The 113,682-nt window shown below is 65.4% G+C and carries 106 protein-coding genes and 1 tRNA gene (2 of these 107 only partly in view); 45 read left to right on the top strand and 62 right to left on the bottom strand.

The features are described from left to right. From sdhA to RD110_RS07165, 5 genes are all read left to right on the top strand, one after another. A protein-coding gene (gene sdhA, locus RD110_RS07185) for a succinate dehydrogenase flavoprotein subunit (protein WP_076198041.1) crosses the window boundary here: on the top strand, positions 1-1,181 show its 3' portion. 628 nt of this gene lie to the left of the window's left edge; 1,181 of the gene's 1,809 nt are visible here — the last part of the coding sequence; its start codon lies beyond the left edge, outside the window; its stop codon occupies positions 1,179-1,181. Between the two features lie 50 nt (positions 1,182-1,231). Beyond that, the gene (locus tag RD110_RS07180) at positions 1,232-1,936 is read left to right on the top strand and encodes a succinate dehydrogenase iron-sulfur subunit (protein WP_076198039.1); all 705 of its coding nucleotides are present in this window, start codon (positions 1,232-1,234) and stop codon (positions 1,934-1,936) included. 7 nt (positions 1,937-1,943) lie between these two features. Next, positions 1,944-2,252: an FAD assembly factor SdhE gene (locus RD110_RS07175; RefSeq protein ID WP_076198037.1), complete on the top strand. Its 309-nt coding sequence runs from the start codon at positions 1,944-1,946 to the stop codon at positions 2,250-2,252. A 10-nt stretch (positions 2,253-2,262) separates the two neighbouring features. Then, on the top strand, positions 2,263-3,573 hold the full coding sequence (gene gltA, locus RD110_RS07170; RefSeq protein ID WP_076198035.1) for a citrate synthase: 1,311 nt from the start codon (positions 2,263-2,265) through the stop codon (positions 3,571-3,573). Positions 3,574-3,660: 87 nt separating this feature from the next. Continuing rightward, positions 3,661-4,053 carry a hypothetical protein gene (locus RD110_RS07165; RefSeq protein ID WP_076198033.1) on the top strand — a complete coding sequence of 131 codons (393 nt, stop codon included), beginning with the start codon at positions 3,661-3,663 and terminating at the stop codon, positions 4,051-4,053. Positions 4,054-4,060: 7 nt separating this feature from the next. Here the strand turns inward: RD110_RS07165 and RD110_RS07160 are convergent, their stop codons facing one another. After that, positions 4,061-4,879, bottom strand: a complete 819-nt coding sequence (locus RD110_RS07160) for an SDR family oxidoreductase (RefSeq protein ID WP_076198031.1) — start codon at positions 4,877-4,879, stop codon at positions 4,061-4,063. Between the two features lie 192 nt (positions 4,880-5,071). On the opposite strand from RD110_RS07160, the gene RD110_RS07155 reads away from it, so the two are divergent. The 5 genes from RD110_RS07155 to asd all read left to right on the top strand — a co-directional run bounded on the left by RD110_RS07155 (position 5,072) and on the right by asd (position 10,518). Beyond that, positions 5,072-6,004, top strand: coding sequence for a LysR family transcriptional regulator (locus RD110_RS07155; protein WP_076204545.1), 933 nt, complete (start codon positions 5,072-5,074; stop codon positions 6,002-6,004). A gap of 27 nt (positions 6,005-6,031) precedes the next feature. Continuing rightward, positions 6,032-7,453 carry a 3-isopropylmalate dehydratase large subunit gene (gene leuC / locus RD110_RS07150; protein WP_076198029.1) on the top strand — a complete coding sequence of 474 codons (1,422 nt, stop codon included), beginning with the start codon at positions 6,032-6,034 and terminating at the stop codon, positions 7,451-7,453. 11 nt (positions 7,454-7,464) lie between these two features. After that, the gene (gene leuD, locus RD110_RS07145) at positions 7,465-8,115 is read left to right on the top strand and encodes a 3-isopropylmalate dehydratase small subunit (RefSeq protein ID WP_076198027.1); all 651 of its coding nucleotides are present in this window, start codon (positions 7,465-7,467) and stop codon (positions 8,113-8,115) included. Between the two features lie 46 nt (positions 8,116-8,161). Next, entirely contained in the window at positions 8,162-9,250 is a 1,089-nt protein-coding gene (gene leuB / locus RD110_RS07140) for a 3-isopropylmalate dehydrogenase (RefSeq protein ID WP_076198025.1), read from the top strand. Positions 9,251-9,348: 98 nt separating this feature from the next. Continuing rightward, complete coding sequence (gene asd / locus RD110_RS07135) at positions 9,349-10,518, top strand: aspartate-semialdehyde dehydrogenase (RefSeq protein ID WP_076198023.1); 1,170 nt, start codon at positions 9,349-9,351, stop codon at positions 10,516-10,518. A 138-nt stretch (positions 10,519-10,656) separates the two neighbouring features. Here asd and RD110_RS28505 read toward each other — a convergent pair whose 3' ends face one another. After that, complete coding sequence (locus tag RD110_RS28505) at positions 10,657-10,800, bottom strand: hypothetical protein (protein ID WP_239467193.1); 144 nt, start codon at positions 10,798-10,800, stop codon at positions 10,657-10,659. Between RD110_RS28505 and RD110_RS07130 the strand changes: the two genes are divergently transcribed. The 6 genes from RD110_RS07130 (at position 10,793) to accD (ending at position 18,152) form a co-directional block, all read left to right on the top strand. Beyond that, entirely contained in the window at positions 10,793-13,615 is a 2,823-nt protein-coding gene (locus RD110_RS07130; protein ID WP_239467192.1) for a motility hub landmark protein FimV, read from the top strand. The genes RD110_RS28505 and RD110_RS07130 overlap by 8 nt on opposite strands. 28 nt (positions 13,616-13,643) lie before the next feature. Next, positions 13,644-14,426: a tRNA pseudouridine(38-40) synthase TruA gene (truA, locus tag RD110_RS07125; RefSeq protein ID WP_076198019.1), complete on the top strand. Its 783-nt coding sequence runs from the start codon at positions 13,644-13,646 to the stop codon at positions 14,424-14,426. After that, on the top strand, positions 14,423-15,157 hold the full coding sequence (locus RD110_RS07120) for a phosphoribosylanthranilate isomerase (RefSeq protein WP_204250036.1): 735 nt from the start codon (positions 14,423-14,425) through the stop codon (positions 15,155-15,157). The genes truA and RD110_RS07120 overlap by 4 nt, the downstream gene beginning before the upstream one ends. Continuing rightward, positions 15,117-16,412, top strand: a complete 1,296-nt coding sequence (gene trpB / locus RD110_RS07115; RefSeq protein ID WP_076198015.1) for a tryptophan synthase subunit beta — start codon at positions 15,117-15,119, stop codon at positions 16,410-16,412. Before RD110_RS07120 ends, trpB begins: the two co-directional genes overlap by 41 nt. Continuing rightward, positions 16,409-17,218, top strand: coding sequence for a tryptophan synthase subunit alpha (gene trpA, locus RD110_RS07110; RefSeq protein WP_076198013.1), 810 nt, complete (start codon positions 16,409-16,411; stop codon positions 17,216-17,218). Before trpB ends, trpA begins: the two co-directional genes overlap by 4 nt. Before the next feature lie 61 nt (positions 17,219-17,279). Continuing rightward, complete coding sequence (gene accD, locus RD110_RS07105) at positions 17,280-18,152, top strand: acetyl-CoA carboxylase, carboxyltransferase subunit beta (RefSeq protein ID WP_076198011.1); 873 nt, start codon at positions 17,280-17,282, stop codon at positions 18,150-18,152. Positions 18,153-18,201: 49 nt separating this feature from the next. Here accD and RD110_RS07100 read toward each other — a convergent pair whose 3' ends face one another. After that, positions 18,202-18,756 carry a YggT family protein gene (locus RD110_RS07100; protein WP_076198009.1) on the bottom strand — a complete coding sequence of 185 codons (555 nt, stop codon included), beginning with the start codon at positions 18,754-18,756 and terminating at the stop codon, positions 18,202-18,204. A gap of 61 nt (positions 18,757-18,817) precedes the next feature. Between RD110_RS07100 and RD110_RS07095 the strand changes: the two genes are divergently transcribed. After that, a complete protein-coding gene (locus tag RD110_RS07095) occupies positions 18,818-19,456 on the top strand; it encodes an LON peptidase substrate-binding domain-containing protein (protein WP_076204542.1) in 639 nt (212 codons plus the stop codon). 27 nt (positions 19,457-19,483) lie between these two features. Continuing rightward, on the top strand, positions 19,484-21,454 hold the full coding sequence (locus tag RD110_RS07090; RefSeq protein WP_076198007.1) for a polysaccharide biosynthesis protein: 1,971 nt from the start codon (positions 19,484-19,486) through the stop codon (positions 21,452-21,454). A 15-nt stretch (positions 21,455-21,469) separates the two neighbouring features. On the opposite strand, the gene RD110_RS07085 is transcribed toward RD110_RS07090, so the two are convergent. The 5 genes from RD110_RS07085 to RD110_RS07065 all read right to left on the bottom strand — a co-directional run bounded on the left by RD110_RS07085 (position 21,470) and on the right by RD110_RS07065 (position 26,896). Continuing rightward, entirely contained in the window at positions 21,470-22,348 is an 879-nt protein-coding gene (locus tag RD110_RS07085) for an alpha-1,2-fucosyltransferase (protein ID WP_076198005.1), read from the bottom strand. Beyond that, on the bottom strand, positions 22,345-23,307 hold the full coding sequence (locus RD110_RS07080) for a glycosyltransferase family 2 protein (protein WP_157900068.1): 963 nt from the start codon (positions 23,305-23,307) through the stop codon (positions 22,345-22,347). Before RD110_RS07080 ends, RD110_RS07085 begins: the two co-directional genes overlap by 4 nt. Beyond that, positions 23,304-24,203 (bottom strand): glycosyltransferase family 2 protein, encoded by a 900-nt coding sequence (locus tag RD110_RS07075; protein WP_076198001.1) that lies wholly within the window; start codon positions 24,201-24,203, stop codon positions 23,304-23,306. The genes RD110_RS07080 and RD110_RS07075 overlap by 4 nt, the downstream gene beginning before the upstream one ends. Further along, the gene (locus RD110_RS07070) at positions 24,196-25,707 is read right to left on the bottom strand and encodes a lipopolysaccharide biosynthesis protein (RefSeq protein ID WP_076197999.1); all 1,512 of its coding nucleotides are present in this window, start codon (positions 25,705-25,707) and stop codon (positions 24,196-24,198) included. Before RD110_RS07070 ends, RD110_RS07075 begins: the two co-directional genes overlap by 8 nt. A 64-nt stretch (positions 25,708-25,771) precedes the next feature. Beyond that, positions 25,772-26,896, bottom strand: coding sequence for a glycosyltransferase family 4 protein (locus RD110_RS07065; RefSeq protein ID WP_076197997.1), 1,125 nt, complete (start codon positions 26,894-26,896; stop codon positions 25,772-25,774). A 76-nt stretch (positions 26,897-26,972) separates the two neighbouring features. Between RD110_RS07065 and RD110_RS07060 the strand changes: the two genes are divergently transcribed. The 5 genes from RD110_RS07060 (at position 26,973) to RD110_RS07040 (ending at position 32,062) form a co-directional block, all read left to right on the top strand. After that, positions 26,973-27,977 carry a UDP-glucose 4-epimerase family protein gene (locus RD110_RS07060; protein WP_076197995.1) on the top strand — a complete coding sequence of 335 codons (1,005 nt, stop codon included), beginning with the start codon at positions 26,973-26,975 and terminating at the stop codon, positions 27,975-27,977. Further along, positions 27,974-28,537: a sugar transferase gene (locus RD110_RS07055; RefSeq protein WP_076197993.1), complete on the top strand. Its 564-nt coding sequence runs from the start codon at positions 27,974-27,976 to the stop codon at positions 28,535-28,537. Before RD110_RS07060 ends, RD110_RS07055 begins: the two co-directional genes overlap by 4 nt. Before the next feature lie 203 nt (positions 28,538-28,740). Next, on the top strand, positions 28,741-29,706 hold the full coding sequence (locus RD110_RS07050) for a GDP-mannose 4,6-dehydratase (protein WP_076197991.1): 966 nt from the start codon (positions 28,741-28,743) through the stop codon (positions 29,704-29,706). Between the two features lie 97 nt (positions 29,707-29,803). Beyond that, a complete protein-coding gene (lysS, locus tag RD110_RS07045; protein ID WP_076197989.1) occupies positions 29,804-31,342 on the top strand; it encodes a lysine--tRNA ligase in 1,539 nt (512 codons plus the stop codon). Positions 31,343-31,354: 12 nt separating this feature from the next. Further along, positions 31,355-32,062, top strand: a complete 708-nt coding sequence (locus RD110_RS07040) for a mechanosensitive ion channel family protein (protein WP_239467264.1) — start codon at positions 31,355-31,357, stop codon at positions 32,060-32,062. A 4-nt stretch (positions 32,063-32,066) separates the two neighbouring features. Here the strand turns inward: RD110_RS07040 and nagZ are convergent, their stop codons facing one another. The 22 genes from nagZ to RD110_RS06930 all read right to left on the bottom strand — a co-directional run bounded on the left by nagZ (position 32,067) and on the right by RD110_RS06930 (position 51,673). Continuing rightward, entirely contained in the window at positions 32,067-33,125 is a 1,059-nt protein-coding gene (nagZ, locus tag RD110_RS07035; protein WP_076197987.1) for a beta-N-acetylhexosaminidase, read from the bottom strand. Positions 33,126-33,138: 13 nt separating this feature from the next. Further along, the gene (gene acpS / locus RD110_RS07030; RefSeq protein ID WP_076197985.1) at positions 33,139-33,531 is read right to left on the bottom strand and encodes a holo-ACP synthase; all 393 of its coding nucleotides are present in this window, start codon (positions 33,529-33,531) and stop codon (positions 33,139-33,141) included. Between the two features lie 11 nt (positions 33,532-33,542). Further along, on the bottom strand, positions 33,543-34,283 hold the full coding sequence (locus RD110_RS07025; RefSeq protein ID WP_076197983.1) for a pyridoxine 5'-phosphate synthase: 741 nt from the start codon (positions 34,281-34,283) through the stop codon (positions 33,543-33,545). Between the two features lie 21 nt (positions 34,284-34,304). After that, the gene (gene recO, locus RD110_RS07020) at positions 34,305-35,054 is read right to left on the bottom strand and encodes a DNA repair protein RecO (RefSeq protein WP_076197981.1); all 750 of its coding nucleotides are present in this window, start codon (positions 35,052-35,054) and stop codon (positions 34,305-34,307) included. 3 nt (positions 35,055-35,057) lie between these two features. Next, positions 35,058-36,008 carry a GTPase Era gene (gene era / locus RD110_RS07015; RefSeq protein WP_157900367.1) on the bottom strand — a complete coding sequence of 317 codons (951 nt, stop codon included), beginning with the start codon at positions 36,006-36,008 and terminating at the stop codon, positions 35,058-35,060. Between the two features lie 110 nt (positions 36,009-36,118). Continuing rightward, positions 36,119-36,799, bottom strand: a complete 681-nt coding sequence (rnc, locus tag RD110_RS07010; RefSeq protein WP_076197977.1) for a ribonuclease III — start codon at positions 36,797-36,799, stop codon at positions 36,119-36,121. A 1-nt stretch (position 36,800) separates the two neighbouring features. Further along, on the bottom strand, positions 36,801-37,154 hold the full coding sequence (locus tag RD110_RS07005) for a DUF4845 domain-containing protein (RefSeq protein ID WP_076197975.1): 354 nt from the start codon (positions 37,152-37,154) through the stop codon (positions 36,801-36,803). A gap of 18 nt (positions 37,155-37,172) precedes the next feature. Continuing rightward, positions 37,173-38,138 carry a signal peptidase I gene (gene lepB, locus RD110_RS07000; protein WP_076197973.1) on the bottom strand — a complete coding sequence of 322 codons (966 nt, stop codon included), beginning with the start codon at positions 38,136-38,138 and terminating at the stop codon, positions 37,173-37,175. Beyond that, complete coding sequence (lepA, locus tag RD110_RS06995; protein ID WP_076197971.1) at positions 38,138-39,946, bottom strand: translation elongation factor 4; 1,809 nt, start codon at positions 39,944-39,946, stop codon at positions 38,138-38,140. Before lepA ends, lepB begins: the two co-directional genes overlap by 1 nt. Positions 39,947-40,455: 509 nt before the next feature. After that, positions 40,456-41,928 (bottom strand): DegQ family serine endoprotease, encoded by a 1,473-nt coding sequence (locus tag RD110_RS06990; RefSeq protein WP_076197969.1) that lies wholly within the window; start codon positions 41,926-41,928, stop codon positions 40,456-40,458. A gap of 111 nt (positions 41,929-42,039) precedes the next feature. Next, positions 42,040-43,110 carry a MucB/RseB C-terminal domain-containing protein gene (locus tag RD110_RS06985; RefSeq protein WP_076197967.1) on the bottom strand — a complete coding sequence of 357 codons (1,071 nt, stop codon included), beginning with the start codon at positions 43,108-43,110 and terminating at the stop codon, positions 42,040-42,042. Positions 43,111-43,134: 24 nt separating this feature from the next. After that, the gene (locus RD110_RS06980) at positions 43,135-43,887 is read right to left on the bottom strand and encodes a sigma-E factor negative regulatory protein (RefSeq protein ID WP_338053086.1); all 753 of its coding nucleotides are present in this window, start codon (positions 43,885-43,887) and stop codon (positions 43,135-43,137) included. 94 nt (positions 43,888-43,981) lie between these two features. Continuing rightward, complete coding sequence (rpoE, locus tag RD110_RS06975; RefSeq protein ID WP_076197963.1) at positions 43,982-44,638, bottom strand: RNA polymerase sigma factor RpoE; 657 nt, start codon at positions 44,636-44,638, stop codon at positions 43,982-43,984. Beyond that, a complete protein-coding gene (locus RD110_RS06970; protein WP_076197961.1) occupies positions 44,635-45,123 on the bottom strand; it encodes a hypothetical protein in 489 nt (162 codons plus the stop codon). Before RD110_RS06970 ends, rpoE begins: the two co-directional genes overlap by 4 nt. A 73-nt stretch (positions 45,124-45,196) precedes the next feature. Further along, complete coding sequence (gene fabF / locus RD110_RS06965) at positions 45,197-46,441, bottom strand: beta-ketoacyl-ACP synthase II (protein WP_076197959.1); 1,245 nt, start codon at positions 46,439-46,441, stop codon at positions 45,197-45,199. A 75-nt stretch (positions 46,442-46,516) separates the two neighbouring features. Further along, complete coding sequence (gene acpP, locus RD110_RS06960) at positions 46,517-46,756, bottom strand: acyl carrier protein (protein ID WP_076197957.1); 240 nt, start codon at positions 46,754-46,756, stop codon at positions 46,517-46,519. A gap of 118 nt (positions 46,757-46,874) precedes the next feature. Next, complete coding sequence (gene fabG / locus RD110_RS06955; RefSeq protein ID WP_076197955.1) at positions 46,875-47,621, bottom strand: 3-oxoacyl-ACP reductase FabG; 747 nt, start codon at positions 47,619-47,621, stop codon at positions 46,875-46,877. Then, the gene (gene fabD / locus RD110_RS06950) at positions 47,618-48,586 is read right to left on the bottom strand and encodes an ACP S-malonyltransferase (protein WP_076197953.1); all 969 of its coding nucleotides are present in this window, start codon (positions 48,584-48,586) and stop codon (positions 47,618-47,620) included. Before fabD ends, fabG begins: the two co-directional genes overlap by 4 nt. A gap of 49 nt (positions 48,587-48,635) precedes the next feature. Further along, complete coding sequence (locus RD110_RS06945; protein WP_076197951.1) at positions 48,636-49,613, bottom strand: beta-ketoacyl-ACP synthase III; 978 nt, start codon at positions 49,611-49,613, stop codon at positions 48,636-48,638. Further along, positions 49,610-50,665 (bottom strand): phosphate acyltransferase PlsX, encoded by a 1,056-nt coding sequence (gene plsX / locus RD110_RS06940; RefSeq protein WP_076197949.1) that lies wholly within the window; start codon positions 50,663-50,665, stop codon positions 49,610-49,612. Before plsX ends, RD110_RS06945 begins: the two co-directional genes overlap by 4 nt. A gap of 127 nt (positions 50,666-50,792) precedes the next feature. Further along, complete coding sequence (gene rpmF / locus RD110_RS06935; protein WP_005794249.1) at positions 50,793-50,975, bottom strand: 50S ribosomal protein L32; 183 nt, start codon at positions 50,973-50,975, stop codon at positions 50,793-50,795. 149 nt (positions 50,976-51,124) lie between these two features. Next, entirely contained in the window at positions 51,125-51,673 is a 549-nt protein-coding gene (locus RD110_RS06930; protein WP_076197947.1) for a YceD family protein, read from the bottom strand. A 25-nt stretch (positions 51,674-51,698) separates the two neighbouring features. Between RD110_RS06930 and RD110_RS06925 the strand changes: the two genes are divergently transcribed. Both RD110_RS06925 and RD110_RS06920 read left to right on the top strand, forming a co-directional pair. Next, a complete protein-coding gene (locus RD110_RS06925; protein ID WP_076197945.1) occupies positions 51,699-52,301 on the top strand; it encodes a Maf family protein in 603 nt (200 codons plus the stop codon). An 11-nt stretch (positions 52,302-52,312) separates the two neighbouring features. Further along, positions 52,313-53,074: an SAM-dependent methyltransferase gene (locus RD110_RS06920; RefSeq protein WP_157900366.1), complete on the top strand. Its 762-nt coding sequence runs from the start codon at positions 52,313-52,315 to the stop codon at positions 53,072-53,074. A 7-nt stretch (positions 53,075-53,081) separates the two neighbouring features. Here RD110_RS06920 and RD110_RS06915 read toward each other — a convergent pair whose 3' ends face one another. From RD110_RS06915 to ppc, 5 genes are all read right to left on the bottom strand, one after another. Further along, entirely contained in the window at positions 53,082-54,104 is a 1,023-nt protein-coding gene (locus RD110_RS06915; RefSeq protein ID WP_076197941.1) for a S49 family peptidase, read from the bottom strand. 28 nt (positions 54,105-54,132) lie between these two features. Further along, positions 54,133-54,495: a Rieske (2Fe-2S) protein gene (locus tag RD110_RS06910; RefSeq protein WP_076197939.1), complete on the bottom strand. Its 363-nt coding sequence runs from the start codon at positions 54,493-54,495 to the stop codon at positions 54,133-54,135. Between the two features lie 22 nt (positions 54,496-54,517). Next, positions 54,518-55,183 (bottom strand): HAD family hydrolase, encoded by a 666-nt coding sequence (locus RD110_RS06905; protein WP_076197937.1) that lies wholly within the window; start codon positions 55,181-55,183, stop codon positions 54,518-54,520. Further along, on the bottom strand, positions 55,173-56,618 hold the full coding sequence (locus RD110_RS06900) for a mannose-1-phosphate guanylyltransferase/mannose-6-phosphate isomerase (RefSeq protein ID WP_076197935.1): 1,446 nt from the start codon (positions 56,616-56,618) through the stop codon (positions 55,173-55,175). Before RD110_RS06900 ends, RD110_RS06905 begins: the two co-directional genes overlap by 11 nt. Before the next feature lie 118 nt (positions 56,619-56,736). Continuing rightward, positions 56,737-59,724: a phosphoenolpyruvate carboxylase gene (gene ppc / locus RD110_RS06895; RefSeq protein ID WP_394329443.1), complete on the bottom strand. Its 2,988-nt coding sequence runs from the start codon at positions 59,722-59,724 to the stop codon at positions 56,737-56,739. A gap of 55 nt (positions 59,725-59,779) precedes the next feature. On the opposite strand from ppc, the gene hemC reads away from it, so the two are divergent. From hemC to RD110_RS06875, 4 genes are read left to right on the top strand one after another with little or no spacing between them, the layout of a single operon-like run. After that, positions 59,780-60,697 carry a hydroxymethylbilane synthase gene (gene hemC / locus RD110_RS06890; RefSeq protein WP_076197931.1) on the top strand — a complete coding sequence of 306 codons (918 nt, stop codon included), beginning with the start codon at positions 59,780-59,782 and terminating at the stop codon, positions 60,695-60,697. A 16-nt stretch (positions 60,698-60,713) separates the two neighbouring features. Next, positions 60,714-61,502 carry a uroporphyrinogen-III synthase gene (locus RD110_RS06885; RefSeq protein WP_076197929.1) on the top strand — a complete coding sequence of 263 codons (789 nt, stop codon included), beginning with the start codon at positions 60,714-60,716 and terminating at the stop codon, positions 61,500-61,502. Further along, positions 61,499-62,599, top strand: coding sequence for a uroporphyrinogen-III C-methyltransferase (locus RD110_RS06880; RefSeq protein ID WP_076197927.1), 1,101 nt, complete (start codon positions 61,499-61,501; stop codon positions 62,597-62,599). Before RD110_RS06885 ends, RD110_RS06880 begins: the two co-directional genes overlap by 4 nt. Before the next feature lie 3 nt (positions 62,600-62,602). Continuing rightward, a complete protein-coding gene (locus tag RD110_RS06875) occupies positions 62,603-63,880 on the top strand; it encodes a heme biosynthesis protein HemY (protein ID WP_076197925.1) in 1,278 nt (425 codons plus the stop codon). A 226-nt stretch (positions 63,881-64,106) separates the two neighbouring features. On the opposite strand, the gene RD110_RS06870 is transcribed toward RD110_RS06875, so the two are convergent. Then, the gene (locus RD110_RS06870) at positions 64,107-67,226 is read right to left on the bottom strand and encodes an Rne/Rng family ribonuclease (RefSeq protein ID WP_076197923.1); all 3,120 of its coding nucleotides are present in this window, start codon (positions 67,224-67,226) and stop codon (positions 64,107-64,109) included. Positions 67,227-67,767: 541 nt separating this feature from the next. Between RD110_RS06870 and RD110_RS06865 the strand changes: the two genes are divergently transcribed. The 3 genes from RD110_RS06865 to RD110_RS06855 all read left to right on the top strand — a co-directional run bounded on the left by RD110_RS06865 (position 67,768) and on the right by RD110_RS06855 (position 71,833). Then, positions 67,768-68,772, top strand: coding sequence for an RluA family pseudouridine synthase (locus tag RD110_RS06865; RefSeq protein WP_076197921.1), 1,005 nt, complete (start codon positions 67,768-67,770; stop codon positions 68,770-68,772). A gap of 82 nt (positions 68,773-68,854) precedes the next feature. Beyond that, positions 68,855-70,591, top strand: a complete 1,737-nt coding sequence (pilB, locus tag RD110_RS06860) for a type IV-A pilus assembly ATPase PilB (protein WP_076197919.1) — start codon at positions 68,855-68,857, stop codon at positions 70,589-70,591. Between the two features lie 24 nt (positions 70,592-70,615). Continuing rightward, entirely contained in the window at positions 70,616-71,833 is a 1,218-nt protein-coding gene (locus RD110_RS06855; protein ID WP_076197917.1) for a type II secretion system F family protein, read from the top strand. Between the two features lie 16 nt (positions 71,834-71,849). Here RD110_RS06855 and RD110_RS06850 read toward each other — a convergent pair whose 3' ends face one another. Both RD110_RS06850 and RD110_RS06845 read right to left on the bottom strand, forming a co-directional pair. Next, positions 71,850-72,476, bottom strand: a complete 627-nt coding sequence (locus RD110_RS06850) for a glutathione binding-like protein (RefSeq protein ID WP_076197915.1) — start codon at positions 72,474-72,476, stop codon at positions 71,850-71,852. Beyond that, on the bottom strand, positions 72,473-73,084 hold the full coding sequence (locus RD110_RS06845) for a 2-hydroxychromene-2-carboxylate isomerase (protein ID WP_076197913.1): 612 nt from the start codon (positions 73,082-73,084) through the stop codon (positions 72,473-72,475). Before RD110_RS06845 ends, RD110_RS06850 begins: the two co-directional genes overlap by 4 nt. A gap of 159 nt (positions 73,085-73,243) precedes the next feature. Here RD110_RS06845 and RD110_RS06840 point away from each other — a divergent pair, with 159 nt between their 5' ends. The 4 genes from RD110_RS06840 to RD110_RS06825 are packed head-to-tail and all read left to right on the top strand — an operon-like array spanning position 73,244 to position 75,752. Continuing rightward, entirely contained in the window at positions 73,244-74,113 is an 870-nt protein-coding gene (locus RD110_RS06840; protein WP_076197911.1) for a prepilin peptidase, read from the top strand. 13 nt (positions 74,114-74,126) lie between these two features. Next, a complete protein-coding gene (gene coaE / locus RD110_RS06835) occupies positions 74,127-74,726 on the top strand; it encodes a dephospho-CoA kinase (RefSeq protein WP_076197909.1) in 600 nt (199 codons plus the stop codon). A gap of 25 nt (positions 74,727-74,751) precedes the next feature. Then, a complete protein-coding gene (gene zapD / locus RD110_RS06830) occupies positions 74,752-75,507 on the top strand; it encodes a cell division protein ZapD (RefSeq protein WP_076197907.1) in 756 nt (251 codons plus the stop codon). Between the two features lie 17 nt (positions 75,508-75,524). Beyond that, positions 75,525-75,752 (top strand): DNA gyrase inhibitor YacG, encoded by a 228-nt coding sequence (locus tag RD110_RS06825; protein WP_076197906.1) that lies wholly within the window; start codon positions 75,525-75,527, stop codon positions 75,750-75,752. Positions 75,753-75,790: 38 nt separating this feature from the next. On the opposite strand, the gene RD110_RS06820 is transcribed toward RD110_RS06825, so the two are convergent. From RD110_RS06820 to secA, 4 genes are all read right to left on the bottom strand, one after another. Next, positions 75,791-76,267 (bottom strand): NUDIX domain-containing protein, encoded by a 477-nt coding sequence (locus tag RD110_RS06820; RefSeq protein WP_076197904.1) that lies wholly within the window; start codon positions 76,265-76,267, stop codon positions 75,791-75,793. Beyond that, positions 76,264-77,142 (bottom strand): ATP-binding protein, encoded by an 879-nt coding sequence (locus RD110_RS06815; RefSeq protein ID WP_076197902.1) that lies wholly within the window; start codon positions 77,140-77,142, stop codon positions 76,264-76,266. The genes RD110_RS06820 and RD110_RS06815 overlap by 4 nt, the downstream gene beginning before the upstream one ends. Positions 77,143-77,292: 150 nt before the next feature. Beyond that, entirely contained in the window at positions 77,293-78,522 is a 1,230-nt protein-coding gene (gene argJ, locus RD110_RS06810) for a bifunctional glutamate N-acetyltransferase/amino-acid acetyltransferase ArgJ (RefSeq protein ID WP_076197900.1), read from the bottom strand. A 97-nt stretch (positions 78,523-78,619) separates the two neighbouring features. Next, positions 78,620-81,388 (bottom strand): preprotein translocase subunit SecA, encoded by a 2,769-nt coding sequence (gene secA, locus RD110_RS06805; RefSeq protein ID WP_076197898.1) that lies wholly within the window; start codon positions 81,386-81,388, stop codon positions 78,620-78,622. Between the two features lie 220 nt (positions 81,389-81,608). On the opposite strand from secA, the gene RD110_RS06800 reads away from it, so the two are divergent. Continuing rightward, positions 81,609-81,920 carry a DciA family protein gene (locus tag RD110_RS06800; protein ID WP_076197896.1) on the top strand — a complete coding sequence of 104 codons (312 nt, stop codon included), beginning with the start codon at positions 81,609-81,611 and terminating at the stop codon, positions 81,918-81,920. 29 nt (positions 81,921-81,949) lie between these two features. Here RD110_RS06800 and RD110_RS06795 read toward each other — a convergent pair. From RD110_RS06795 to petA, 6 genes are all read right to left on the bottom strand, one after another. Further along, positions 81,950-82,025 (bottom strand) — tRNA-Thr (locus tag RD110_RS06795). An 87-nt stretch (positions 82,026-82,112) separates the two neighbouring features. Then, complete coding sequence (locus tag RD110_RS06790) at positions 82,113-82,649, bottom strand: ClpXP protease specificity-enhancing factor (RefSeq protein WP_204250067.1); 537 nt, start codon at positions 82,647-82,649, stop codon at positions 82,113-82,115. Positions 82,650-82,661: 12 nt separating this feature from the next. After that, a complete protein-coding gene (locus RD110_RS06785; protein ID WP_056177195.1) occupies positions 82,662-83,273 on the bottom strand; it encodes a glutathione S-transferase N-terminal domain-containing protein in 612 nt (203 codons plus the stop codon). A gap of 102 nt (positions 83,274-83,375) precedes the next feature. Continuing rightward, positions 83,376-84,131 (bottom strand): cytochrome c1, encoded by a 756-nt coding sequence (locus RD110_RS06780; protein ID WP_083686643.1) that lies wholly within the window; start codon positions 84,129-84,131, stop codon positions 83,376-83,378. A gap of 25 nt (positions 84,132-84,156) precedes the next feature. Continuing rightward, a complete protein-coding gene (locus tag RD110_RS06775; RefSeq protein ID WP_076197890.1) occupies positions 84,157-85,569 on the bottom strand; it encodes a cytochrome b in 1,413 nt (470 codons plus the stop codon). 10 nt (positions 85,570-85,579) lie between these two features. Next, positions 85,580-86,179: a ubiquinol-cytochrome c reductase iron-sulfur subunit gene (gene petA, locus RD110_RS06770; protein WP_076197888.1), complete on the bottom strand. Its 600-nt coding sequence runs from the start codon at positions 86,177-86,179 to the stop codon at positions 85,580-85,582. A gap of 160 nt (positions 86,180-86,339) precedes the next feature. Between petA and mscL the strand changes: the two genes are divergently transcribed. Beyond that, positions 86,340-86,768, top strand: coding sequence for a large conductance mechanosensitive channel protein MscL (gene mscL / locus RD110_RS06765; protein WP_076197886.1), 429 nt, complete (start codon positions 86,340-86,342; stop codon positions 86,766-86,768). Positions 86,769-86,803: 35 nt separating this feature from the next. Here mscL and RD110_RS06760 read toward each other — a convergent pair whose 3' ends face one another. Further along, positions 86,804-87,472 carry a Crp/Fnr family transcriptional regulator gene (locus RD110_RS06760; protein WP_239467191.1) on the bottom strand — a complete coding sequence of 223 codons (669 nt, stop codon included), beginning with the start codon at positions 87,470-87,472 and terminating at the stop codon, positions 86,804-86,806. Between the two features lie 406 nt (positions 87,473-87,878). Between RD110_RS06760 and RD110_RS06755 the strand changes: the two genes are divergently transcribed. The 5 genes from RD110_RS06755 to RD110_RS06735 all read left to right on the top strand — a co-directional run bounded on the left by RD110_RS06755 (position 87,879) and on the right by RD110_RS06735 (position 93,948). Further along, positions 87,879-88,589: a helix-turn-helix transcriptional regulator gene (locus tag RD110_RS06755; RefSeq protein ID WP_076197882.1), complete on the top strand. Its 711-nt coding sequence runs from the start codon at positions 87,879-87,881 to the stop codon at positions 88,587-88,589. Positions 88,590-88,693: 104 nt separating this feature from the next. Beyond that, positions 88,694-90,382 (top strand): AMP-binding protein, encoded by a 1,689-nt coding sequence (locus RD110_RS06750; protein ID WP_076197880.1) that lies wholly within the window; start codon positions 88,694-88,696, stop codon positions 90,380-90,382. 27 nt (positions 90,383-90,409) lie between these two features. Further along, on the top strand, positions 90,410-91,333 hold the full coding sequence (locus RD110_RS06745; protein WP_076197878.1) for an MBL fold metallo-hydrolase: 924 nt from the start codon (positions 90,410-90,412) through the stop codon (positions 91,331-91,333). 152 nt (positions 91,334-91,485) lie between these two features. After that, positions 91,486-93,114, top strand: coding sequence for a peptide chain release factor 3 (locus tag RD110_RS06740; RefSeq protein ID WP_076204536.1), 1,629 nt, complete (start codon positions 91,486-91,488; stop codon positions 93,112-93,114). A 15-nt stretch (positions 93,115-93,129) separates the two neighbouring features. After that, complete coding sequence (locus tag RD110_RS06735; protein ID WP_076197876.1) at positions 93,130-93,948, top strand: HAD-IIB family hydrolase; 819 nt, start codon at positions 93,130-93,132, stop codon at positions 93,946-93,948. Here RD110_RS06735 and RD110_RS06730 read toward each other — a convergent pair. From RD110_RS06730 to uvrA, 13 genes are all read right to left on the bottom strand, one after another. Next, entirely contained in the window at positions 93,945-94,298 is a 354-nt protein-coding gene (locus tag RD110_RS06730; RefSeq protein WP_076197874.1) for a hypothetical protein, read from the bottom strand. The two genes, RD110_RS06735 and RD110_RS06730, sit on opposite strands and share 4 nt — an antisense overlap. 124 nt (positions 94,299-94,422) lie before the next feature. Then, on the bottom strand, positions 94,423-95,886 hold the full coding sequence (xylB, locus tag RD110_RS06725) for a xylulokinase (protein WP_076197872.1): 1,464 nt from the start codon (positions 95,884-95,886) through the stop codon (positions 94,423-94,425). Between the two features lie 7 nt (positions 95,887-95,893). Beyond that, positions 95,894-96,811 (bottom strand): AraC family transcriptional regulator, encoded by a 918-nt coding sequence (locus tag RD110_RS06720; RefSeq protein ID WP_076197870.1) that lies wholly within the window; start codon positions 96,809-96,811, stop codon positions 95,894-95,896. Between the two features lie 154 nt (positions 96,812-96,965). Beyond that, on the bottom strand, positions 96,966-97,757 hold the full coding sequence (locus RD110_RS06715; protein WP_076197868.1) for an L-iditol 2-dehydrogenase: 792 nt from the start codon (positions 97,755-97,757) through the stop codon (positions 96,966-96,968). Continuing rightward, positions 97,754-99,163 (bottom strand): D-arabinitol 4-dehydrogenase, encoded by a 1,410-nt coding sequence (gene dalD, locus RD110_RS06710; RefSeq protein WP_076197866.1) that lies wholly within the window; start codon positions 99,161-99,163, stop codon positions 97,754-97,756. The genes RD110_RS06715 and dalD overlap by 4 nt, the downstream gene beginning before the upstream one ends. Positions 99,164-99,178: 15 nt before the next feature. Further along, positions 99,179-100,222: an ABC transporter ATP-binding protein gene (locus RD110_RS06705; protein WP_076197864.1), complete on the bottom strand. Its 1,044-nt coding sequence runs from the start codon at positions 100,220-100,222 to the stop codon at positions 99,179-99,181. A gap of 14 nt (positions 100,223-100,236) precedes the next feature. Then, positions 100,237-101,052 (bottom strand): carbohydrate ABC transporter permease, encoded by an 816-nt coding sequence (locus tag RD110_RS06700; RefSeq protein ID WP_076197862.1) that lies wholly within the window; start codon positions 101,050-101,052, stop codon positions 100,237-100,239. Between the two features lie 12 nt (positions 101,053-101,064). Continuing rightward, positions 101,065-101,922, bottom strand: a complete 858-nt coding sequence (locus RD110_RS06695; RefSeq protein WP_076197860.1) for a carbohydrate ABC transporter permease — start codon at positions 101,920-101,922, stop codon at positions 101,065-101,067. Positions 101,923-102,132: 210 nt separating this feature from the next. Beyond that, complete coding sequence (locus RD110_RS06690; protein ID WP_239467263.1) at positions 102,133-103,431, bottom strand: ABC transporter substrate-binding protein; 1,299 nt, start codon at positions 103,429-103,431, stop codon at positions 102,133-102,135. Between the two features lie 218 nt (positions 103,432-103,649). Beyond that, entirely contained in the window at positions 103,650-104,693 is a 1,044-nt protein-coding gene (locus tag RD110_RS06685; RefSeq protein ID WP_076197856.1) for a histone deacetylase family protein, read from the bottom strand. Between the two features lie 58 nt (positions 104,694-104,751). Then, a complete protein-coding gene (locus tag RD110_RS06680) occupies positions 104,752-105,405 on the bottom strand; it encodes a histidine phosphatase family protein (protein ID WP_239467190.1) in 654 nt (217 codons plus the stop codon). Continuing rightward, on the bottom strand, positions 105,402-105,596 hold the full coding sequence (locus RD110_RS06675; protein ID WP_076197852.1) for a hypothetical protein: 195 nt from the start codon (positions 105,594-105,596) through the stop codon (positions 105,402-105,404). The genes RD110_RS06680 and RD110_RS06675 overlap by 4 nt, the downstream gene beginning before the upstream one ends. A gap of 64 nt (positions 105,597-105,660) precedes the next feature. After that, entirely contained in the window at positions 105,661-111,603 is a 5,943-nt protein-coding gene (gene uvrA / locus RD110_RS06670; protein ID WP_076204533.1) for an excinuclease ABC subunit UvrA, read from the bottom strand. A gap of 184 nt (positions 111,604-111,787) precedes the next feature. On the opposite strand from uvrA, the gene RD110_RS06665 reads away from it, so the two are divergent. Both RD110_RS06665 and pgaA read left to right on the top strand, forming a co-directional pair. Further along, on the top strand, positions 111,788-112,693 hold the full coding sequence (locus RD110_RS06665) for a PEP-CTERM sorting domain-containing protein (protein WP_204250034.1): 906 nt from the start codon (positions 111,788-111,790) through the stop codon (positions 112,691-112,693). A 51-nt stretch (positions 112,694-112,744) separates the two neighbouring features. Next, a protein-coding gene (gene pgaA, locus RD110_RS06660) for a poly-beta-1,6 N-acetyl-D-glucosamine export porin PgaA (protein ID WP_162277346.1) crosses the window boundary here: on the top strand, positions 112,745-113,682 show its 5' end (the start). It continues 1,504 nt past the right edge of the window; the window shows 938 of its 2,442 coding nt (coding positions 1-938); its start codon is at positions 112,745-112,747; the stop codon falls past the right edge of the window.

Here is a 113,682-nt window from a genome sequence, read left to right as displayed (position 1 = left end):
CCGGCCGCATCTTCGGCGCATCGACCAACGCCTTCATCAACACCGGCGACGGCCTGGGCATGGCGGCACGCTCGGGCATCGCGCTGCAGGACATGGAGTTCTGGCAGTTCCACCCCACCGGCGTCGCCGGCGCCGGCGTGCTGCTGACCGAAGGCTGCCGCGGCGAAGGCGCGATCCTGCGCAACGCCGATGGCGAACGCTTCATGGAGCGTTATGCGCCCACGCTGAAGGATCTGGCACCGCGCGACTTCGTCTCGCGTTGCATGGACCAGGAAATCAAGGAAGGCCGCGGCTGCGGTCCGAACAAGGACTACATCGTCCTGGACATGACCCACCTGGGCGTGGAGACCATCGCCAAGCGCCTGCCCAGCGTGCTGGAGATCGGCCACAACTTCGCCAACGTCGACATCACCAAGGAGCCGATCCCGGTGGTGCCCACGATCCATTACCAGATGGGCGGCATCCCGACCAACATCAACGGCCAGGTCATCACCCAGAAGGACGGTATCGACAACGCCGTCGTCAACGGCCTCTACGCCGTGGGCGAGTGCGCCTGCGTGAGCGTGCACGGCGCGAACCGCCTGGGCACGAACTCGCTGCTCGACCTGCTGGTGTTCGGCAAGGCCGCCGGCCGCCACATCGTCGAATTCAACAACCGCAACAAGGAGCACAAGCCTCTGCCGGCGGATGCGGCCGACAAGACCCTGGCGCGCCTGAACCAGTTGGACAGCTCGACCGACGGCACGTATTCGCAGGACATCGCCGGCGACATCCGCGCCGCGATGCAACTGCACGCCGGCGTGTTCCGCACCCAGGCCAGCATGGACGAAGGCGTGAAGAAGATCGCCGAGATCCGCAGCCGCGTGGCCAGCGTCACGCTGAAGGACAAGTCCAAGGTGTTCAACACCGCGCGCATCGAGGCGCTCGAGGTCGACAACCTGATCGAAGTGGCGCAGGCCACGATGGTCTCGGCCGCGGCGCGCCGCGAATGCCGTGGCGCCCACACGGTGTACGACTACGAACACCCGGCCGACCATGCGGAATTCCCGCTCGGCCGCAACGACAAGGAGTGGATGAAGCACACGCTGTGGTACAGCGAGGGGAACCGGCTGGCCTACAAGCCGGTCAACCTCAAGCCGCTCACGGTGGACAGCGTGCCGCCGAAGGTCCGTACCTTCTGATCGCGCAACGCTGCGCGAACCTCAGCCACTGAGCCCACGAGAACACAACCATGACGAAACGCACCTTCCAGATCTACCGCTACGACCCGGACACCGACGCCAAGCCGTACATGCAGACCATCGAGATCGAACTCGACGGCCATGAACGCATGCTGCTCGACGCCCTGGTCAAGCTGAAGAAACAGGACCCCACGCTGTCGTTCCGCCGCTCCTGCCGCGAAGGCGTGTGCGGCTCCGACGCGATGAACATCAATGGCAAGAACGGCCTGGCCTGCCTGACCAACATGAACACGCTGCCCGGCGTGGTGGTGCTGAAGCCGCTGCCCGGCCTGCCGGTCATCCGCGACCTGATCGTGGACATGACCCAGTTCTTCAAGCAGTACAACTCGATCAAGCCGTACCTGATCAGCGACACGCCGGCCCCCGAGCGCGAGCGGCTGCAAAGCCCCGAGGAGCGCGAGGAGCTCAACGGCCTGTACGAATGCATCCTGTGCGCGAGCTGCTCCACGAGCTGCCCGAGCTTCTGGTGGAACCCCGACAAGTTCGTCGGCCCGGCCGGTCTGCTGCAGGCCTACCGCTTCATCGCCGACAGCCGCGACGACGCCACCGCCGAGCGCCTGGACAACCTGGAAGATCCGTACCGCCTGTTCCGCTGCCACACCATCATGAATTGCGTCGACGTCTGCCCCAAGGGCCTGAACCCGACCAAGGCGATCGGCAAGATCAAGGAGATGATGGTTTTGCGCACCATCTGAGGCACACGTGAGCCAACGCCCGGAATCCAAGGCCGCCACCGGCGCCGAAAAACTCGACGAACGGGGGCTGAGCAAGCTGCGCTGGCGCTGCCGAAGGGGCCTGCTCGAAAACGACCTGTTCATCGGCCGGTTTTTCGAACGCCATGCGCACGAACTCACTGTCACCCAGGCGCAAGCTCTGGGTGATCTAATGGATTTGAGCGACCACGACCTGCTCGACCTGCACCTCGCAAGAAGGACGCTAGCCGAGGTGAGCAAGGATCTGGACCGGGAAGATGTACGAGAAGTGTTGAGTCTATTGAGAGTAAACCGCTGAAAGGGCGAACATGAAATTAGCTGACAACAAAGCCACCCTGTCGTTTAGCAACGGCAGCCCGAGCGTCGAGATGCCGGTCTACCAGGGCAACATCGGCCCCGACGTGATCGACATCCGCAAGCTGTACGCGCAGACCGGCATGTTCACCTACGATCCCGGTTTCCTGTCCACCGCTTCGTGCCAGTCCGCCATCACCTACATCGATGGCGACAAGGGCGAACTGCTGTACCGCGGCTACCCCATCGAACAGTTGGCCACCAACTGCGACTTCATGGAAACCTGCCACCTGCTGCTGTACGGCGAACTGCCGGACGGCAAGCAGAAGAACGACTTCACCAAGCTCGTGACCAACCACACCATGGTCAACGAGCAGATGCAGTTCTTCCTGCGCGGCTTCCGTCGCGACGCGCATCCGATGGCCATCATGACCGGCCTGGTCGGCGCCCTGTCGGCCTTCTACCACGACAGCACGGACATCAACAATCCACAGCACCGCGAGATCGCCGCGATCCGCCTGATCGCCAAGATGCCGACGCTGGTGGCCATGGCCTACAAGTACACCATCGGCCAGCCGTACATGTACCCGAAGAACGAGCTGAGCTACGCCGGCAACTTCCTGCACATGATGTTCGCCACGCCGTGCGAAGAATACAAGGTCAGCCCGGTGCTCGAGCGCGCACTCGACCGCATCTTCACGCTGCACGCCGACCACGAGCAGAACGCCTCCACCTCCACGGTGCGCCTGTGCGGGTCTTCCGGCACCAACCCGTTCGCGGCCATCGCCGCCGGCGTGGCCTGCCTCTGGGGCCCGGCCCACGGCGGCGCCAACGAAGCCGCGCTGAACATGCTCGGCGACATCCAGAAGATGGGCGGCGTGGCCAAGGTCGGCGAGTTCATGGAGAAGGTCAAGGACAAGAACTCCGGCGTCAAGCTGATGGGTTTCGGTCACCGCGTCTACAAGAACTACGACCCGCGTGCCAAGCTCATGCAGGAAACCTGCAAGGAAGTGCTGGCCGAGCTCGGCCTGGAAAACGACCCGCTGTTCAAGCTGGCGATGGCGCTCGAGAAGATCGCGCTGGAAGACGACTACTTCGTCTCCCGCAAGCTGTACCCGAACGTCGACTTCTACTCCGGCATCGTCCAGCGCGCCATCGGCATCCCGGTGCCGCTGTTCACCGCCGTGTTCGCCCTGGCCCGCACCGTGGGCTGGATCGCGCAGCTCAACGAAATGATCGGTGACCCGGAATACAAGATCGGCCGCCCACGCCAGCTCTTCACCGGCGCCGTTCGCCGCGACGTTCAGCCGCTCGACAAGCGCTGAGCACCTCGTGCGGCCGCATGGCCACACGAACAACGGCCCGTCGATGGCAACATCGGCGGGCTTTTTCATTGCCCAAGGAGGCCCGAAATGCCAGCGACGCCCGACCGGATCCAGACTGCCACCGCGCTGCGCGACCTCGTCGCAGCCCGCCCCACCCCGCGGGCCTGCCAATGTGCGCTCGGCACCTGTGCCGCCTGGGAAAGCATCACCGAAGAACGCTGGCCCGGTGCCCAGCTCGAAGCTGTCGCCACGCTGCGCGACCCCGATCTCGACGAGCCGACCTTCGAGGAACGCCATCCGCACGGCACGCGCTACGAATCGCCCGACGCGCCAATCACCCTGACGTTCTTTCCGTTCAACCGCTGCGACGTCTGGCATTGCCGGGTTTGCGACAAGCACCTGCTGCGCTACACCGAATTCGGCGGCTATTACGTGGACCACCGCGTACGCACGCTGGACCCCGGCCTGATCGAGGACTGACGCCCGCTCACAGCGGTGCTTCGGGATGTGGCGCACCGTCGTAGCCGCCCCACACCGATTGGTCGAATTCCATCACCGTGCCCGTCATCAAGCCCGATTCGGCGCTGCACAGGAAGGCCACGGCGCGGGCCGCTTCCTTCGGATCGACGAGCCGGCCAAAGGGCTGGCTGGCCGCCGCCTTCTGCAGCCAGTCGGCATCGGCATGGTGGAATTCCCGCTGGATCCGGTCTTCGCCTTCCGAGGCCATCCATCCCAGGTTCAGGCCGTTGACCCGGATGCGGTTGCGCAGCAGGCTGTAGGCCGTGTTGCGCGTGAGCGTGGCCAGCGCCCCTTTCGACGCGCTGTAGGCGCTCAGGAACGATTGGCCGGCCATTGCCGACATCGAGCCGATGTTGACGATGCAGCCCTCGACCTGGTCGCGCCGCATCAGCTTGATGGCTTCCTGCATCAGGAAAAACGGCGCCCGCACGTTGACGGCGAACATGCGGTCGAACAGTTCCGGCTCGGTGTCCACGATGCTGCCGCGGTCGGTGATCGCCGCCGCATTCACCAGGATGTCGACGCCGCCGAAGCTGGTGTCGGCCGCATCGACAACCTTGCGGCAGTCTTCCACCCGGGCCAGGTCGGCTTGTACGTAGATGGCCTGCGCGCCCGCCGCGCACAGCTGCTGCGCCTGCGCCTCGCCCTTTTCCCGGTTGCGCCCGCAGATCACGATCGCCTGCGCGCCGCGCTCGGCGAACAGGCCCGCGATGGCGGCGCCGAGCCCCTGGGTGCCGCCGGTGACGATGGCGACCTTGCCGCTGAAAGATGTCTGTTGTGAATGCATGGATGTCCCCTCCTGGTGCGCCAAGTGTCGGCCCCTGCGCCGCTCGGCGGATCGGTAGAACACCTCATCCGTACGGGCCGGCATGACGGCCATCGTGGATCACGATGGCGAACGCGTCCCAAAAGCGGGAAAATCGCCAACCCCTCTCGTGCAGAGATGTCCAAGGCGGACAGCTTGCACGACCACCCCACCATGAGACCCACAGAACGCAACTTCGCCCGCCGGATGGACCTGACCTCGCTGCAGCTGTTCGTGGCGGTGTGCGAGCTCGGCAGCATCGGCCGCGCGGCGGAGCGCGAATTCATCGCGGCCTCGGCCGTGAGCAAGCGGCTCAGCGACCTCGAGGCCACGCTCGACACCACCCTGCTCTACCGCCACACGCGCGGCGTGGACCTCACGCCGGCCGGCGAAAGCCTGCTGCACCATGCCCGCTCGGTGTTGTACAGCCTGGAGAAGATGCAGGGCGAACTCAGCGAATACGCCGACGGCGTGCGCGGCCACGTGCGCATCCACGCCAGCATCTCGGCCATCGTGCAGTTCCTGCCCGAAGACCTGGGCGACTTCATCCGCCAGCATGCCGAAGTCAAGATCGACCTGGAGGAACACCTCAGCACGGAGGTGGTGCGCGCGGTGCAGGAAGGCGCGGCCGACCTCGGCATCTGCAATACCGCGGCCGGCACCGGCGAACTGCAGACGATGCCCTATCGGCAAGATCAATTGGTATTGATCGTGCCGCAAGCCCATTCGCTATCTGCGCTGACTGCTATCGATTTTGTAGAGACACTGGATTTCGACCACGTCGGCCTGCACGCCAACAGCTCGATCTACCTGGCCATGCACGAAGCCGCGGCGCGAAGCGGACGCAGCATCAAGCTGCGCATCCACGTGACCGGCCTGGACGCCATGTGCCGCATGATCCACAACGGCCTGGGCGTGGGCGTGATGCCGCTGCGCGCCTTCGAACTGATGCACGGCGTGGGCGCCCTGGCGGCGATCACGCTCAACGACGCCTGGGCCACGCGCCGCATCGACCTCGTGGCGCGCGATTTCTCGACGCTGCCGGTCACGGCGCGGCTGCTCGTCGATCACCTTTCCCCCACCGCGGTGGCTGCCACCGCGACCTAAAATCTACAGACCCACGAAGGAAGAACCATGGCACGCACGCTCTACGACAAGATCTGGGACGAACACGTCGTCCATACCGAGGAGGACGGCACGTCCATCCTCTACATCGACCGCCACCTGGTGCACGAGGTCACCAGCCCGCAGGCCTTCGAAGGCCTGCGCCAGGCCGGCCGCAAGGTGTGGCGCATCAGCTCCATCGTGGCCACGGCCGACCACAACACGCCGACCACCGGCTGGGAACTCGGCTACGACGGCATCACCGATCCAATCAGCAAGGAACAGATCACCACGCTGGACGCCAACATCGCCGAATCCGGCTCCGCCGCGTACTTCCCGTTCCTGTCGAAGCGCCAGGGCATCGTGCACGTGATCGGCCCCGAAAACGGTGCCACGCTGCCGGGCATGACGGTGGTCTGCGGCGATTCGCACACCTCGACGCACGGTGCCTTCGGTGCACTCGCCCACGGCATCGGCACCAGCGAGGTCGAACACGTGATGGCCACGCAGACTTTGCTGGCCAAGAAGGCGAAGAACATGCTCGTCAAGGTGGAAGGCACGCTGCCCAAGGGCTGCAGCGGCAAGGACATCGTGCTGGCCATCATCGGCAAGATCGGCACGGCGGGCGGCACCGGCTACACCATCGAATTCGCCGGCTCGGCGATCCGCGCGCTCAGCATGGAAGGCCGCATGACGGTCTGCAACATGGCCATCGAAGGCGGCGCGCGCGCCGGCCTGGTGGCAGTGGACGACAAGACCATCGAGTACGTGAAGGGCCGGCTGCTCTCGCCCACCGGTGCCGAATGGGACCAGGCCGTGCGCTACTGGAAGACGCTGCAGAGCGATCCCGGCGCGCATTTCGACGCCGTGGTCGAGCTCGACGCGAGCCAGATCCAGCCGCAGGTCACCTGGGGCACCTCGCCCGAGATGGTGCTCGGCGTGGACGGCCGCGTGCCCGATCCTGAAAAGGAAAAGGACGCCAACAAGCGCGGCGCCATCGAACGCGCGCTGACCTACATGAACCTGGAGCCCGGCAAGCCGCTGAACGACATCTTCGTCGACAAGGTGTTCATCGGCTCCTGCACCAACAGCCGCATCGAAGACATGCGCGAGGCCGCCGCCATGGTCAAGAAGCTCGGCCAGAAGGTCGCGAAGAACATCAAGCTGGCCATGGTCGTGCCTGGTTCTGGCTTGGTGAAGGAACAGGCCGAACGCGAAGGCCTGGACCAGATCTTCAAGGCCGCCGGCTTCGAATGGCGCGAACCCGGCTGCTCGATGTGCCTGGCCATGAACGCCGACAAGCTGGAGCCCGGCGAACGCTGCGCCTCGACCAGCAACCGCAACTTCGAAGGCCGGCAAGGCGCGGGCGGTCGCACGCACCTCGTGAGCCCCGCGATGGCCGCCGCCGCCGCCGTGCACGGCCATTTCGTCGACATCCGCCAATTCGCCTGAGGAGACACACCATGCAGAAATTCACCGTGCACAAGGGCCTCGTGGCGCCGATGGACCGCGAGAACGTCGACACCGACGCCATCATCCCGAAGCAGTTCCTGAAGTCGATCAAGAAGACCGGTTTCGGCCCGAACCTGTTCGACGAATGGCGCTACCTGGACCCGGGCTTTCCCGGCCAGGACCCGGCCAGCCGCAAGCCCAACCCCGACTTCGTGCTGAACCAGCCGCGCTACGCCGGCGCCTCCATCCTGCTGGCGCGCAAGAACTTCGGTTGCGGCTCCTCGCGCGAACACGCGCCGTGGGCGCTCGACCAGTATGGTTTCCGCGCCATCATTGCGCCGAGCTACGCCGACATCTTCTTCAACAACAGCTTCAAGAACGGCCTGTTGCCGATCGTGCTGCCTGAAGCGCAGGTCGCCGAATTGTTCGATGCCTGCCTGGCCTTTCCCGGCTACAGCCTGACCATCGACCTGGAACGCCAGGTGGTCGTCAAGCCGCAGGGGGAAGAGTTGCCGTTCGACGTGCAGGCCTTCCGCAAGTACTGCCTGCTCAACGGCTTCGACGACATCGGCCTGACGCTGCTCAAATCCGACAAGATCAAGGCCTTCGAAGCCGAGCGCTTGATCCAAAAACCCTGGCTGGCGCATACGACGCTTGCGTAAGCAGCTATTGATTCGATAGCAAACCAAGAATTCAACGAGGAGAAACATGAAAATTGCAGTCTTGCCGGGCGACGGCATCGGCACCGAAATCGTGGCCGAGGCCATCCGTGTCCTGAACGTGCTCGACCTGAATTTCGAGATGGAAACCGCCCTGGTCGGCGGAGCCGCGTACGAGGCCCACGGCCATCCGCTGCCCGAGGCCACGCTCAAGCTGGCGAAGGAGGCCGACGCGGTGCTGTTCGGCGCGGTCGGCGACTGGAAGTACGACAAACTGGAGCGCCAGTTCCGCCCCGAACAGGCCATCCTCGGCCTGCGCAAGAACCTCGGCCTGTTCGCCAACTTCCGCCCGGCGATCTGCTACGAACAACTGGTCGGCGCGTCCAGCCTCAAGCCCGAACTGGTGGCCGGCCTGGACATCCTGATCGTGCGCGAACTCACCGGCGACATCTACTTCGGCCAGCCGCGCGGCCGCCGCACGGCGGTGGACGGGCACTTCCCCGGCGCCGAGGAAGCCTTCGACACCATGCGCTACAGCCGCCCCGAGATCGAACGCATCGCCCATGTGGCGTTCCAGGCCGCGCGCAAACGCGACAAGCGCGTGACCAGCGTGGACAAGGCCAACGTGCTCGAGACCTTCCAGTTCTGGAAGGACGTGGTCACCGAGGTCGGCAAGGAATACCCCGATGTGGCGTTGGACCACATGTACGTGGACAACGCCGCCATGCAACTGGTGAAGGCACCGAAGAAGTTCGACGTGATCGTCACCGGCAACATGTTCGGCGACATCCTCTCCGACGCGGCGGCCATGCTCACCGGCTCGATCGGCATGTTGCCCTCGGCCTCGCTGAACGCGAGCAACCAGGGCCTGTACGAACCCAGCCACGGCAGCGCGCCCGACATCGCCGGCAAAGGCATCGCCAATCCTTTGGCTACAATACTGTCCGCTGCCATGATGCTCCGTTTCTCACTCAACCAGACCGAAGCTGCCGACCGTATCGAGTCGGCGGTGAAGCAGGTGCTCGCCTCCGGCTTGCGCACCTCGGACATCTGGTCGGCAGGCACCACGAAGGTCAGCACCATCGAGATGGGCGACGCGGTCGTGGCTGCGATTACCAAGACGACCACCAAAGGCTGATCCAGCCCGGTTCGTCACGCCCTTTCCGGCTCGACGAGCCGGGCTTCAAAAACACCCCGGTTCCGTTTTTTGAAGTTTCATTTTGAAAGGGCAATGTGATGAAAGTAGGCAATCTCGTAGGTTTGGTCGGATGGCGCGGCATGGTCGGCTCGGTGCTGATCGACCGCATGCAGGCCGAAGGTGACTTCGACCTCATCGAACCGGTGTTCTTCTCCACCTCCAATGCCGGCGGCAAGGCCCCGGCCCAGGCGAAGAACGAAACCAAGCTGCAGGACGCGTTCGACGTGAACGCCCTGAAGCGCTGCGACATCATCATCACCGCCCAGGGCGGCGACTACACCTCCGAGATCTATCCCAAGCTGCGCGCCGCGGGCTGGAACGGCCACTGGATCGACGCCGCCTCCACGCTGCGCATGAAGGACGACGCCATCATCGTGCTCGACCCGGTGAACCTGCCGGTGATCCAGAAGGCGCTCTCGAACGGTGGCAAGAACTGGATCGGCGGCAACTGCACCGTGAGCTGCATGCTGATGGGCGTGGGCGCGCTGTACAAGGCCGGCCTCGTCGAATGGATGACGTCCATGACCTACCAGGCCGCGTCCGGCGGCGGCGCCCAGCACATGCGCGAACTGCTCACGCAGTTCGGCACGCTCAACGGCGAAGTGCGCGCCCTGCTCGACGACCCGAAGTCGGCCATCCTGGAGATCGACCGCAAGGTGCTGGCCAAGCAGCAGTCGCTCACCGCGCTGGAAACCGCCAACTTCGGCGTGCCGCTGGGCGGCAGCCTGATCCCCTGGATCGACAAGGACCTCGGCATCGGCAAGTCGCACGACGACGCCGAATGGGGTGTCTCCAAGGAAGAATGGAAGGGCGGCGCCGAAACCAACAAGATCCTCGGCCAGGGCGCGGCCTTCGGCACGGCTACCACGCCGGTCGACGGCTTCTGCGTGCGTGTGGGCGCCATGCGCTGCCACAGCCAGGCTCTGACCTTCAAGCTCAAGAAGGACGTGCCGACAGCCGACATCGAGGCCATGATCGCCGAAGACAACGCCTGGGTGAAGGTGGTGCCGAACACGCGCGAAGCCACGGTGAAGGACCTGACACCCGTGGCCGTCACCGGCACGCTCGGCATCCCGGTGGGTCGCATTCGCAAGCTCGCCATGGGCCCGGACTACGTGGGCGCGTTCACCATCGGTGACCAGCTGCTGTGGGGCGCGGCCGAACCGCTGCGCCGCATGCTGCGCATCCTGCTGGACGCCGCACGCTGAGCTTCCCATGATCTGCCAACGACCTGCCACCGCGCAGGTCGTTGCAGTTTGGCAACATGTCACTGACTGTAACTGGCTCGGTGTCGCCACCTCGCCAAGTTAAAACCTGCCTTAGCTTGTCAGCGTAAGACATTGATGCTAAGGTACTTTTTTCGATTTTGTGTCGTCGCAAGCCTGAATGATGAAACCAAAAATGCCTGTCGATCCGGCCCCTACCACACCTGGTTTGACGGCATCTTTGTCTGGATGGAAGGCTTCTGCGAGTGCCTTGACGGTGGCCATCGCGCTGGCGTTTCCGGCTGGCGACGCCCTGGCGCTTTCGCTGGGCCGCATCACCGTCCTGTCCGCGCTCGGTGAGCCGTTGCGCGCCGAAATCGAGGTGCCCGACATCAGCGCCTCCGAGGCCGAAACGCTGCGCACCGAAATTGCGCCGGTCGAAGCCTTCCGCGCCGCGGGCCTGGAGTACAGCCCGGCATTGAACAATGTGCGCGTGCAGTTGCAACGCCGCCCGAACGGCCAGTCGGTGCTGCGCGTGAGCAGCGACACGGTCGTCAACGATCCGTTCATCGACATCATCCTGCAGGCCACTTGGTCTTCGGGCCGCACGGTGCGCGACTACACCATCCTGCTCGACCCACCGGCCTTGCGCCAGCCGCCGCCAGCCGTGGCCGTGGCACCGCAGGTGACGGCGCCCACGGCGCCGGCCGTGCGCACGCCGCCGCCCGTGGTGGCGCAACGTGCACCGGCACCGCCAGCCGTCGCGGCACCGCCACCGGCGGTCGCCACACCACCGGCCACGCCGCCAGCCCCCGCCCCCACGCCAGCGCCAGCGCCCGCTCGGCCGCCGGTGGCGGCACCGCGCCCCGCACCGGCCTCCGTGCCCACACCAGCCCCTACGCCGGCACCCGCGCCGGCGAATTCGGGCCCAGGGTCGCAACAGGTGACGGTCAAGCCCGGCGACACCGCCAGCCGCATCGCCGCCGCCAACAAGCCGGCCAGCGTGTCGCTCGACCAGATGCTGGTGGCGATGCTGCGCAGCAACCCCGACGCCTTCATCCGAGGCAACGTGAACCGCATGAAGGCCGGCGCCGTGCTCGACGTGCCGAGTGCGGCCACCGCCGCGGCCACGCCGCCAGCCGAGGCTTCGCAGATCATCACCGCGCAAAGCCGCGACTTCAACGCCTTCCGCAACCGCCTGGCCAGCAATGTGCCGACCGCCCAGGTGGCCGGTGCGGACCGGCGCGCCAGCGGCCGCGTGCAGTCCCAGGTCGAAGACCGGCGCAGCAGCGCCACCGCGCCCGACAAGCTCACCTTGTCCAAGGGCGCGCTGAAAAACCAGGAGGCCGAGGAAAAGATCGCGCGCGAAAAAGCCGCGCGCGACGCCGCCAACCGCGTAGCCGAACTGTCGAAGAACATCAGCGACCTGGCCCAACTCGGCGTTGCCAGCTCCGCTGCATCGAGCGCCGCACCGTCTTCCTCCCCTGTTCCCGCGCCGGTGCCGACCGCCGCCGCTTCGGCGACATCTTCCACGCCGGCGCCGGGCGCCCCTGCGGCGGCCCCTGCCGCTTCCGGGCCGGCCGCAGCGCCCGCCGCGCCCACGGTTGTCGCCACCCCGGCCCCTGTTCCTGCCGTTGCGCCACCCGCGTCCGCGGCCAAGGCCTCTGCCGCCCCAGCCGCCCCGCCGGCATTGGAGACGAGCGACAGCTGGATGGACAGCTTGCGCGACAACCCGCTGATGCCTGTGGCCGCAGCCGGTCTGGTGGCCTTGCTGGCCGCCTTCGGCGTCTACCGCGCGCGCCAGCGCAAGAAAGCGGCCGAGCTCGACAGCGCTTTCCTGGAGAGCCGGCAGCAGCCTGATTCGTTCTTCGGCGCCAGCGGCGGCCAGCACGTGGACACCAGCGAAGACGAGAACGGCCCGGCCTCCTCGATGTCCTACTCGCCGAGCCAGCTCGATGCCGCGGGCGACGTGGATCCGGTCGCCGAAGCCGACGTCTACCTGGCCTACGGCCGCGACCTGCAGGCCGAGGAAATCCTCAAGGAAGCGCTGCGCAACACACCGACCCGCATCGCCATCCACACCAAGCTGCTCGAGATCTACGCCAAGCGCCGCGACACGACCTCCTTCGGCCCGCTGGCAGCCAACGCCTTCGAACTGACCGAGGGCCAGGGCCCGGACTGGGAGCACATCGCCCAGCTCGGCCGTGACATCGAGCCCGACAACGGTCTGTACCGCAGCGCCGCCAACGCCGCCGGCGGTCACAGCGGCGCTGGCGCACTCGCTGCGGCCACGGCGCTGGGCACCATCGAGGCACCGCTGTCGGAAGCGATGCCTACCGAATCCGCACCGCTGGCGAATCCAAGCACGGCGCCCGCCCCCCTGCCCGCTTCGGCTTCGCCTGCACCGGCACCGACGGCCGAAGTCGCCGAAGCCCCGGTGCCGCCGCGCAGCACGCCGGAATCGCTCGACCTGGACCTCGACCTCGACCTGACCCGCGGCAGCCATCTGCCGGAACGCGCCATCGCCGCGGCCGGTGGTGCGGCAGCCGCGCTGGCTGCCCAACATGCTTCGGAAGCCAGCGCCGAAGTGGCAAAACCGGATTCGCCCGACATCGATCTCGACCTCGACTTCGATCTGGAAACCCCGGCCGACCGCGCCGCCAGTTCGCTGACCATGCCGGCCGCGCTCGATCTGCCGGGCCAGGCCACTGAAGACAAGGCCGCCGCCGACAGCGACGCCCTGGACTTCGACATCGACCTGGGCCAACTCGCCGAAGCCGAGCCTCCCGCAGCGCCAACGGTTGCCGAAGCCGCCGCCGCGCCCACTGCTGCCGATACCGGCCTCATCGAATTCGACCTGGGTTCGCTCACCCTCGACCTCGGCGATTCGACGCCCGGCGGCGCCGTGGCCGCCGAGGGCGCTTCCGCAACGGAACCCGACGCGGACGACCCGCTGGCCACCAAGCTCGCGCTGGCCGAGGAGTTCAGCTCCATCGGCGACGAGGACGGCGCCCGCGCCCTCGCCGAGGAAGTGCTCGAGGAAGCCACCGGCAGCCTGCGCGCGCGCGCCCAGCGCTTCCTCGCCGAGCTGTCTTCTTGACGGCTGGCCGCCGGCGCGGGGTCCGCTGATGCGTCTGGCCTTGGGTATCAGTTACAACGGCCAGGGCTATGAAGGCTGGCAGAGCCAGTTGTCCGGCCGCACGGTGCAGGACAAGCTCGAAGCCGCGCTGTTCTCGTTCACGCGCCAGAAGGTGTCGACGCTGTGCGCCGGTCGCACCGATGCCGGCGTGCACGGCCTGATGCAGGTGGTGCATTTCGACACCGCGCTGCAGCGGCCGATCAACGCCTGGGTGCGCGGCGTGAATGCCTTCCTGCCGGACGACATCGCCGTGCAGTGGTCCAAGGAAATGCCCGACAGTTTCCATTGCCGCGGCAGTGCCACGGGCAGGCGCTATGTCTACGCGCTGCTCGAGTCCCCGGTGCGGCCCAGCGTCGAATCCGGCCGCGTGGGCTGGGTGTTCCGCCCGCTCGACCTGGAAGCCATGCAAAAGGCGGCAGAACTGCTCGTCGGCGAGCACGATTTTTCGTCGTTCCGCGCCTCGGCCTGCCAGGCCCTGTCGCCGGTAAAGACGCTGCGTCGGCTCGAGATCAGCCGGCGCGGCCGGTACTGGCGTTTCGAATTCGAAGCCAACGCGTTCCTGCACCACATGATCCGCAACCTGATGGGCAGCCTGCTCCAGGTGGGCCAGGGCTTTCAGCCGCCGCAATGGATCGCCGAAGTGCTGGCCGCGCGCAGCCGCGATGCCGCGGCGCCCACGTTTTCGCCCAATGGCCTGTACTTTCTGGGCCCGGTCTACGATGCCCATTGGGGCCTGCCGGAAAAGACGGCTGCGTATGATTGGCTGCCATGACGAGCGCTAAAAATTTGATTCGTACCCGCATCAAGATCTGCGGCCTGACACGGGAGCAGGACGTGGACGCGGCCGTGGCGGCCGGCGCCGACGCGGTCGGCTTCGTGATGTACCCGAAGAGCCCGCGCTACGTGGCCCCCGAACGTGCCGCGGTGCTGGCGCGGCGGCTGCCGCCTTTCGTGACGCCGGTGCTGCTGTTCGTCAACGAAGAACTATCGAAAATCGTAGCAGCCTGCGCAGCAGTACCGGGCGCCACAATGCAATTTCATGGTGAAGAAACGCCGGCAGACTGCATCGCCAGCGCGGCGCGCGTGCAGCGCCCGTTCCTGCGCGCGGCGCGAATTCCCCTCGATTCGCCCACAGATTTCGACTTGGTAGAATTCGCTTCCAGCTTCAAGGCTGCCCAGGCCATCCTGCTCGACGCCCATGTCGAAGGTTATGGCGGCGGCGGAAAAACATTCAATTGGTCACGTCTACCTCCAAGCGTCAACTCTCACCTCGTCTTAAGTGGTGGACTCACGCCTGCAAACGTGACCGATGGCATTTTGCAGTTGCGGCCACGCGGACTCTCGCTGGCCGTTGATGTCAGCTCCGGCGTCGAATCCTCCAAGGGAATCAAGGACGCCGACAAGATCCATCAGTTTGTCGACGCCGTGCGCGCCGCCGACAGGCAACTCGCGGAAAACAACCATGTCCCATCCTCAAGCTCCACAGGCTTACCAGCAACCTGACGCCTCCGGCCACTTCGGCATCTACGGCGGCAGCTTCATCTCCGAAACCCTGACCCATGCCATCGAAGAGCTGAAAGAGGCTTACGCGAAGTACCAGAACGACCCGGAATTCCTGGCCGAATTCCAGTACGAACTCGCGCATTTCGTGGGCCGGCCCTCGCCCGTGTACCACGCCGCGCGCACCAGTCGCGAAATGGGCGGGGCGCAGATCTTCCTCAAGCGCGAAGACCTGAACCACACCGGCGCCCACAAGATCAACAACGTGATCGGCCAGGCCATGCTGGCCAAACGCATGGGCAAGCCGCGCATCATCGCCGAGACCGGCGCCGGCCAGCACGGCGTGGCCACGGCCACCATCTGCGCGCGCTACGGCCTGGAATGCATCGTCTACATGGGCAGCGAAGACGTGAAGCGCCAAAGCCCCAATGTCTACCGCATGAAGCTGCTCGGCGCGACCGTCGTGCCAGTCGAATCCGGCAGCAAGACGCTGAAGGACGCCCTGAACGAGGCCATGCGCGACTGGGTGGCCAACGTGGACAACACCTTCTACATCATCGGCACCGTGGCCGGCCCGCACCCTTACCCGATGATGGTGCGCGACTTCCAGCGCGTGATCGGCGACGAGTGCCTGGTGCAGATGCCCGAGATGCTGGCCGCGGCCGGCTGCAAGACCGCCCAGCCCGACGCCGTGCTGGCCTGCGTGGGCGGCGGCAGCAATGCCATGGGCATCTTCTACCCGTACATCGACGAGGCGGGTACGCGGCTCATCGGCGTGGAAGCCGCGGGCCTGGGCCTGGAAAGCGGCAAACATTCGGCTTCCCTGCAAAAAGGCAGCGCGGGCGTGCTGCACGGCAACCGCACCTACCTGCTGCAGGACGAGAACGGCCAGGTCACCGAGACGCACAGCATCAGCGCCGGCCTGGACTACCCCGGGGTCGGCCCGGAGCATGCTTACCTGAAGGACATCGGCCGCGCCGAATACGTGGGCATCACCGATACCGAGGCGCTGGAAGCCTTCCACTACCTCTGCCGCACCGAAGGCATCATCCCGGCGCTCGAATCCAGCCACGCCTTTGCCTACGCCATGAAGCTGGCCAAGACCATGCGGCCGGACCAATCGATTTTGGTGAACCTCTCCGGCCGCGGCGACAAGGACATCGGCACCGTGGCCGACCTCTCGGGGGCCGACTTCTACGACCGGCCGTCGATGCGCGGCCTGGCCGTCAAGGGCGCAACGACCGAGGTGTCCGCATGACCCGCATCCAAAACACATTCGCCCAACTCAAGGCGCAAGGCCGCAAGGCGCTGATCCCCTACGTCACCGCCGGCTTCCCGTTTGCGGACGTCACGCCCGAACTCATGCACGCCATGGTGGACGCGGGCGCCGACGTGATCGAACTCGGAGTGCCCTTCAGCGACCCGATGGCCGATGGCCCGGTCATCCAGAAAGCCGGCGACAAGGCGCTGGCCTTCGGCATCGGCATGGTCCAGGTGCTGGACATGGTGCGCGACTTCCGCCAGAAGGATGCAGCGACGCCGGTGGTGCTCATGGGTTATGCCAACCCGGTCGAGCGTTACGACCAGCGCCATGGCGCCGATGCCTTCATCCGCGACGCGGCTGCGGCGGGCGTCGATGGCGTGCTGATCGTCGACTATCCACCCGAGGAATGTGTCGAATTCGCCGGCAAACTGCGGGCGAACGGCATGGACCTGATCTTCCTGCTCGCGCCGACCTCCACCGATCAGCGCATGCGGCAGGTGGCCGAGGTAGCCAGCGGCTATGTGTATTACGTGTCGCTCAAGGGTGTGACGGGTGCCGGCACACTCGACACCGCCGCCGTCGAGGCCATGCTGCCGCGCATCCGCAGCCACGTGAACGTGCCCGTGGGTGTCGGTTTCGGCATCCGCGACGCGGCCACGGCCCAGGCCATCGGCCGCGTGGCCGACGCCGTGGTGATCGGCAGCAAGATCATCCAGCTCATCGAAGACCAGCCCCGAGACCAGGTGGCGGCAACGGCCGGCGGCTTCCTGCGCGGCATCCGACAGGCGTTGGACGCATAATCCGCGCTGTTCCAGAACAGGGGGAGGCATGCGCTCCCCCATCCCGTGAGGACCCGAAAACATGTCTTGGCTCGAAAAACTGCTTCCGTCGAAAATCCAGCGCTCCGACCCGGCCGACCGCCGCAGCGTGCCCGAAGGCCTGTGGATCAAGTGCCCGAGCTGCGAAACTGTGCTCTACAAGACCGACCTGGAGCAGAACCAGAACGTCTGCCCGAGCTGCGGCCACCACATGCGCATCGGCGCCCGCGCGCGGCTCAACGCCTTCCTCGACAACGAAGGCCGCTTCGAGATCGGCCAGGAAGTCATTCCCGTCGATCCGCTGAAGTTCAAGGACAGCCGCAAATACCCCGAGCGCCTGAAGGAAGCCATGGAGAACACCGGCGAGACCGACGCGCTGGTGGTGGTCGGCGGCTCGGTGCACGGCATCAACGTGATTGTGGCCTGCTTCGAGTTTGAGTTCATGGGCGGCAGCATGGGCAGCGTGGTCGGCGAGCGTTTCGTGCGCGCCGTGCACACCGCCATCGAGCAGAAGGTGCCGTTCATCTGCTTCACCGCCACCGGCGGCGCGCGCATGCAGGAAGGCCTGCTCTCGCTGATGCAGATGGCCAAGACCAATGCCTCGCTGACGCGCCTGGCCAAGAAGGGCCTGCCTTACATCAGCGTGTTGACCGACCCGACCATGGGCGGCGTGAGCGCCGGCTTCGCCTTCGTGGGCGACGTGGTGATCGCCGAGCCCAAGGCGCTGATCGGCTTCGCCGGCCCACGCGTCATCGAGTCCACCGTGCGCGTGACGCTGCCGGAAGGCTTCCAGCGCGCCGAGTTCCTGCAGCAAAAGGGCGCGATCGACCTGATCTGCCACCGCAAGGACCTGCGCAAGACCATCGCCAACACGCTGGCGATGCTGCAGCGCCAGCCGGCCGACGCGGTGGTGTGAGAATCAGCCTGGGTTGACACGAAGGGACGGCGCGGCCGTCCCTTGTTGTTTAGAAGGTGGCGAGCACCGCGTTCATGGCGTGGCCCAGCACGATGGAGGCGACCTGCAGGATGACCAGCAGCGCCAGCGGCGACAGGTCCACACCGCTGACCAGTGGAATGATCTTGCGCAAGGGCTGGAGCGGCGGCGCGCACAGCCGCTCGATCACGTCCATCATCGGCGAACGCGTCTGCATCCACGACAGCACGGCGTAGATGATGAGCAGGCCGGTGAGCCCGTAGATCGCCATCGCCACCAGGCCGAACAGCGCCAGCACCGGCAACGCCAGCAGATTGCCGACGGCGCCCATCAGCAGCCACAGCACGAAATACTGGAACAGCTTGAGCAAAAACGCGCCGAGCAGGCTCGCCAGATCCCAACCGCCGGCGGCCGGAATGACGCGGCGCAGCGGCAGCACCATCCAGTCGGTCAGCGCAAAAACCAGGCTGCCGACGGGGTTGCGGAAGGAAATGCGCTGGTATTGCATGTAGACCCGCAGCAAACACGCGCTGCCCAGCAAACCCGTCGCGACTTCGAGCAAAAATGAGATGATTTGGTAGAGCATGGGCACGGGGCGGTGAGGTCGTGGGATGATACCGGTTGTCACCAACGCACCAGAGTCGCCCGTGTCCAAGTCCCTTGCCTTGTCCGCCCTGCCGCTGTTCCCGCTCGGCACCGTGCTGTTTCCCGACGGCCTGCTGCCCCTGCGGATCTTCGAGGTGCGCTACCTCGACATGGTGCAGCGCTGTTTCCAGAGCGGAACGCCCTTCGGCGTGGTGGCGCTCACACGCGGCGCCGAGGTGCGCCAGGCCGGCAGCGACCCCGAGGCTTTCCACCCCACCGGCACGCTGGCGCGCATCACCCAGGTCGAGACGCCCCAGCCCGGCCTGCTCGTCATCCAGTGCACCGGCACCGAACGCTTTCACCTGCGCAGTTCCCACCAGCTCGGCCATGGCCTGTGGGTGGGCGACGCCGAGCTCATCGACGCGGACCTCGCCGTGCCCGTGCCCGACGACCTGAAACACACCGCCGCCGCACTGCAGCAGTTGATGGAAACCCTGCGTGAACAACAGCCGTCCGCGCCCGACGGCATGCCGATCCAGGCGCCCTACCGCCTGGACGATTGCGGCTGGGTTGCGAACCGCTGGTGCGAGTTGCTGCCGCTGCCGGTGTCGATGAAACAACGGCTGATGGCGCTCGACAACCCGCTGGTCCGGCTGGAACTGATCGGCGACCTGCTGTCGCAGCACCATATCGCCAACTGAGCGCCGACCGAGAATCCACTGCGCAAGATGGCCGCCGTCCCCTCCTCGCTGAACTTCCCCGCCCACCCCGTGCTCGCCTGGTCGCGTTCGGCCAAGCGCAGCGTGGTCGTCGCCCTCGACGTGGTCATGTCGCTGTTCGCGATGTGGATGGCGTTCACGCTGCGCCTGGACACGCTGCACTGGCCCGAAGGCATCCAATGGGTGATCTACGCGCTTGGACCGCTGCTGTCGGTGCCGATTTTTGTGCGCTTCGGCTTGTACCGGGCGATCTTCCGCTACACCGGTCTGGCCGCGCTCACCGCGACGGCGCAGGCCGTGGCGGTGTACGGCGTGGTTCTGCTGGGGACGCTGTTGTGGATGCAGTGGATGAAGTGGGAAGTCGTGCCGCGCAGCGTGGGCGTGATGCAGCCGCTGATTTTTCTGTTGTTGGTGGGGGGAAGCCGGGCGATGGCGCGGTTCTGGTTGGCGGGACTGTCAACCAGCTCGAATCGCGCCAGCGGACGCCTGCTGATCTACGGTGCCGGCAGTGCCGGGGTGCAGACCGCCGCCGCCTTGAGCAGCGGACAACAGCAGTATGTGGTGCTGGGTTTCATCGACGACGATCCGGCCAAGGTGGGTCGCAGCATCAACGATGTGCAGGTGTACGCGCCAGTGCAGATTCCAGCACTCGTGGCGCGGCTGAAGGTGACGGACATCCTGCTGGCGCTGCCGAGCGCGACGCGCGAGCGGCGCAATCAGATCCTGAAGCAGTTGCAGCCGCTGCCGCTGCACATCCGCACGCTGCCCGGCCTGTCGGACCTGGCCAGCGGCCGGGTGACCGTGCAGGACATCCGCGAGCTCGACATCGAGGATCTGCTAGGGCGCGAGCCCGTGCCGCCACGGCCGGAACTGCTGGCGCGGAACCTGACCGACAAGGTGGTGCTGGTGACGGGTGCAGGGGGGAGCATCGGAAGCGAGTTGTGCCGGCAGATTTTGCGGGAACGGCCGAAGCAATTGCTGCTGCTGGATCACAGTGAATTTGCGTTGTACAGCATTCATGCGGAACTGTTGGGGTTGTGTAAAGCCAACTCATGGGAAACCCAGCTGACGCCGATACTCGGCAGTGTTGTGCACTATGCCCGCTTGGCTACGCTGTGCAGAACGTGGAAACCGACCAGTGTTTACCATGCAGCCGCCTACAAACATGTGCCGCTGGTGGAGGACAACCCCGCCGAGGGGGTCATGAACAATGTGCTGGGCACACTGAACCTCGCACGCGCCGCGATCGAAGGTAAGGTCGAACATTTTGTGTTGGTGTCCACCGACAAGGCGGTGCGGCCGACGAACGTGATGGGGGCAAGCAAGCGCGTGGCGGAGTTGATCTTGCAGGCGCTGGCAGCCAGCCCAACCGTTGCTTTCCAGACACCTGCAGATGTGGGAACTACCACGCTGAACAATCACACCCGATTTTCGATGGTCCGCTTCGGCAATGTGCTGGGCTCCAGCGGCAGTGTGGTGCCATTGTTTCGAAGTCAGCTCGCGGCTGGGGGTCCTCTCACCGTCACCCATGTCGAGGTGACCCGCTATTTCATGACCATCCCGGAAGCGGCGCAACTCGTGGTTCAGGCTGGTGCCATGGCCCGGGGCGGAGACGTATTCGTGTTGGAAATGGGGCAACCTGTCAAGATTCTAGATTTGGCAATGCGCATGGTTGCGCTGGCTGGCCTGAGCGTGCGTGATGCCGCCCATCCCGACGGTGACGTGGAGATGGTGATCACAGGCCTGCGGCCGGGAGAAAAACTCCATGAGGAACTTCTCATAGGCGACAACCCGGAACCTACCGAGCATCCCCGCATCATGCGCGCGCGGGAGGAATTCATTACCTGGCCGATATTGAGCGAGCAACTGCAGAGCTTGACCGATGCCGCTCGCCATGGCGCCAACGCGCAAATGCTGACGACGCTGAGGCACATCGTCCCCAACTTTCTTCCCGACACTTTGCACCTCGTTGTGACCTGAACGGTATCAGCATCATCAGACGCGCAACCAAGAAGCCGGCAGCAGGTCCGGTGAGTCGTCAGCACCGGCGTACCAGCGCCGCGGGGCGATAACCTGCCGACCCTCGTTCGCGTTTAACCAGGCGCCCCACCAACTGAAGCTACTGTTGGCAATGATGTTGTGCTTGCACAGACTCATCAGCCGCATGTCATTGAAACTTTCGGCTCCTGTGTTGTGGCCAAGAAAATGGCATGGCGCGGCGGCCTTAATGTGTTGTGAGCACCAGTGAGAATCGTCGGAGAAAACGAAAAAAACAGGCCTCTGAACCAGTCGCGAGATTTCGGCGATGGCCGCTTCGTAGTATGAAAGCGGCATCACCCCATGCAGCTTCTGCGCTCTTTGGTTGAACACGTAATCCCCACGCCGCACGTGCAGGCTCACCGAGTTGGACTTGGCAATTCGTTCAGACCATTCCAGATTTCGATCGGTCAAGTCTGTCTTGAACAAAAACTCGGAGCGGATACTGCCTGCCACATCACTGAAGTACTTTTCCGATTGCCAATAGCCTGAAAGATAGACGTCGTCAGGCACCTCGAAAAATCCTGGCCAAAAACCCACCGAAGGCTCGTTCACAATCTTTGGCGTCCGCAAGATACCAAGTCGAGGATGCGTAGAAATGTCTCGCAAGGCGGTTTGCATGCGCCAGCCGAACGTCTTTCGGATCTCGGACTCAGCGGCGACTAAGGCCTTGCAATGGAACAGCCGAAACAGCTCGAAGCCCTGGTGATGTGTCTGAGTCTCGTAACCCGCAAGGTCCAGATACAAAGGCTGACTCTTGTGCCACGCCAAAGCCCTGGCCGCGGCGTACTGGAACATTTGGTTCCCGAGTCCTCCCGTCATCTTGGCCACAATCATGGCTTTCTCCCGGACAGCGCGACCTGATGCAATGTCCTCAGAACCTCTCCCCATTCATTGGCAAGCTGCTCGGACCTCGCAACGCCCGCACCTGGAAAGAAATTCTGACCGCGCCATCGTGTCCACGCATCACGCCACGAGCGCAAGCCATAACAAGCCAGCGCAAGACCGGCGTCACGCCAAGCTTGAACCGATGCAAAATGCCTAAGCTGGAACTGCAGTACCGCACGGCGGGTGCGTGCAAGCTTCGACCAATCGACATGATGACGCAGACGGTAGCCGAGCAGGATCTCCGGTACGCAAGCAAAGCGACTGTGCGTGTAGGTGCGCAGCAGTAGCTCCTGATCTTCGCAAGCATAAGGCGCAGGTTCGCGATAAAGGTTTGCACGAAACCACGAGGTCCGCCCCATCCAGCCTGGGTGTGCTAGATGAAAACCTCGCCATGGCCGAGCACAAATCTTCTCGTGCTCAAATTCGCAAGGCGGTATGCCGACGAGTTTGTCGTTATCATCAATGGCTGCAATCGCCACGCCCACCAAGTCCAACCGCTCGTCATGCGACAGCAACTCAAGTTGTTTAGTGAAACGCGTTGGAAACGCGATGTCGTCGGCATCCATGCGTGCCACATACCGCCCACGAGAGATGGCTATGCCTTCATTAAGACGGACGGCAATGCCGCAACTCAGGCCGTGCCGGATCACACGAATGCGCGGGTCTTGCATTGCCACGATCTGCTCGACAGCACTGTCGCTCGAGCCATCGTCAATCACCAGCATTTCCCAATCTCGAAAAGTCTGACACACCACGGACAGAACGGCCGATTTCAGATGTGCCCCGCCATTACGCACCGGCATCACCACACTGACCAACGGGATCTCAATGCCGGTGACGCTGTCCGACGACCAGTGATCGAGGGCGATACCTCGATCCACCGAAAGGGGGGTAGTGCCTGTCTTCAAGAGTTGACGGGTCTCTTGCGAGACCCATGTGGTAATGCGTGCCTTAGTCGGCGAAACATATGCCTGTAGGCGATGGTGTATTTAACCGGCGTCGCAAGGAGCAGCAGGAAAACCTCGGAAAAACTGGCGAGCTTGAGGTACCCGGCAATGATCTTGCGATCGACCGGAAATAGGACGCGCTGAAAAATCTTCTGTCCGATGCCACGTTCCTGGTTGATTTCGAGCGTGCTCGCCGCGTCGTCGTGGATTCTTTTGTGGAGTACCACCGACGGCGTACCAGCAATGCAACCCCGGCGCAGAAAATCGAAGATCATGTGATAGTCGTGCCCATAACTTTGTATAGGCAGTTCGGCCATAAATTTTCTTTCAAACAACGAATAGAAGAGGTTGGCTTTGCCGCACCCCTCGAAGTCCAAAAAAAATTTAAGCCTGCGCCACATCAGGGGCTCGTCATAACGGAATGTCTGCCGATTGACGATATGCTCGATGGGCAGAGACCGGCCATCCACTTGAAGGACGCGCCCGAATGCCGCCTGCACGGCCCCCGTCTGCACAACATGCAACAGGGTCTCGATCCATCGGTCGTCCCAGTAATCGTCGCACGCGGCCCACATGAAATATTGGCCAGTTGCCTGATCCAGTAGGTACTGAAAGTTACCCAGGGCACCGATATTCGAGGCTTGCCGGACATAACGAACCCGAGCATCACGCGCAGCAAATTCGCGGCACAGATTTGCGGTGTTGTCGGTCGATGCATTGTCCGAAATGATCAGTTCGAAATTGATGTGCGATTGGCGCAGAAGCGATTCCAACGCCTCGCGGATGTAGCGCCCACCGTTGAACACCGGCATTCCAATGCTGACCATGGGCGGCGAGCTCTTAAAGATTTCAGGCATGTGTTTTGAACCCCACAATCAGGTCGAGCGCAAACTGCCTGATGCGCGGAACGACCATACTGACGCCGAACACGGTCACCGCATAAATCAGAAACAGTTGGATCACAGATATCGTCGTATCTTTGAAAACCCATCGGAACAGCAAAGATACAGCCGACGCGACCGCGACCGGTAGCCCGATGTCCCACAGGTACCACCGCCATTTCTCTTTCCGAAGAAGGTGACGAAAGAAGAATTGCATGCCAATCAAAAAACCCACCGCATGGATCGCCGCCCAAACGGATGCAGCACCGATGGCGCCATGGTAGTGGATCGATGCAGCCAGGATCGGACTGAAAACCAGCAGCGACAAACCGTTCATGCCGACCCCGAAACGCGTCCACCCCGTCGAGAGTGCAAAGATGTGCGGTATATACAAAAATCCGTTCAGTATCACACCCAGTGCAAACAGCGACACCAGAGGCGTGGCGGTGGTAGTCAGCACGGGATCGCGCGTCCAGTGTTGCAGGATGGCGCCACTGAAAAAGATCAGCATGCTGGCTGGCGGCAGCAAGACCCAGGTCAGAAACTGCGCGGCCTGGTGAAAGGCTTCTCCCAGGTCGCTGGATTTAGGGCTAGCGGCGAGACTGGTGAACTTGGGAAAGTAGACCTGGGTGATTGGAATGATCAACTGATACAAGCCCGCAGCCACCGTCCACGCGGCGGTGTAATAACCAAAGGTTTCAAGCGTGGACAGTCGGGACAACATCAGTTTGTCCAACTGCGTCAACAACACTGCCAGACTGGTGGCAAGCATTGAACCACCAGCAAATCTCCATACGCTGGCAATCTCCCTCTTCGAAAATCGGCCGGGTGCTGCGCCGCCTGGAAGCTCGCTATTGATTTTCCAACCGAAGCTGGCAATCGTCGCTGCGGACACCAGCATCTGCCAGCCAAAAAACAGAACAAGGCTCGGAGCCCATACAGCGAGCAGCAATGCCGCCCCGCCCCATCGCAAGGTCGACAGCAGCGTCGTAGCGGCATTTAGCCAGACATGCTGGTGAAGACCGAGCATGGCACCACGGTAAATGCCTTCGACGAAACGCAATGCAACCAGTGCGCCGATCAACGTGATCGCACGGGCCACCTCGGACACGTCGAGCGTTCGCAACTTAAGCCAGTCGCTGGCGATCCATTGTGAGGATAACCAAACCGCAACCGCAATGGCCATGCCGATGCCGCCGACGATCCACTCGATTGTTCTAAATAGGTCACGCGTATTCTGCGCTCCACGTTCTCCGGCTGAAAACCGCGCCATTTCACGGTTGATGGTGGGCGTGATACCGAAGTCGAGCAACGTGAACCAAGTCTGCATGAACATCAGTACACCGACCAATCCATAGCCTTCAAGTCCGAGAAATCGGATGTAGACCGGGAGAAACACGATGGCCATCAGACCGGACCATCCTTGGCCGATGTAGTTCGCGAGGATGTGCAGGCGCGTGGATTTCTGAAAATTGGTCATGGAACCAGACGCAACGCGACGACAGCCGGCGGGTTGCGCCCGCAACCCACCTTCAGCCTCGCGATTAAGCATCCACCATTGTCCGGTACAGGGCGGTGGTCAACCCGTTGATGCGTCCCATGGAGAACTCCACCTCGGCAAACCGGCGCCCCAAGGCGCCCATGCGCACCCGATCGGTCGCGCTGTCCAGAAGCCGGCCGATGGCCTCGGCCAACCCAGCGGCATCGCGCACCGGCACCAGCAGACCAGTCTGTTCATGCAACACGAGTTGCCGACATCCGGTCACGTCGGTCGCCACCATCGGCAACCCGCAAGACATGGCCTCGATCAGGAACTTCGGCAGGCCTTCTCGGTAGGAAGGCAGGCAGGCTATCTGGCATTGGCGCAACACATTAGCCATATCGTCACGATGACCGAGCCACTCCACCACACCCTCGTCATGCCAGGCTTGCAACTCCGCGTCGGAAAAGGACGAAGGATTGCCGGGGTCTGGCGCCCCCACCAGCCAGAAGCGGGCCCGAACGCCACGCTGGGCCAACATGCGCGCCGCATCGACGTACTCGCGCACACCCTTGTCGCGCAGCATGCGGGCACCCATCACGACAATGGGAACTTCGCCACGCACATCAGATGGAGCAAAAACCTCTGTGTCGACGCCAGCACCTGGAATGAGCACGGCGTCGCACGGACGTACGCTGCCGCTCTGGATGCTGTCCGCCTGATCTTCTTCGTTTTCGAAAACCACCTTGCTTCCCGGCGGGTTCATCAGCCCACGCAACAGCAGGCTCACAGTCCTGCGAAGCCAGCGCCCTTGCGAACCCTGCGCGGTGAAGACATAACCCATACCCACAGGCGCATTGACGATGGCGCGCAGACCAAGACAGCGTGCCGCTAGGCTACCGTAGATGATGGGCTTCAGCGCAACTTGGTGCACAAGGCTCGGTCGCTGCTGACGATAGCAACGCCAGACTTGCCGCAACACGCCGAGCTCCTTGAAAAATCGGGTGCTGCTGCGCTCCATTTCGAGGTGCAGCAAACCAAAACCGGCATCGCGAATCTGCTGCCCATGTGTGCGCTCACGCGTCAGCACCAGAATGTCGAAGCCCTGTGCCTGCGCAGCCTTCGCTCTCGCCATGAAATGCGAACAAAAGAACCAGTCTTCGGAAATGAAATAAAGCAAAGTCGCCATGCAGGCTCAGAGTTAGCGTCGGCTTTCTACAATGTGCTGCCGGCGCTCAATAAGTTTAGATGAAAGAAGCCTGTCGATGATGTGGCACCAATCCATGCATAAGAGACGGAACCTGGGCGCCTGCCTCGTCTCGGGTGCCAATGGTTTCCTCGGATCCGCCCTGCTTCGGCACTTGCGGATGCTGGGAACACAGAAGTTGATCGGCACTGTACGCGACATTTCGACCTTGGCAACCGTTGCCTCTGGCACAGGAGTGCAAATCTTCGAGGTAGGGGACATCGATGGCACAACCGACTGGTCTACAGCGCTGTCCGGTGTGCAGTCTGTGGTGCATGCCGCCGCGCGCGTCCATGTGATGTACGAAATGCCGAGCGCCGACACTATCTCGTTGTTTCGCCGCACCAACGTCGAAGCCACTCTGCATCTGGCGCGTCAGGCTGCAGTAGCCGGTGTCGAAAGATTCGTGTACGTCAGTTCGGTCAAGGTCAACGGCGAACGTACTGCGCCTCATCGGCCGTTCTTTGAGGACAGCGCTCCACGGCCTGAGGACGCTTACGCCATCAGCAAATACGAGGCCGAGAAAGGCTTGGCAAAGATCGAGGCACAAACCGGCATGCAACTGGTGGTCGTCCGCCCGCCACTGGTGTACGGCCCTGGGGTGCGTGCCAATTTCGCCAGTTTGATGAAGGCGGTGGCCAGAGGTGCGCCGCTACCGCTCGCCGCGGTGCAAAACCGCCGAAGCTTGGTCGCACTGGACAATCTGGTCGATTTCATCGCAACGTGCATGGTGCACCCGGCAGCGGCCGGTCAAACCTTCCTTGTTAGCGACGGAGAAGACGTCGCGACGGCCGATCTCGTGCGGCGGCTAGCTCAAGCGATGCACCGGCCGGCGCGACTTTTTGCGGTGCCGCCTGGCATCCTGACCGCAGCGGCCAGTTTCCTCGGCCGCCGCGCCCAAGCGCAGCGGTTGTGCGAAAGTTTGCAGGTAGATATCTCCAAAGCACGTTCGCTGCTGGATTGGACGCCGCCCATTGGCCTAGACGAAGGATTGCGCCGGGCCGTTGAGGGTGTAACCCGATGAGCAAGCGCCTGATGGATTTCCTGCTCGCGTTTCTTGCCCTGCTCGTACTGGTGTTACCGATGCTGTTGCTAGCCCTGCTTGTCCGCCTCACATCCCCCGGCCCAGTCCTATATTGGTCCAACCGCATCGGCCGCCACAACCGTATCTTCCGCATGCCCAAGTTCCGCAGCATGCGCATCGACACACCCGAAGTCGCCACTCATCTTCTGGCAAAACCGGAGAGCTACCTCACGCCTATCGGCAGCTTCCTGCGCAGAAGCAGCCTCGACGAATTGCCGCAGTTGTGGAGCATCCTCAAGGGCGACATGAGTTTTGTCGGACCGCGGCCGGCGTTGTTCAACCAGCAGGATCTGATCGCCCTACGGAACCAGTACGGCATACAAACGCTGACGCCAGGCCTCACGGGCTGGGCTCAAATCAACGGGCGGGACGATTTGTCAATTCCGGCGAAGGTCGCACTCGACTCTTATTACCTGAAGCATCATTCGTTGTGGATGGACCTCAAAATCTTGTTTCTGACTGCGCAGAGCGTCCTGCGGCGGCAAGGTGTTTCGCATTGAGCATCGAGTGCAATAGCGGTCACGTGAGCCAGCGGCGTGACAGGTCGGATAACGCCTTAACATACCAGCCAGCAAACTGCTTGCCTCCAAGCCGTTACTTTTTGGAGAACGTCCGTGCCCGGCAATATTTTTGACCTCTCTTGTCATGACGATGCTCGCCGGTGCAGCGCGCGGCGTCGTTTTAACGTCATCGAAATCACCAGATGAAAGCCCTCATCTGCGGCATCGGTGGCCAAGACGGCGCCTACTTGGCACGTCACCTACTCGACAAGGGCTACGAAGTCTGGGGCACCTCGCGCGACGCACAGTTGGCGACTTTCGACAACCTGCGCAGGCTCGGTATCCGCGAGCGTGTGACCACGCTGTCGATGGCCACGAACGACTTCCGAAGCGTGTTGCAGGCGCTGACCAAGAGTCAGCCTGACGAGGTCTACAACCTGGCGGGCCAGACGTCGGTCGGCCTGTCCTTCGAACAACCGACCGAGGCGCTCGAAAGCATCGCCACGGCCACGCTCAACCTGCTGGAAGTCATCCGATTTCTCCGGGCGCCGATCCGCTTCTACCAGGCCGGCTCGAGCGAATGTTTCGGCGATGTCGGCGAAATCGCCGCTACCGAAACCACGCATTTCGAGCCGCGCAGCCCCTACGCCGTGGCCAAGTCCACCGCCCACTGGCTGGTGGTGAACTACCGCGACGCCTACGGCCTGTACGCTTGCAACGGCATTCTGTTCAACCACGAATCCGCCTTACGGCCTTCGCGTTTCGTCACGCGCAAGATCGCGCAGGGCGCGGTGCGCATCGCGCGCCGCGCGACCGAAAAACTGGTGCTGGGCGACCTCGGCATCCGGCGCGACTGGGGTTGGAGCCCGGAATACGTGGACGCGATGTGGCGCATGCTCCAACTCGACAAGCCACAGGACTTCGTCATCGCTACAGGCGTGTCGAGCTCCTTGCAGGAATTCGTGGCCGCGGCGTTCGCCGAGGTCGGGCTCGACTGGCAGGCCCATGTGGTACAGGACGCGCAGTTTTTCCGTCCGACGGAAATCCGCCACAGCCGTGGCGATGCGTCCAAGGCCCACGCGCACCTCGGCTGGAAGGCGACGATGAACATGCACGACGTGGCGCGGGCCATGGTGCGGCACGAGCTCGATCCGACGCTGCCCTTGTAAATCCGCTCTGGAGCGGGCCGAACCGCCCCGCCGGAAAACTTAGAATCGCAGGTTCCGGCCAATTTCGCCGATCCTGATCATTCCCGAACGGTTTCCCATGTCTGAACAAACCCCATCTCCCGCCAGTGCGCCCGCCACCGACGACAACCAATTGATCGCCGAGCGCCGCGAAAAACTCAAGGCGATCCGCCAGCGGCAGGTAGATGGGCTGGGCGTGGCTTTTCCGAACGACTTCAAGCCGGCCGACCACGCGGCCAAGCTGCTGGCGGCGCATGGCGCCAAGGAGGCCGAGGAATTGGTGGCGCTCGGCGCCACGGCGTCGGTGGCCGGCCGCATGATGCTCAAGCGCGTGATGGGCAAGGCCAGTTTCGCCACGTTGCAGGACAGCACCGGCCGCATCCAGCTCTACGTGACGCGCGACGACGTGGGCGAGGAAACCTACGCCCGCTTCAAGCACTGGGACCTGGGCGATATCGTGGCCGCCGAAGGCCGTGTCTTCAAGACCAAGACCGGCGAGCTCTCGATCCACGCCACCAGCGTGCGCCTCTTGACCAAGAGCCTGCGACCTTTGCCCGACAAGTTCCACGGCATGGCCGACCAGGAACAGAAGTACCGCCAGCGCTACGTGGACCTGATCACCGACGAGTCCGCGCGCCAGCGCTTCGCCGCACGCAGCAAGGCCGTGAGCGCGCTGCGCGAGTTCATGGTCAGCCACGACTTCCTCGAGGTCGAAACACCGATGCTGCACCCGATCCCGGGCGGCGCCAACGCCAAGCCGTTCAAGACGCACCACAACGCGCTCGACCAGGAGATGTTCCTGCGCATCGCGCCGGAGCTCTACCTGAAGCGGCTGATCGTCGGCGGTTTCGACCGCGTGTTCGAGATCAACCGCAGCTACCGCAACGAAGGCATCTCGGTACGCCACAACCCCGAGTTCACCATGATGGAGTTCTACGCGGCCTACTGGAACTACCAGGACCTGATGGACTACACCGAGAAGCTGATCCGTGACGCCGCGCAGCGCGCCACCGGCTCGCTGCAGCTCACCTACGCGGGCAAGCCGGTGGATCTGAGCCAGCCGTTCGAGCGGCTCACCATCGTGGAGGCCATCCGCAAATACACCGAGGCCGGCGACCACGTGAACGATGCCCAATGGCTGACGGATGCGCTCAAGAAGCTCGGCCTGAACGAGGCCAAGAACAAGCTCGCCGGCCGCTCGCTGGCCAGCCTGCAGGTGCTGTATTTCGAGGAAACCGTGGAAGAGAAGCTGTGGCAGCCGACCTTCATCATGGAACACCCGACCGAGATCTCACCGCTGGCGCGCGCCAACGACGAGCGCCCGGAAGTGACGGAACGCTTCGAGCTCTACATCACCGGCCGCGAATTCGGCAACGGCTTCTCGGAACTGAACGACGCCGAGGACCAGGCCGCACGCTTCAACGCCCAGGTGGCCGCCAAGGACAGCGGCGACGACGAGGCCATGTTCTACGACCACGACTTCGTGCGTGCGCTCGAATACGGCATGCCGCCCACCGGCGGTTGCGGCATCGGCATCGACCGGCTGATGATGCTGCTGACGGACAGCCCGAGCATCCGCGACGTGATCCTGTTCCCGGCGCTGCGTCGAGAGGGCTGAGGCATCTTGAAGTTGGCCTGGTCGCAGAGCATCGGGGCGAACATCGGCGCCCTGGCGGACAGCACGCGGCTGAACCGCTACAGGACCTACATCCCCGAGTGGGCGCATGAGTGGCTGGACGTCATCGTGCCCGGCCTGCAGATCCTGCTGATCGTGGTGGTGGCCATGCTGCTGCACCACACGGTGCGCCGGCTGCTGCGCCGCGCCGCCAGGCTCTACCACCTGCCGATGGAGCTGGTGCGGCCGATCGGCGGCGTGGTGCGCTGGTTCATCATCGGCGGCGCCTTCCTGATGTGCCTGGAACGCCTGGGCGTGTCGGCCACGGTGTTGTGGACCGCATTCTCCAGCTTCGCGGCCGTGGGCGCGGTGGCCTTCTTCGCGGTGTGGAGCGTGCTGTCGAACTTCTTCTGCGCGCTGTTGATCTTCACCGTGCGGCCGTTTCGCATCGGCGACTACATCGAGATCATCGACAGCGGCGAAAAACCCGGCGCGCGGGGCCAGGTGATCGACATCGACATGCTGTTCACCACGCTGCGCGACGTGGACGCGGCCGAGCCCAACACGCAGTTGCACGTTCCGAACACCTTGATCTTCCAGAAGATGGTGCGCCACTGGCGCCATGCGCCCTACCCGCGCGAGCCTTCCGCCGTGCACCCTGGACCGCCAGCGGCGGCGGAGCCGGCCGCCGAGCCAGAACCAGCCCCCTCCAAGCCGGAGTGAGGCCTTAAGGCACCATCCACAAGGCTTGTACGTAAGCCGGCTGTGTCATCAGTTCGTCCCAGTCCGGCGACGGTGTGACGGGCAACAGCACGCGGCGCCGGGCTTCGGAGGCCTCTTCGGGCTGCCAGTGCCCCTTGACCTGGGCCTCGGCCAGGCCGGCCAGCAGTTCGTCGACGGCGGCGCCGTCGCCCAGGCTCTGGTTGCACAGCAGCACCATGTCGCAGCCCGCCTGCAGCGCCGCCAGCGCAGCCTCGGTGTACCCCACGTCGCGTCCGCCGATGCGCCTGGCGGCCGCCATGCTCAGGTCGTCGCTGAACACCGCACCGTGGAAGTCGAGCCGGCCGCGCAGGATGTCCTGCAGCCATTTCGCCGAAAAGCCGGCCGGGCGCTCGTCGATCTTCGGATAGACCACGTGCGCTGGCATCACGGCCGTGAGCGTGGTGCTGAGCCAGCCGTAGGGCGCGGCATCATCGGCCAGGATGGCCTTGAGGCTGCGCCGGTCCACCGGCATCTCGGTATGGGAATCGGCGCGCACATGGCCGTGGCCCGGGAAATGTTTGCCGCAGTTGGCCATGCCGGCTTGCAGCAGGCCCTGCATCAGGCTCTTGGCCAGCAAGGCCGCCACACGCGCATCGCTGTGGAAGGCGCGGTCGCCGATGACGCTGCTTTCGCCATATTCAAGGTCGAGCACGGGCGTGAAGCTGAAATCCACGCCACAGGCCCGCAGTTCCGCCGCGAGCACGTAGCCGCAGGCCGTGGCCACGTTGGTGGCACGCATGGCGTCTTCCATCCAGATCTCGCCGAGCCGGCGCATCGGCGGCAGGTGCGTGAAGCCGTCGGTCTTGAAGCGCTGCACGCGGCCGCCTTCGTGGTCGACACAGATGAGCACGTCGTCGCGCACGGCCTTGATGTCGCGGCACAGGGCGGTGAGCTGCGCGCGGTCCTGCCAGTTGCGTGCGAACAGGATCAGGCCGCCGGTGAGCGGGTGGCGCAGGCGCTCGCGGTCGACCGCGCTCAGGCGGGTGCCGGCGATGTCGAGGATGACGGGGGCGTGCTGGTGCATGGTGTCTCCAGGTTCAATTTTTTTCCACCACCACGAAGCTCGCGGCGTATTCGCTCTCATCGGTCACGGTCACCTGGGCGCTGAGGCCCTGGGCCTCGAACCACGCCTTGAGCCCGTCGTGCAGCACGATCACCGGCTGGCCGCTCTTGAGGTTGCCGATCTCGCACAGCCGCCAGGTCATCGGCATGCGCATGCCCAGGCCGATGGCCTTGCTGAAGGCCTCCTTGGCGCTGAAGCGTGTGGCCAGGTAACGCACGCCGCGCTCGGGCCACCTCGCGCCGCGGGCGCGCCAGGTGGCGAGCTCGGCGTCGCTCAGGATCTTTTCGGCGAACCGGTCGCCATGCCGCTCCAGGCTTGCGCGGATGCGACGGATGTCGCAGATGTCGGTGCCGATGCCGAAAATCATGCGCTGCGCTCTCAGGCTTCGGCCATGCAGCGCAGGTAGTCGCGCACCGTCGCGGCGTAGCCGAGCTCGAGCGCGTCGGCGATGAGGGCATGGCCGATCGACACCTCCCGCACAGCCGGGCAGGCGCGCAGGAAGGCGGTGAGGTTGTCGCGGCTCAGGTCGTGGCCCGCATTCACTCCCAAATCGATAGCAGCCGCCGCTTGTGCAGCCTGCGCAAACTGCGCAAAAACCTCATCATTTCGAGCCGTACCAAAGGCGCTCGCAAAACTTTCGGTGTAGAGCTCGACGCGGTCCGCGCCCACGGCCTTGGCCGCAGCCATGGCATCCGCCTGCGGATCCATGAACAGGCTCACGCGCACGCCGAGCGACTGTGCCTCCCGGATCAGCGGGCGCAGGCGTTCGCCGTCCTTGTCCAGATCCCAGCCGTGGTCGCTGGTGAACTGGTCTTCGCTGTCGGGCACGAAGGTGCATTGGGTGGGCCGCACATCGCGGATGAAACCCATGAGGTTCTGGAACGGATTGCCTTCGATGTTGAACTCTCGGCCCGGCCAGTTTTTCATGAGGGCCGCCAGCTCGGGCACGTCGGCCGCGCGGATGTGCCGCTCATCGGGCCGCGGATGCACGGTGATGCCGTGCGCGCCGGCCTCCAGGCACAACGTGGCAGCGCGCGTCACGCTGGGAATGCCGAGGTGGCGCGTGTTGCGCACCAGCGCGACCTTGTTGATGTTGACGGAGAGAGCAGTTTTTGACATGGCAGCGACTACGGCGATTTTTTACAGCGATTGAAGGTCGATCATCATCCGCCGCGTGTGCAGCGTGGCGACACCGCAATGGTAGTGCAGCAGGGCACGCAATTGCGGCTTCAAACCATTCGCCACCTCGGCGCAGGCGCGCAGCGTCGCGAGAAACGGAGCCCCGTCTTGCAGCCCGCGTTGCAGCGACTGCCACTGCGCGCCGCTCAAGCTGGCCCGGTCGTCCGCATGACTCTGGCGCAGCCCGCCTTCGGGGACGAGACTGTAGCGTTCGGCACCGATGAGCGGGGCCATGGTCAGCGTCTGCGCGTCGAGCAGGGGCAGCAGGCCGATCTCGCGCAGCAGCAGCAGTTCGAAGGCGCGCAGCGCCGGCTCCAGCGCCTCCCCATGCTCGGAAGCCAGCACCTGCACCACGGCCGCATAGGCGTCGAACAACACCTGATGCGGATCGTCGCGCGCCAGCAAGCGCATCAGCAGTTCGTTGAGGTAGAGCCCGGACAGCAGTGCATCGCCCGTCGGCATGACATGCCCGCCCACCCATTCCGCGCCCTTGAGGTTGCGGATCTCGGACTCCCCGCCGAAGCTGACACGCAGCGGCTGCAGCGGCAGCAGGATGGGCCGGAAATTGGAGGTGGGCTTCTTCGCCCCCTTGGCCACCAGCGCCACGCGGCCCTGGTGGCGCGTGAACACGTCCAGGATCAGGCTCGACTCGCTCCAGTCGTAGCGGTGCAGCACATAAGCGGGTTCTTCGTGGGGACGCCGGGTCGCCACGGGTCACTCATAACCAAAGCTGCGGACTCTGGCTTCGTCATCCGCCCAGCCGGAGCGGACTTTCACCCACATCTCGATGAACACCTTGGCATCGAGCGCCTTCTCTAGCTCGACACGGGTTTCCATGCCGATGCGCTTGATGCGTTCACCCTTGTCGCCGATCACCATGGCCTTGTGGCCGTCGCGTTCGACGACGATGGTGGCGGCGATGCGCAACAGGCGCTTCTGCCCCTTCTTGGCCGGCGGCTCTTCCTCGAACTTGTCGATGACGATGGTCGAGGTGTAGGGCAGCTCGTCGCCGGTCAGGCGGAACAGCTTCTCGCGCACCGTCTCGGAGGCCAGGAATTTCTCGCTGCGGTCGGTGAGTTCGTCCTCGGCATACCACCAGGCCTGCTGCGGCAGGAACTTGGCGCAGATGTCGAACAGGCGCTCGATGTCCTTGGCGTTCTTGGCCGACATCGGCACGAATTCGGCGAACGCGTGGCGCTCGTGCATGGTCTTCAGCCAGGGCGCGATCTCGGCACGGCGGTGGATGTTGTCGAGCTTGTTGGCGATCAGCAGCACCGGGATGTCCTGCTTCAGCAGCGACAGCACCTTGGCGTCGGCCAGCGTGAAGCTGCCGGCCTCGACCACGAACAGGATCAGGTCCACGTCGCCCACGGCGCCGAGCACGGTCTTGTTGAGCGAACGGTTCAGCGCGTTGTTGTGGTGTGTCTGGAAGCCCGGCGTGTCGACGAAGACGAACTGCGTCGCGCCACGCGTGCGGATGCCGGTGATGCGGTGGCGCGTGGTCTGGGCCTTGCGCGAGGTGATGCTGATCTTCTGCCCGACGAGGGCGTTGAGCAGCGTCGACTTGCCGACGTTGGGCTTGCCGACGATGGCCACCAGGCCGCAGCGTTGCTCTGCCACGGGCACGAGGCTGTCGCCCGGCGCCTTCTTCAGCGACGACAACATGCCGTCGATGGCGCTCAGCTGGGCCTCCAGGTTCTCTGGTTGGTCGGGCTCGGGCGCGTCGGCGGAGGTCGTGTTTTCGGTCGGATTCATGGGGGCCTTCTGCGCAGAGGTTAGCGCTTGGAGTTCAATTTGGCCAGCATGGCCGCGGCCGCGGCCTGTTCACCGGCGCGCCTGGAGCCGCCGATGCCGCGCTCCACCAGTCCCAGCTCGACAATCTCGCATTCCACATCGAAGGTCTGCCGGTGCGCCGCGCCCAGCGTGCTCACCACGCGGTAGGCCGGCAGCTTCATTTTGCGGCCTTGCAGCCATTCCTGCAGTTCGGTCTTGGAGTCCTTGGCCGTCGCCGCCAGTTCGGCGTTGATCTGCACGGCCTGGAACAGGCGGTGCACCAGCTTTTCCGCCACGTCGTAACCCGCGTCGAGGTACACCGCGCCGATCACCGCTTCCAGCGCGTCGGCCAGGATCGACGGCCGTTTGCTGCCGCCGGACTTGGCCTCGCCCTCGCCCAGGCGCAACACCGCGGGCAGGCCCATCTCGACCGACAGCAGGTGCAGCGTATCCTGCCTGACCAGGCTGGCGCGCACGCGCGACAGGTCGCCCTCGGGCATGGCACTGAGCCGCGCGTAGAGCAGGCTGGCCACGGCCAGGTTCAATACCGAATCGCCCAGGAACTCGAGCCGCTCGTTGTGGTCGGCTGAAAAACTGCGGTGCGTGGTGGCGCGTACCAGCAGCCGCTCGTCCTTGAAGACATGCTGCAGCCGTTGCTGTAGCGCCAGAAGTCCGTCGTTCACGCTATTTGGAGTGTCCGGCGTACTTGATCAGCAGGTAGGCCGGGCCGAACAATTCGATTTCCTTGTTGTAGGCGAAGCTCACGACGACCTTGTCGCCGTTCTTGCTCACGTCCAGGTCCTTACCGCTGATCGAGGAGATGTCGTCGATGGTGGCGGCCTTGTCGAAGATGCTGCGCACTTCGGGCACGGTGTTGCCTGTCTTGGCCTTTTCAACGGCTTTCAGGATCGCCTGGTGCTCGATCACCGTCGGCACCACCTTGGCGCCCACGATGAAGATCGAAACTCCGAGCGCCACCATGACCACCAAGCCCAGAAAGGAGATGCCGCGCTGGTTGCGCTTCGGCGGATATTTCATGACGAGCTTTTCCTTCGGTTAATGGAACGAGCCGATGCGCTTGAGGCTGCTGAAGTTCATCCAGATGAAAAACGCCTTGCCGACGATGTTCTTATCGGGCACGAAACCCCAGTAGCGCGAATCGAGCGAATTATCGCGGTTGTCGCCCATCATGAAATACTGGCCTTCAGGCACCTTGCAGGTTACGCCTTCCACGGTGTAGCGGCAGTTCTGTTTGAACGGGAAATCGTCCACGCCGGGCACGAAGGCCGGCCGCTCGTCGTCGTTGAGCAGGCGGTGCGGCTGCCCGCCGAGCTGCTCCTCGTATTGCTTGAAATACCGCATCGTGTCCTCGTCGAAGAACTCCGGCACGGAAGTCGTCGGCACGGCCTGGCCATTGATGGTGAGGCGCTTGTTGAGGTAGGCCACTTCGTCACCGGGCACGCCGACCACGCGCTTGATGTAGTCCAGGCTCGGCTTGGGCGGGTAGCGGAACACCATCACGTCGCCCCGCTGCGGCTTCGTGCCTTCGGTGATCTTGGTGTTGAGCACCGGCAGGCGGATGCCGTAGTGGAATTTGTTGACCAGGATCAGGTCGCCGACCAGCAGCGTCGGGATCATCGAGCCCGACGGGATCTTGAACGGCTCGAACAGGAAGGAGCGCAGCAGGAACACGATCAGGATCACCGGGAACAGGCCGGCGGTCCAATCGAGCCACCAGGGCTGCGCGAGGATGCGGTTGCGCGCTTCGGCCGTGGTGTTGTCGACCTGATTGATGCCCATCTTGTTGAGCTCGCCCTGGCGTCGGGTGAAGTCGGCCTCCAGCGTGGCGGCAGCTTGGCGGCGGCGCGGCGCGAAGTAGAGACGTTCGGCCAGCCAGTACAGGCCGGTGACCACGGTGGCCAGGAACAACAACAGCGCGAAGTTGCCTTCGAGTTGCCCGAAATACCAGGCGCCGGCGTAGCCCACGAAGGCCGCCAAAATGATCGAGGTCAGGATTTGCATCAGTCTTCTACTTGCAGAATGGCCAGGAAGGCCTCTTGCGGCACTTCCACGGAGCCGATTTGCTTCATGCGTTTCTTGCCGGCTTTTTGTTTTTCGAGGAGCTTCTTCTTGCGCGAGATATCACCGCCGTAGCACTTGGCCAGAACGTTCTTGCGCAGGGCCTTGATTGTCTCACGCGCGATGATGTTGGCCCCGATGGCCGCCTGGATCGCAACGTCGAACATCTGCCGCGAAATGATCTCGCGCATCTTGGCCACCACGGCGCGGCCGCGGTACTGCGACTGCGAGCGGTGCACGATGATCGACAACGCATCCACCTTCTCGCCGTTGAGCAGGATGTCGACCTTGACCACGTCGGACGCGCGGTACTCCTTGAACTCGTAGTCCATCGAAGCGTAGCCGCGACTCACCGACTTGAGCTTGTCGAAGAAGTCGAGCACGATCTCGCCCAGCGGCATCTCGTAGGTCAGCACCACCTGGCGGCCCTTGTAGGCCATGTTCATCTGCACGCCGCGCTTCTGGTTGGCCAGTGTCATCACCACGCCCACGTATTCCTGCGGCATGTACAGGTGCACGGTGACGATGGGCTCGCGGATCTCGGCCATCTTGCCGACATCGGGCATCTTCGACGGGTTCTCCACCATGATGGTTTCGCCGTCGCTCTTCATCACCTGGTAGACCACGCTGGGCGCCGTGGTGATCAGGTCCTGGTCGAACTCGCGCTCGAGCCGCTCCTGCACGATCTCCATGTGCAGGAGGCCGAGGAAGCCGCAGCGGAAGCCGAAGCCCAACGCCTGGCTGACCTCGGGCTCGTACTGCAGCGACGCGTCGTTGAGCTTGAGCTTCTCGAGCGCGTCGCGCAGCGAGTCGTATTCGCTGGCTTCGGTCGGGTACAGGCCCGCGAACACCTGCGGCTGGATTTCCTTGAAGCCGGGCAGCGCTTCGGTGGCCGGGCCCAGGTTGTTCGGCAACTTCTTTTCGAGTGTGACGGTGTCGCCTACTTTGGCGGCCTGCAGTTCCTTGATGCCGGCGATGATGAAGCCCACCTCGCCCGCCTCGAGCGATTCGCGCGGCTGGCTCGCCGGCGTGAACACGCCGAGGTTGTCGGCGTTGTAGACCGCGCCCGAGGCCATCATCTTGAAACGTTCGCCGCGGCCGAGCCGGCCATCGACCACGCGCACCAGCATCACCACGCCGACATACGGGTCGAACCAGCTGTCGATGATCATGGCGCGCAGCGGCGCGTTCGGATTGCCCTTGGGCGGCGGCACCTTGGCCACCACGGCCTCGAGGATCTCGTCGATGCCCACGCCGGTCTTGGCCGAGCACGGGATCGCATCGGTGGCGTCCAGGCCGATCACGTCCTCGATCTCGGCACGCGCGTTGTCCAGATCGGCGTTCGGCAGGTCGATCTTGTTCAGCACCGGCAACACCTCGACACCGAGCTCGAGCGCCGTGTAGCAGTTGGCCACGGTCTGCGCTTCGACGCCTTGCGAAGCGTCCACGACAAGCAATGCACCTTCGCATGCCGACAGCGAACGACTGACCTCGTAGGAAAAGTCCACATGGCCCGGTGTATCGATCAGATTGAGGTTGTAGACCTGCCCATCGAGGGCCTTGTAGCGCAGTGCGGCGGTCTGCGCCTTGATAGTTATCCCACGCTCCTTCTCGATGTCCATCGAGTCGAGAACCTGGGCTTCCATGTCGCGCTCCGCGAGTCCGCCGCAACGCTGGATCAACCTGTCAGCAAGTGTTGACTTGCCATGGTCGATGTGCGCGATGATGGAAAAATTTCTGATGTGATTCATCAACGAGACGCTTTAAGTAATTGAATTTAATAGGCGCGGAAAAGAAAAAAGGGCGCGTTCGTGAAAACGCGCCCTGAACCAACAATCTTTGGCAACTGCGATAGCTGGGACTTCATTGTAGGCAAAAAGCACGCTTCGCAAACCCCGCGCCGGGTCGATCAGGGAGCGTTGCAAGGTCACAACATGGTTTTTATACACAGCTTATTCACAGTTACGGTGGATAGTTATCTGAACAACTTGTGGGTGATCTGTGGATCGCCTGTGAGCCGCAGGATTCCGTACCGCATGGTGGTTTCCAGGGTTTTCGATATGCTCATAATGGCTAGAGCCAGGGCCCGATTCTATCCAAAATCGTCATTAGCCAGATCCGAAAGTTAGCATCCGCAAACTTGAAGCCAGGCCGAACCGCCCTGAGAAATTTTTGTTACAGCCGTTGCTGGAGCCTTCGAACGCCCGGAAAAGCCCCAAACCCCAGCCTGGTTTGGGGGCTTTGGCCCAGCGCCTGCCGCTCAGCGACTCGGCCGGATCAGCGCATAACTGGCCCATTCGCCCCGGCGGAACAGGATGTTGACCGGCTTGGTCTTGTCGGTCTTGGCGACCGCCGCCTCGAAGTCGCGCACGCTGGCGATCTCGGTGTTGGCAATGGCCACGATCACGTCTCCCTCGCGCACGCCGGCGCGTGCGGCACCATCGGTGGCCGCATCGACCCGCACGCCGCCCTTGAGCTTGAGCTCCTTCTTCTGCGCGTCGGTGAGGTCGCTGATGGCCAGGCCGAGCAACTGGCCGCCGGGCGATGCCTTGGGCTTGTCTTCCTTGTCGACGGCCTTCTTCACGGGCTTGTCGGCCTCGATCTCGGCGATCACCACCGTCAGGTCCTTGGTACTGCCACGGCGGAACACCGTCAGCACGCTCCGGGTGCCGGGTTTGGTGTTGCCCACCATGCGCGGCAGGTCAGAGAACTTGGCGATCTCCTTGCCGTCGAACTTGACCACGATGTCCCCCGCTTCCACGCCAGCCTTCTCGGCCGGCGATCCGGCTTCGACGCCGCGCACCAGCGCGCCTTGCGGCTTGCCCAGACCGATCGACTCGGCCACGTCCTTGGTGACCTGGTCGATCTGCACGCCGATGCGGCCACGCGAGACGCGGCCCGTGGTGCGCAATTGCTCGCTGACACGCGTGGCTTCGTCGATGGGAATCGCGAACGAGATGCCCATGAAACCACCCGAGCGCGAATAGATCTGGCTGTTGATGCCGACCACTTCGCCGCGCATGTTGATCAGCGGGCCGCCGGAGTTGCCGGGATTGATCGCCACGTCGGTCTGGATGAAAGGCAGGTAGTCGCCGGTATCGCGCTGCTTGGCGCTGACGATGCCGGCCGTCACGGTGTTTTCCAGGCCGAAGGGCGAGCCGATGGCCATCACCCACTCACCCACCTTGAGCCGGCCCACGTCGCCGAGCTTGACCGCGGGCAGGCCGGTGGCCTCGATGCGGACCACGGCCACGTCGGTGCGCTTGTCGGAGCCGATGATCTTGGCCTTGAACTCGCGCTTGTCGGTCAGCGTGACGATGACCTCGTCCGCGCCTTCGACCACATGGGCGTTGGTCATGATCAGGCCGTCGGTGCTCAGGATGAAGCCCGAGCCGACGCCGCGCGGTGTCTCCTCGTCCGGGTCGGCACGCGGAGGCCGCGGCGCCTGGCGCGGCTGGTTCGGCTGGCCCGGAATCGGCACGCCGAAGCGGCGGAAGAATTCGAGCATCTCCTCGTCCATGCCGTTGGCGCCATCGGCCTTGGCCGAGGCCTTCTCCAGCGTGCGGATGTTGACCACCGAGGGCCCCACCTGTTCCACCAGGTCGGTGAAGTCGGGCAAGGTGCGGGTCTGGGCCCACACCGGCTGCGCGGGCAGCAGCGTCGCCGAGGCGGCCACGGCCATCATCCCCGCCAGGGCGAAGGAACGCATTTTCTTCAGATCGACTTGCAACATCTTCGGGCCTTTTTTTCCAGGAATCGGGTGTGGGTCAGCCGGGGCGGCCGGCTTCCATGCGCGCCGCACGGGTGCATTTTTTCAGCTGCGGCTGCAGCAGGATATGGTGGTTTATTTGCTGCGCTCAAGGGCTTGCGCAAAAGCTTTCAGCGTTTGCGGCGGTACTTCGCCGACCACGGTGATCCACCAGTCGTTGACGTGCTGCGACAGCGACTGCGTGGCACCCATGGCCATGAAACCTTCGTGCGCATGGCGTGCCGGATCGAAATCCTCGACGAACACCGAGACCGAGGCCAGGCCGTCGGAAAAAATCCATTGCAGCGTGCCATCCGGCTTGCCGGCCGCCACGGGAGCGGCGTCCGCGGACGGGGCGCCGGCGCCCGTAGGCCGCTTGAAGCAGCTCATCGGCTTGAAGCCGGGAATAGCGCCCTTGAGCGACCACCCCTCGGCCAGCGCCGTGGTCTTCTGCATCTCGACCTTCTCGATCCGGTAGCCGGCGGTGTTGCCCATCATGGCCGCGAGTTTGTCCATGCGCACCGGCGCATCGAGCTGCAGTTCGGAAAAGGCGGCCTGCTCGAGCACGCTCCCGTCGGTATCCAGCGTCTGCAGCTTGACCACCAGGCCGCTTTTCTTCTCGCTCCAGATGCGGTAGCCGTAACGCAGTTTGTCCTTGGGCACGAGGCGCACCACGTCGGCATCGAAGCCGGCCACACGTTCGCTGCCGACACGCTTGGCGCCGTAGAACTCGGGGATCGACGAGTCGCCGGTCTGCAGCAGGTTCGGAAACAAGCCCAGCGATTCGCGGCGTTCGGTCTGGGCCACCTTGCTGTCGGGCAGGAAGGTGATCACCTGGTCGTTGCGGCGGAAGGTGGAGCGCGGCGCGCCAGTGAGCGTCTCGACACGCTCCATCTGCTGGTCACCGTTGCATACGTGCCAGATGCGGGCGCTCGACAGGCTGCCCGAGCCCGAGGAAACCACGAAGGTGCCCACATAGGCACGTTTGCGCGAAGCGTTGTGCATGCGCAGCAGCCAGTCGCTGACGCTGCGTTCGGCACCCGGTTCGCCGGCCGCCTGAGGCTCGGCCTTGGGCGCGGCGGGCGACACCGGCTGCGCGGCCAGCGGCCAACCGGCAAGCCCGCAGGCCAGCACCAGCAGCGTCTTGGCGAGAAACTCAGTTCGCATCACAGGCTTTCAGGAACCGTGGCCTCAGCGCGCGGGGGCGTCGAAGGTGGCATTGCGCAGGAAGCCAGCGGGCATCTGCAGCGCCGAGGTGCCGCCGAACTGTTTGTGCGCGGCCATCAACTCGTCGAGCCGGCGGTCGCGGATCATGACCTGCGGCTCCCCGCCGGGCAACGTCACGGCCTGGACGGTCTGGCTGGGTGGCACCGGCGCGGCGGCCGGCATCGGCGCGGAGAACTGCACGAGCTGGATCGGCGAGGCGGCCGCCATCGGACCGAGTTCACTCGAGACGCTGGCCAGCGTGGGGGCCGACACCAAGGCGATCTGCTGCGAGGAGGCCTGCGACGCGCCGGGCATGCCGGGTGCGCCGATCAGGTTCCAGCCGATGGCCGCGACTGCGGCCATCGAGGCGAATCCGGCCACCATCTTCCAGCGGAAGGCAGGCTCGTTGGCAGCCATCGGCAATGCCGTGGACACCGGGGCCCCATTGGCCCGCCCGGCCACGGCATCGGCGACCGCCACCTGCGAGGGCTGTTCCACGGGCACGGGACGCGCGAAGCCGGGCTCCTGCTTCAGCCGGCCCTGCAGGCGCGCGAGAAAGGCGCCGTCGCCTTCACACCGCGCCAGCTCACCCGAACGCAACACGTCGCCGATGAGGTGGTAACGGTGCCAGGTGGCGCGGGCCTCGTCATCGTGCAGAACGTGGTCGACGGCCTGCGCGAAAGCGGTGCCGCGCAACTGGCCGTCAGCCAGCGCCGACAGCATTTCGTGTTTGTTCAAGCTATGTTCCGTATCCATCTGAATCACCTCATTCCTGCCCTGCGAGCACGCTTCAGGCCATTGTTGCCCCGCCCTTCCTCTTTCGCCATCCGGTTCACCATCGTTTGCCCGCCTGGTTTTCCAGCAGCGGCTTGACGCGGGCGGATATCGCCTCGCGCGCCCGGAAGATGCGCGAACGCACCGTGCCGATGGGGCAGTTCATGGCTTCCGCGATGTCTTCATAACTCATGCCTTCGATCTCTCGCAACGTGACCGCCTGGCGCAAATCCTCGGGCAGCGCCTCCATGGCCGCATTCACCATGGCCGAGATCTGCTGGGCCGCCAGCACTGTGTCAGGGGTCTCGTAGCTGATTGGTTCGCTTTCCCGGCGGGAAGTTTCATCTTCGTCGTCGGACGGGCGTAAAGCGGCTTCGCTGACCGTCGGGTCGCGCTTGAAATCCATCAGTGTCTTTTTCGCCGTATTCACGGCGATACGGTAGAGCCAGGTGTAGAACTGGGCATCGCCGCGGAATTTCGGCAGCGCGCGGTAGGCACGGATGAAGGTTTCCTGCGCGATGTCCTCCACCAGGTCCACGTCGCGCACCATGCGCCCGATCAGGCGCTGAATACGGCGCTGGTACTTGATCACCAGCAATTCGAACGCGCGCTGATCGCCCGCGACGGTGCGCTCGACCAGCATCAGGTCGCTGTCGGTGGCGACGGCGGATGCGGCAGGCGGGGGCGGCTCGACAGGAGGCGGCGTGGTGGTCATGTTTCAGGCGAGGCGGGCGCCGCGGGCTTGACGGCATTCGGTTGCGCATCGTCCGACACGGCCCGTGATTCGGCGCGCGAATATACCGCACGGCGCAGATCGCCCCAGCGTTCGGGCATGTTCGTCCATTCGAGCCAGCACCACAGCCGGTGGCCACTGTCCAGATGCAGGCACAGCAACAGCCGGTCCTGCAGATCGAGATGCAGCTCCAGCCGGGCCGGTTCGGCCTGTTCGCCCGGGTTCCAGAGCCAGACCTGGCCGTCCCAGCGCAGTTCGCCCGGCACCATGGCACGCCAGCTCGACCAGGCCGCCCCGCCGGCCAGCGGCAGGCACGCCAACACCAGCCACTGGCGCCAGCCCATGGCCGCTGCCCCCAGGCACCACCAGGCCGCCAGTGCCGCGGCGAACAGCCAGATGGCGAGCAGCAGCCGGCCGAAAAAAAGCGAACGCCCCACCGGATAACTGACCGATGGGGCGTTGTGCATGGTTCAAGCCGGGAGCTTCAGAAGGATCGTGCCAGGCCGCGGCCCGCGGTGGAGAAAGCGGCCGGGCGTGGCATCAGACGCGCTTGAAGACCAGCGTGCCGTTCGTGCCGCCAAAACCGAAATTGTTCTTCACGGCAATGTCGATCTTCACATCACGCGCGGTGTTGGCGCAGTAGTCCAGGTCGCATTCCGGATCCTGGTTGAAGATGTTGATCGTCGGCGGACTCTTCTGGTGGTAAACCGCGAGTGCGGTGAACACACTCTCGATCCCGCCGGCACCGCCGAGCAAGTGGCCGGTCATCGACTTGGTCGAATTCACCAGCGTCTTCTTCGCATGGTCGCCCAGCGCCAGCTTGATGGCATTGGTTTCGTTCAGATCGCCCAGCGGCGTGGACGTGCCGTGCGCGTTCAGGTAGTCGACTTGGTCCGGGTTGACGCCGGCGTTCTTCAACGCCATCTGCATCGAGCGGCGCGGGCCGTCCACGTCGGGCGCGGTCATGTGGTAGGCATCGCCGGTCAGGCCGAAACCCACGATTTCGGCGTAGATCTTGGCGCCACGGGCCTTGGCATGTTCGTATTCCTCGAGCACGACCACTCCCGCGCCTTCGCCGAGCACGAAGCCGTCGCGGTCCTTGTCCCAGGGGCGCGATGCGGTCTTGGGGTCGTCGTTGCGAAAGCTCAAGGCGCGGGCTGCGGCGAAACCGCCGATGCCCAGCGGCGACATGGTGGATTCGGCGCCGCCTGCGATCATCACGTCGCAGTCGCCGTATTCGATCATGCGCGCCGACTGGCCGATCGCATGCAGCCCGGTGGTGCAGGCGGTGACGACCGCCAGGTTCGGGCCCTTGAAGCCGAATTTGATCGACACATGGCCCGAGATCATGTTGATGATGGACGCGGGCACGAAGAACGGCGAGACCCGGCGCGGGCCGCGGGCCACGAGTTCGGCATGCGTGTTCTCGATCATCGGCAGACCGCCGATGCCGGAGCCGATGTTGCAACCGATGCGCGTGGCTTCTTCCTCGCCGAGCGCGTCGCCGGTGGGCAGACCCGAATCGGCCACCGCCTCGATGGCCGCGGCCAGGCCGAGGTGGATGAAGCGGTCCATGTGGCGCGCTTCCTTCTCGGGAATCAGATCGGTGATGTTGAAGCCTTTGACTTCACCGCCGAATTTGCACGCGAACGGGGTCGCGTCGAAACTCTGGATGAAATCGATGCCGGACTGGCCGGCCAGCAAGGCCTGCCAGGAGTCGGCCACCGTGTTGCCCACGGGACTGACACAGCCTAAGCCTGTAACGACGACACGACGACGGGTCATAAGTATTTGGGTTGGTTAGCCGCCAACAGGGCGGAATCATGCCGCGCGATGCCTGCGCACCGCGCTGCAACCGCATCAGGCCTTCTGGTGGCTGGTGGCGTAGTCGATGGCGTTCTGCACGGTGGTGATCTTCTCGGCGTCTTCGTCGGGAATCTCGATGCCGAATTCATCTTCCAGGGCCATGACCAGTTCCACGGTATCGAGCGAGTCGGCGCCGAGGTCGGCCACGAAAGCTTTTTCGGCGGTGACCTGGGTTTCTTCCACACCCAGTTGTTCTGCAATGATTTTCTTAACGCGTGCTTCGATATCGCTCATGGTTCCCTCTGAGGGTTGTAAAAAGAATCCGTGATTTTAGCCGCGCCCGGGGTTTTGACCCCGGCGCGGCTGCCGAACGGATTTAACGGCTGGGTTCTTCGAAAAAGTCGGCTCGCGCCTACATGTACATGCCGCCGTTGACGTGCAGCTCCTGGCCGGTCACGTAGGCGGCTTCGGGCGAGGCCAGATAGGCCACCGCATGGGCCACGTCGGCCGGCTTGCCCAGGTGGCCCAGCGGGATCTGCGAAAGCAGGGCCTTCTGTTGTTCGTCGGGCAGGCTGGCGGTCATGTCGGTGTCGATGAAGCCGGGCGCCACGCAGTTCACGGTGATGTTGCGCGAACCCAGTTCACGGGCCAGCGCGCGGGTCATGCCGGCCACGCCGGCCTTGGCCGCGGCGTAGTTGGCTTGGCCGGGGTTGCCGGAGGCACCGACCACCGAGGTGATGCTGATGATGCGGCCGTAGCGCTGCTTCATCATCGTGCGCATCACGGCGCGGCTCATGCGGAACACGGCACGCAGGTTGGTATCCATCACCGCGTCCCAGTCCTCGTCTTTCATGCGCATGGCCAGCGTGTCGCGCGTGATGCCGGCGTTGTTCACCAGCACCTGCAGGCCGCCGAATTCCTTGGCCAGCGCCTCGACCGCGGCTTCGGCCGTGGCGTCGTTCACATTGAGCTTGCGGCCGCAACTGCCCGGAAAGGCCGCCAACGCCTCGTCGATGCGCGCCGCGCCCTCGTCGGTGGTGGCGGTGCCAATGACCTTCAAGCCGCGCTGCGCCAACGCCAGCGCGATGGCCGCGCCAATGCCGCGCGAGGCGCCGGTGACGAGGGCCACCTGGCCTGCGAAAACGATGGGTTCGCTCATGCTGCAGCACCTTCCAGTTGAGTCTTGACTTCGGCCAGCGTTGCGGCGTCGAACAGCGGCAGGCCGGTGAGTTCGGCATCGATGCGCTTGGCCATGCCGGCCAGCACCTTGCCCGGCCCGCATTCGACCAGCGTGTGCACGCCACGCGCCTTGATCGCCGCCACGCACTCCACCCAGCGCACCGGGCCGTAAGCCTGGCGCACCAGGGCGTCGCGCATGCGGTCGGCATCGGTCTCCACCGACACGTCGATGTTGTTGACCAGCGGAATCTGCGGCACGGCGAACGTGGTGTCCGCCAGCTTCACGCGCAGCTTCTCGGCGGCGGGCCGCATCAGGCTCGAATGGAAAGGTGCCGACACCGGCAGCGGCAAGGCGCGCTTCGCACCTTGTAATTTCAGCACTTCGCAGGCCTTCTCGACCGCGGCCTTGCTGCCGGCGATCACGGTCTGGGCGGGGTCGTTGAAGTTCACGGCCTCGACGATCTCAAGGGATTGGCCTTCGGCACGCAGCGTCGCGGTGACTTCGGCGCAGCCGGCAATGACTTTCAGCGCATCCATGCCGAGGATGGCCGCCATGGCGCCGGTGCCGACCGGCACCGCGTCCTGCATGGCCTGGGCACGGAAGCGCACCAGCGGCGCGGCCTGGGCCAGCGTGAGCACGCCCGAAGCGACGAGCGCCGAATATTCGCCCAGCGAGTGACCGGCCACCACCGAAGGCGCCACACCGACTTCGGCCATCCAGACGCGGTAGGCGGCGACACCCGCCACCAGCATCACCGGCTGGGTGTTGGTGGTCAGCGCCAGGGTTTCCTTGGGGCCTTCCTGGATCAGCCGGCCGACGTCTTCGCCCAGGGCTTCGGAGGCTTCGCGCAGCGTCTCGGCGACCACGGGATGCTCGCCCCACGCATCGAGCATGCCCACGGATTGCGAGCCCTGGCCCGGAAAGATGAATGCAAAAGATTTCATGATTTCAGATCGAAACAGCCGCCAGCACAGATGACATCTGCGCAGGCTGCTATAGATTCAATAACACCGCGCCCCAGGTGAAGCCACCGCCCACGCCTTCGAGCATGAGGGTCTGACCCGGCAAGATCCTGCCGCCGCGCACACCGGCGTCGAGCGCGAGCGGAATCGACGCCGCCGAGGTGTTGCCGTGCTGGTCCACCGTGACGATGACCTTGTCCATCGGCAGCTTGAGCTTCCTGGCCGTGCTCTGCATGATGCGGATGTTGGCCTGGTGCGGGATCAGCCAGTCGATGTCGGCCTCGGTCTTGCCGGCCTTGGCCAGCGTGGCACGCGCCGCTTCCTCCAGCACACCCACGGCCAGCTTGAACACGGCCTGGCCGTCCATCTTAAGCAGGGGAAGGCCCAGCACCTCGCCGCCGGACACATGGCCGGGCACGCAGAGGATGCCCACGTGTTTGCCATCGGCGTGCAGGTCGCTGGCCAGGATGCCCGGCGTTTCGGACGCCTCGAGCACCACAGCGCCCGCGCCGTCGCCGAACAGCACGCAGGTGGTGCGGTCCGAGAAATCGAGGATGCGCGAGAAGACTTCCGAGCCGATCACCAGCGCCTTGCTGGCCGCGCCGGTCTGGATCATGGCGTCAGCCACGGTGAGCGCGTAGACGAAGCCGCTGCACACGGCCTGCACGTCGAAGGCCGCGCAGCCGGCGACGCCGAGCTTGTGTTGCAGGATGCAGGCGGTCGACGGGAACACCATGTCCGGCGTGGATGTGGCGACGATGATCAGGTCGATGTCCTTGGCGTCCAGGCCCGCGGCCTGCAGCGCGCTCTGCGCGGCAGGCAGGGCGAGGTCGCTGCTGGTGACGTCTGGGGCGGCGAAGTGGCGGGCACGGATGCCGGTGCGCTCGACGATCCATTCGTCGGAGGTTTCCACACCGCGGGTCGCCAGTTCGGCGGCCAGGTCAGCATTGGTCAGGCGGCGGGGCGGGAGATAGCTGCCGGTGCCGGTGATGCGCGAATAACGTCTCATAAATTGGTCGATGCGACCGCCTCCGGCGCGACCACCGCATCGGCACCCGACAACAGCGGTGCAGCATGCGCGATACGTGCCTGGACACGGTCCAGCAGTTGATGGCGAGCCGCATCATACGCCCGGTTCAGGGCCTGCTCGAAGGCGAAGGCATCGGCCGATCCGTGGCTCTTGAACACCAGCCCGCGCAGGCCGAGCAAGGCGCCGCCGTTGTGCCGGCGGTAATCCATGCGCTTCTTCAGCGCCGTGAGCACCGGATAGGCCAGCACCGCCGCCACCTTGGTGAAGGCATTGCGCGAGAACTCGGCCTTGAGGAAGTTGACGATCATCGTCGCCAGGCCTTCGCTGGTCTTCAGCGCCACATTGCCGACGAAGCCGTCGCAGACCACGATGTCGGTCGTGCCCTTGAAGATGTCGTTGCCCTCGACGTTGCCGTAGAAGTTCAGGTCGCCGGCCAGGCCCGCGGCGCGCAGCAGTTCGCCGGCCTGCTTGATGATTTCATTGCCCTTGATCGCCTCTTCGCCGATGTTGAGCAGGCCGACCGTGGGGTTTTCGTTGTCGCTGAGCACCGACACCAGGGCGGAGCCCATCACGGCAAACTGCAGCAGGTGCTCGGCCGTGCAATCGACGTTGGCACCGAGGTCGAGCACCGTGGTGGCGCCGCCCTTGGCATTTGGAATCTGCCCCGCGATGGCCGGCCGGTCGATGCCGTCGAGCGTCTTCAGCACGTAGCGGGCGATGGCCATCAGCGCGCCGGTGTTGCCGGCCGACAGCGCGGCCTGGGCGGCACCGTCCTTGACCTGCTGGATCGCCACCCGCATCGAGGAATCCTTCTTGCGGCGCAGGGCGACTTCGATCGGGTCGTCCATGCCGACGACTTCGCTGGCGGCGACGACCCTGGCACGGGCGTGCGAGAACGCCGCCAGGCTCGCGGGCAGGCCCACGAGCAGCAACTCGGCATCAGGGTGAAGATCGAGGAATTGCCGGCACGCCGGCAGCGTGACCTGGGGGCCGTGGTCGCCCCCCATGCAATCGACAGCGATGGTGATCATGCGGGATCGACGCGGTCCGGGCACTGCTGACAGGAAAGGACAGCCATCAAAAACGGCCCGTGGCTACTTGCACCGTAGCGACGGGCCTGCATGCGAATGCCGGAAAGAGAAAAGGGCCGGAAGCCGATCAGGCTTCGGACTTGTTCTTCAGGACCTGGCGACCGCGGTAGAAACCGTTCGGGCTGATGTGGTGGCGCAGGTGGGTTTCGCCCGTGGTCGGCTCGACCGCGATGCCGGGTACGTTCAGTGCGTTGTGCGAACGGTGCATGCCACGCTTGGACGGGGACTTCTTGTTCTGTTGGACTGCCATGATCGGCTCCTGGATAAATGCGTTTAAAAAAATTTAAACGGTTGAGATGGGAGGAAATGCGACAAAAGAACTGACCCAGCCTTTTCGCGCGAAGCCTTTGATTATAGCCCAAGTCCTCTTCGGTGGCGACTCCGGCGTCGCCGGCCGATTCAGTGCGGCTTGCCGCCCTTGAGCCTGGCGAGCGCCGCGAACGGCTTGGGCTTGTCGGCCAATGCCGCTTCGAAATCCTCGTCCGCCACTTCGAGCTTCACCTCCGTCGGGCACACCTCGTGGCGTGGCACGAGCGGCATTTCCATCAGCAATTCGTCTTCGATGAGTGCGGCCAGGTCGAACGCCGGATCGAGCGCAAGCACTTCCTCCTCGGCTTCCTCGTCGAGCAGGGCCGCGGTTTCCTCGTCGGCGACGAAACGGAAGGCGCGGTCCACCACCAGCGGAATCTCCACCGGCAGCAGGCAACGTTGGCAGGTCACCGGCACGGTGGCGTCAGCCTGCAGGTGCAGCCAGATCTCGGAGGGCTCGCCGGGCACGGCACGCATCTCGCCTTGCGCCGACCAATTGACCGCCAAATCGGCACCCTGCCCTTGCGATTCCTCCATCAGGCGCTCGTATTTTTGTAGCGTATCGTGCGCGGAACGCGTGCCGGATGACTGGGCAAACGCTCGCACGTCGAGCGGAATGGCGAAGCTGTCTTTTTTCATTGGCGCAGTGTAAGAGAATCAAAGCATGCCTTCCACGCCCCATTCCCCTACCCGCAAGCTGATCCTGGGCTCGACCTCGCCCTACCGCCGCGAACTCATGCAGCGCCTGCGCCTGCCGTTCGACGTGGTCGCGCCCGAGGTCGACGAAACGCCGCGCGCGGGCGAAACCCCGCACGATCTTGCCAAGCGACTGGCTTTGGCCAAGGCCCAGGCCGTGGCACGCCAACATCCTTCGGCCGTGGTCATCGGTTCCGACCAGGTCGCCGATCTGAATGGCGAGCCGCTCGGCAAACCCGGCGACCATGCCCGTGCGGTGGCGCAATTGCGCCGCATGCGCGGCCAGACCATGATCTTCCAGACCGCCGTGGCCGTGGTCTGTGCAGAGGCCGGCTTTGCGCAAAGCGCGCTGGCGCCGGTGCGCGTGGTGTTTCGCGCGCTGTCGGACGACGAGATCGAAGCCTACCTGCAGGCCGAGCAGCCTTACGACTGCGCCGGCAGCGCCAAGAGCGAGGGCCTGGGCATCGCCCTGCTCGACGCCATCGACAGCGACGACCCGACGGCGCTCATCGGCCTGCCGCTGATCCGCACCTGCCAACTGCTGCGCGCCGCCGGCGTGAAACTGCTGTGAGCGCGCCCGCCCTGCAGCGCGGCCGCCTCTTCCTCGTGCCCGCGCCGCTCGATTTCGGCTGCGAGACCCAGGCACCGCTGACCGACGCCCTGCCGCTGGGCACCCTGCAGGCCGCAGCCGGCCTGCAGCACTGGATCACCGAAAACGCCAAGTCCACCCGCGCCTACCTCAAGCGCGTGAACGAGATCGTGCCGCTGGCGCAACCGATCCAGGCGCTGGACATCCAGGAACTGCCGCGCGAAGTACACAAGAAGGGCGACCACGGCGGCAATTTCGACGCCACGCCCTTGCTCGCACCCGCGCTGCAGGGTTTCGACCTGGGTCTGCTGAGCGAAGCCGGCATGCCGGCGGTGGCCGATCCGGGCTCCTCGGTGGTCCGGGCAGCGCATGCGCTCGGCCTCGAGGTGCGGCCGCTGGTCGGCCCGGTGTCGCTGCTGCTGGCGCTCGCCGCGAGCGGGCTCAACGGCCAGAACTTCGCCTTCGTGGGTTACCTGCCGCAGGACGCGACGGAACGCGGCCAGCGCATCCGCGAACTCGAATCGCTGGCCCTGAAGACCGGCCAGACCCAGTTGTTCATCGAAACGCCCTACCGCAACGCGGCCCTGCTGCAGGCACTGCTACAAACTTTGCAGCACAACACCCGGCTCGCCGTGAGCAGTGGACTCACGCTGTCGGTGCAGACCATCCTCAGCGACAGCGCCAAGGGTTGGAAGCAGCGCAATCTGTCGGAACGCGTGACGGGTCAGCCGGCCGTCTTCGCGATCGGCCGCTGATCAAGTCTCAACGCAGGGCCGGCAGCGAACGCAGCGCACGCACGCTGCCTTCGCCGATGGCCGCGCCGAAGCGCTTGGCCAGGCGCTCGGCCACGTTGTCGCGGCGCGTGTAGTCGATCAGTTCCTCGGCCTTGACCACTTCGCGGGCCACGTAGTCGAGGTTGCCGAGGTGGTCGGCCAAACCCATCTCCACGGCCTGCTGACCGCTCCAGAACAGGCCGCTGAAGGTTTCAGGCGTTTCCTTGAGGCGGTCGCCACGGCCGGCCTTGACCGCGCCGATGAACTGCTGGTGGATCTGGTCGAGCATGGCCTGGGCGTAGGCGCGCTGCTTTTCGGTCTGCGGGCTGAACGGATCGAGGAAGCCCTTGTTTTCGCCCGCGGTGAGCAGCCGGCGCTCGACGCCGAGTTTTTCCATCAGGCCGGTGAAGCCGAAGCCGTCCATCAACACGCCGATGCTGCCGACGATGCTGGCCTTGTCGACGAAGATCTGGTCGGTGGCCACGGCGATGTAGTACGCGGCCGAGGCGCAGGTTTCCTCCACCACGGCGTAGACCGGCTTCTTGTGCAGGGCCTTCAGGCGGCGGATTTCATCGTTGATGATGCCGGCCTGCACCGGGCTGCCGCCTGGCGAGTTGATCAGCAGCACCACGGCCTGGGCGCCTTCGTCCTCGAAAGCGCTACGCATCGCGGCGATCACGAATTCGGCGCTCGCATCGGCACCGGCGGCGATTTCGCCCTTGATCTCGACCACGGCCGTGTGCGCGGTGGTCTTGTCGGCGGTGGGCTGGGCCTTGGACAGCCCCATCCAGGCCACGATGACGAAGAAAGCCAGCCAGGCCAGGCGCACGAAGGTCTTCCAGCGGCGCGTGGCCTTCTGCTCGGCGAGCGCGGCGAAGGCAAGTTTCTCCAGCGCGGCACGTTCCCAGCCGACCGCCTGTCCGGGTGGCGGCGATGCAGCCGGGCCGCTGGGCGGCGCGGACGAGAAGGTCGGCTCCCGGTCGGGGCTGCCGGGAAGATGGGGATCGGTCATGTTGGGGAACTCGTGGCGAAAGAAAAGACTAAAAAACAACAGGCAACAACTGGGCCCGAGTATGCCAGTGGACCACGCCGTCGAATTCCGAAAGCTCGATTTTCACCAGCCCGCCGCGGCACGGCCCGCCGCCGCACTGCCCGGTGTCGGGCCGGTACACGGCGCCATGGGTGGCGCAGATCAGCCATTCGCCGGTGTGGTCGAAGAAGCGGTTGGGCTGGTAGTCGAGCTCCATCGGCACGTGGGAACAGCGGTTCAGGTAGGCATGGGCCTGGCCGTTGTAGCGGATGGCGAAGGCCCGGCAGGTCTGGCCGAGGTACAGGACGTCGAAGGGCACGGCCTCGCCGCCGTCCTGCAGATCGCGCGAATTGCACAGCGGGATGATGTCCATGGGCCGTGCGCGTCCGGGTTGTCTAGGCGTTGGCCAGCAGCCAGTCGTGCAGTTCGCGCACCGAATGCGCGATGGCGCGCGGCTTGAGCACTTCGAAGTTTGCCGGTTCGTGGGCGCCGTAGCTCACGCCGACGCTGGCGCAGCCGGCATTGACCGCCATCTGCAGGTCGTGCGTGGTGTCCCCGATCATCAGGGTGCGTTCGGCCGGCACGCCGAATTCGCGCATCAGCTCGTGCAGCATGCGCGGATGCGGCTTGCCGGCGGTCTCGTCGGCGGTGCGCGAGCCGTCGAACAGGCCTTGCAGCGCCACCGTGTGCAGCGCCTCGTCGAGGCCGCGGCGCGACTTGCCGGTGGCCACGGTCAGCACGTGCTGGCGCGACTTCAGATCGGCGAGCATCGTCAACACGCCGTCGAACAGGCTGATGTCGTTCTGGTGCACCAGGTAATGGTGGCGGTAACGCGCGCCGAGCTCGGGGTATTTTTCGGGCGGTACGTCGGGCGCCGCATGGGCCAGCGCCTGCATCAGCGCCATGCCGATCACATAGGAAGCCGCCTCGTCACTCGGCACCGTGCCGCCCACGTCGCGCACCGCCTCCTGGATGCAGCGCGTGATGATGGCGGTCGAATCGAACAGCGTGCCGTCCCAATCGAAGGCGATCAGGTCGAACTGCCGCTGGCTACCGCCCATACACGTCTTCGAATCGGACGATGTCGTCCTCACCGAGATAACTGCCGGACTGGACCTCGATCATCTCCAGCGGCACGCGCCCCGGATTCTCCAGCCGGTGCGTCGTGCCCAGCGGGATGTAGGTCGATTCGTTTTCCGACACCAGGTAGGTTTCCTCGCCGCGCGTGACCTTGGCCGTGCCGCTGACGACGATCCAGTGTTCGGCGCGGTGGTGGTGCATCTGCAGCGACAGCGTGCCGCCCGGCTTGACCACGATGCGCTTGACCTGGAAGCGCGCGCCGTGGTCCACGCTGTCGTACCAGCCCCAGGGCCGGAACACCTTGCGGTGCAGCTGGCCTTCGGAGCGCTTGTTCTTCTTCAGCTGATCGACGATCTTCTTCACGTCCTGCGTCTTGTCCTTGTGCGCGACCAGGATGGCATCGGCGGTCTCGACGACGACCATGTTCTCCACGCCCACGCAGGCGATTAGCCGGCCTTCGGACAGCGCCAGCGTATTCGTGCAGTCCTGCAGCAGCACGTCGCCCTGCGCCACGTTGCCGGCGTCGTCTTTCGGCAGCACCTGCCACAGCGCATCCCAGGCGCCCACGTCGGACCAGCCGGCCGACAGGCCGATCACCACGCCCGGCGGCAGTTTGCCGCCATCGGCGCTGGCGATGCGCTCCATCACCGCGTAGTCGATCGAGTCGCTCGGGCAGGTGCCGAAGGCTTCCTTGCCGACCCGCACGAATTCGCCGTCGGTCTTGCCCGCGTCCCAGGCGGTCTGGCAGGCTTCGAGAATGTCCTGGCGGCAGGCGCCGATGGCGGCCAGCCAGACGGAGGCACGCACCATGAACAGACCGCTGTTCCAGGCATAGGTGCCGGCGTCGAGGTAACTCTGGGCCGTGGCCAGGTCGGGCTTCTCGACGAAACGCGCGATGAGCTTGGCGCTGCCGTCACCGCCGCCGAAGGCCGCGCCGGACTGGATGTAGCCGTAGCCGGTCTCCGGTGTGTCGGCGGTGATGCCGAAGGTCACGACCGCACCTTCGGCGGCCAGCGCCGCGCCCTGGCGCACCACGGCCTGGAAGGCGGCCGTGTCGAGGATCACGTGGTCGGCCGGCATCACCAGCAGCACCGGATCGGTGCCGTCACGCCTGGCCGCCAGCGCGGCCAGCGTCAAGGCCGGCGCGGTGTTGCGGCCCGTGGGCTCCAGGACGATGGTGCCGGGCTGGCCCATCAGGCGCAGCTGTTCGGCGATGACGAAGCGGTATTCCTCGTTGCACACCACCATCGGCGGTGCGAGCTCACCCGCGCCCAGGCCCTCGAGCCGGCGCACGGTCGCCTGCAGCAGCGAGTCTGCGCCGATCAGCGGCAGCAACTGCTTGGGGTACTTTTCGCGCGACAGTGGCCACAGGCGTGTGCCCGAACCGCCGGAAAGAACGACCGGTTGAATCAACATGAAGGCTCCAATCAAAAACGAATCCGGCTGCGCAAGCACACTGGCGAACGAAAGCCAAGGGGGTTTGCGAGTGCTATTGGCTTCATTATTGCAGAGGGCCCGCCCGCTCCCGGTGACATCAGCCCGTGTTGCGCAGGCCGGCGGCGATGCCGTTGATAGAGATGTGGATGCCGGTCTGCACCCGCTGGTCGCCCTGCCCCGCGCGGTAACGCCGCACCAGTTCGATCTGCAGGTGGTGCAGCGGATCGATGTAGGGGAAGCGATGGCGGATCGAGCGCTGCAGCGCCGCATTGCCCGACAGCCGTTGTTTTTCGCCGGTGATCAGCACCAGCGCATTCGCCGTGCGGTGCCATTCGGCCTCGATCGCCTGGAAGATCTTCTTGCGCTGGCGCGCATCGGCCACGAGTTCGGCATAACGCGAGGCCAGGGCCAGGTCGCTCTTGGCCAGCACCATGTCCATGTTGCTCAGCAAGGTGCTGAAGAATGGCCACTGGCGGTACATTTTTTGTAGCACGGCCAGCGCTTCCTTCCTGCCCGAGGGGCCATTTTCGTTGAGCAAGGCTTCCACGGCGGAACCGAAGCCGAACCAGCCCGGCAATGCCAGACGGCACTGGCCCCAGCTGAAGCCCCAGGGAATCGCGCGCAAGTCCTCGATGCGCTGCGTGGCCTTGCGTGAGGCCGGGCGCGAGCCGATGTTGAGTTCGGCGATTTCCCGTATCGGTGTGGAATCGAAGAAATACGAGGTGAAGCCGGGCGTCTCATAGACCAGCGCGCGGTAAGCCGCCATGCTGGCGTCCGACAGTGCGGCCGCCGCCTTCAGGAAAGCCGGCGTCGCGGGCTTGGTCGGCTGCAGCAGCGTGGCCTCCAGCGTGGCCGCCACCAGGGTTTCCAGGTTGCGCCGGCCGATCTCCGGGTTGGCGTATTTGGAGCCGATGACTTCGCCCTGCTCGGTGAGCCGGATCTGGCCGCGCACCGTGCCCGGCGGCTGGGCCAGGATGGCCTGGTAGCTCGGGCCGCCGCCGCGGCCCACCGTGCCGCCGCGGCCGTGGAACATGCGCAGCGTGATGTTATGGCTGTTGGCCAACTCGTCGAACAGGTCGACCAGCGCGATCTCGGCGCGGTACAGCTCCCAGTTGCTGGTGAAGATGCCGCCGTCCTTGTTGCTGTCGGAATAGCCCAGCATGATGTCCTGCTCGGCGCCGCTGCGCTGCACCAGTTTGGCGATGCCGGGCAAGGCATAGAACTCGCGCATGATCGGCGCGGCATTGCGCAGGTCTTCGATGGTTTCGAACAGCGGCACGACGATCAGGTCGTTCGTTGCCTTCTGGTCCAGCGTGCCGTGCATCAGGCCGACTTCCTTCTGCAGCAGCAGCACTTCCAGCAGGTCGCTCACCGTCTCGGTGTGGCTGATGATGTAGTGGCGGATCGCCTGCGCGCCGTAGCGCGCCCGCACGGTGCGGGCTGTCTCGAAGATGGCGATTTCGTGTTGCGTGTGGTCCGAATAGGCCGCCCCGACCACGCGCAGCGGCCGCGCGTCGTTCAACAGGCGCAGCAGCAGTTCGCGCTTGGCCATTTCGTCGAGCGCGGAATAACTGGATTCCACGCGTGCCACCGCCAGCAGTTCGGCCACCACTTCCTCGTGCTTGTCCGAACTCTGGCGCAGGTCGACCGTGGCCAGGTGGAAGCCGAACACTTCGACCGCGCGGATCAGCGGATGCAGGCGGGCCGCGGCCAGCGGCGCGCCGTGGTTGGCCACCAGCGAGGCTTCGATGGTGCGCAGGTCGGCCAGGAAATCCTCGGCCAGCAGGTAGGCGTTCTGCGGCGCCACCGCATGGCGCGCGGCATCGCCGCCGGTCAGGTCCTTGAGCGTGGCGGCCAGGCGTGCGTACATGCCGGTCAGGGCCAGGCGATAGGGCTCGTCCTGGCGGTGCACGTTGGTGTCGGGCGAACTCTTCGCGAGTGCGACCAGTTCCGCCGACATGCCCACCAGGCCACCCGACAGCGACAACTCGCCGCCGAGGTAATGCACCTCGGTGAGGTAGTGGCGCAGCGCCATCTCGGACTGGCGGCGCAACGCGTATTCGAGGGTCTGCGCGCTCACGTTGGGGTTGCCGTCGCGGTCGCCGCCGATCCACTGGCCCATGCGCAGGAAGCTGTGCACCGGCTGGTTGCCCAGCTCGCGCTCGAGGTCGGCATACAGCCTGGGAATCTCGCGCAGGAAGGTGGATTCGTAGTAGCTCAGCGCGTTTTCGATTTCGTCGATCACGGTGAGCTTGGACATGCGCAGGAGTCGGGTCTGCCAGAGCTGCATCACGCGCGCCCGCAGTTGCGCCTCGTTGGCCGCCAGTTCGCGCGGCGTGACGGCGTCCTTGCCGCCACCGGAGAGCGCGGCGCGGGTCTTGATCTCGTCGCGCGTCACCAGCAGTTGGGCGATGTCGCGTTCGGCATCGAGGATGCTCTTGCGCTGCACCTCGGTCGGGTGCGCGGTGAGCACCGGCGCCACATAGCTGTGGGCCAGCGTCTGGGCGATCGTCTTGGGCGAGATGCCGGCCCAACGCAGCCGCGCCAGCGCCACCTCGATGCTGCCTTCCTGCGTGTCGCCGGCGCGTTCGTGGACCGCACGGCGGCGGATGTGATGCCGATCCTCCGCCAGGTTGGCCAGGTGGCTGAAATAGGTGAAGGCGCGGATCACGCTCACCGTCTGGTCGCCCGACAGGCCCTTGAGCAGCTTCTTCAAGGCCTTGTCGGCCTCGGCATCCGCGTCCCGGCGGAACGCCACCGACAGCTTGCGCACCTGCTCGATCAACTCGAACGCGGCCACGCCTTCCTGCTCGCGGATCACGTCGCCGAGAATGCGGCCGAGCAGGCGGATGTCTTCGACCAGCGGGCGCTCGTTGTCCTTGGCGCGGGCGCCGGGCCGGGCCGGCGAGGCGGCATTGGCGTTGGTGGAAGTGCCGGAGGGAGAATTGGGCGCGCGCTTGGCGCCGCTGTCCTGGTCTGCCGTGGTCATGCGGGAAGCTTCCTGGGAAGGCTGAAGGGCTGGGGTGGACCTGCTGCGGCGCCGTCCGGCGCACCGGCGGCCAAGCAGGTGGAAGGCAGACCGCATGCTAGCATTGACCATCCCCTTTTCAGGGCCTTTTGATTACCAACAGGTTACCGGTTTGAGTTCATCCCCCTCTCTGCGCATCGTCATCGCCACCCGCGAAAGCCGGTTGGCCCTGTGGCAGGCCGAACACGTGCGATCCCTGCTCGCCAAGCTGGGCCACCAGGTCGAACTGCTGGGCATGACCACGCGCGGCGACCAGATCCTGGACCGCTCGCTGAGCAAGGTCGGCGGCAAGGGCCTGTTCGTGAAGGAGCTCGAAGTCGCGCTGGAGGAAGGCCGCGCCGACATCGCCGTGCATTCGCTGAAGGATGTGCCGATGGACCTGCCCGAAGGTTTCGTGCTGGCCTGCGTGATGGAGCGCGAAGACCCGCGCGACGCCTTCGTCTCCAACCGGTATGCGACGCTCGCGGCCGTTCCCGACGGCGGCGTGATCGGCACCTCGAGCCTGCGCCGCACCGTGCTGCTGCGCGCGCTGCGGCCCGACCTGCGCATCGAACCGCTGCGCGGCAACCTCGACACGCGGCTGCGCAAACTCGACGAAGGCCAGTACGACGGCATCGTGCTCGCCGCCGCCGGGCTGATCCGCCTGGGACTGGCCGAACGCATCCGCGCCGTCTTCGATCCGGTGGCCATGCGGCCGGCCGCCGGCCAGGGCGCCCTCGGCATCGAGGTGCGCGCCGACCGGCAGGACCTGATCGAGGCGCTCGCGCCCCTGGCCCACGCGCCGACCTGGCAGGCCGTGACGGCCGAACGCGCCGTGAGCCGCGGCATGGGCGGCAGCTGCTCGATGCCGCTGGCGGCGTTCGCGCAATGGGACGGCACCGCGCTGCAGCTCGATGCGGCCTGGGGCGCCACCGAAGGCCCGGGCCCGTTGGTGATGGCCACGGGGCGCGCCACCGTCACCAACGTGGCGGATGCGGATGCGCTCGGCCAGGAGGTCGTGGCCCGGCTGCGCGCAGGCGGCGCGCACTGAAGCCCCCCGACGCGACATGCCCGTGCGCGTGATCGTCACCCGGCCGCAACACGACGCCGAACGCTGGGTGGCCGAGTTGCAGGCGCGCGGCATCGGGGCCGAGGCGCTGCCGCTGATCGACATCCGGCCGGCCACCGACCCCCACCCGGTGCACACGGCCTGGCGACAGCTCGCCAGTTACCAGGCTGCCATGTTCGTCAGCGGCAACGCGGTCCAGCATTTTTATGCCTCCAACCGGGCTGTGGCCGGGATCAATCCAGCGCCAGCAGCTATCGATACAAGAGCATGGGCTACCGGCCCGGGCACACTCGCGGCGCTGCACCAGGCCGGCGTTGATCCCGCGTTGATCGACGCACCGGCCGCCTCGGCCGGGCAGTTCGATTCGGAAGCGCTGTGGCAGATCGTCGGCCCCCAGGTGGTGGCGGGCAGCCGCGTGCTGATCGTGCGCGGCGGCGCACCCGGCGGCGAAAGCGCGGGCCGCAACTGGTTCGCGCGGCAACTCGACGCGGCCGGCGCGCAGGTGGACTTCGTCGTGGCCTACGAACGCCATCCACCGCAGTGGACGCCGGCGCAGGCGCAGAGGGCCCGGCAGGCCGCTCGCGATGGTTCGGTCTGGCTGCTCAGCAGCTCGGAGGCCATCGGCCACCTGGCGCAGCGCATGCCCGCCGACACCCTGGCCGGCGCACGCGCCGTGGCCACGCATCCACGCATCGCACAGGCGGCGTACGAGGCCGGCTTCGGTGTTGTTTGCGAGTCACGGCCGACCCTGGACGACGTGGTGGCCTCTATAGAATCGCTCGCATGAATGCTGAGTTCCCCATCGAGCCTGCCGCCGCGCCCGCTGCGGCCGCCTCCGCGCCGGCCACCCAGCCCATCGGCAGCACAGCGGATGCACCCGCTGCGCGCAAGGCGGCCTCGTCGTCGGGCGGCCGGGGACTGGTCTGGGGCGTGGGCCTGATCGCGGTCTTGTCCCTCGCGGGCAACGCATTGCTCTGGCAGAAACTCGCCACCATCCAGGAACACCTCGCCCGGCAAAGCGCCGACGCGGGTGCGCAGGCCGTCGAGGCGCGCACCATGGCGCGCCAGGCGCAAGACCTCGCGCGCGATACCGCCGCGCGCCAGGCCGTCTCCGACGCCCGCCTCAGCGAAGCCACCCTGCAGCGCGGCCAGCTCGAGGAGCTGATGCAAAGCCTGTCGCGCTCGCGCGACGAGAACCTGGTGGTCGACCTCGAATCCGCGCTGCGGCTGGCACAGCAGCAGGCGCAGCTCACCGGCAGCGTCGAGCCGCTGCTGGCCGCGCTCAAGACCGCCGATGACCGCATCGTGCGTGCCGCCAACCCGCGCCTGGCACCGCTGCAGCGGGCCATCGCTCACGACACGGACCGCATCAAGGCCGCCAGCGTCACCGACACCCCCGGCTTGCTGGTCAAGCTCGACGACCTGGTGCGCCAGGTCGACGACCTGCCCACGCTCAACGCCTTCCTGCCGCTCGGCCCCGGCGGCAACGGCACCGTGCCCGCCCCGCCGCCCGTGCCCGCGGTGTGGTGGCACCGCGCGCTCGACGTGGTCTACCAGGAAGCCCGCAAGCTGCTGCGCGTGAGCCGCATCGACCGCCCCGAGGCCGCGTTGCTGTCACCCGAGCAGACCTTCTTCCTGCGCGAAAACCTCAAGCTCAAGCTGCTCAACGCCCGGCTCGGCCTGCTGGCGCGGCAGATGGAATCGGCCCGCTCCGACCTGGCCGCGGCCAACGCCATGCTCAACAAATACTTCGACCCGGCCGCGCGCAAGACCCAGGCCACCTCCGGCCTGCTGTCCCAGGTGCAGGCGCAGATGAAGGCCGTCGAATTGCCGCAGGTCGACGAAACGCTCGCCGCGTTGGCCACCGCCGCTGCTGGCCGTTAAAGCATGAGAGCGATTGCCTGGCTACTGGCCCTGTTCGCCGCGGCGGTTGCCGTGGCGCTTTTTGCCGGCGACAACCAGGGCACGGTGACGCTGTTCTGGCCGCCCTACCGCGTTGACCTGTCGCTGAACCTCGTGTTGCTGCTGCTGGTCGGCAGCTTCGTCGTGCTGCACCTGGCGCTGCGCGCCCTGGCTGCGCTGTTCTCCATGCCGCAGCAGGCCCGGCGCTGGCGCGTGCAGCAGCGCGAGCGCGCCATGCACGCCTCGCTGCTGGACGCACTGTCGCACCTGCTGGCAGGCCGTTTCCTGCGCGCGCGCAAGGCCGCCGAGGCCGCGCTCGGCCAGGAACAGGCCCTGACCGCCAGCGGCCACCATCTGGCCCATGCCGACAAGCTGCGCGCCATGTCGCACCTGGTCACCGCCGAAAGCGCCCAGGCGCTGCAGGACCGCGCGACGCGCGACGAGCATTTGCTGCTGGCCATCGACAACACCGCCCAGCGCGACGCCCAGGAAACCCGCGAAGGCGTGCAGTTGCGTGCCGCGCGCTGGGCCCTCAGCGACCGCGATGCCCATGCCGCGCTGCAGTGGCTCGACGCCCTGCCCCAGGGCGCGGCCCGGCGCACGCTGGCACTGCGTGCCCGGCTCAAGGCCGCCCGGCTGGCGCGCCAGACCATGAATGCCCTGGAAACCGCGCGCCTGCTGGCCAAGCACCGCGCGTTCTCGCAGGACGGCGCCCAGAGCCTGCTGCGCAACCTGGCAATGGAGCTCATCAACGACGCGCATGACCCCGCGCAACTGCAGCGAGCCTGGGGCCAGCTCGACAGCGCCGAGCGCCAGATGCCGGAGGTCGCAATCCACGCCGCGCAGCGCCTGGCCGCGCTGCAAGGCGACGTCGCCCAGGCGCGCCAGTGGCTGCTGCCGATCTGGGAGCGGCGCATGGCCCAGCCGGAAGCCTGGAGCGAGAGCCAGTCGATCAAGCTGATTCGCGCGCTGGAAGCCGGTTTCGCTGCCTCCGAGGACCCGATCGACCTGCCCTGGCTGCACCGCATCGAAGCCGCCCAGCAACGCCATGGCCGCGATGCCAATTTGCAGTACCTGGCCGGCATGGCGTGCCTGCGCCACCAGCTCTGGGGCAAAGCCCAGCAGTTGCTCACGCAGTCGGTGCAGAACCTGCAGGACACGGGGCTGCAGCGCAGCGCCTGGCGTGCGCTGGCGACACTGGCCGAACAACGCGAGGATGAGGCGGCGGCGCGCGAGGCCTACAAGCGGGCTGCGACGGTCTGAGGTTTCGACAAGGCCTCTGGTGTGCATGACCAGGCCCTTCGACAAGCTCAGGGCGAACGGGAAGAAGATTGGATTGCTCCAATAGACAGCGCTGCAAAGCAGTCGGCCCGTTCCCCGTTCCCCGTTCCCCGTTCGGGCTGAGCTTGTCGAAGCCTTACGAGTTGGACACTGAGGATCCCCCAAAAAAAATGGACCCGAAGGTCCATTTTTCATTTCAGCGCGGTGCTCAGAACGGCAGTTGCATGTCGCTCAGGTTGCGCTTGGTCTCGACCATCACCAGCGGCTCGTTCTGCACCACGATCGCCGGTGGGCGTTCGCGCGGGACGTGGACCGGCTTGGGCTCGGCAGCAATCGCGGCCTGGACGGCGGCGGCGCGTTCGGCATCGGTGCCAACCCATTGCAGGCCGGAGCTTTGCGCCACTTCGGCGAGTTCGACCAGCGGCAGCACGAAGGCCTGGGCCTTGGGCAGCGACGACGCGGCAACAGCCGGCGCCGGCGTCGCCACCGGTGCCGCAACGGGTGCGGGTGCAGGTGCGGAAGCGGCCACGGGTGCGGCCTGGACCGGTGCCGGCGCAGCGACGGGCGCAGCCGGTTCGGCCGCCAGCGCCACCTCGTTCGGCACGAAGGCCGCAGGCGCACTGGCGCCCTCGGCATCGGCGCCTTCACGCGGTGCGCGGTCCTTGCGGTCGCGGCCGTAACGGTCACGCGAGCGTTTCTCGCGGCGTTGCGGCTCGGCGCCTTCCGCCGTTTCGACGCGCTCACCGCCGTCGGCGGCATTCACGGCCGCCTCGGGCTGGGCCGAGGGGGCTGCTGCGGTCGATGCCGCGGCCACCGCGAAGTAGGACGGACGCTCCGGACGTGCGGCCGGTTCGGCGTCCACGCGTTCGGCGGCGGCTGGTGCCTCGGCCGACAGTTCCTGGCCACCGTCGGTGCGGGCTTCGTTGCGCTCGCGGCCGGGCTGCCCCTCTTCGCGCGGACCACGTTCGCCACGGCTGCCGCGACCGCCTCTTCCGCCACGCTCGCCGCGTTCACGGCCTTCGGGACGTTCACCACGTTCGCCAGGCTGGCGTGGCGCGCGTTCAGGACGTGCTTCCTGGCTGGCGCCTTCGACCGATGCGGCCGCCGCATCCTGGCCTGCCTGCCCCTGGGCCAGCGCTTCGGGTGCGAGGTTCGCGGTTTCCGCGTCCTGGCGTGGGCGGCGTTCACCGCGTCCGCGGCCACCGCGGCCGGTCTGGCCTTCTTCACCGGCGACTGGTGCGGGGCGTTCGTTGCGTTCACCACGTTCGCCGCGTTCCGGACGATCGCCGCGCGGCGGGCGCTCGGCGCCGTTGCGTGCGGCGCCGCGTTCCTGGCCTTCACGGGGCTCGCGTGGTTCACGCGGTTCGCGCAGTTCACGGCTTTCGCCGTCGCGCGGCGCGCCACCGCGTCCACCGCGACCGCCGCGGCCTTCGACTTCCTCGCGGCCACCTCGGCCACCACGGCTACGGCCAGCGCCCCCTTCACGGCCGCCTTCGCGGTTGCCGCGGCCATCACGGCCTTCGCGTTTTTCTTCGGTCTTCGCCGCCGGTGCGGGCGGTGCCGCGACCACAGGGGCCGGCGCCGGTGCCGGCTTCACGCCGAACAGACCCTTGATCCAGCCGAAGAAGCCGGTTTCCGCAGGCGCTGGCGCGGGTGGGGCGACCACCGGCGCAGGTGCCGGCGCGGCCACTTCCGCCACGGGCTTGGGCACGGCCACCGGCGCGGGTGCGTCGGGCAACACGCCCTTGATCACCGGCGTCTGCTTGTTGGTCGGCTCCTGCGAGCGGCGCGTCACCGAGGTGGCGTCGTCGATCTCGTCGGCCATCTTGTAGCTGGCCTCGATGTGGTCCAGGCGTGGATCGTCGTGCTTCAGGCGTTCGAGCTTGTAGTTCGGCGTCTCCAGCGTCTTGTTGGGCACCATCAGCACATTGATGCGCTGCTTGAGCTCGATCTTGGCGATCTCGGTGCGCTTCTCGTTGAGCAGGAACGAGGCCACGTCGACCGGCACCTGGCACAGCACGGAGGCCGTGTTGTCCTTCAGCGATTCCTCCTGGATGATGCGCAGGATCTGCAGCGCGGAGCTTTCCGTGTCGCGGATGTGGCCGGAGCCGCCGCAACGCGGGCAAGGGATCGAGGCGCCTTCCGACAACGCAGGCCGAAGCCGTTGCCGGCTCATTTCCATGAGGCCGAACTTGCTGATGGTGCCGAACTGCACGCGGGCGCGGTCCTGGCGCAGCGCGTCGCGCAGGCGGTTTTCCACGTCGCGGCGGTTGCGCGACTCTTCCATGTCGATGAAGTCGATGACGATCAGGCCGCCCAGGTCGCGCAGGCGCATCTGGCGGGCCACTTCCTCGGCGGCCTCCAGGTTGGTGCGGGTGGCGGTTTCCTCGATGTCGCCGCCGCGGATGGACCGGGCGGAGTTCACGTCCACCGACACCAGGGCTTCGGTGTGGTCGATCACGATGGCGCCACCCGAAGGCAGCTGCACGGTGCGCGCGTAGGCCGACTCGATCTGGTGCTCGATCTGGAAGCGGCTGAACAGCGGCGCGTCGTCGCGGTAGCGCTTCACACGGGCGGCGTGCTCGGGCATGACGTGGGCCATGAACTGCTGGGCCTGCTCGTACACGTCGTCGGTGTCGATCAGGATGTCGCCGATGTCGTGGTTGAAGTAGTCGCGGATGGCGCGGATCACCAGGCTCGATTCCTGGTAGATCAGGAAAGCGCCCTTGCCGCCCTTGCCGGCACCGTCGATGGCGCTCCACAGCTTGAGCAGGTAGTTCAGGTCCCACTGGAGTTCGGGCGCGCTGCGGCCGATGCCGGCGGTGCGCGCGATGATGCTCATCCCGTTCGGGTATTCGAGCTGGTCCATCGCTTCCTTGAGCTCGGCCCGGTCGTCGCCTTCGATGCGGCGCGACACGCCGCCGCCGCGCGGGTTGTTCGGCATCAGCACCACGTAGCGGCCGGCGAGCGACACGAAGGTGGTGAGGGCCGCGCCCTTGTTGCCGCGTTCTTCCTTCTCGACCTGGACCAGCAGCTCCTGGCCTTCGCGGATCACGTCGCTGATGCGGGCCTGGTTGACCGGCACGCCCTGCGTGAAGTATTGCTTGGAGATTTCCTTGAACGGCAGGAAGCCGTGGCGGTCTTCGCCGTAGTCGACGAAACAGGCTTCGAGCGATGGCTCGACGCGGGTCACGACCGCCTTGTAGATGTTGCCCTTGCGCTGTTCGCGCCCTTCGATCTCGATCTCGTAGTCGAGCAGTTTCTGCCCGTCGACGATGGCCAGCCGGCGTTCTTCGGCCTGCGTGGCATTAATCAGCATCCGTTTCATGGTGCGTTTCCTTTACCGGGCCGCCTCGGCCCGGAACTGTTGGGTATCACATGCTCAAAATGAGCCTCTTGATGCCGGAACAGACGCCTGGAAACGAAGGGAATTGCCGGAGAGCCGCGTCATGTGAGCCAGGGCTCGCGGTTGAGCGGTATGGGCGCGTGGAGGGAAGCGAAGGTGCGCCGCGATCGACTTGCTACCGAATTCGTAGCTGACTGCGCAGGCGGGGCGTGCTGGACAGGCGATCCCATGCCGAAAAGCGGGGGCAGAAGCCACCGCAAGCAGAGTTGAATCATCACCATCAGCACAAAGAGTTTCTCGCTTCGATCCGCCGGACAAGTGCCGCTTGCGCGGCGCTTGCCAGGTTGAGGGTATTCCGTATCAGGGTTTCCAGGGGCGTCGGCTCGACCCGCAACCGCTTCCTGCCACCAGCGCCAGGGTCGCTTGGTTTGCAGGAAAACGCCTCGGGAGGCATCGACTTCGCAGCGAAATCGCTTGGGTGCTCTAAACTTGTGATTAATCAAGCACTTACGACACTACGCTGGTGAAAAACATTATAGGTGCTAACAAGCCCCCTCTCGCGCCTGAAGTCAAATTGGTAACAGTTGATGAAGATGGCGCCGGTCAGCGGCTGGACAACTTCCTCATGCGCCACCTCAAAGGGGTGCCGAAAACGCACGTCTACCGCATCATCCGCAGCGGCGAGGTGCGCATCAACAAGGGGCGCGCGGCCGCCGACACACGGCTGGCCGAAGGCGATGTGGTGCGGCTGCCGCCGGTGCGCACCTCCGAACGCGCCACCGAAAAGGCCGAGGCCATGGCCGAGGCGGTGCACGCCGCGCCGGCACGCGAATTCCCAGTGATCTTCGAAGACGACCACCTGCTGGCCATCGATAAGCCCGCCGGCGTGGCGGTGCACGGCGGCAGCGGCGTGAGTTTCGGAGTGATCGAGCAGCTGCGCATCGCGCGGCCGGGCGCGAAGTTCCTGGAACTGGTGCACCGGCTGGACCGAGAGACCTCGGGCATCCTGCTGATCGCCAAGAAGCGCAGCGCGCTCACCCGGTTGCAGGACCAGTTCCGCGAACGCGAAACCGGCAAGACCTACCTGGCCCTGGTGCAGGGCGCCTGGCCGGCCAACAAGAAGGTGCTCGACAAGCCGTTGCACAAATACCTGCTGCCCGACGGCGAGCGGCGCGTGAAGGTGGTCGCCAGGGACGACCCGGACGGCATGCGCTCGCTGAGCCTGGTGAAGGTGCGGCAAAAGCTGGCCGGCTACAGCCTGCTCGAGGTGACGATCAAGACCGGCCGCACGCACCAGATCCGCGTGCACCTGGCCAGCGAAGGCCACGGCATCGTGGGCGACGACAAATATGGCGATTTCGAGCTGAACAAGGCGTTGCAGAAACAAGGCCTCAAACGCATGTTCCTGCATGCCTGGCATCTGACGCTGAACCATCCCGGCACGGGCGAACCGATGGCGCTTGATGCGCCGTTGCCACAGGAGTTGCAGGCCTTCATGGACGCGCAACCGGGTGTGGGTGCAAACTAGGGCGGTACACAGTTTTATTTACACCCCATCCTGAATCAAGGATGATTCGGTAACTTTATGCTACCTGCTACATTTTGGGCTTATGGCCGCAGTCGATTCGTTTAAACAGGACGCCCCCACGGTCGCGCTGCCAGGGCTCGGCCGCGCACTGATACTGGCCGGCAAGCTCGGTCAAAAAGCGGCGGAAGACATCTACCGCAAGGCGCAGACCGGCCGCACCAGCTTCATTGCCGAACTGGTCGGCTCGGGTGCCGTGTCGGCCTACGATCTGGCGCACACCATGTCCACCGCGTTCGCGGCACCGCTGCTGGACATCGAGGCCATCGACCTGCAGCGCCTGCCCAAGGACCTGCTCGACGCCAAGATCTGCCAGGCCTACCGCGTGGTGGTGCTGAGCAAGCGCAACAACCGGCTGATCGTCGCCACGGCCGACCCGTCCGACCAGGAGGCTGCCGAGAAGATCAAGTTCTCCACCCAGATGGGCGTGGACTGGATCATTGCCGAATACGACAAGCTCTCCAAGCTGGTCGATGCCAGCGCGGTATCGGCCAACGAGGCCATGGAAGGCCTGGTCGGCGGCGGCGATTTCGATTTCGAGGACAGCGTGATCTCTGCGGCCGCCGACGTGGCCGAGGTGAACACCTCCGAGGTCGAAGACGCGCCGGTGGTGAAGTTCCTGCACAAGATGCTGCTCGACGCGTTCGGCATGCGCGCCTCCGACCTGCACTTCGAGCCCTACGAACACAACTACCGCGTGCGCTTCCGCATCGACGGCGAACTGCGCGAGATCGCCTCGCCGCCGGTGGCCATCAAGGAAAAGCTGGCCTCGCGCATCAAGGTCATCTCGCGGCTGGACATCTCCGAGAAACGCGTGCCGCAGGACGGCAAGATGAAGCTCAAGGTCGGCCCCGACCGCGTGATCGACTTCCGCGTGAGCACCCTGCCCACGCTGTTCGGCGAGAAGATCGTGATCCGGATCCTGGACCCGAGCAGCGCCAAGCTCGGCATCGACGCGCTCGGCTACGAACCCGAGGAAAAGGCGCGGCTGATGCATGCCATCGGCCGGCCCTACGGCATGATCCTGGTGACCGGGCCCACCGGCTCGGGCAAGACCGTGTCGCTCTACACCTGCCTGAACCTCTTGAACAAGCCGGGCGTGAACATCGCCACCGCCGAAGACCCGTCGGAAATCAACCTGCCCGGCGTGAACCAGGTGAACGTGAACGAGAAGGCCGGACTGACCTTCGCCGTGGCGCTCAAGTCCTTCCTGCGACAGGATCCAGACATCATCATGGTCGGCGAAATCCGCGACCTGGAAACCGCTGACATCTCGATCAAGGCCGCGCAGACCGGCCACCTGGTGCTGTCCACGCTGCACACCAACGACGCGCCGACCACCCTCACCCGCATGCGCAACATGGGCATCGCGCCGTTCAACATCGCCTCCAGCGTGATCCTGATCACCGCGCAGCGGCTGGCGCGGCGCCTCTGTCCGCAGTGCAAGACGCCGCTGGACATCCCGAACAAGACGCTGCTCGAAGCCGGCTACGAGGAAGAAGAACTCGACGGCAGCTGGCAGACCTACGGCCCGGTCGGCTGCTCGGCCTGCAACAACGGCTACAAGGGCCGTGTCGGCATCTACCAGGTGATGCCGATCTCCGAGGAAATCCAGCGCATCATCCTGCGGGACGGCAATGCGCCGGAGATCGCCGCCCAGGCCAAGCGCGAAGGCGTGCGCTCGCTGCGCCAGGCCGGCCTGTACAAGGCCAAGCTGGGACTGACCTCGCTGGAAGAAGTGCTCGCGGTGAGCAACGAGTAAAAGAGAGATCCACCAAGGTTACCCATGGCAACAGCAGCGTCCAGAGACATCAAGGAATTTGTCTTCGAGTGGGAAGGCAAGGACCGCAATGGCAAACAGGTGCGCGGCGAAACCCGTGCCGTGGGCGAAAACCAGGTCCAGGCCACGCTGCGCCGCCAGGGTGTGTTCCCCACGAAGATCAAGAAGCGCCGCATGCGCTCGGGCAAGGCCATCAAGCCCAAGGACATCGCCATCTTCACGCGCCAGCTGGCGACGATGATGAAGGCCGGCGTGCCGCTGCTGCAGGCCTTCGACATCGTGGGCCGCGGCAACACCAACGCCAGCGTGACCAAGCTGCTCAACGACATCCGCTCCGACGTGGAAACCGGCAGCTCGCTCAGCGGCGCGTTCCGCAAGTTCCCGATGTACTTCAACAGCCTTTACTGCAACCTCGTGGAAGCCGGCGAGGCCGCGGGTATCCTGGAGTCGCTGCTCGACCGGCTCGCGGTCTACATGGAGAAGACCGAGGCCATCAAGTCGAAGATCAAGTCGGCGCTGATGTATCCGGCCTCGGTCATCGTGGTGGCTTTCGTCGTGGTGGCGGTGATCATGATCTTCGTGATCCCGGCATTCAAGGAGGTGTTCAGCAGCTTCGGGGCCGACCTGCCCGCGCCCACGCTCCTGGTGATCGCCATCAGCGAGGTCTTCGTCGCCTACTGGTGGCTGATCTTCGGCGGCATCTTCGGCGCGTTCTACTTCTTCATGCAGGCCTGGAAGCGCAACGAGAAGATGCAGATGTTCATGGACCGGCTGCTGCTCAAGGTGCCTGTCTTCGGCGCGCTGATCGAGAAATCCTGCATCGCCCGCTGGACGCGCACCCTGTCGACCATGTTCGCGGCCGGCGTGCCGCTGGTCGAGGCGCTCGACTCGGTGGGCGGCGCGTCGGGCAATTCGGTGTTCGCCATCGCCACCGAGAAGATCCAGCAGCAGGTCTCCACCGGCACCAGCCTCACCGCCGCTATGACCAACGCCAACATCTTCCCGTCGATGGTGCTGCAGATGTGCTCGATCGGCGAGGAATCCGGCTCGATCGACCACATGCTCGGCAAGGCCGCCGACTTCTACGAAGCCGAGGTCGACGACATGGTGGCCGGCCTGTCGAGCCTGATGGAGCCGATCATCATCGTGTTCCTCGGCACCTTGATTGGCGGCATCGTGGTGTCGATGTACCTGCCGATCTTCAAGCTCGGCCAGGTGGTCTGATCCGGCCCGGCCCGCGCTAGGTCAGCGCGACATCGAAGCCGCGGCGCACGCCCGGCCGCTCGAACAGGCCGTGGTACCAGCGGCCGACATGCGGGTAATCGGCGAGATCGATACGGTGGCGCTCATGTCGCCAGGCCCAGCCGAGGATGGCGAAGTCGGCGATCGTCAGTTCGGGACCAGCGACGAATTCCGACTGCGCCAAGCGCCGGTCAAGCACGCCGTACAGGCGCTGCGTCTCCTGGCTGAACCGGGCCAGGCCGTAGGCGCGATCGCTCTCGTCGGCCAGCGCCACGAAATGGTGGACCTGCCCCGGCATCGGCCCGAAGCCGCCGACCTGCCACATCAGCCACTGCAGCACCTGCGTGCGCTCGCGCAGGCCCTCGGGCAGGAACAGGCCGGTTTTCTCCGCCAGGTACAGCAGGATGGCCCCCGACTCGAAGATGCCGATCGGGCTGCCGCCCGGCCCATCCGAATCGACGATGGCCGGGATCTTGTTGTTCGGCGCGATGGCCAGGAACGCCGGCGCGAACTGCTCGTTCTTCGTGATGTCGACCGGCACGACACGGTAGGCCAGGCCCATTTCCTCCAGCGCCACGCTGATCTTGCGCGCATTGGGTGTGTTCCAGGCGTAAAGCTCAATCATGCTGCCGCCTTCGTTATCGCGCGCTCCAGGAAGTCGAGGCGGTCCTGGCCCCAGTAACCCTGGCCTTCGAACACGAACCAGGGCGCACCGAACACGCCCGCGTCGAGCGCGGCGCGGGTATGGGCCTGGTACTGTGCCGCCACCTCGGGCGACTGCGAGCGCTCCACCAGCAACCGGCCGTCGAGACCGGACGCGGTGGCCAGATCGGCCAGCGTCTGCACGTCGGCGATGTTCTTTTGCTCGGCCCAGACGGCACTGAACACCGCTCCGGCGACCGTCATCGCGGCGGCGGAGCCGTGGTCCAGGTCGGCCGCGATGATCAGCTTAGAGGCAGGATCCGCCGCCACCGGGAAAAACGCGGGCTGGGTGTTCATCGGTAGGCCGAGGAAATCGCGCCAGCGCGCGAGTTCCACCAGCCGGTACGCCTGCCGTTGCGGCGCCCGCTGGCCCAGGGGCAGACCGCCGGACTGCTTGAACACCTCGCCCATGTCGCAGGGCCTGACGCGCACCTCGCAGCCCAGGCGCGCGACAAGCTCGGCGAACCGCGCATGCCCCAGGTAGGCAAACGGCGACTGCGGCGGAAAGTAGTAATCGATGGTCTTGGTCATGCGGATGTCTCTGCGTATGTTGGAAGAGGAGATGAAGCCGGCGCCATCCTACCGCCTGGATGCCGGGCCCGTGAATTTGCGGAACATGGCACTTGCGATCGTTGCCTGTGCACGTTTGTCGGCCAAAATGCCGGTTTCAAAAGAACGGATGCGCCTCCTATGCTGGTGAGTTCCCTGCAGAACCTGTCGTGGCTCGATGCCGCGCTCGGCGGCGTCCTGGGCCTGTTGCTCGGCAGCTTCCTCAACGTGGTGATCCACCGCCTGCCGCTGATGATGGAACGCCAGTGGGCGCAGGAAGCGGCCGAGATGGCGGGCACGGCCACCACAGAAAATCTTGCCGCCGAAAAGCCGCTGAACCTGATGCGGCCGGGCTCGCGCTGCCCGCACTGCGGCCACCAGATCCGCTGGTACGAGAACATCCCGGTGCTGAGCTACCTCGCCCTGCGCGGGCGTTGCTCGGCCTGCCAGGCGCCGATCAGCGCGCGCTACCCCATCGTCGAACTCGTCACCGGCGCGCTGTTCTTCTTCTGTTTCGCGCGCTGGGGCATCAACCCCACGGGCCTGGCCTGGTGCGGCTTTGCCGCGGCGCTCCTGACGTTGGCGCTGATCGACTGGGACACCACCCTGCTGCCCGACGACATCACGCTGCCGCTGCTGTGGGCCGGCCTGATCGCGGCCGCGCTGCAATGGACTTCGACGCCGCTTGCGGCCTCGCTGTGGGGCGCGGTGGCGGGCTACATGTCGCTGTGGACCATCTACTGGGCCTTCAAGCTGCTGACCGGCAAGGAAGGCATGGGTTTCGGCGACTTCAAGCTGTTCGCCGGCCTGGGCGCCTGGTTCGGCTGGCAGGCGCTGGTGCCGATCATCCTCATGGCCTCGGTGATCGGCGCCATCGTCGGCATCGCGCTGAAGATCAACAGCAAACTTCGCGAAGGCGGTTATGTGCCGTTCGGCCCGTTTCTAGCCGGTGCGGGCCTGACGGCGATGTTCTTCGGGCCCGAGGCGATCCTGCGTTTCGTCGGCCTTTAGAAAGATCGCAACGATGATCCGGCTCGGCCTCACCGGCGGCATCGGCAGCGGCAAGAGCACGGTGGCCCACATGCTCGAAGCACGCGGCGCCCGCATCGTCGATGCCGATGCCATCGCCCGCGCCTGCACGGCCGCCGGCGGCGCGGCGATGCCGGCGATCCTGGCGACGTTCGGCCCGGACTTCATCACGCCAGCAGGTGCGCTCGACCGCGAGCAGATGCGCACGCTGGCCTTTGGCGACCCCGAGGCCAAGCAGCGCCTGGAGGCCATCGTGCATCCGCTGGTCGGCGCGGAGATCGCCGCACAGGCCAGCGCCGCCGACCTGGCCGGCGTGCGCTGCTGCGTGTTCGACATCCCCCTGCTCGTCGAATCGAAACGCTGGCCGTCGCAGCTGGACCGGGTGCTGGTCGTCGATTGCCGCGAGGAAACCCAGGTCAGCCGTGTGGTTGCACGCAGCGGGATGGCCGCCGGGATGGCGCAGAAAATCGTTGCCGCCCAGGCCAGCCGCGCCCGGCGCCGCGCTGCCGCCGACATCGTCGTGTTCAATGACGGCTGTTCACTGGACCAACTGCGGGCCGAGGTGGAACAGATCGGTGCACACTTCGGGCTATGATGCCCGCCACTGGAAAAAATGCCGCGTGATCCTCTACGAATACCCCTTTAACGAACGCATCCGAACCTATCTGCGGCTGGAGCATTTGTTCCGGCGGCTCGGTGAACTGGTGCCGCGGGAGCATCCGCTCGACCACCACTACGCGCTGGCCACGATCTTCGAGGTCATGGATGTGGCCGCGCGGGCCGACCTGAAGTCGGAAGTGCTGAAAGACCTGGAGAAGCAGAAGGCGGTGCTCAACGGCTACCGCGGCAACCCCTCGATCGCCGAGGACCGGCTCGACGAGGTCATCCACCAGCTCGACCGCTGTTTTACCGCGTTGCACCAGCAAGCGGGCAAGGCGGGCCACGACCTCACCGAAAACGACTGGCTGATGGGCCTGCGCAGCCGCATCGGCATCCCAGGCGGCACCTGCGAATTCGACCTGCCGGCCTACTACGCCTGGCAGCACAAGCCCGCGGCGGAACGCCGCCATGCGGTGGAGACCTGGGCCACGTCGCTGGCGCCGCTGGCCGAATCCATCCATCACCTGCTGAAGATGCTGCGCGATTCCGGCGCCCCGCAGAAGGTCATGGCGCTGGCGGGGCAGTTCCAGCAGAACCTGCCGCAAGGCCGCACCTACCAGTTGCTGCGCCTGCGCATCGACGACACGCTTGGCCTGATCCCGGAGATCAGCGGCAATCGTCTGATGGTTTCGGTGCGGCTGATGCGCCATGAAGCCGACGACCGCCTGCATCCCGCCACCGAGGATGCGGCTTTCGAACTCGCGCTTTGCGCGTAGCCGTTAAAGGTATCGAGATGGAAGACGATCAGAAGCCAGCCCAGGCGCCCGTGGTGGCGCAGCGCTGGGTGCCCTGCCCCACCTGCAAGGGCGACAGCCTGTACGCGGCCAGCAACCGTTTCCGGCCGTTCTGCAGCGAACGCTGCAAGAACATCGACCTTGGGGCCTGGGCCAGCGAAAGTTTCGCCGTGCCCGCGGAGGCGCCCCCCGAAGACCAGGTCTACGGCGACGCCAAGCTGCAGTAGCAAGCGAATCGGGCCCTAACGCAGATTAGGCCTGCGACTTAAGCTACCGAAAACGTAGCACCCTCGAAACCGCGTTCTGCCGCCAGCCAACCCAGCACCGGCACCGTGCCGGGCAACACCGGGCCTACATCCAGCGGCAGGCCCTGCCAGGCGAAACTTTGCGCTTCGCGCATCTGCAGCTCGCCGGTCCAGTCGAAAACCTTGCAGAAGTTGAGCCGCACCAGCGCGTGCGGGTAATCGACGAGTTCGACTTTCCACGGCTCGGCCGCGCCGATGGCGATACCGAGTTCCTCGTGCAATTCGCGGCGCAGCGCCTGTTCCACCGTTTCCCCGGCTTCGAGCTTGCCGCCCGGAAATTCCCAATAACCCGCGTAGACCTTGCCCTCGGGCCGCGAAGTGACCAGGAAGCGGCCGTCGGGCCGGATCAACACGCCCACGGCGACGTCGACCACGGCGCGGTCGGCACCGCCTTCGCGTGGTCGGTCACCGTCAGCCACCAATGGCGTCGAGGTCATGCTGCCGTCGTATGTTGACCCGCGTAGTCCCGTGCGAACTGGTAGGCGACACGGCCGCTGCGCGACCCACGTTCGAGCGCCCAGACCAGCGAGAGCTGGCGCGCCGCCGCGATGGCCTCATCCGTCACACCGAAGGAGCGCAGCCACTGCGCCACGATGGCCAGGTATTCGTCCTGCGAGAACGGGTAGAAGCTCACCCACAGGCCGAAACGCTCCGACAGCGAGATCTTCTCTTCCACCACCTCGCCGGGATGGACCTCGCCATCCTCGGTATGGGTGTAGGTGAGGTTCTCCTTCATGTATTCGGGCAGCAGGTGGCGCCGGTTGCTGGTCGCGTAGATCAGCACGTTGGGCGACGCGGCCGACACCGAGCCGTCGAGGATGGACTTCAGCGCCTTGTAGCCCGGCTCGCCGTCCTCGAAGCTCAGGTCGTCGCAGAAGATCATGAACTTCTCGGGACGGGCGGCCACCACGTCGATGATGTCGGGCAGGTCCACCAGATCGGCCTTGTCGACCTCGATCAGGCGCAGGCCCCGGGCCGCATAGGCGTTCAGGCAGGCCTTGATCAGCGAAGACTTGCCGGTCCCGCGCGCACCGGTGAGCAGCACGTTGTTGGCCGGCTTGCCCTCGACGAACTGCAAGGTGTTGCGCTGGATCTTTTCCTTCTGGCCGTCGATCTCCTGCAGGTCGGCGAGCGCGATCGCACCCACGTGCCGCACCGGCTCCAGGCTGCCGTGGCCCGAGCTGCGCTTGCGGTAGCGGTAGGCGATGGAAGCGTTCCAGTCGGGCGCGCTCAGCGGCTGCGGCAGGATGCTTTCGATGCGCTGCAGCAGCTGTTCGGCACGGTTGATGAGTTTTTCAAATTTCTCGTTCATGGCTTTGTCTCGATTTCATACACACCGGTTCGCTTGACGAAGACGCTGTCCTATTCCAGGAACACCACGGAACCGGCTTTGCCGGGCCGTCGGTGTTGCCCCCTGCAAGGGGGTGGGCGCGACACGAAGTGCGCAACCTGGGGGTGAGCCTTAAGACCTGTAATCCGCGTTGATGGTCACGTAGTCGTGGCTCAGGTCGCAGGTCCAGACCGTGTCGGCCACGGCGCCGCGGCCCAGCACGACACGCACCGTGATCTCGCTTTGCTTCATCACGCGCTGGCCATCTTCCTCGCGGTAGGCCGGGTTGCGCCCGCCCTTCACGGCCACGTGCACGTCGTCGAGGTAGAGGTCGATCAGGGTCTGGTCGAGATCGTCGATGCCGGCATAACCCACCGCCGCCAGGATGCGGCCGAGGTTCGGGTCGCTGGCGAAGAACGCGGTCTTGACCAGCGGCGAGTGCGCGATGGCATAGGCCACCTTGCGGCATTCCTCGCCGGTCTGGCCGCCTTCGACGCGGATCGTGATGAACTTGGTCGCGCCCTCGCCGTCGCGCACGATGGCCTGGGCGAGCTTCTGCGCCACCGACAGCATCGCGGCCTTCAGCGCACGCCCGTCTTCGCTGTCGAACGAGGTGATGGGCGCATGCGCCGCCTTGTTGCTGGCGATGACCACGAAGGAATCGTTGGTCGAGGTGTCGCCGTCGATCGTGACGCGGTTGAACGAGGCGTCGGCCAAGTCCTTGGCGAGTTGCGCCATCAACGCCTGGTCGATATTGGCATCGGTGGCCATGAAGCCGAGCATGGTCGCCATGTTCGGCCGGATCATGCCCGCGCCCTTGCTGATGCCGGTGATGCTGACCGTGGCACCGCCGAGCTGTACCTGTGCACTGAACGCCTTGGGCACGGTGTCGGTGGTCATGATGGCCTCGGCCGCACGCGCCCAATGGTTTTCCTGTGCATCGGCCAGCGCGGCGGTCAGGCCGGCCTCGATGCGGTCGGTCGGCAGCGGCTCCATGATCACACCGGTGGAGAACGGCAGGATCTGCTCGGGCGCGATGTTCAGATGGCGTGCGAGTGCGATGCAGGTCGAACGCGCACGCATCAGACCGTCGTCGCCCGTGCCCGCATTGGCATTGCCGGTGTTGATCAACATGGCGCGGATGCCCAGGCCCAAGCCCAGGTGGTCGCGGCAGATCTGCACCGGCGCGGCGCAGAAGCGGTTTTGCGTGAACACACCCGAGACCGACGCGCCTTCGTCGAGCAGCACCACCGTCAAATCCTTCCGGTTGGCCTTGCGCACGCCGGCCTCGGCAATGCCCAGCCGCACGCCGGCGACGGGAAACAGGTCAGCGGGATTCGGCGCGGAGAGATGAACGGGCATGGCGGGCTTTCAATCAAAAATTTCGTTGGATTATGCGAAAAACAGATGTCAAAAAAACGGGCCTCGGCCCGTTTTTCATTCCTTCAACCGCCTGCGCTCAGGCCAGCTTGCCGTGGCAGGCTTTGTACTTCTTGCCGCTGCCGCAAGGGCAAGGATCGTTGCGCCCCACACGCGGCATGGCGTCGGCCGCGGCAAGCTGCACGCGCGGGCCCGCGCTGCCGCTGTCCACGCGGGTCTCGACCTCGCCGCTCTCGGTGGGTGCGGTGTAGGTCACGTTGGAAATGCTCTCGGCGCGGTTTTCCATGTCTTCGGCCGCCTGGCCCAGCTGTTCGCTGGACTGCACCTTCACCGTCATCAGCACCTTGGTCACGTCGTTCTTCACGGCGTCGAGCAGTTGGCCGAACAGTTCGAAGGCTTCGCGCTTGTATTCCTGCTTCGGCTGCTTCTGCGCATAACCGCGCAGGTGGATGCCCTGGCGCAGGTAGTCGAGCGCGCTCAAGTGTTCGCGCCAATGGGTGTCGATGCTCTGCAGCAGCACCATGCGTTCGAACTGCGTGAAGTTGGCACCGCCCACAAGTTCGACCTTGGCATCGAAAGCGGCATCGGCGGCCTTCACCACCTTTTCAACCAGGTCTTCGTCGGTGATGGCGGTGGCGGATTCGACTTCCTTCGTCAGCGGCAGTTCGAGTTGCCATTCCTCGGCCAGCACCTTCTCCAAGCCGGCCGTGTCCCATTGCTCTTCCACCGAATCGGCCGGCACGTATTGGCGCACCAGGTCCGTCATGCAGCCTTCGCGCAGGCCGGCAATCTGGGCGCTGAGGTCGGCCGCGTCGAGAATCTCGTTGCGCTGCTGGTAGATCACCTTGCGCTGGTCGTTGGAGACGTCGTCGTACTCGAGCAGTTGCTTGCGGACGTCGAAGTTGCGAGCTTCCACCTTGCGTTGCGCGCTTTCGATGCTGCGCGTCACGATGCCGGCTTCGATGGCTTCGCCGTCGGGCATCTTCAGCCGGTCCATGATGGCCTTGACGCGGTCGCCCGCGAAGATGCGCATCAGCGGATCGTCCAGGCTCAGGTAGAAGCGCGAGGAACCCGGGTCGCCCTGGCGGCCCGACCGGCCGCGCAGCTGGTTGTCGATGCGGCGCGACTCGTGGCGTTCGGTGGCGATGATGCGCAGGCCGCCGAGCCCGGTCACGGTTTCGTGGTCGACCTTCCACTGGGCGCGCACGCGTTCGATTTCCGCCGCCTTGGCGGCTTCGTCGAGCGACGTGTTGGCCTCGACGGCCTTGATCGCCATCTCGAGGTTGCCGCCGAGCACGATGTCGGTGCCGCGGCCAGCCATGTTGGTCGCGATGGTGATCATCTTCGGCCGGCCCGCCTGGGCCACGATGTCGGCTTCGCGCGCATGTTGCTTGGCGTTGAGCACCTGGTGCGGCAGGTTTTCCTTGATCAGCAGGGCATCGATGATTTCGGAGTTCTCGATCGAGGTCGTGCCCACCAGCACCGGCTGGCCGCGCTCGTAGCACTCGCGGATGTCCTTGATCGCGGCTTCGTATTTCTCGCGCGTGGTCTTGTAGACGCGGTCGAGCTGGTCGTCGCGTTTGCTCACGCGGTTCGGCGGGATCACCACCGTTTCCAGGCCGTAGATTTCCTGGAATTCGTAGGCTTCGGTGTCGGCCGTGCCGGTCATGCCCGAAAGCTTGCCGTACAGGCGGAAGTAATTCTGGAAGGTGATCGAGGCCAGGGTCTGGTTCTCGGCCTGGATGGCCACGCCTTCCTTGGCTTCCACCGCCTGGTGCAGGCCCTCGCTCCAGCGGCGCCCTGCCATCAGGCGGCCGGTGAATTCGTCGACGATGACGATCTCGCCGTCCTGCACCACATAATGCTGGTCGCGGTGGTAGAGATGGTTGGCGCGCAGCGCGGCATAGAGATGGTGGACCAGCGTGATGTTGGCCGGGTCGTACAGCGAGGTGCCTTGCGGGATCAGACCGCGCTCGCCGAGGATGCGCTCGGCGTTTTCATGGCCCTCTTCGGTGAGGAACACCTGGTGCGACTTCTCGTCGATGGTGAAGTCGCCCGGCGTGATGATGCCTTCGCCGGTGCGCGGATCGGCCTCGCCTTCCTGCCGCTTGAGCTGGGGCACGACCTGGTTGATGGCGATGTACATCGCCGTGTGGTCCTCGGCCTGGCCACTGATGATCAGCGGTGTGCGCGCTTCGTCGATCAGGATCGAGTCCACCTCGTCGACGATGGCGTAGTTCAGCCCGCGCTGCACGCGGTCCTGCACCTCGTAGACCATGTTGTCGCGCAGGTAGTCGAAGCCGAATTCGTTGTTCGTGCCGTAGGTGATGTCGGCCTGGTAGGCGGCCTGCTTCTCTTCGCGCGGCATCTGCGGCAGGTTGATGCCGACCGTCAGTCCGAGGAAGTTGTAGAGCCGGCCCATCCACTGCGCGTCGCGGTTGGCAAGGTAGTCGTTCACCGTGACCACGTGCACGCCCTTGCCTGACAGGGCGTTCAGGTACACCGGCAGCGTGGCGGTGAGCGTCTTGCCCTCACCCGTGCGCATTTCGGAGATCTTGCCGTTGTGCAGCGACATGCCGCCCAGGATCTGCACGTCGAAATGGCGCATCTTCATGATGCGCTTGGAGCCTTCGCGCACCGTGGCGAAGGCTTCGGGCAGGATCGCATCGAGGGTTTCACCGGCGGCGATGCGGGCTTTGAAAGCCTCGGTCTTGCCGCGCAGCTCGTCGTCGCTCAGCTTCTCGAACTGGGATTCCAACGCATTGATTTGCTCGAGGCTTTTGCGGTACTGTTTCAACAGTCGCTGATTACGGCTGCCGAAAATTTTGGTGAGGAAGTTGGTGCTCATGAATGCGAGGCTTCGCTGGCCAGGAGGCGCAGCGGCGGCCGAAATCCCTAAAACATTTGAAGGCAGTTAAGGCTTTGGAGGCATAAATCAAGCCGTTGGTTGCGCCTGCACCTCCATAACCTGATGATTTTACTTCCTGTCGCCCGAGCGGCCGGTAGGGTCGGATAATCAACGGCTTGGCCACCATTCACCGCCGATCCGACCAAAGACCGAACCACCCATGCGCAAATCTCACCACGCCTTCACCGTGCAGCAGGCCGCGGCCGATTCGCCGGCCTTGTCGCATTTGGTGGCGCTCACGCGCGACTCGAGCGCCCGGCTCAAGGCCATCGAAGGCTTGCTGCCGGCGGCACTGCGCAAGGCAATCCGGCCCGGCCCGATCGATGGGGATGCATGGTGCCTGCTGGTCGACAGCAATGCGGCAGCCGCCAAGCTCAGGCAGCTGGCACCTGCGTTGTTGGCGCACCTGCGCACGAAAGGCTGGGCGGTGACGAGCCTGCGGCTCAAGGTGCAGATCAGACCGGACGCCTGAGGCACGCGGAAACAGACACGGGAAAGAAATGGTGCCGATTGTCGGAATCGAACTGACGACCTACCGCTTACAAGGCGGTTGCTCTACCAACTGAGCTAAATCGGCTTTGAGGATGTGAACGACCCCGCTCCACATCCTGGAAAACTGGATTTTACAGAATTGCCGGCTGCATTCGGCCGGCTGGGCCGGGAATTATTTGATGCGTTTGAGCGCGGGTCGCGGGCCGGAGGTTTTGGGACGCGGCGGCTCCGGAGGCTCGCCACCCCCAACCGGTTCATCGGCCTGGCCGAGCGGCACGACCTTCGGACCGGTCTTCGCCTCCTTGACATCCTTGTCCGCCGCCGGTGACGCCGAACCGGGCACGCTGGTCAAAGCCGCCTTGGTCGGCTCTTCGCTGGACGTCGCAGCCACTGGCGAGGGAAAGGCCATGCCCTGCCCGTTCTCGCGCGCATAGATGGCGATGACGCGGCTCACCGGTACCTGGATTTCGCGTGCCGTGCCGGCAAAACGCGCCTTGAACTCGATGAACTCGTTGCCGAGGTTCAACGAGCTGGTCGCGTCGAAGCTGATGTTGAGCACGATCTCGCCGTCCTTCACGTATTCGCGCGGTACCTGCACGGTGTCATCCACCAGCACGGCCACGTAGGGCGTGAAGCCGTTGTCGGTGCACCATTCGTACAGCGCACGGATCAGGTAGGGGCGCGTCGAGGTCGAGTCCAGGGCATTCATCATCTGGCCATCTTACTTGCGCATCACCTTTTCGGACGGCGTCAGTGCCTCGATGTAGGCCGGGCGCGAGAAGATGCGTTCGGCGTACTTGAGCAGCGGCGCGGCGTTCTTGCTGAGGTCGATGCCGTAGAAGTCCAGGCGCCACAGCAGCGGCGCGATGGCCACGTCCAGCATCGAGAAGTTCTCGCCGAGCATGTATTTGTTCTTGAGGAACACCGGCGCGAGTTGCGTCAGCCGGTCGCGGATGTGCGCACGGGCCTTTTCGAGCGCTTTTTCGTTGCCCTTGGAGGCGCGCGATTCGAGCAGGCCCACATGCACGAACAGTTCCTTCTCAAAGTTCAGCAGGAACAGGCGCACGCGTGCACGGTCCACCGGGTCGCCGGGCATGAGTTGCGGGTGCGGGAAACGCTCGTCGATGTATTCGTTGATGATGTTCGACTCGTACAGGATCAGGTCGCGTTCCACCAGGATCGGGACCTGGCCGTACGGGTTCATCACGCTGATGTCTTCGGGCTTGTTGTACAGATCCACATCGCGGATTTCGAAATCCATGCCTTTTTCGAACAACACGAAACGGCAGCGGTGAGAAAACGGGCAGGTGGTTCCTGAATAAAGCACCATCATGGCGGTGAGCTCCTAAAAATCAAAAAGAGTGGGATGCCCAACGCATGCCCACTCTGAAAAAACCCGTGCCGCTGAAGACAGCGGCGACCGGGTTGCGTTCAATTACTTGACGTCTTTCCAGAACGCGGCATTGAGTCGCCACGTGATGACGGTGAACACACCGAGAAACAGCAGCACCCAGACACCGACGCGGATGCGGGTGTTCTGCGCGGGTTCGCCCATCCACTGCAGGTAGGCGACGAGGTCACCGACCGCTGTTTCGTACTGCAGCGGGGTCATCGTGCCGGGCGTCACCTGCTCCCAACCCTTGAAGACGTGAGCCTCGTGGCCATGTTCTTCGACCACGTCATAGAGGGGCTTGCGCTCGCCCTGCAGTTCCCACAGCGCATGCGGCATGGCCACCGACGGGAACGCCAGGTTGTTCCAGCCCGTCGCCTTGGTGCTGTCGCGGTAGTAGGTGCGCAGGTAGGTGTAGAGGTAATCGGCACCCGTGCCGCCGTGGCCGGCGCGCGAACGGGCGATCACGGTCAGATCGGGCGGGTTGGCACCGAACCAATCCTTGGCCTGGCGTGGATCGATCGCGGACTTCATGGTTTCACCGACCTTGTCGGTGGTGAACAGCAGGTTGTCCTTGATTTCCTGATCGGTCAGGCCGATGTCCTTCAGGCGGTTGAAGCGCATGAAGGCCGCGGAATGGCAGTTGAGGCAGTAATTGACGAACAGCTTGGCGCCATTTTGCAGCGCGGCCATGTCGTTGGTCTTGCTCGGCGCCTTGTCCCAGGCGATGCCCTCGCCTTCGGCATGCACACCGGCGGCCAACCCCAAGGCGACCACCAAACCCAAAGCCAGTTGTTTAATTTTTTTCATCGTCAGGTGCTCCGCCTCAGTGCGCCGCAAAAATCACACGGTCGGGAACCGGCTTGGTTTCGCCGATGCGACTCCACCAAGGCATCAGCAGGAAGAAGCCGAAGTAGAACAGCGTGCCGATCTGCGAGATGCGCTCACCCAATGGCGAAGGCGGCTGAACCCCGAGGTAGCCAAGCACAAAGAAGAAGACCACGAACACACCATAGAGGTACTTGTGCCAGCTTGGACGGTAGCGGATCGACTTGACCGGACTGTTGTCCAGCCATGGCAGGAAGAACAGGATGACGACCGCGCCGCCCATCACCAGCACGCCCCAGAACTTGGCATCGAACGACAGCATGGCCACCACCACGACGGCTGCGGCCACCACGATCGCACCCTTGACCAGTCCGATCAGGCGCGTCTTGAGCACGGCGAACGCCGCCGCACCCACGACGCAGGCGATCAACGCATACATCATCTCGCTGGTGATGGCGCGCAGCATCGAATAGAACGGCGTGAAGTACCACACCGGTGCGATGTGCGCCGGCGTCTTCAGCGGATCGGCCGGTATGAAGTTGTTGTATTCGAGGAAGTAGCCGCCGAATTCGGGGGCGAAGAAAATGATGGCACTGAAGACCATCAGGAACACGCAGACGCCGAAGATGTCGTGCACCGTGTAGTACGGATGGAACGGCACGCCGTCCAGCGGATGGCCCTGGGCATCGCGCGGAGCCTTGGGGCCCTTGATTTCCACGCCGTCGGGATTGTTGGAACCCACATCGTGCAGCGCGAGCAAGTGGGCGGCCACCAGGCCCAGCAGCACCAGCGGCACGGCGATCACGTGGAAGCTGAAGAAGCGGTTCAGCGTCGCGTCACCCACCACGTAGTCGCCGCGGATCAGCAGCGCCAGATCGGGCCCGACGAACGGGATGGCGGCGAACAGGTTCACGATCACCTGGGCGCCCCAATAGCTCATCTGGCCCCAGGGCAGCAGGTAACCCATGAAGGCTTCGGCCATCAGGCACAGGAAGATGGCGCAGCCGAAGATCCAGACGAGTTCACGTGGCTTGCGGTAGCTGCCGTACAGCAGCCCGCGGAACATGTGCAGGTACACCACGACGAAGAATGCCGAGGCGCCGGTGGAGTGCATGTAGCGGATCAGCCAGCCCCACGGCACGTCGCGCATGATGTATTCCACCGATTCGAAGGCCTTGGCGGCATCCGGCTTGTAGTGCATCACTAGGAAGATGCCGGTGACGATCTGGATCACGAGCACCAGCAGGGCCAGCGAGCCGAAGATGTACCAGAAGTTGAAATTCTTCGGCGCATAGTATTCCGACATGTGCACGCGGTAGGCATCGAAAGCCGTCGGAAAACGGTTTTCGAACCAGTTGGTGAGCTTGGCGGTGGCGCTGGCGTTGGGGGAGATTTCCTTGAATTCAGCCATGGTATGTGCCTCAAGCCTTCTTGTCTTCGCCGATCAGCAGGCGGCTGTCGGACATGTACATGTGCGGCGGCACCTCCAGATTGTCTGGCGCGGGCTTGTTCTTGAACACACGGCCGGCCATGTCGAAGGTCGAGCCATGGCAGGGGCAGAGGAAACCGCCTTCCCAGGAGTCGGGCAAGGACGGCTGGGCACCGGTCTGGAACCGGTCGGAAGGCGAGCAGCCCAGGTGCGGGCAGATACCGACGGCAACGAAGATTTCCGGCTTGATGGACCGGCCTTCGTTGCGCGCGTATTCCGGCGTGAGTTCGCTTGGCTTGCGTTCGGACTTGGGGTCGGCGAGCAGCGGATCGTTCTTCGGCAGGTTCGCGACCTGCTCGGGCGTGCGCCGCACGATCCACACCGGCTTGCCCCGCCATTCGACGGTGATCTTTTCCCCGGGCTTGATGGCCGAGATGTCCACTTCGACGGCGGCGCCGGCCGCTCTGGCCTTTTCCGACGGGCTGAAGGTGCTGACGAAAGGGATGGCAACAGCCACGCCGCCTACGGCACCGGCACATCCGGACGCGATCATCCACGTCCTTTTGCTGGTGTCGACTTGGGTCTCACTCATGGGGAATCCTCAATCTGATCATCGCTGTTGGGGTCAACCTGGGATTGTAGCTGAGCGCTTACACCAAACTCAACGCGAACGCCCGGGCGGCATGTGCTTCCACCCCGATTATGTGGACAATAGACAACCGCTCGAGACAAACCACGTCAAGGAAAAAATTATGGGAATGATGAAGGAATTCAAGGAATTTGCCGTCAAGGGCAACGTGATTGACCTGGCCGTCGGTGTCATCATCGGCGGCGCATTCGGCAAGATCGTGGACTCCGTCGTCGGCGACCTCATCATGCCGATCGTGGGGCTGGTCTTCGGCAAGATCGACTTCTCGAGCTGGTTCATCGTGCTCGGCACACCACCGGCGGGCACGGCCATGAACCTGGCCGACCTGAAAAAGGCCGGCGTTCCGGTGCTGGCCTATGGCAACTTCATCACCGTGGCCGTCAATTTCATCATCCTGGCTTTCATCATCTTCATGATGGTCAAGCAGATCAACCGCCTCAAGCGCACCGAGGAAGCCGCGCCCGCCGCCCCGGCGCCTACGCCGGAAGACATCGTCCTGCTGCGCGAAATCCGCGATAGCCTGAAAAAATAAGCCCCCTCGGCCGCCGTCGACGCGGCCGGCACGCTTCAGATGAGAGGCACCGGGCGCAGGGCGCCGTCGTCGTGGTCGGCGATGCGGCTCAGCGCCTTGCGGTCGAGCAGCTCGAGTCGCCCACCCTCGATGCGGTACAGGCCGAGGCCGAGCAGGCGGCGCATGGTCTTGTTGGTATGGACCAGCGACAGGCCAAGCGCGTCGGCCACATGCTGCTGGTTCAGCGGGAACTCGATCGCGCCATCCACCACCAGTCCCACCCGTTCGGCGCGCTGGAACAACTGCAACAGCAACGTGGCCACGCGTTCGGTGGCATTGCGACGCCCCGCGGTCAGCAGGTTCTCGTCGAGCACGTTCTTCTGGCTCGCGGCCAGCCAGGTGACATCGAAGCCCAGGGCCGGCAAGGCCTTGAACAGGTCCATCAGGCCGTTCTGCTGGAAGGCGCACAACGAAACCGAAGTCAGCGCCTCCACCCCGTAGGCCGCGCCATCGTTGAAATGCTGCTGCAGGCCGATGAAATCGCCCGGCAGCAGGAAGTTGAGGATCTGCCGCCGCCCATCGCTGAGCGTCTTGTAGCGGAACGCCCAGCCGGCATACAGCGTGTAGAGCTTGCCCTCGGATGAGGTTTCGCGGATCAGCACCGTGCCCGGAGGCGCGACCCGGTTGGCATGGCGGAAATCCTGGACGAAAGCCAGCTCGGTCACCGTGATCGGCGTGAACCTGCCACTCTTACGCAGCGCGCAGTCGGCGCAGGGGGGGAAACGCGGTACGTCTTCCGCGGTTGCAAGATTAGGGCGCTCGGAGAGCGCCGGAAGGCTTTTTTTTTCGGACTTGGTGGGCATGGTGCAGCGGAATTTTCGCCGCCATTCTGGCGCATCGCCGCGCCGTTGGACGCCATGGATGGAAAAACCGGCATCTCGGCCGCACGCGGGTTTGCTCCTGCGGGCACCTCCCCGGGCAGTGCACACATCACAAAATGCGTGGCACCCGAACACCAAATCAAAACCCTGTGCCGCCTAAGCTTGTTTTACCGCGCGGAGGAAGCGGGCCGCCACTTTCGACGGCCTGTTGCCTGCACCCGCAGGCGCGCGGATCACAAGGAGTAAAGCCATGCTGAACGTCTGCCTTGAGGAAGGCCTCGCCAGTTTCAACGCCTTCGATCCCATCACCGTCGCCCCGCCCCTGCCGTTTTCCCATTCCGCGCCCGCCCACAAGCCCGAGATCGCCGCCGAGGCCCTGCTGACCGCCGCACTCGAGCAGGTGGCCTATGGCCTCGCCCTGGTGCACATCGACACGCGGCAGCTCCGCTTCGCCAACGGCCTGGCCCATGAAGCCATGTCGGCCCCGGGCAACGTGCAGACCGGCCTGTGCGGCGCGCACGGCCGCCTGGCCACCGTGCAGCGCGGCAACGCGGGTCAGCTCGATCGCGCCCTGCAGCGCGCCAAGACCGGCATGCGCGGCCTGCTCGCGCTCGGTGTGGACAGCGTGGCGCCGTCGGTGGCCGTGGTCCCGCTGTCCACGGCGGCCGGCAACGGCCACGCCTTGCTGGTGTTCTCCAAACGCCAGCTCTGCGACAGTTCGACGGTGGCGCTGTTCGCGCGCGAACGCGGCCTGACGGGCGCCGAGGGCAACGTGCTCGCGGCCGTCTGCACCGGTCTGCGCCCGCGCGAGATCGCCACGCTGCACCACGTGCAGATCTCCACCGTGCGCAGCCAGCTGCGCAGCATCCGGCTCAAGACGCGCTGCGAGACCATCCGCCAGCTGGTGGAAACCATCTCGGTACTGCCACCCACGGCGCGCCACCTGAGCCACTGCGGCTGAGAAGGCTTGTCGCCTGCGGGACGGCGGCCCGGTCTCACCTAGGACAAGCCCGGTAACGCGACCGTAGCGCCCGTGCCCAGAATGCCTCACAAGGAGCGTGAGGCATGCAAAACAGGATCTGGCTGCAGAATTACCCCGCGAACGTGGCGCACGAGGTGGACGTCCACCAGTTCGGCTCGTTGACGCAGTTGCTCGAGCAATCGTTCAAGAAGCATGCCGCCAGCCCGTTTTCCGTGTGCCTCGAGCACTGGATGAGTTTCGGCGAACTCGACAAGCTCTCGGCCGCGCTCGGCGCCTGGTTGCAATCCCGGGGCCTGGCGCCGGGCGCGCGCGTGGCGATCATGCTGCCCAACATTCCGCAGTTCGCGGTGGCCATGGCCGCGGTGATCCGCGCAGGCTACACCTGCGTGAACGTGAATCCGCTGTACACGCCGCGCGAACTCGAGCACCAGCTCGTCGATTCCGGCGCCACCGCGATCGTGATCCTGGAGAATTTTGCCAAGGTGCTCGAGGCCGTGATCGAACGCACGGCCGTGCGGCACGTGGTGATGGCGGCCATGGGCGATCTGCTCGGCTTCGCCTACGGCCACTGGATCACCTTCGCCGTGCGCCACATCGCCAAGATGGTGCCGGCCTACCAGTTGCCGCTGGCCGGCGGCATCACGGTGACGCCGTTCAACCGCGCGGTCGGCGAAGGGGCGGCGATGCCGCTCAAGGCGGTGCCGGCCACGCTCGACGACGTGGCCTTCCTGCAATACACCGGCGGCACGACCGGCCTGTCCAAGGGCGCGGTGCTCACCCACCGCAACATCGTGGCCGCCACGCTGCAGTCCGAGGCCTGGTTTTCACCGGCACTGGAGCGCGTGGGCGACGCCCGCAAGATCAACAGCATCGCCGCGCTGCCGCTCTACCACATCTTCGCGCTGAACCTGTGTTTCCTGGCGATCCGGCTCGGCTCGCACATGACGCTGATCCCGAACCCGCGCGACATCGGCAAGTTCATCCGCACGCTCAAGAAACGGCCGTTCCACCTGCTGCCCGCGGTCAACACCCTGTTCAACGCGCTGTTGAACCATCCAGATTTCAAGACGGTGGATTTTTCGCACCTGTGCGTCACCCAGGCCGGTGGCATGGCGGCCTCCGAAGGCACGGCCCGGCTGTGGCTCGAAACCACGGGCTGCCCGATGGTCGAAGGCTGGGGCATGAGCGAGACCTGCGCCATCGGCACCAACAACCCGGTGCTCGCCAAGCACTTCAGCGGCACCATCGGCCTGCCGCTGCCCGGCATCGACATGGTCATCAAGGACGATGAAGGCTTTTCGCTCGGGCCGGGCGATCCTGGCGAAATCTGCATCGCCGGCCCCAACGTCACGCCGGGCTACTACAACCAGCCCGAAGAGAACGCGCGCGCCTTCACCAGCGACGGCTACCTGCGCACCGGCGACATCGGCGTGATGGACGAGCGCGGCTATTTCAGGATCGTCGACCGCAAGAAGGACATGATCCTGGTCAGCGGCTTCAACGTGTTCCCGAACGAGCTGGAGAACGTGATCTCGCTGTGCCCCGGCGTGATGGAGTGCGCGGCCATCGGCGTGGCCGACGCAGCCCAGGGCGAGGCCATCAAGGTGTTCGTGGTGCGGCGCGATCCGGCCCTGACCGAAGCCGACGTCCTGGCCTATTGCCACGCCAACCTTACCGGGTACAAGCGGCCGAAAAGCATCGAGTTCCGGGAAAACCTGCCCAAGAGCAACGTGGGCAAGATCCTGCGCCGCGAACTGCGCATCGGCAGATAAGCCGCCGCGGGCTGGTAGGCTCGCGGCATGACGAATCCCTCTTCATTGCCGGCCGGCGTCACCGTCCTGGAACGCGGCTGGCTCTCCGCCAACAACATCCTGGTGCAGGGCCGCTCGGGCGCTGCGCTCGTCGACAGCGGCTACTGCACCCATGCGCCACAGACCGTGGCGCTCGTGGCCCACGCGCTGGGCGGCCGGCCGCTCGACCTGCTGCTCAACACCCACCTGCACAGCGACCACTGCGGCGGCAATGCCGCGCTGCAGGCCGCGTATCCGGCCATGCAGACCCACATCCCACCGGGCCAGGCCGCCTTCGTGGCCGATTGGAACCCCGAGGCGCTGAGCTACACGCCGACCGGGCAGAACTGCCCGCGATTCCACTTCGAAGCCGTGCTGCAGCCCGGCAACGAGATCCGCCTCGGCGACCTGGCCTGGCAGGTCCATGCCGCACCGGGCCATGACCACCATTCGGTGATCCTGTTCGAGCCCGCGTCGAAACTGCTGCTGTCGGCCGACGCCCTGTGGGAAGCCGGCTTCGGCGTGGTGTTCCCCGAGCTCGACGGCATCGCCGCGATGGACGAGGTCGCGGCCACGCTCGACCTCATCGAGCGCCTGGCACCGGCCACCGTCGTGCCGGGCCACGGCAAGGTGTTCACCGACGTGCAGCGTTCGCTGGCCTTCGCACGCAAACGGCTGGAAGGCTTCATCGGCGATCCGAAGAAGCACGCCAACCACGCCGCCAAGGTGCTGTTGAAGTTCAAGCTGCTCGAACTGCAGCGGGTGGAATATGCCGCGCTGCAGTGCTGGGTGGCCGAGACACCCTACCTGCAGACGCTGCGGCGGCGTTTCTTCGACGACGCACCGGCCGAGTCCTGGCTGCACGGCCTGCTGCTCGAGCTCGTGCGCGTGGGCGCGGTGCGGCGAGAGGCCGACTGGGTGGTCGACGCGTAGGCAACGGTCGCGGCACGCCACCCGCCTTGGTAAAATCCGGGGTTCCGCCCGGGCGCTCACCGAGGGCTCAGATGGCCTTCGCGCCCTGCGCGCCCGGGCCCGGCCTTCGGCCGCCGCGCCACGGCCACCCTGCACCTGTTCTGGAAATCACCTTGTCGTTCGCCCTCGAGACCCGCCGCCGTCGCACCTTTGCGATCATTTCCCACCCGGACGCGGGTAAAACCACGCTCACCGAAAAACTGCTGCTGTTCTCGGGCGCGATCCAGATCGCCGGCTCGGTGAAAGCGCGCAAGGCCAGCCGCCACGCCACCTCGGACTGGATGGAAATCGAGAAGCAGCGCGGCATCTCGGTGGCCAGCTCGGTGATGCAGATGCTGTACCGCGACCACGTCATCAACCTGCTCGACACGCCCGGCCACAAGGACTTCTCGGAAGATACCTACCGCGTGCTGACCGCCGTGGACTCGGCGCTGATGGTGATCGACGCGGCCAACGGCGTGGAGGCGCAGACGCGCCGCCTGATCGAGGTCTGCCGACAGCGCGACACGCCGATCATCACCTTCGTCAACAAGATGGACCGCGAAGTGCGCGAGCCGCTCGACATCCTCGACGAGATCGAGCGCGAGCTCGGCATGCCGTGCGTGCCCATGACCTGGCCGGTCGGCCAGGGCAAGACCTTCGGCGGCATCATGAACCTGCGCACGCAGACCATGACGGTGTTCGACTCCGGCCAGGAGCGGCTGCCGCAGGATTTCGAAACCATCCCGCTGGCCGACCGCGACACGCTGCTCAAGCGCTTCGGCTACGAGTTCGAGACCGCCGAGCAGAGCATGGAACTCGCCGCCGGCGCCTCGCCCGCCTGGGACCGCGAGGCCTTCCTGGCCGGCAAGCAGACGCCGGTCTTCTTCGGCTCCGGCGTGAACAACTTCGGGGTGATGGAAGTGCTGGACGCGCTGGTCGACCTGGCACCATCGCCGCAGCCACGCACCAGCACCACGCTCGTCAACCGCCAGCCGGTGACCAAGGAAATCCAGCCCGAAGACCCGAACTTTGCCGGCGTGGTGTTCAAGGTGCAGGCCAACATGGACGCCAACCACCGCGACCGCATCGCCTTCGTGCGCATGGCCTCGGGCAAGTACACGCCGGGCATGAAGCTCAAGGTGCAGCGCACCGCCAAGGAACTGCGGCCGACCTCGGTCGTGACCTTCCTGTCGCAGCGCCGCGAAGCCGTGGACGAGGCCTATGCCGGCGACATCATCGGCTTCACCACGCACGGCGGCGTGCAGTTGGGCGACACCATCACCGACGGCGCCAGCCTGCAGTTCACCGGCCTGCCCTTCTTCGCGCCCGAGTTGTTCATGACCGTGGTGCTGAAGAACCCGCTGCGGACCAAGCAACTGCAGCAGGGCCTGGCGCAACTGGGCGAAGAAGGCGCGATCCAGGTGTTCCGTCCCAGCGTCGGCGGGCCGATGCTGCTCGGTGCCGTGGGCCAGCTGCAGTTCGAAGTCGTGCAGCACCGCCTCAAGGCCGAATACGACGCCGACGTGCGCCTCGAAGGCTGCCAGTACACCGGCGCGCGCTGGATCACCGCCGACACCCCGGCTGAACTGCGCGCCTTCACCGACGCCTATCCGATGCGCATGGCGCAGGATGCGGCCGACACCCTGGCCTACCTGTGCACCTCGCCCTACGACGTGCGGCTGGCGCAGGAACGCTTTCCCAAGATCCATTTCCATCCGCTGCGCGAGCACGCGGGGCTGGCGCTGCAGTCCGCGGGCTGAACCAGGCCGATGGGAATGCGGCCCCTGGCTGACTGGCCGCTCGCGGCACGCCGCCACATCGTCGGCGTGATGACCGACATCGACGACACGCTCACCACCGACGGCGCGATCACGCCCGATGCGCTGCGGGCGCTGGCCGATCTGCGCGCGGCCGGGTTGCACGTGCTGGCGATCACCGGCCGCTCGACGGGCTGGAGCGAACCCTTCGCCACCGCCTGGCCGGTGGACGCCATCGTGGCGGAAAACGGCGCCGTGCTGCTGCAGATGTCAAGCCAAATCGGCCTCCAGCGCTTACAAGACGGGCGTGAGGCGCTATCAAAAACATACCTCCAGGATGAAGCAACGCGCCGGGTCAACTTCGCGCGCATGCGGCGCGTGGCCGAACGGCTGCGGCGCGAGGTGCCGGCCGCGCGGCTGGCCGAGGACTCCTGGGGCCGCGAGACCGACATGGCCGTCGACCACAACGAATGCCACACGCTGCCACCCGAAGCCATCGCGCAGGTGGTGGCCATCATGCGCGCCGAAGGCATGCATGCCACGGTCAGCAGCATCCACATCAACGGCTGGTTCGGCACGCACGACAAGCTCGAAGGCGCACGCTGGGCTGTGCGCACGCTGTACGGCCGCAATCTGGACGCGGAGCTCGACCGCTGGGTCTATGTCGGCGACTCGAGCAACGACCAGTTGATGTTCCAGACGCTGCCCCATGCCGTGGGCGTGGCCAATGTGCGCCGCTTCGCAAGCAGCCTGCAGCACCTGCCGCGCTACATCACAGAGGCTGAACGCGGCGCGGGTTTCGCCGAAGTGGCGCGGGCCGTGCTCGAAGCCGCTTAGCCGGGGCGCTCCACCGAGACGTCGGCGTCGCAGCCCTCGCCCGCCGCGATCCAGCGGCGCATGCGCCGGCCCAGCCAGGCGCTCCAGCCGCGTGGCGCGTCGCGCCATCCCAGCTGACTCAACGGATCCCGCACCATGCCGCAGCGGTACAGGCTGTCGTCCGCCTCCCAGACCAGCGCACTGCAGGCACCGCTACGCCGCCGCGACACCAGCATGCCGACCGGACACGGCGCCGACAGGCAACACACGCCGCAGCCGTTGCAAGGCGTGCCGAACGCCGGCTTCACGGGTGCGGCCGGGTGAATGTGGATCACCTGGCGATCGGCGGCGGGGTCGGTGGCGGGCGACATGCCGGCAGTCTATGCCGATCCGTCCATCCCCGGTTCCCCTCCGTTCGCCCTGAGCTTGTCGAAGGGCCTCCATCAGATCTAGCCGCGCATCAGGCTCAGCCCGACTTCGTTGTACCGGCCGCCGCTAATCGGCCGAAAAACTGACCTTCAACGCCCCATACAAGGCCTCGAAGCGCCGATACCGCGCCACCATCTCCGGCGTCTGAGGCATGGGTTCGAAACGGCGCTGCACCGGCGGACTCAGGCAGACCTCGGCGGCCTGGCCACCGTCGGCCAGCCAGGCCAGGCGTGCCGCACCGAGCGCCGCGCCCGTCGCCGCGCCTTCGAGCACCTCCATCGGCACGGCCAGGATGTCGGCCAGCAGCTGCACCCACCAGGCGCTGCGCCCGCCGCCGCCGACGACCGACAGCGCGGGCACCGGTGCCGCGGTCGACAGCGTGCGCCAGCCGTCGCACAGACCGAAGCCCACGCCTTCGGCCACGGCGTAGGCCACGGCGGCCTTGTCGTGGCCGTGCGTCAGGCCGAACAACACGCCCTTGGCGTCCGGGTTGTTGTGCGGTGAACGCTCACCCGAGAGGTAGGGCAGAAACAGCGGCGCCTGCGCACGGTCCGCGGGGCTCAATGTGGCCGCGGCCTGCAGCATCGCCGCTTCGTTGGCGAAGCCCAGCAGATGGGTGGCCCAGCGCACCGCGCTGGCAGCGGACAGCATCACCGCCATCTGGTGCCAGCGCTGCGGCAGCGCATGGCAGAAGGCGTGCACGGCCTGGGCGGGGTTGGGGCGGAAGCGGTCGGTGGCCAGGAACACCACCCCAGAGGTGCCGAGCGACACGAAACCCTGGCCTGGCGCAACCACGCCCATGCCGATGGCGCTGGCCGCATTGTCGCCGCCGCCGCCGGCCACGGGCGTACCGGCACGCAGGCCCCAGCGCGCGGCGAAGGCCGGCGACAGGCCGGCCGAAACCTCGCTGCCTTCGACCAGCCGCGGCATCTGGGATTCGTCGAGCCCACAGGCTTCGAGCAAACGCGGCGACCAGCGCCGTGCCGCCACGTCGAGCCACAGCGTGCCGGACGCGTCGGAGCAGTCGCTCACCGCCTCGCCGGTCATGCGCACGCGCAGATAGTCCTTGGGCAGCAACACCTTGGCCGTGCGTTGGAAAACCTCCGGCTCGTGTTCGCGCAGCCACCACAGCTTGGGCGCGGTGAAGCCCGGCATGGCCAGGTTGCCGGTTATCTGCGCCTGGTCGGGCACGGCCTGCTCCAGCGCCGCGCAGGCCGCACCGCTGCGGCCGTCGTTCCACAGGATGGCCGGCCGCAGCACACGCGACTGCGCGTCGAGCAGCACCGCGCCGTGCATCTGGCCCGACAGGCCGACCGCGCGCACGGTCCTCAACACTTCACCATGGCTGGAAGCCAGCTGGTTCATCACCGAGACCAGCGCCTCCCACCAGGCCTCGGGTTGCTGTTCGGACCACAGCGGGCGCGGCTGCTGCACCGTCAGCGGGGCGTGGGCGGTCGCGACGACGCGGTGGTCGTCGGCGAGCAAGAGCGCCTTGAGATCGGAAGTGCCGAGGTCTAGTCCGAGGTACATGGAGGAGTCATTTAAATCGGCCTTCGGCCTGCTTGCGGAAGTCCTTGGGCGTCATGCCTTTGATCTGCAGGAAGCGCCGGTTGAAGTTCGCCACGTTGTTGAAGCCCACGTCGTAGCAGACGTTGCTCACGTAGCGGTCGGTCTCCATCAGCAGCTGGCAGGCGCGGTTGATGCGCAGATGGTTCACGAAATCGGTGAAGGTGTTGCCGGTGGCGCGGCGGAAATAGCGCGAGAACTGGCTCTCGCTCATGTTCACCCGCGCCGAAACCTCGGCCATGGTGAACTGTTCGGCGCTGTGTTCGGTGAGGAAGGCCACGATGCCGCTGATCTGGTCCAGCGAGGCGTCGTCGTCGAAGCTCTGCATCTGCACGGTGGACAATAGCCGGTAGTCGGTGCAGCTGGCCAGCCTGTCGACGAACATCAGGAACTCGCCGAAGCGGGCCAGGCCGTGGCTGTTCTTGATGCGTGTCAACGCCTCGCGCGCGAGTTCGCTCACGCCGAAGAACTCGATGCCGTGGCGCGCGCGTTCGAGCAGCGGCAGCAGGCCCTGCAGTTCGCCGATCTCGGCGCTCGCGCGGCGCAGCGGGGCGTCGGTGAACTGCAGCACCATGTCGCGCAGCAGCACGCCCTCGGCCGGGGGATCGCTCGAGATCCAGTTGTGCGGCAGGCGCGGACCGGTGAGCACCAGGTTGCCGGGCTCGAAATGGCCGATGTAGTCGCCCACGAACAGCTTGCCCCGCGTCTGCACGATCAGGTGCAGCTCGTATTCCTCGTGCTGGTGCCAGCGCACCAGCGGCGTGGGAATGCCATGCTCCAGGTAACGCAGGCTGCCATGGCTTTCGCGCGGCTCGTAACCCAGCATCGGGTCGCGGCCGAGGTCGTGCTCCAGCTCGGGTTCACGGGTGCGTTGGCGCAGGCTGGCCATGCTTGTTTCTCCTCTTCGACTGACGTATCGCGCATCCACCACACCGTTCGCCCTGAGCCTGTCGAAGGGCATCCGTTCCGCAAGGTCCTTCGACAGGCTCAGGACGAACGGATGGCCAAGGCCTTCGACAGGCTCAGGACGAACGGGGGCCGTCTCAGTTCATCACATTACCACCGTCCACGTTGAGCGTCTGCGCGGTGATGTACGAAGCCTCGGCGCTGGCCAGGAAAACCGCTGCGCGCGCCACGTCGGCCGGATCGCCCATGCGGCCGAGCGGCACGGCCAGGCCGACGGCCTTTTTCTTCTCGCCGATCTGCAGGCCCTCGGCCTTGGCGAACTGCGCGTCCACATCCTTCCACATCGGCGTGTCGATCACGCCGGGCGCAATGCCGTTGACCCGGATGCCGTGCGGCGCCATCGCCAGCGCGGCCGATTGGGTGTAGCTGATCACCGCCGCCTTGCTCGCGCAGTAATGCGCCACCAGCGCCTCGCCGCGCCGTCCGGCCTGCGAGGCCAGGTTGATGATGCTGCCCTTGCAGCCATCGGCCACCATCTGCCGCAGCACCGCCTGCATCACGAAGAACATGCCTTTGACGTTCACGTCGAAGATCACGTCGTATTGTTTCTCGGTGATCTCCAGCAGCGGGCCCAGGCTGAACACGGCCGCGTTGTTGAGCAGCGTGGTCACGGTGCCGAAGCGCGCGCGGGCGGCGGCCACCATGGCGTCGATGCTGTCCTGGCGCGACACGTCGGCGGCCACGTACTGGAAGTGCTCGGGGTACTGCGCCTGCAGCACCTGCAGTTCGGGCGACAGCGTGGGTGCGAGGTCCACCGCGGTGCAGCGCGCCCCTTCGCGGAGAAAGGCGATGGTGGCGGCCAGGCCGATGCCGCCGGCCGTGCCGGTGATCAAAGCGTGCTCGCCGATGAGTCGCTGTGGTGCATTCATGCTGCGCTCCCGATGAAGTGGTCGACACGCACGCTGGCGGCCTGCAGCGCCGCCACCAGCCGTGCATCACCCGCCAGTTCGGCCCAGAAACTCACGTTGCCCGCGAGGGCCACCACCGGATCCGGCGCGTCGCAGATCGCATGGGCCACGGCCGGCTCCATGGCTTGGTCCTGGTAGGCGTAGGCAAGTTGCCCCTTGTGCCAGCGCTGCAGGAAGGCCAGGAACAGCGCCGGCAGCATGGCCACGGCGTCGATGCTGGCGCCGCGGGCCAGGCACTCGCGCACGGTGGGCGCGATGAAGCCGGGCAGCTTGGAGAAGCCGTCGGCGGCCACGCGCTGGTTGGTGTCCTGGATGGCCGGGTTGCCGAAGCGGTCGAGCACGGTGTCGCGGTAGGCCGCCAGGTCGAGCGGGCTCGGGTGCGCGGGCGTATCCAGGCAGGGGATCACATCCTTCGTGGTGTAGTCGAAGGCCATCTGGCGGATGCGCGCATCGTGCGTGCCTTCGTGGATGTACTGGTAGCCTGCCAGGGTGCCGGCCCAGGCGATGCAGCTGTGCGTGGCGTTGAGCAGGCGGATCTTCGCCTCTTCGAACGGCGCCACCGAATCCACCATCTGCACGCCCACCGTTTCCCAGGCCGGGCGGCCGTTGGCGAAGTCGTCCTCGATCACCCACTGGATGAAGGATTCGCCCATGATGGGCGCGGCATCGTCCCAGCCGGTGGCGGCCTTCACGCGCGCACGCAGGTCCGGGGCCGGACGCGGCGTGATGCGGTCGACCATGGCGTTGGGGCAGGTGGTGTTGGCCAGCACCCAGGCATGCAGCGCATCGTCGCCCGCGAGTTGGATGAACGACAGCAGGCCGCCACGCACCCGCTGGCCGTTGTGGCGCAGGTTGTCGCAATTCAGTAGCGTGACCGGACCACCGCCCCGGGCCATGCGCGCGCGCAGGATGGCGGTGAGCGCGGCATAGATGCAGCTGCCGGGCTCGCCCCTGCGTGCACGTGCCAGGTCGGCGGCCAGGTCGGGAATGCTCAAGTCGAGCGCGTCATGGGCGTCGAGGTAATAGCCCGCCTCGGTGACGGTGAACGAGATGATGCGCGTGGCAGGATCGGCGCCGATGTCGATCAGGCCGGCCAGGCTCGGCTCGTACGGCACGATCCTTTGGATCGACGCGATGCGTTCGTAGCTGCGCTGGTTCTGCGGCGTGACCGTCTCCAGCGTGTAGGCGCCGCCCTGGGCCGCGAGCGCGGCCATGACCTCGGGCATGTCGGGCCGGGTGTTGCCGCCGGCCAGCGACCAACGGGTGTCGCCGCTTCGGCGCAGATGGTGCAGGTAGACGGCCTGGTGGGCGCGGTGGAACGAGCCCACGCCCAGGTGCAGGATCACGAGGTTTTCGTTGGCGGACATGGCTGCGGACTCCTCTCAGGCCAGCGAGACCATGCGGCCGGCCTTGTCGAAGCCATGCAGGGTGTTGAGGTCGAACTCGAGGGACACCGGATCGCCGATGTGCAGGTGCGTGCGTTCGGCCTGGCGCGAGATCATCGGCGTGCCCATCACGTCGACGTGGATCAGCGTGTCGGCGCCGAGCGCCTCGATCAGTTCGACCTTGCCCGGCACGCCCGCGCTGCCCACGGGCAGCACGCGCACGCCTTCGGGCCGCACGCCGATCAGGCCGTCGGCCGGCACGCGGTTGGCGGCCTGGCCGGCGAGCGCGCCGAACTGCGACAGCTGCGCGGCCTTGACGATGTTCATCGACGGCATGCCGATGAACTGCGCGACGAACTGGTTCGCCGGCTTGTCATAGAGCTCCAGCGGCGCACCGACCTGCTCCACCATGCCGTCGCGCAGCACCACCACGCGGTCGGCCAGCGTCATGGCCTCGACCTGGTCATGGGTCACGTAGATGGTGGTCACGCCCAGCGCGCGGTGCAGCTTGGAAATCTCAACGCGGGTCTGGCCGCGCAGCGCGGCATCGAGGTTGGACAAGGGCTCGTCGAACAGGAAGATCTTGGGCGCGCGCACGATGGCCCGGCCGATGGCCACACGCTGGCGCTGACCGCCGGAGAGTTCCTTGGGGGTGCGCTTGAGGTAGGGCGTGAGGTTGAGCTTGTCGGCCGCGTCCTCCACCTTGCGGCGGATCTCGTCGGCCGGCACCTTGGCCAGCTTCAGCGCGAAGGACATGTTGTCGTACACCGTCATGTGCGGGTACAGCGCATAACTCTGGAACACCATGGCCAGTTCGCGCTGGCTCGACGGCAGGTGCGTGATGTCGCGGCCATCGACATGCAGCGAGCCACCGTCGATCGATTCGAGCCCGGCGATCATGCGCAGCAGCGTGGACTTGCCACAGCCCGACGGGCCGACGAAGACGATGAACTCGTTTTTCTCGATGTCGAGGTTCACGCCCTTGATGACCTTGTGGTCGCCGAAGATCTTCTCGACGCCGCGGAGTTGGAGGAAAGACATGGTGGTTCCTTGAATTATTTGACTGCGCCGAAGGTCAGGCCTTGGACGAGTTGCTTCTGGCTGAACCAGCCGAACACGATGATGGGCGCGATGGCCATCAGCGAAGCGGCGGAGAGCTTGGCCCAGAACAGGCCTTCGGGACTGGAGTAGGAGGCGATCAGCGAGGCCAGCGTGCCGGCGTTGGCCGAGGTCAGGTTCAGCGCCCAGAAGGCTTCGTTCCACGACAGCACCAGGCACAACAGGCCGGTGGAGGCGATGCCACCCATGGTCAGCGGCAGGATCACCCAGCGGAACTCTTCCCACACGGTGGCGCCGTCGAGCCGCACGGCTTCCAGGATGTCCTTGGGCACTTCCTTGAAGGCGCTGTACAGCATCCACACCATGATCGGCAGGTTGGACAGCGTGAACACGATGACCAGCGCAGGCAGCGAGTCGAGCATGCCGGCGGTCTGCGCCATCACATAGACCGGTACCAGCGCGCCCACCGCCGGCATCATCTTGGTGGACAGCATCCACATCAGGATGTCGCGTGTCTTCTTCGTCGGGAAGAAGGCCATCGAATAGGCTGCGGGAATGGCGATCAAGAGGCCGATGATGGTGGAGCCGAGGCTGGTGATCAGCGAGTTGCGCGCGAACAGCAGGTAGTTGCTGCGCTCCTGCACTTCCACGAAGCTGGCCAGCGTGGGCGTGAAGAACAGTTGCGCCGCAATGGCCTGGGCTTCCGTCTTGAAGGCGGTGATGCCGAGCCAGAACAGCGGGAAGAACAGCAGCAGTGCCACGCCCCAGGCGGAGAGCGTGCGCACGATCGGGAACGGTTTCTTTTTCAGCATGATGGGCTCCGTTCAGTCGAGGTTCTTGCCGACCATGCGGATCAGAAACACGGCGGCGATGTTGGCCAGGATCACCGCGAACAAGGCACCGGCCGAGGCCACGCCCACGTCGAAGTTCATCAGCGCCTGCTTGAAGATCAGGAAGGCCAGGTTGGTGCTGTCGTTGCCGGGTCCGCCACCGGTGGTGGTGAAGATTTCGGCGAACACGCTCAGCAGGAAGATCATCTCGATCATCACGACCACGGCGATGGAGCGGCCCATGTGCGGCAGCACCAGGTACCAGAACTTGTCGAAGCGCGTGGCGCCGTCCATGCCGGCGGCGTCCATCTGTTCACGGTCCAGCGACTGCAGCGAGGTGATGAAGATCAGGCAGGCGAACGGCAGCCATTGCCAGCTCAGCATGACGATCACCGACAGCAGCGGGTAGTCGGTCATCCAGTCGATCGGCGTGAGGCCGAAGAACTGCCACACATGCGCGAGCACGCCGTAGATGGGGTTCATCATCATGTGTTTCCACAGCAGCGCGTTCACCGTGGGCATGACGAAGAATGGCGAGATCAGCAGCACGCGGACGATGCCCTGGCCCGGGAATGGCTCGTTCACCAGCAGGGCCAGGCCCACGCCCAGCACCACCGTGATCACGATCACCGAGCCCAGCAGCTGGATGGTGTGCATCACCGACGGCCAGAAGTCCGGGTCGGTGATGAAGTAGTGGAAGTTTTCCAGGCCGACGAAGCCGGTCTCGCCGGGCTGCATCAGGTTGTAGTGGATGACGGAGAAATACAGCGTCATCACCAGCGGCACGATCATCCACAGGAAGAGCGTGACGATGGACGGCGCCATGAGCGCACGGGGGAGGAATCGTGACATGGTGAGCTTTCGGTGACAGCTTGGTCAAGTGGCCTGCCGCTGGCGCACTCATCCGCTCAGTGGAACAAGCTCAAACAGGCGACGGTCGAGGGCTTGAAGATTCCGTAGCGAGCGGGCCGAGGTGGCGTCGAGGCGCGGAGCCGTACTCTCGTACGGCGAGCACCGCAGGCGCCAGATCGGTCCGCGCAGTAGGAAGATTCAGGCCATCGATTACTTCTTGTAGTACCCGCCCTTGGTCATCTCACGCTCGGCGGCCGTCTGCGATGTCTTCAGCGCCGCATCCACCGTGACCTTGCCCGACAGCGCCGCGCTCATCTGCTGGCCGACGGCGATGCCGATCGCCTGGAACTCCGGGATCGAGGCGAACTGCACGCCGACATACGGCGACTTCGGCAGCGTGCTGTCGGTCGGGTTGGCGCTGTTGATGGCCTTGAGTTCTTCAGGCGCGAACTTGGCCACCTTCTGGAAATCGGCGTTGGCATAGGTGGACTTGCGGGTGCCGGTGGGCACGGCGATCCAGCCTTCTTCCTTGGCCACCAGGTTCACGTAGTCCTTGGACGTGGCCCAGGTGATGAACTTCTGGGCGAGTTCGGGCTTCTTGCTCGACGCCGGCACGGCCAGGTTCCACGACCACAACCAGTTCGCGCCCTTGGGCGTCACCGCCGTCGGCGCCTGGGTGAAGGCCACCTTGTCGGCCACCTTGGACTGCTTCGGATCGCTGACGAAGGAAGCGGCAATCGTCGCGTCGATCCACACGCCGCACTTGCCTTCGTTGAACAGCGCCAGGTTCTCGTTGAAGCTGTTGGCCGAAGCGCCGGGCGGGCCGTACTTCTTCATCAGGTCGACGTATTGCGAGATCGCGTCGTGCCAGGGCTTGCTGTCGATCTGCGGCTTCCAGGCCATGTCGAACCACTGGCCGCCGTAGGTGTTGACCATCGTCGTGAGGAAGGCCATGTTGTCGCCCCAGCCCGGCTTGCCGCGCAGGCACAGGCCGTAGACGCCCTTGGCCGGGTCGTGGATCTTGGCCACGATGTTGGCCATGTCGGTCCATGTCGGGTTGGCCGGCATGGTCAGGCCGGCGGCCTTGACCAGATCGGCGCGGTACATGGTCATCGAGCTTTCGCCGTAGAAAGGCGCGGCATACAGCTTGCCGTCCTGCGACAGGCCGCTGCGGATGGCCGGCAGCAGGTCGTCCACATCGTAGGCGGCGTCGGTGTTGATCGGCGCGAGCCAGCCCTTCTTGGACCAGATCGGCGCTTCGTACAGGCCGATGGTCATCACGTCGAACTGGCCGCCCTTGGTGGCGATGTCGGTGGTGACGCGCTGGCGCAGCACGCCTTCCTCGAGCGTGACCCACTTCACCTTGACATCAGGGTTCGCCGCCTCGAAGAACTTGGTCAGCTTCTGCATGGTGATCATGTGGCCGTTGTTCACGGTGGCGATCACCAGATCGGTGGCGGCGGAGGCGGCCGTGGCGCCCAGCAGGCCCAACGTGCCCAACGCGCCCATGGCCAGGGCGACCGCGCTAATCTTGAATTTCATGGATGTCTCCTGAGTTTTCGACGAACCCGCAGTGCACGAAGACGCACTTGATCGGTGTCGAAATGGTAGGAGCCGGCCCTTGCAGGAAGCGATACCCTGGACGCGAGTTGTTGTACTTATTTGCGCCGATGGACTGGTAAAAACCCTGGAATTGCAAGTAAGAGTATCTGTATTGGACCCAGACTTCAGCCGCGCTGCGCGAACCCTTCGAGCACGTTCACCGTGTTGATGCCCACCTCGGCCACCGCATAGCCGCCCTCGAACACGAACACCGTGGGCAGGCCGGCCGCGGCCAAATCGGCACCGACCTGCACGAAGTCGGCGCTCTGCAAACGGAAGCCCGAGATCGGATCGCCCGCGAAGGTGTCGACCCCCAGCGACACCACCAGCGCCTCGGCCCCGAAGGACGCGATGGCCGCGAGCGCCCGGGCCAAGGCTTCGCGCCAGCGCGCGAAATCGCTGCCGCGCGGCAGCGGCAGGTTCAGGTTGGCGCCCAGGCCCGCACCCTCGCCCTGTTCGTCGGCGTAGCCCAGGTAATACGGGTACTCGGTGTGCGGATCGCCATGCAGGCTGGCGAAGAACACATCGGACCGGTCGTAGAAGATGGCCTGCGTGCCGTTGCCGTGGTGGAAGTCCACATCGAGCACCGCCACGCGCGCCGCGCCCGCGTCGCGCAAGGCCTGTGCGGCGATGGCCGCGTTGTTCAGGAAGCAGTAGCCGCCGAAGAAGTCGGCCCCCGCATGGTGGCCCGGTGGCCGCGTGAGCGCAAAGGCCGAACGCGCGCCGGCATTCACCCGCTGCACCGCCGTCAACGCGCAGCAAGCGCCAGCCCGCGCGGCCTGCCAGGTGCCCGACGTCAGGGGCGAGCCGGCGTCGTAAGAGAACAAGCCCATGCGCGCCGGGAAACTCGCGGGCAACACGTCGGAACGGAATGTGCGGATCGGCCAGTACGAGGGAAACGCGTCGCGCTGCGCGTTCGCCGGATCGAGCGCCACCCATTCGTCCCACGCCCCGGCCAGGAAATCGACGTAGCGCCGGGCATGCACGCGCGTGATGGCCTCATTGCCGAACTCGGACGGCGCCTGCACCGGGCCGAAGTTGCGCCGTTCGAGTTCCTGCAGCACGTAGTCGGCGCGCGCGGGAATCTCGAAACACGGCACGAGTTCGCCGCGGAACATCTCGACCTTGCCGTGGTGCAGGGCGTGATGGTGGTTGTAGATGGTGATCATGGTGCTGATTCTGACGCCGATCCAAGCGGTGTTGCCGGATGACAGGCATCAGCCCCGTTCATGTTTCGAAACGCGTCCGCACCAAGAGCTTTGCCCCGGCATCGAGCACAAAGCCCTCGGCCTGCGCCGGCACTTCTCCGGTGATGGCGGTGATGTTGACCTGGTGCGTCACCCAGACCTCGCACTGCCCTTTCGGCACCGCGCGCAGAGCTTGGCGCAGGCTGGGGGTCGCATCGGTCGCGGGGTAACGATCGCCGAAGCTGGAATTGAGCGCAGCCCACGGCGTGTGCCGGCCGAAGGCCAGTTCGGCGGTGTCGATGCAGCGACACCAGGCGCTGGTCAGCACCGCACGCGGCGTCAGTTGATGGCGACTGAACCACGCACCGATGCGGCGTGCTTCAGCCTGGCCGTCCGCGCTGAGGTTGCGCTGGGTGCGGCAGTTGCCGAGCTGAAACTCAGGCGGATCACCGACGCCCGGCGTGGTCGAGGCATGCCGCAACATCAGCACGCAGCCGCCTGCACGCAGCAGTGCGGCGGCGTCTTCCGCGCGGGACGTGGCAGGCCATGCCGATGCCGCCAGCAGCCACATGGCGCCGCGGCGGTCCAGTGCGTTCATCACATCTCGTCGGGCTTGCATGCATCCCCCTTGTTGCCACGGCAGAGGCTGCCGCGTGGTCGTCGATGGTGGTCGATGGTGGTCGATGGTGGTCACGGTGCCAGCTTCGAGCTGGGCAGCCCCGCAGCCACATCGCGAAACGCAGCCAGCGCGGCTTCCAGATGGTCGATGATCTCCCGTTGCGGCAGGTCGTCGAGATTGTCCAGGCTGTCGTCCTTCAGCCAGTCATAGGTTGGGTGACTGCCATTCCAGGGAAAGACAGGCCCTGCCAGCGCGTATTCCTTCAAGTGAAAACGGCCTCCAGAGCAGGTTTTATCTGCGCAAGAAGCTATCTTTTAAATAGCAAAAAGCCTACCGCGCCAGCACCGCCTCCAGCGCCTTGCCCGTGGCCGTGCCGAGCCGCACCACCTCTTCCGGCGGCGCCGAGGCCACGACACGGCCGCCGCCGTTGCCGCCGTCCGGCCCGAGATCGATGACCCAGTCGGCTTCGGCGATGACGTCGAGGTCGTGCTCGATGACCACCACGCTGTGGCCGCCGTCCACCAGGCGGTGCAACACGCGGATCAGCTTCTCCACATCGGCCATGTGCAGGCCGACCGTCGGCTCGTCGAGTACATACAGCGTGTGCGGCGCCTTCTGGCCGCGCCGCGTCACGTCGTCGCGCACCTTGCTGAGTTCGGTGACGAGCTTGATGCGCTGCGCCTCGCCGCCGCTCAGGGTCGGCGACGGCTGGCCCAGCGTGAGGTAGCCCAGGCCCACGTCCTTGAGCAACTGCAGCGGATGGCTGATGTTGGGCATGCTGGCGAAGAAATCGACGGCTTCGTCGACCTCCATCTGCAGCACGTCGCCGATGCTCTTGCCGCGCCAGGTCACCGCCAGCGTCTCGGGGTTGAAACGGGCGCCGTGGCAGGTTTCGCACTTCACCTTGACGTCCGGCAGGAAGCTCATGGCGATGGTGCGGATGCCCTGGCCTTCGCAGCTCGGGCAACGGCCTTCGCCGGTGTTGAACGAGAAACGCGCCGGGCCGTAGCCGCGTGCGCGCGCCTCCAGGGTTTCGGCGAACAGCTTGCGGATCGTGTCCCAGAAGCCGATGTAGGTGGCCGGGCAGGAACGCGGCGTCTTGCCGATCGGCGTCTGGTCGACTTCGAGCACGCGGTCCACGGTTTCATAACCCTGCACCGACGCGCAACCCGACCAGGCGGGCCGCTGGCCCGCGGCGTCGGCATCGCGGCCGGCCTTGGTCGAGCGCTGCAGCACGATGGCCTGTACGTTGTCGAGCAGCACGTCGCGCGCGAGCGTGGACTTGCCCGAGCCGCTGACGCCGGTGACGGCCACCAGCCGCTGCAGCGGAATGTGGGCCTCGACGTCCTGCAGGTTGTGCAGGTTCGCGCCGAAGACGGAGAGCCAGCGCTGGGCATAGGGCACGACGGCTTCGGCGGCGGCAAGCAGCGCCTCGGCCGCGAGCTTCTTGCGTTGCTTGGCGCTGACGGCGGCGACCGGTTCCGGGGCGACGACGGCTTCTTCCAAGACCGCGGCTTCTTCCTCGTCCGCGATCAGCCGCCGCGCCTTCAGCGGGTGTTTCATCGCGTGCAGCAGGTAGCGGCCGGTGACCGAATCGCTCGCAGCGGAAATGTCGGCCACCTGGCCTTCGGCCACGAGCCGGCCGCCGCGTTTGCCCGCGCTCGGGCCGATGTCGATGATGTGGTCCGCGCGGCGGATCGTGTCTTCGTCATGCTCCACCACCACCAGCGTGTTGCCCTTCTCGCCGAGCTTGTGCAGCGCGTTGAGCAGGATGTGGTTGTCGCGCGCATGCAGGCCGATGGTCGGCTCGTCGAGGATGTAGCACACGCCCTGCAGGTTGCTGCCGAGCTGCGCGGCCAGGCGGATGCGCTGGGCTTCGCCGCCCGACAGCGTGGGCGCACCCCGGTCCAGCGTGAGGTAGCCGAGCCCGACTTCCTCGAGGAATTCGAGCCGGCTCTTGATCTCGGGCACCAGATCGCGTGCGATGTCGGTCTCGCGCTGGCTCATGTGGCCGGCCTGCTGCAGCTTCGACACCCACTGGCGGATGTCGGTCACGCTGAGGCTGGCGATGTCGGTGATGGCCACGCCGTCGAAGCGCACGGCGCGTGCGGTGGCGTTCAGGCGTGTGCCTTCGCAGGTCGGGCAGATCTGGTCGCCCACATCTTCGGCCTCGGGTTCGGCGAAGGTCTGTTCGCGGCCCTTGTTGTCGTCGTCGCGCACCGAGTCGTCGAACACCTGGCGCTGGTCGCGGGTGAGCTTGACCCCGGTGCCCACGCAGTCGGGGCACCAGCCGTGTTTGCTGTTGTAGCTGAACAGGCGTGGATCGAGTTCGGCGTAACTCGTGCTGCACACCGGGCAGGCGCGTTTGGTGGAGAACGCGAGCAGCGTGCCGATATGCGCCGTGGGTGTGCCGTCGGCCATGGCTTCGCGCAGGCCGTCGAGCCCGCTCAGGATGTGGACCACGCCCTTGCCGTGTTCCAGCGTGGTCGCCAGAGCCTGGCGCAGCCGGGCTTCGTTGTCCGGCGTGATCTCCAGGCTGGCGACGGGCAGTTCGACCGTGTGTTCCTTGAAACGGTCGATGCGCGGGAAGCCGGTCGTCGGCAGGAAGTTGCCGTCCACGCGCAGATGGGTGTAGCCGCGTGGCCGCGCCCAGTCGGCGAGTTCGGTGTAGACGCCCTTGCGGTTCATCACCAGCGGCGCCAGCAGGCCGATGTGCTGGCCGCGGAAGTTGCGCATCAACTGCGCGGCGATGCTCTCCGGCGTCTGCGGCTGCACGGCCGCGCCGTCGAAGATGCAGTGCTGCGTGCCGAGCTTCACGTACAAGAGGCGCAGGAAATGCCAGACCTCGGTGGTCGTACCGACGGTGGACTTGCGGCCACCACGGCTCAGCCGCTGCTCGATGGCCACGGTCGGCGGGATGCCGTAGACCGCGTCCACCTCGGGCCGGCCCGCGGGCTGCACGATGCTGCGCGCATAGGCGTTCAGCGATTCGAGGTAACGCCGCTGGCCTTCGTTGAACAGGATGTCGAAGGCCAGCGTGGACTTGCCCGAGCCGCTGACGCCGGTGACCACGTTGAACTGGCCGCGCGGGATGTCCACGCTCAAGGACTTGAGGTTGTGCTCCTTGGCGTTGACGATCTGGATGTTGGGGTTGAACGGTACCGCGACGCGTTCGGGCCGCGCCCAGATGGCCGGCATCTCCCGCACTTCATGCGTGGAAGCCAGGCCGAGCGCGGCTTCGTATTCGCGCAGCGCCTGGCCGGTGTGTGACGTGGGATGGTGGCGCACGTCTTCGGGCTTGCCCACCGCGACCACCTGGCCACCGCCCTCGCCGCCTTCCGGGCCCATGTCGATGAGCCAGTCGCTCGCGCGGATCACGTCGAGGTTGTGTTCGATGATGACCATGGAATGGCCGGCGTCGAGCAGCTTGCGCAATGCACGCATGAGCTTGGCGATGTCGTCGAAGTGCAGGCCGGTGGTCGGTTCGTCGAACAGGAACAGCGTGCCTTTCTTGGCCACGGGCTGGCGGCTGGCGCTGCCGTTCTTCGCGGCTTCGGCCAGGAAACCGGCGAGCTTGAGTCGCTGCGACTCGCCGCCGGACAAGGTCGGCACGGGCTGGCCCAGCTTCACGTATTCGAGGCCGACATCGACGATGGGCTGCAGCGCGCGGATCACGTCGCGGTCGGTCTCGAACACCATGGCGGCTTCGCTCACGGTGAGGTTGAGCACGTCGGCCACGTTGAATTGCGTCAGCCGCGCGTCAACTGCGCTGCGGCGCTCGATCGTCACCTCCAGGATCTCGGGCCGGTAACGCTTGCCGTCGCAGTCCGGGCAACGCAGGTAGACGTCGGAGAGAAACTGCATCTCCACGTGCTCGAAACCCGAACCGCCACACGTGGGGCAGCGGCCGTCGCCGCTGTTGAAGCTGAACTTGCTGGCGGTGTAGCTGCGCTGGCGCGCCAGGGCCGCGTTGGCGAACAGTTCGCGGATCGCGTCCCAGGCGCCGACGTAACTCGCCGGATTGGAACGCGCCGTCTTGCCGATCGGCGACTGGTCGACGAAGACCACGGCGCTCAATTGCTCCGCGCCGAGCAGGCGGTCGTGCTCACCCGGCGTTTCGGTCGATTGGCCGAAGTGGCGCATCAGCGCGGGGGCGAGCACGTCCTGGATCAGCGTGGACTTGCCCGAGCCGCTGACGCCGGTAATGCACACCAGGCGCTGCAGCGGCAGCTCGATGGTGACGTTCTTCAGGTTGTGTTCGCGCGCGCCTTCGAGAATGAGGCGTGGCGTACCGTCGGTCACGAGTTTCTTGAAACCCATGCCGATCTGCTTGCGGCCACCGAGGTAGGCACCGGTGAGCGTTTCGGCACGGCGCAGGTCGTCCGTGGTGCCGTCGAACACGATGCGGCCGCCGCGTTCGCCCGGGCCGGGGCCCATGTCGATCATGCGGTCGGCGGCGAGCATCACGGCCGGGTCGTGTTCGACCACCACCAGCGTGTTGCCCGCGTCGCGCAGCCGGTGCATGGCCTCGATGATGCGGTGCATGTCGCGCGGATGCAGGCCGATGCTGGGCTCGTCCAACACGAACAGCGTGTTCACCAGCGAGGTGCCGAGCGCCGTGGTGAGGTTGATGCGCTGCACCTCACCGCCGCTGAGCGTGCGGCTCTGGCGGTCGAGCGTGAGGTAGCCGATGCCCACGTCGCACAGGTATTTGAGCCGCGTGGTGATTTCCTCGAACAACAGTTTCAAGGCCTGGGTTTCACCGTCGTTGGCCGACTGGCCGACGTGCGGACCGACGCGGTCGAAGAAACGCCGCAGCCGGTCCAGCGGCATCAGCATCAGGTCGTGCAGGCACAGGCCGGGCAAGGCCTCGAGTTGCGCGCGCGACCAGTTCACGCCCTGCGGCATGAAACGCTTGGCCGCATCCAGCACGGCATCGGCATCTTCCTGGCCGCCGATGCGCCACAGCAGGCTCTCGGTCTTAAGGCGCGCGCCAGCGCAATCGGGGCACGGCGTATAGCTGCGGTACTTGGACAGCAGCACGCGGATGTGCATCTTGTACGACTTGGTTTCCAGGTACTCGAAGAAACGCTTCACGCCGAACCAATGCTGGTTCCACTTGCCGTTCCAGTTCGGCGAGCCGTTCACCACCCAATGCTTCTGCTCTTCGGTGAGCTTGTAATACGGCGTGTCGCGCGGAATGCCGGCCGCCTCGGCGTGGCGCATCAAATCGTCCTGCGTCTCCTGCCAGGCCGGCGTCTGCATCGGCTTGATGGCGCCGGCGCGCAGCGTGAGCTTGTCGTTGGGGATCACCAGGCCGTAGTCCACGCCGATCACACGGCCGAAGCCGCGGCAGGTTTCGCACGCGCCCACCGGCGAGTTGAACGAGAACATCGACGGGATCGGATCGGTGTAGCGAAGGTCGCTTTCAGGGCAGTGCAGGCCGGTCGAGTATTTCCAGACTTCGGGCGCCGCTTCACCCTCGCCAAGCGCATAGACGTTCAGCCGGCCCGAGCCGCGCTTGAGCGCGACTTCGATGGCCTCTAGCACACGGGCCTTCTCCGTGTTGCCAATGCGGAAACGGTCGGCCACCACGTCGAGCAGCTTGCGCGACACCGGCGCGGTCACGGCGCTCTTCTTGCCGGTCTTGCCGGCGGCTTGCGCCTCGACCGGCACCGTCACCTCGCGCTCGGCCTGCACGCGCGTAAATCCGCTGGCGGACAACCACTGCGCCACCTCTTCCTGCGTGGTGTTTCCGGGCAGTTCGACCGGAAAGGTGACGACCAGCCTTGGATCCTGTGCCTCGGCCGCGCGCGCCTGAAGCTGCGCGTAGATGGTTTCCGGCGAATCGTGGCGCACCGGCAGCGCGGTGACTTTGTCGAACAGGTGGCCGGCGCGGGCGAAAAGCAGCTTCAGGTGGTCGTTGAGCTCGGTCATCGTGCCGACGGTGGAACGGCTGGAACGCACCGGATTGGTCTGGTCGATGGCAATCGCCGGCGGAACGCCTTCGACCTTGTCCACCGCGGGCTTGTCCATGCGGTCCAGGAACTGCCGCGCATAGGCGGAGAAGGTTTCCACGTAACGCCGCTGGCCTTCGGCGAACAGCGTGTCGAATACCAGGCTGGACTTGCCGGAGCCGCTCGGTCCGGTCACCACCGTGAGTTCGCCGGTGCGCAGATCGAGGTCGATGTCCTTCAGATTGTGTTGGCGGGCACCGCGGATGCGAATGGTTCCCTGGGGCGTGTCGCTGGTGTGGTGAGGCTGTTTGGGCATGAGGCGGACCATTGTAGGGAGCGGTCGACCATCGGCGGCCCGAGGGGTTATCTGCCCAGGAGGTCGGAATTTTTTCGCACAAACCTGGATTCGATGAGGGACGCCGCATAAAGCCAGGTGCATGTGAAGAAGTCGACAGGAGTAAATGACAAATCATCAGAAAATACTTTGCATACAACATTACATGAAAGTATTTGAAATGAACACCGGTTCACTCGTCAAATCTGCGCTGACCACCGCGTCCTCCATCGTCGCCGGCCTGACCCTGGCCACCGCCGCCTACGCCACGCCCACGCTGGACCCCTTGATGACCGGCGCAGCGCCCACCACTTCGGGCAATGGCCTGGCTGGTACTTGGTACAAAGTCGACGACCAGGCACGGTTCAGCAACTACCAATGGTCGGAAAACGGCGCAGCGCCTACCGCGGTCAAGAATTTCTCCTGGGGCACGGGCATCTGGTCCACGGCCGACATTGCGGACATCGCCTCTGGCAAGAACCCTTACGTGACGGCAACGGCCACCAGCGTGTCCGCCGTCAGCTTCGCCAACGACCTCTACAACAACGACTACGGCAACAGCCCATGGCGCGCCGACGGCGTGCGCCCCATCGCCCCGATCGTCACTGCCAGTGGCGGCGGCGAGGAAAACTATGCGGCTGTCTTCACCGGCTACATCTATGTGGCCACGGCGGGCATCTACGACTTCGGCGTGTTCGTCGACGACGGCTTTTCCTTCTCGCTGCTCGGTGCCAATGGCAGCCTGCAAATGGGCCAGGACAGCGTCGCCACCAGCACCGGCCGCAACTATTACTCGCTCGCCGACCAGAACGGCCTGCCCGGCAACCTGTCGCTGGACGTCGGCTACTACGGTATCAACCTGAGCTACTACAACCGGCTCGAAGCCGGCGTGATCGACCTGGGCTGGAGCGGGCCGAACAACGCGTGGAGCGTGATCGGCCCCGGCGACCTATTCGGCACCGATCCCAACAAGGTCCCGGAACCGGCGAGCCTCGCGCTCGTGGCACTCGGTCTTGCGGGCATCTGGGGCAGCGCGCGTCGCAGGGCACGCGCCATAGCGCCGTCGCTTTGAGCGCCCGCTTCTTTGAATTACATGTTCGTCAACCCAGCCATGGCAGGCCCAATGCAGCAGCCCTACTCCAAGCTCTTCCTGGCATTGACCGTCGCATTTACGGTGTATGCCTCGCCGGCCCAGGCCGTGCCATCGGGCTATCAACAGGCCGTGACGGACGCCCGCGCGGGCCGTTTTGATTCGGCCTTGCCGGTCCTTGAGAAACTGGCACTGGAAAACCCAGGACAAAGCGCCTACCGTTACGATCTGGTCGCCGTGCTGAGTTGGGCTGGCCATCACGCGCTGGCCGTAGCTGAAAGCCGTGATCTGAAGCTTTCTTCGCAGATTCCTGACTACGTGCTCGCCGCCATAGGCAAATCAGCGCTGGATGCGGGCCCAGCCTCCCGCGCAGAAGAAGCCTATCGCCTGCTGGCGCGGCGCCAGCCCCGGAAGGCCGATGCGAATCTGGGCCTGGCGTTGGCCTTGTTGGCCCAACATCAAACGGCCGAAGCGGACATCCAACTCGCCCGCGTCCTGCGGCTTTCCGTCAACAACCCCGCATTGCTACAAAGCGCGTCCGCTGCGCTTGTGGCGCGCGATGAAGCTGGACGCGCTTCGCCATTTCAGCAGCAATTGAATCGTCTGGGCATCACCGAAACAAGCGCTGCAACCGTCCATGCGCCAGCTCCTCCGCCGACAGTGGCGAACGCCGCGCCGGCCGGCCATGATGAACCGGCCGCGGTTGCCGTGCGCGCACTGGCGGCCAGCCAGGCGAGTAATGGACAGCAGATCCGCGAAGCCGAAAACCTGCTGGACACGGACTTCACCCTTGCCCGCTACCGCCTGATCGACGCGGCGCTGTTGGCCAACGGCGAACTCATCGAACAGGCGCGCACCATGCCGCAGCGAGAAGCGCGCGACGTCCTCGAGCGCCTGCGCTTCGATCGCGTCGTGGCCTTGAAGGACCGCAAACGCGCCGATGAAGCCCTGGCGCAATTCACGGCTCTGGA

Source organism: Rhodoferax koreense (genome assembly GCF_001955695.1).
GTDB classification, from domain to species: domain Bacteria; phylum Pseudomonadota; class Gammaproteobacteria; order Burkholderiales; family Burkholderiaceae_C; genus Rhodoferax_B; species Rhodoferax_B koreensis.
This window is presented reverse-complemented; position numbering and strand designations above follow the sequence as displayed.

What these genes read in the sequence shown, in the direction of transcription:
- fabD (WP_076197953.1), bottom strand. Translation starts at nt 48,586, where the DNA reads ATGAAATCTTTTGCATTCATCTTTCCGGGCCAGGGCTCGCAATCCGTG.
- RD110_RS06910 (WP_076197939.1), bottom strand. Translation starts at nt 54,495, where the DNA reads ATGGACATCATCCCGCTGTGCAATTCGCGCGATCTGCAGGACGGCGGC.
- acpS (WP_076197985.1), bottom strand. Translation starts at nt 33,531, where the DNA reads ATGATTTTCGGCATCGGCACCGACATCTGCGACATCCGTCGCATCCGC.
- RD110_RS07055 (WP_076197993.1), top strand. Translation starts at nt 27,974, where the DNA reads ATGAGCAAGCGCCTGATGGATTTCCTGCTCGCGTTTCTTGCCCTGCTC.
- RD110_RS06840 (WP_076197911.1), top strand. Translation starts at nt 73,244, where the DNA reads ATGCTGGTGAGTTCCCTGCAGAACCTGTCGTGGCTCGATGCCGCGCTC.
- fabG (WP_076197955.1), bottom strand. Translation starts at nt 47,621, where the DNA reads ATGAGCGAACCCATCGTTTTCGCAGGCCAGGTGGCCCTCGTCACCGGC.
- RD110_RS06735 (WP_076197876.1), top strand. Translation starts at nt 93,130, where the DNA reads ATGCGGCCCCTGGCTGACTGGCCGCTCGCGGCACGCCGCCACATCGTC.
- RD110_RS06665 (WP_204250034.1), top strand. Translation starts at nt 111,788, where the DNA reads ATGAAAGTATTTGAAATGAACACCGGTTCACTCGTCAAATCTGCGCTG.
- RD110_RS07075 (WP_076198001.1), bottom strand. Translation starts at nt 24,203, where the DNA reads ATGCCTGAAATCTTTAAGAGCTCGCCGCCCATGGTCAGCATTGGAATG.
- RD110_RS06685 (WP_076197856.1), bottom strand. Translation starts at nt 104,693, where the DNA reads ATGATCACCATCTACAACCACCATCACGCCCTGCACCACGGCAAGGTC.
- RD110_RS06755 (WP_076197882.1), top strand. Translation starts at nt 87,879, where the DNA reads ATGCTGAACGTCTGCCTTGAGGAAGGCCTCGCCAGTTTCAACGCCTTC.
- rpoE (WP_076197963.1), bottom strand. Translation starts at nt 44,638, where the DNA reads ATGACCACCACGCCGCCTCCTGTCGAGCCGCCCCCGCCTGCCGCATCC.
- RD110_RS06690 (WP_239467263.1), bottom strand. Translation starts at nt 103,431, where the DNA reads ATGGGCGCGTTGGGCACGTTGGGCCTGCTGGGCGCCACGGCCGCCTCC.
- RD110_RS06985 (WP_076197967.1), bottom strand. Translation starts at nt 43,110, where the DNA reads ATGCGAACTGAGTTTCTCGCCAAGACGCTGCTGGTGCTGGCCTGCGGG.
- RD110_RS06990 (WP_076197969.1), bottom strand. Translation starts at nt 41,928, where the DNA reads ATGTTGCAAGTCGATCTGAAGAAAATGCGTTCCTTCGCCCTGGCGGGG.
- RD110_RS06750 (WP_076197880.1), top strand. Translation starts at nt 88,694, where the DNA reads ATGCAAAACAGGATCTGGCTGCAGAATTACCCCGCGAACGTGGCGCAC.
- RD110_RS06870 (WP_076197923.1), bottom strand. Translation starts at nt 67,226, where the DNA reads ATGAAACGGATGCTGATTAATGCCACGCAGGCCGAAGAACGCCGGCTG.
- RD110_RS06925 (WP_076197945.1), top strand. Translation starts at nt 51,699, where the DNA reads ATGCCTTCCACGCCCCATTCCCCTACCCGCAAGCTGATCCTGGGCTCG.
- RD110_RS07180 (WP_076198039.1), top strand. Translation starts at nt 1,232, where the DNA reads ATGACGAAACGCACCTTCCAGATCTACCGCTACGACCCGGACACCGAC.
- lysS (WP_076197989.1), top strand. Translation starts at nt 29,804, where the DNA reads ATGTCTGAACAAACCCCATCTCCCGCCAGTGCGCCCGCCACCGACGAC.
- RD110_RS06785 (WP_056177195.1), bottom strand. Translation starts at nt 83,273, where the DNA reads ATGATGGTGCTTTATTCAGGAACCACCTGCCCGTTTTCTCACCGCTGC.
- fabF (WP_076197959.1), bottom strand. Translation starts at nt 46,441, where the DNA reads ATGACCCGTCGTCGTGTCGTCGTTACAGGCTTAGGCTGTGTCAGTCCC.
- pilB (WP_076197919.1), top strand. Translation starts at nt 68,855, where the DNA reads ATGGCCGCAGTCGATTCGTTTAAACAGGACGCCCCCACGGTCGCGCTG.
- RD110_RS06715 (WP_076197868.1), bottom strand. Translation starts at nt 97,757, where the DNA reads ATGAATGCACCACAGCGACTCATCGGCGAGCACGCTTTGATCACCGGC.
- asd (WP_076198023.1), top strand. Translation starts at nt 9,349, where the DNA reads ATGAAAGTAGGCAATCTCGTAGGTTTGGTCGGATGGCGCGGCATGGTC.
- RD110_RS07005 (WP_076197975.1), bottom strand. Translation starts at nt 37,154, where the DNA reads ATGAAATATCCGCCGAAGCGCAACCAGCGCGGCATCTCCTTTCTGGGC.
- accD (WP_076198011.1), top strand. Translation starts at nt 17,280, where the DNA reads ATGTCTTGGCTCGAAAAACTGCTTCCGTCGAAAATCCAGCGCTCCGAC.
- argJ (WP_076197900.1), bottom strand. Translation starts at nt 78,522, where the DNA reads ATGCCCGTTCATCTCTCCGCGCCGAATCCCGCTGACCTGTTTCCCGTC.
- secA (WP_076197898.1), bottom strand. Translation starts at nt 81,388, where the DNA reads ATGAGCACCAACTTCCTCACCAAAATTTTCGGCAGCCGTAATCAGCGA.
- mscL (WP_076197886.1), top strand. Translation starts at nt 86,340, where the DNA reads ATGGGAATGATGAAGGAATTCAAGGAATTTGCCGTCAAGGGCAACGTG.
- RD110_RS06825 (WP_076197906.1), top strand. Translation starts at nt 75,525, where the DNA reads ATGGAAGACGATCAGAAGCCAGCCCAGGCGCCCGTGGTGGCGCAGCGC.
- leuC (WP_076198029.1), top strand. Translation starts at nt 6,032, where the DNA reads ATGGCACGCACGCTCTACGACAAGATCTGGGACGAACACGTCGTCCAT.
- RD110_RS06970 (WP_076197961.1), bottom strand. Translation starts at nt 45,123, where the DNA reads ATGCACAACGCCCCATCGGTCAGTTATCCGGTGGGGCGTTCGCTTTTT.
- RD110_RS07070 (WP_076197999.1), bottom strand. Translation starts at nt 25,707, where the DNA reads ATGACCAATTTTCAGAAATCCACGCGCCTGCACATCCTCGCGAACTAC.
- RD110_RS06745 (WP_076197878.1), top strand. Translation starts at nt 90,410, where the DNA reads ATGACGAATCCCTCTTCATTGCCGGCCGGCGTCACCGTCCTGGAACGC.
- petA (WP_076197888.1), bottom strand. Translation starts at nt 86,179, where the DNA reads ATGAGTGAGACCCAAGTCGACACCAGCAAAAGGACGTGGATGATCGCG.
- RD110_RS06875 (WP_076197925.1), top strand. Translation starts at nt 62,603, where the DNA reads ATGAGAGCGATTGCCTGGCTACTGGCCCTGTTCGCCGCGGCGGTTGCC.
- RD110_RS06880 (WP_076197927.1), top strand. Translation starts at nt 61,499, where the DNA reads ATGAATGCTGAGTTCCCCATCGAGCCTGCCGCCGCGCCCGCTGCGGCC.
- RD110_RS06930 (WP_076197947.1), bottom strand. Translation starts at nt 51,673, where the DNA reads ATGAAAAAAGACAGCTTCGCCATTCCGCTCGACGTGCGAGCGTTTGCC.
- RD110_RS06915 (WP_076197941.1), bottom strand. Translation starts at nt 54,104, where the DNA reads ATGACCGATCCCCATCTTCCCGGCAGCCCCGACCGGGAGCCGACCTTC.
- RD110_RS06945 (WP_076197951.1), bottom strand. Translation starts at nt 49,613, where the DNA reads ATGAGACGTTATTCGCGCATCACCGGCACCGGCAGCTATCTCCCGCCC.
- lepA (WP_076197971.1), bottom strand. Translation starts at nt 39,946, where the DNA reads ATGAATCACATCAGAAATTTTTCCATCATCGCGCACATCGACCATGGC.
- RD110_RS07165 (WP_076198033.1), top strand. Translation starts at nt 3,661, where the DNA reads ATGCCAGCGACGCCCGACCGGATCCAGACTGCCACCGCGCTGCGCGAC.
- RD110_RS07060 (WP_076197995.1), top strand. Translation starts at nt 26,973, where the DNA reads ATGATGTGGCACCAATCCATGCATAAGAGACGGAACCTGGGCGCCTGC.
- RD110_RS06775 (WP_076197890.1), bottom strand. Translation starts at nt 85,569, where the DNA reads ATGGCTGAATTCAAGGAAATCTCCCCCAACGCCAGCGCCACCGCCAAG.
- rpmF (WP_005794249.1), bottom strand. Translation starts at nt 50,975, where the DNA reads ATGGCAGTCCAACAGAACAAGAAGTCCCCGTCCAAGCGTGGCATGCAC.
- acpP (WP_076197957.1), bottom strand. Translation starts at nt 46,756, where the DNA reads ATGAGCGATATCGAAGCACGCGTTAAGAAAATCATTGCAGAACAACTG.
- RD110_RS06855 (WP_076197917.1), top strand. Translation starts at nt 70,616, where the DNA reads ATGGCAACAGCAGCGTCCAGAGACATCAAGGAATTTGTCTTCGAGTGG.
- RD110_RS06905 (WP_076197937.1), bottom strand. Translation starts at nt 55,183, where the DNA reads ATGGGCGGTAGCCAGCGGCAGTTCGACCTGATCGCCTTCGATTGGGAC.
- RD110_RS07065 (WP_076197997.1), bottom strand. Translation starts at nt 26,896, where the DNA reads ATGGCGACTTTGCTTTATTTCATTTCCGAAGACTGGTTCTTTTGTTCG.
- trpA (WP_076198013.1), top strand. Translation starts at nt 16,409, where the DNA reads ATGACCCGCATCCAAAACACATTCGCCCAACTCAAGGCGCAAGGCCGC.
- uvrA (WP_076204533.1), bottom strand. Translation starts at nt 111,603, where the DNA reads ATGCCCAAACAGCCTCACCACACCAGCGACACGCCCCAGGGAACCATT.
- RD110_RS06790 (WP_204250067.1), bottom strand. Translation starts at nt 82,649, where the DNA reads ATGAATGCCCTGGACTCGACCTCGACGCGCCCCTACCTGATCCGTGCG.
- RD110_RS07025 (WP_076197983.1), bottom strand. Translation starts at nt 34,283, where the DNA reads ATGTCAAAAACTGCTCTCTCCGTCAACATCAACAAGGTCGCGCTGGTG.
- ppc (WP_394329443.1), bottom strand. Translation starts at nt 59,724, where the DNA reads ATGCGGTCTGCCTTCCACCTGCTTGGCCGCCGGTGCGCCGGACGGCGC.
- RD110_RS07160 (WP_076198031.1), bottom strand. Translation starts at nt 4,879, where the DNA reads ATGCATTCACAACAGACATCTTTCAGCGGCAAGGTCGCCATCGTCACC.
- RD110_RS06705 (WP_076197864.1), bottom strand. Translation starts at nt 100,222, where the DNA reads ATGTCTTTCCTCCAACTCCGCGGCGTCGAGAAGATCTTCGGCGACCAC.
- RD110_RS06820 (WP_076197904.1), bottom strand. Translation starts at nt 76,267, where the DNA reads ATGACCTCGACGCCATTGGTGGCTGACGGTGACCGACCACGCGAAGGC.
- RD110_RS07050 (WP_076197991.1), top strand. Translation starts at nt 28,741, where the DNA reads ATGAAAGCCCTCATCTGCGGCATCGGTGGCCAAGACGGCGCCTACTTG.
- coaE (WP_076197909.1), top strand. Translation starts at nt 74,127, where the DNA reads ATGATCCGGCTCGGCCTCACCGGCGGCATCGGCAGCGGCAAGAGCACG.
- xylB (WP_076197872.1), bottom strand. Translation starts at nt 95,886, where the DNA reads ATGTACCTCGGACTAGACCTCGGCACTTCCGATCTCAAGGCGCTCTTG.
- RD110_RS06695 (WP_076197860.1), bottom strand. Translation starts at nt 101,922, where the DNA reads ATGTCACGATTCCTCCCCCGTGCGCTCATGGCGCCGTCCATCGTCACG.
- RD110_RS07085 (WP_076198005.1), bottom strand. Translation starts at nt 22,348, where the DNA reads ATGATTGTGGCCAAGATGACGGGAGGACTCGGGAACCAAATGTTCCAG.
- RD110_RS06720 (WP_076197870.1), bottom strand. Translation starts at nt 96,811, where the DNA reads ATGGCCAGCCTGCGCCAACGCACCCGTGAACCCGAGCTGGAGCACGAC.
- RD110_RS06700 (WP_076197862.1), bottom strand. Translation starts at nt 101,052, where the DNA reads ATGCTGAAAAAGAAACCGTTCCCGATCGTGCGCACGCTCTCCGCCTGG.
- era (WP_157900367.1), bottom strand. Translation starts at nt 36,008, where the DNA reads ATGTTGTCGTCGCTGAAGAAGGCGCCGGGCGACAGCCTCGTGCCCGTG.
- lepB (WP_076197973.1), bottom strand. Translation starts at nt 38,138, where the DNA reads ATGCAAATCCTGACCTCGATCATTTTGGCGGCCTTCGTGGGCTACGCC.
- gltA (WP_076198035.1), top strand. Translation starts at nt 2,263, where the DNA reads ATGAAATTAGCTGACAACAAAGCCACCCTGTCGTTTAGCAACGGCAGC.
- leuD (WP_076198027.1), top strand. Translation starts at nt 7,465, where the DNA reads ATGCAGAAATTCACCGTGCACAAGGGCCTCGTGGCGCCGATGGACCGC.
- RD110_RS28505 (WP_239467193.1), bottom strand. Translation starts at nt 10,800, where the DNA reads ATGGCCACCGTCAAGGCACTCGCAGAAGCCTTCCATCCAGACAAAGAT.
- RD110_RS07090 (WP_076198007.1), top strand. Translation starts at nt 19,484, where the DNA reads ATGGCCGCCGTCCCCTCCTCGCTGAACTTCCCCGCCCACCCCGTGCTC.
- dalD (WP_076197866.1), bottom strand. Translation starts at nt 99,163, where the DNA reads ATGTCCGCCAACGAAAACCTCGTGATCCTGCACCTGGGCGTGGGCTCG.
- truA (WP_076198019.1), top strand. Translation starts at nt 13,644, where the DNA reads ATGCGTCTGGCCTTGGGTATCAGTTACAACGGCCAGGGCTATGAAGGC.
- RD110_RS06730 (WP_076197874.1), bottom strand. Translation starts at nt 94,298, where the DNA reads ATGTCGCCCGCCACCGACCCCGCCGCCGATCGCCAGGTGATCCACATT.
- nagZ (WP_076197987.1), bottom strand. Translation starts at nt 33,125, where the DNA reads ATGCACCAGCACGCCCCCGTCATCCTCGACATCGCCGGCACCCGCCTG.
- RD110_RS07155 (WP_076204545.1), top strand. Translation starts at nt 5,072, where the DNA reads ATGAGACCCACAGAACGCAACTTCGCCCGCCGGATGGACCTGACCTCG.
- RD110_RS07100 (WP_076198009.1), bottom strand. Translation starts at nt 18,756, where the DNA reads ATGCTCTACCAAATCATCTCATTTTTGCTCGAAGTCGCGACGGGTTTG.
- RD110_RS06800 (WP_076197896.1), top strand. Translation starts at nt 81,609, where the DNA reads ATGCGCAAATCTCACCACGCCTTCACCGTGCAGCAGGCCGCGGCCGAT.
- RD110_RS06845 (WP_076197913.1), bottom strand. Translation starts at nt 73,084, where the DNA reads ATGACCAAGACCATCGATTACTACTTTCCGCCGCAGTCGCCGTTTGCC.
- leuB (WP_076198025.1), top strand. Translation starts at nt 8,162, where the DNA reads ATGAAAATTGCAGTCTTGCCGGGCGACGGCATCGGCACCGAAATCGTG.
- trpB (WP_076198015.1), top strand. Translation starts at nt 15,117, where the DNA reads ATGTCCCATCCTCAAGCTCCACAGGCTTACCAGCAACCTGACGCCTCC.
- RD110_RS06900 (WP_076197935.1), bottom strand. Translation starts at nt 56,618, where the DNA reads ATGTTGATTCAACCGGTCGTTCTTTCCGGCGGTTCGGGCACACGCCTG.
- plsX (WP_076197949.1), bottom strand. Translation starts at nt 50,665, where the DNA reads ATGATCACCATCGCTGTCGATTGCATGGGGGGCGACCACGGCCCCCAG.
- RD110_RS07120 (WP_204250036.1), top strand. Translation starts at nt 14,423, where the DNA reads ATGACGAGCGCTAAAAATTTGATTCGTACCCGCATCAAGATCTGCGGC.
- RD110_RS06850 (WP_076197915.1), bottom strand. Translation starts at nt 72,476, where the DNA reads ATGATTGAGCTTTACGCCTGGAACACACCCAATGCGCGCAAGATCAGC.
- RD110_RS06815 (WP_076197902.1), bottom strand. Translation starts at nt 77,142, where the DNA reads ATGAACGAGAAATTTGAAAAACTCATCAACCGTGCCGAACAGCTGCTG.
- RD110_RS06885 (WP_076197929.1), top strand. Translation starts at nt 60,714, where the DNA reads ATGCCCGTGCGCGTGATCGTCACCCGGCCGCAACACGACGCCGAACGC.